Raw genomic sequence first — 115,343 nt, 5'->3', positions numbered from 1 at the left:
ACTTTATTACGTGCCATGGAAACCGCCGGAAAACAAGTCGAAGACGAGGAAATGCGCGAGCTGATGAAAGATAATGGTATCGGTCGCCCTTCTACACGCGCCAACATTATTGAAACTTTATACAAAAGAAAATACATCGAGAAGAAGAAAAAAAACATCTTTGCCACCCAAACGGGGATGGACCTGATCGATACCATACAATCCGAGTTATTGAAAAGCGCTGAACTTACCGGTACCTGGGAAAGGAAGCTCCGGCAAATCGAAAAAGGCGAATACGCCATGGATACTTTCAAGTCGGAGCTGATTCAAATGGTGCAAGATTTAACACTCGAAGTAAAAAACAGCCAGTATAAACCGATCACGATCGCGGCGGAGCCGCAGAAAACTAATACCGTACCCAAGAAAACCACTAAGAAAAAGGAAAGCGCCGAGCCCGGTTCCTTGCAATGTCCCAAATGCTCCCAACATCCACTGATGAAAGGAAAATCGGCTTACGGTTGCAGTAACTTTAACGTTTGCGGGTTCAAGGTTCCATTTGAATTGTTTGGCAAAAAGCTCACGGCCAAGCAAATCGCGGACCTGGTTACTAAGAAGAAAACGGGTAAGCTGAAAGGTTTGGTGGTGAATGGCAATGCGCAAGATGGCAGGATTATCTTGACCGCGGATTTCGGGTTCGGGGTTGAGTAATGTTCACGGATTTTTTTGGATTTAGGGATTGCACGGATTTTTTGTTTTTTGTTTTTTGTTTTTTGTTTTTTGTTTTTTGTTTTTTGTTTTTTGTTTTTTGTAATTTTTTTTTGTAATCGGCGGATAATTACTATGGGGCTGTGGTTGCGACGCTCCGTTCATCTTCGGGAATGCTATTTTTCCACTTGCATTCCTTCAATTGGGAAAAAACCGGGATATGGAAATACCCCGGTATTTCATTAACACTTATCATTTATATCAACTTCCGCCAAGAGCGCGGTACAAGGACACGATGCCTTGATAAACACGGCGCCTTGTATTCACGAGCGACAACTCCGCTTCAAGTACACTTTTTTGTGCGGTTATCACTTCCAAGTAGGAGGCGTATCCGGTTGTAAATAATGTATTGGCCGTAGCAACGGCTTGTTGTAATACGGCCACTTCCTGTAATTTAAAATCGTAGGCTTTCTGCTCATTTTCTACCTTGTTTAGCGTGGTCGCTACTTCTTGGTAGCCGTTTACCAACTTTTGCTGGTAGTTATAAAATGCTTGGTAGGCTGCCGCTTCCCTTTGCGCATAATTGGCTTTCAACTTCTTTTGTTGAAATATCGGGGCAGTCAATCCACCGATGGCGCCCCAAGCAATGGAGGCCGGTTCAAAAAGCAACTTAGCTTTGAAGGATTCAAACCCTAAGTAGGGCGTAATTGTCAAGCTAGGCAAAAATGCTTTTTGAGCAACTTGTACATCTACCTTCGTAGCCGCCAGCTCCCATTCCGCTTGCTGTACATCGGGGCGATTCAATAGTAATTGCGCCGATATCCCTTTTTCAATGCTTGGCAATACCGTTTGTTTAGCATTCTGCCTGGTCCTGGCAATTGCTTGGGGCATCCGTCCCAATACGGCATTTAGCTGGAACTCCAACGCTGCGATATCCTGCCTGATCTTGAATTCTAAAGCCTTCGTGCCCAACAGTTGCGCGCGGAATTGTTGTACAGCCAATTCCGTTGCACGGCCTCCTGCCTTTTGAATTTCCACGGTTGCCAAGGCAGATTCTTGCAACTTGATATTGCTTTTAATAATCTGTAACTCGTTGTCTAAGGTTGTCAACTCGTAATACATCCCGGCAATGGAAGCGATCACTTGCGTTCTTATTAGGTGCTTCCCTTCTTTCGTAGCTAAAAACCGGGCATTTACGGCTTGCTTTTGCAGCTTTAACTTTCCCCAAACATCGAGTTCCCATGAACTCCTCAAGCCGATAAAATAACTCGGTGTAACCGGGTAAGGTATCTCCTGTTTACCATTGATGTTATCGGAAAAATTAGTATCAAAATTACCGACACCATTTTGCGTATAATCACCGTACTTTTCAGCGCCCGCACTAACAGCTCCTTCCACTTTAGGTAGCCAGGCGCTCTTCGCAACATTCAAATTGGCGGCAGCGATGTTAATGCGCTGCTGTGCAGACAATAAATCAAAATTATGTTGCAAAGCAATCTCGATTAACGATCGTAAGTTCTCGTCATGAAACACTTCCCTGAAGCTTAAAGTTGATACTGTATCTTCAGAACTCGGCGTTGCCGGCAATGCTACCGCTTCCGGTAAAGTGAGTGTTTTTTGCGTGGCGCATGCACTACAAAGTAACAATGCTGCCAAGATGATATTTCTAATTAAGGATTGATTCATGTGCTTTGATATTTTTCTTTACTGGCCGATGCTTCACCATGGAAGCAAACAATACATACAAACCGGGAATCACGATTACCCCGAACAAGGTTCCTATCAACATCCCCCCTGCTGCCGCGGTACCGATAGAACGGTTCCCCATAGCGCCTGCTCCCGTGGCAATACACAGGGGAATCAAGCCCGCAATAAAGGCAAAAGAAGTCATCAGGATGGGCCTTAAACGCGATACGGCGCCTTGCTTGGCGGCTTCCAACACGGAGAGCCCTTCCTTGTTTTTCAAGATGGCAAATTCAACAATCAAGATGGCATTTTTGCCCAGTAAACCAATGAGCATTACCAGGGCAACTTGCGCATAAATGTTATTTTCCAATCCAAACACTTTCAAGGCGAGGAACGCACCGAAAATACCGGCAGGTAATGAAAGAATCACCGGCAACGGCAATAAGAAACTTTCGTACTGGGCCGCTAATAACAAGTAAACAAATACCAAGCATATCAAGAAAATATACACAGCTTGATTTCCAGATAGAATTTGTTCCCGCGTCATACCGCTCCACTCGATCGAATATCCCCTTGCCAATGAATTGGCAGCAACTTCTTCAACTGCTTTGATCGCATCGCTGCTGCTATAGCCCGGTGCTGCATCGCCGTTAATCATCGCGGCGGTGTACATATTGTAACGGGTCAATTGTTCCGGCCCATACACCCGTTCCAAGCGGATAAAATCAGCGTAAGAAACCATCTGTCCCTGGTCATTTTTCACATATAGTTTCAGCAAGTCCTCGGGTTTCCTGCGGTACGAGGGGTCCGCCTGTACCATCACCTTGTACATTTGCCCGAAGCGTATGAAGTTAGAAGCATAAAAGCTCCCCATCAAAGTTTGAAGGTTTGACAATGCATTATCAATACTCACCCCTTTCTTGGCAGCCATCTTTTGATCCACGTGAATTAAATATTGCGGGAAGCTGGCATCAAAACTGGTGAACGCGCTACCGATCTCAGGGCGATCTTTCAAAGCCTCGATAAACCGCTGCGTTTGAGCACCTACTTTGTCCAACTCACCCAATCCTGATTTATCAAGCAAACGCAGTTCGAAACCACTGCTATTACCAAAACCGGGAACCGTTGGCGGAGGGAAAAACTCTATCGTGGCATCTGAAATATACTTGGATTTTTTTTGCAACCTGTTCATGATATCCTGTACACTAGCCTTGCGCTCTTCCCATGATTTCAAGTTAACCATGGCCATTCCGTAAGAGGCTCCCGCCACTTCATTCACCAGGGAATAACCGGCCAAGGTAGAAACAGATTCAACTTCATCCATGTCACGCGCTATCTTATCAATATCATCTAAAACCGCTTCCGTTCTTTCTACCGTTGCACCTTGCGGCGTCGTTACATTTACATAGATCATCCCCTGGTCTTCCGTAGGAATGAAACCACTTGGTAATACCGAGCTAACTCCCCAGGTAGCCACGAAGAAAAATACCAAGCAACCTACCGTTAATAATCTTCTTCCGGCAATCTTTCCGATTAAGCTGGCGTAGCCGCGCTCCGTTTTATTATACCCCTTGTTAAACCCGTTGAAAAATCGCTGCAACATGCCTTTCCTGTTGCCGTGCTGATGCTTAAGCATGATGGCGCACAACGCCGGGGTTAATGTTACCGCGTTTACACCGGAAATAACGATCGCGATTGCCAAGGTCAATGAAAACTGCCTGTAAAACACGCCTACCGGGCCACTCAGGAAAGCCACCGGAATAAATACGGCAGACATGACCAGGGTAATAGCCACGATGGCCCCGCTGATTTCCCGCATCGCCGCCAAGGTTGCTTCCAAAGGCGGCAAATGATCTTCGTTCATCTTCACATGGACCGCCTCCACGACCACGATAGCATTATCCACCACGATTCCGATAGCCAAAACAAGGGCAAATAAGGTCAACAAGTTGATCGAAAAACCCATTAGCTGCATAAAGCATAAGGTACCGATCAAAGCCACCGGAACTGCCAAAGCCGGGATCAACGTGGAACGGAAATCCTGTAGGAAGATAAACACGACGATAAACACCAGGATAAAGGCTTCGAATAAAGTATGGATCACGCTGGAAATAGACGCTTCCAAGAACCTGGATACATCGTAATTGAAGTTATAAGTCATACCCGGCGGGAAAGAAGTAGCCTTCATCTCCGCCATCTTTGCTTTTACATCGCGGATAACATCTTGCGCATTCGAACCCGGCCGTTGTTTCAACATGATGGACGCCGAAGGTTTCCCGTCCGTTTTCGAAACCATGCTATAAGTAAGCGAACCAAATTCAACATCAGCCACATCCTTCAACAGCAACATACTACCGTCGGCATTAGCACGCACCACGATGTTTTTATATTCGTCCGGTTCGAAGAATTTACCGGTGTAGCGTAATACATACTGTTGTAAGTTAGGATCTTTGTCGGAGCTCTCCCCCGTTTTTCCGGGGGCCGCTTCAATATTTTGCCTGCGGATGGCATTGATCACTTCATCGGCAGATACATTTAATGCCAACATCCGGTCCGGCTTCAACCAGACACGCATCGCGTATTCTTTCGCACCCATGATTTCAGCGCGACCAACGCCGTTGATACGCTTCAGTTCTTGCAGCACGTTGATATCAGCAAAATTGTAAATAAATTGTTCATCCAAAGTCGTGTCTTCACTCATGATGTTGAGGTAAAGCAACATACTGTTCACCTCTTTTTCCGTTGTTACACCACTTTTGATAACTTCTTCCGGCAATTCATCGATAATCGTAGCCACGCGGTTTTGAACATTCACCGCCGCTTGATCAGGATCGGTTCCCACCTCGAAGAACACGCTTATTACCGTCATACCATCATTACTCGATACAGACGACATGTAAGTCATGCCCGGCACCCCGTTAATGGCGCGTTCTAAAGGCGTAGACACCGCTTTTACGCATACTTCCGCATTTGCGCCGGTATACTTGGCTGTTACCGTAACCGATGGCGGAACGATATCCGGGAATTGGGTTACCGGCAAACTAAATAAAGCCAATAAGCCCAACAGGGTTATGATCAACGATATTACCAATGATAATACCGGTCTTTTAATAAATGTATCAAACATTGCAATCCTTTAAATCAATCTGAATAATAAATCCTGTAACTACTGGGCGCTTTCTGCATTCCTTTTAAGCGGTTCGATGGTCATACCGTCCCTGATGTTGAGCACGCCTTCCGCTACGATTGTTTCGCCCTCTTTTAAGCCTGATCCAACCAGGTAGCAATCCTTCATCCGGTTACGCGGGATGAAATTGCGCATCTGCACCTTATTATCTTGGTCCAGTACGAACACGTAGTTCTTATCCTGCATTTCGAAAACCGCCTTTTGCGGCACCAATATTGCGTTTGATACTTCATTCGAGAGTAGCACCTTGCCGCTGGCGCCATGTTTCAGCAGGTGCTTCGGATTCGGGAATTTGGCCCTGAAAGCGATTGAACCGGTATTTTCTTCAAATTCTCCCTCGATGGTTTCAATCGTACCGGGATAAGGATACAAGGTCTCGTCAGCCAATACCAACCGTACTTTTTCCATATCCATATCGGCGGTTTTCCTTGATTTTATATACTGTAAATACTCCGTTTCGGACACGTTGAAATATGCGTACACCGCGTGAACATCGGAAATAGTCGTAAACAGTGTTCCTTCGCGGATAAGGCTACCATTCTTCAAAGGAATTCGGTCAATCACACCGGTAAAAGGCGCCCTGATCTTGGTGTATTTCAACTTATTCTCAGCGTTATTCAAAGCGGAGCGCGCCTCGTCGGTTTTTGCTTCGGCGGCAGCCAAGCGAGCCTTGGCCACGTCCAGTTCCGATCCGGCAATGACCTTCTTTTCAACTAAAAGTTTTACCCTTTCCACTTCGAGCGCGGCGCCTTTAGCCTCCGCGATCACGTTACTAAGAGCAGCTTTGGCCTTGGCCAAATCAGAAATGTATTCCTCGTTGCCGATGGTAAATAAGACCTGTCCCTTCCTGACCATCTTACCTTCATCTACATGGATCGTATCCAGGAAACCATCAACGCGGGCGCGAATTTCCACGTTTTGAACAGCCTCTATACTGGCCACGTAAGAACGGTGCAGCACCGTGTCTTTGACCGTCAAAGTTGTGACAGGCAAAGTTCTCAATTCCGAATTAGCTTGATTTTTCTCCGCCTTGGAAGTACAGCCGGACAAAGCGAGTCCTACCAAGGATACATAAATCACTTGTTCTAAGCGCATAGCCATAACATTAATGTTTCAATGAAACCAGTAAAAGATAAGATGCCACGCAATAAAGATTATTGCATGTCAATTAATAAATGGTAAATGATGTTTAATAAAAGAGATAATAATACCCTGGGGAAATGATACCCGTCAGAATGGATACAACCTAAATAGGAAGTTATAATATGCCGGTAAAAAAGAGTTGTGGCGACTGTATTCGCCCCTTTTATTTTCAGTTAAAAAAATATCGCGGTTAAACCTGTCGCTGAAAATGATAACCAGCCTGGCGGCCAAGTTATATTGTTGATTCAACGCGGAAAGAAAATAATTGAGCTTAGATTTTTTCGGGTATTTAACATGTAACTGGTCCTGTATAGGCTTCACATCATGAAACCGATCCTTGCTATTCCAAGAGCTGTGCAGGAGCGCGGTAAAACTTGTTGGCTGTTCATGTTTAGAAGTATGGGATATTTGATAAAATTCATCCTCTTCTAAATCATCAACATATTGATGGTAATTTGACCATAAGCAGGTCAATCCCGCGGCCAATTGAATGGCCAGGAAAAGAAAACAACTAAATATTTTTAATATGAAATGAAACCTACTCTTCATGCTCGGTTGCGAATCTAATGTTTGATTTGAAAAACTCAAACCGATACTTGAATAACGGTAGAATTTAAAGATGAACGACATTTATATTAATATTTGTTTAACAATTTTGAAAATAATTCACATTTTTCAAATCAGCCCAAAACCCAACCTGATATTGATTTTGCTCATAAACACATGAAATTTATGGAGATATATTATTTTAATACCCTTAGGATAATATTTTTATGATGATCGGAAAAACAAAACGCGTTATTTGACACAACAAATAAAATCAATACGAATTATATCGGAAGAAAGAGCTATTCCTCTACCCATTTATAGCGGTAGAAAGATGACAAAAAGCAGTTTATAAAATTTTATTTCGACGTAAATTTGCGGTACACCAAACAGAACGGTTATGAAGCAATTATTTATGGCCTTACTAGTAGCGTGTTCAACTACATCACTTCCAGCAAGGGCACAGGATTATAGCGGTCTTTTCATGACCTTGGACGATTACAAGGCAGCCAAGCTCAGCTATAAGGACGCAAAAATCAATGCCGATGTTGCATTTCATCCAAAACTCGTGAAAGTTAGCGGGACCGAAAAACACCAGTTCGAAAAAGGACAATTGTACGGTTTCAAGGATGCCCGGAACAGGGTTTTCCGTTTTTATGAAAACAACAGCTACCAGGTGGTTGACACCACGCATTTCGAGATGTACAGCCGCGTAGTGAACATCACTAACGGGAAAGAGCGTACCAAGGAAAAATTGTATTACTTCAGCACCGAACCCGGCGCACAAGTACAATTATTAACCAAGGAAAACTTGAAGAAAGCATTCCCGGGCAATGAAAGATTCCATGTCATGCTGGACATGCAGTTTAAGACCGACAGGTCTTTGCAGCGGGACATTTTGAAAGACGGTGCATCTAAAGTAAAACAACTGTACGCTGTTTCTTTAAACAACCTAGGTGTTTAAAAGGAAAGTTATGTATGAACCATGGCGGTTAACTGCGGTTAACCGCCATTTTTATTATTTATAAGTGTAAATAAAAGTTGGCCATCAAGCTGCTAAAAGTAGGCGTGTATTTATCATCACTATTTTTGATGACCAGGTCACCTACCGCGATAATTTCCGCTACATTCCTCCTAAAAAAGCCAATGGTTCTAAAATATTCATGCTTGGGCGTTTGCCTTAGGTGTAATAGCTCATGGACATGTAAATGCTGCCCGGCAGCTAGCTCCTGGAAACGCTGAAATTCTGCAAATGGTAATAATAATGCGAAAACGCCTCCTTCCGACAGGTTTTTTAGCACGCCCGCTATTAAATCAGGATAACTTAAGGTTACGGCATGCATAGCGCGGTTACGGCCCGCTGAGGGCCCCTGCAAGGACTGTTCGTAAAATGGCGGATTGCTAATGATTAAATCGAATGCTTTCCCGGGTTCAACCGTTTGAACGGCACCTTCCATTAAATGCAAGCGATCTGCCCATGGAGAGTTTTTAAAATTATCCTCCGCCTGTTGTGCAGCGGCCGGATCTAACTCGATCGCCGTAATATGAGCGGGGCTTTCCTGTGCCAGCATTAGTGACAATAAGCCCGTTCCGGCGCCGATATCCAGCACGTTCTCCATCGCTAAGTTAGATACCTTGGCAAACCTGGCGGTAAAGGCGCCAAATACCGAAGCATCGGTACAAACCTTCATCGCGCATTGCGATTGGTGTACGGTAAATCTTTTGAACTGAAAATATGAATTGCCCTTTCTTCCCATGAAAAATTAACCAAATACAGCCCTGGCACTTGGAATGGCATCCCAGCCCACGAACTCTCCTGCAATATATTTATAATGTGCTGTCATGGCGATCATGGCAGCATTATCTGTACAATATTCAAATTTAGGGATAAAAGTGCTCCAACCGTATTTTTCACCGTAATGGGTCAACGCGTTACGTAAGCCCGAATTAGCGCTTACTCCCCCGGCGATAGCGATATCCTTGATGCCGGTTTCCTTGCTGGCCTTCACCAGTTTATTCATCAGGATAGTCACGATCCTGTCTTGAATAGAAGCGCAGATATCCGGCATATTAGCCGCTAGGAAGCCCGGTTGCTCCTGTTCTTGTTGCTGCGTAAAATAAAGGATCGCGGTTTTCAGTCCGCTGAAGCTAAAATTCAAGCCCGGAATTTGAGGTTCGGGGAACTTGAAGCGTTTTGGATCTCCTTCTTTCGCATATTTATCAATTAATGGTCCACCCGGATACGGTAAGCCTAAAATCTTCGCTGATTTATCAAATGCCTCCCCCGCAGCATCATCGAGCGTTTCACCGATGACTGTCATCTGCAACGGGCCGTCGACGCGGACAATCTGTGTATGTCCACCGGAAACGGTTAAGCATAAGAATGGGAAACGGGGTTTCGGATCTTCGATGAAATTTGCCAAAACGTGTGCTTGCATATGGTGTACCCCGATTAAGGGTATATCCAGGGCCAGGGCCATCGCTTTCGCGAAGCAGGCGCCTACCAATAATGAACCTATTAATCCCGGCGATTGTGTAAAGGCAATGGCCTGCAAATCAGACTTCTGCAACCCGGATTTTTGTAGGGCTGCTTCCACCACGGGAACGATATTTTCCTGGTGCGCCCGCGATGCCAATTCCGGCACCACGCCCCCGTATTGCTCGTGCACGGTCTGGTTGGCGATGATGTTCGATAAAATCTTGCCCCCCGAGATTACCGCGGCGCTCGTTTCATCGCAAGAGGATTCTATTGCTAGTATATTAATTGACATAAACGCGGCAAAGTTACAAAACTGTTCACGGATTTTTATGGATTGCGGGATTTCACGGATTCTTTATTTTTTATTTTGGATTGCGGGGCTTACTGAGGGGGGATTGATTGGATGCTTTGTATTTTTTATTGATATTTTATCATTGTTGTCCGACTAAAAATGCTTTAAAGATACTTGAATTCCTTACCTGGTCAAGGATATAAGCGAAGGATGATACATTCAAAATCCGGGGTGCCCCGCCAAGAGAACCCTGGAACTTCGCACTGTTGATAGCGAAGGGAAGCTTGGCCATACAGTAGTAGAAAGGCCGGATCGAGCGATCAAATTGGCGGCCGTAAGGGCCAATTTGTGCCCTTTTTTCGTGCTTTTTTGGGTAAACAAAAAAGTACAAGAAACGAGCAGATGAACATTGAATCGAACTTTTAAGGCGATTATAATTTTTTCATTGAAAATTTAGTCGGACAATAATAATTCTTTATTTAATATTGAATATTTGATATATGATATACGAAGGATTGTATTGATGATTTTTATTATATACAAGCTTGGTGGATATTTTTAACTTGTATGTTTTTTAATAATCATGTTTGTTTTAAAATCTTCTATTGTTATACTTATTATTGATACATTAATTATATTAATAAATATTCGTTTATTTTATTGAGCGATTGAATTTTTCTCGACGGATTTTTCATACATTCGATTTAATTCAAAATCAATTTCAATTAGAGTTGATTCATTATTTTCGTGATTCTTAATATATAATTAAGCGTGTTTGTATCCTTCATCAGGGTAAGAACTAACCTGCACCTTTTTTACGCTTCCCAAGAATCCTTTCCGCCTCGGCATAATTATTTTTTTTTACCTCAAAAAGATCTTTGTTATGAAAAATGAGAAGAAAGCGTTAAATGTAAATTTGATCGACTTTTTAGATCAAGAATTAAAGAGTCTTCCCGGGATTTTCAAGCAAGAAGTTTGTGAACGTTTGAATATTGATGAAGCAACGTTTGAACAAATGCGTTCCCAAAATCAACCGATTTGTTCCTTTGAACAGCAAGTGGAAATCGCGGCCGTATTTAACGAAATCGGTAAAACCCTCCATGAGTGCAATGCGGATTTTATGATGGATGAAATGCGCATTGCCGAGAACCTTAGTAAACCTGGCAATTTATTCGTAGTGTATACTTGAATGGGTTGACCGATGCTTCGTGTGGAGACAGGGTATACCTTGTCTCTAACATTTGCGCGGATCCGGTAAAATGCGTCCGCTTATATAAATATCAATATAACTCGGCTTTCCCTTTCAATTGCTCTTTCAACAACACCTCCGCCCTTTCGACCTCCTTCCGGTAATTGATAATTTTATCTTCTTCATGTTTTATAATCACGGGTTGTTCAAAAACAAATGCATCCTGCCCGAACTCAAGCCAATCGTTTTGCAATGCAACCAATTCAAACTGCCCGCTGTTGAGCATGAACAATGTCCTGTTGATCAGCGCTTCAATGTTTATACTTCCCTCTACATACAACTTATTATTCCGGGTATTTGTAACGGTTAATACACCCATCGTAGGTTTTATGGAAGTGAATTGCTCACGCAATATTTTTCTTTTTTCTTTATTCATGCTCCTGGTTCTTTTAATGGTTCAATATCGCCACCCAGCGATTTTAAAAGCTGGTTGATGCTATTCAGCGATTTCGCAGTTGCGCCGGGAAATAATTTAACCGCGACATTTTCCGCCGTTTTACTCGCTTCTTTAAAAACTTTCGCCCCCGTTTCGGTAAGCACCACGTAACTCACCCGCGCATCCCTTTCATTGGTTTCCCGGGATACCAACCCAATTTTCTCCAACGGATTTAATACCCTCGTGATCCCGGATGCGGTAAGTCCCGTTTTTTCAGCCAAATCAATGCGGCGCAACTTCTGTTCTGCCGATCCCGACAACAGGTATAAAACCATGTAATCGGTTAATCCTAAGCCGTGTACACTCAGGGAATCAAACTTTCTTGATATTAATGATTGCACCTTCAGGATGTTCAATAATACGATTAACGCTGTTTTACTCATTGCTAATTACTTGAATACTCAAATATTTAGCAAATATATTGGATTTAGTTCGGATCGGGATTTTTTTTGTTTAGATTGATTTGGGTGGGATTTGGATGCAAGGCATGCGTTGGATCTACGGGCATGAAAATGGGGCGCCGTTTGGACGCCCCGTATAAAAATATATTCAGAATACTATTTACTTTTAATTTCCCCGGATGGCGACAACGGGATCTAATTTTGACGCCGAAAATGCCGGCACAAAACCCGCGATTAATCCAACGAAGGCCGAGATAGACAAACCGAACACCACGTTCTTAAGCGTTAAGGTCACCGTGATGTCCATTGACGTAAGCACGGCAGCAAGACCTAATACCATCAACAGGCCGAAGAGACCGCCGATCAGGCAAAGCATAACGGCTTCTAACAGGAATTCTTGTAATATAATAGATTTCTTTGCCCCGATTGCTTTCTTTAGCCCGATGATATTTGTCCTTTCCTTCACCGTCACAAACATGATGTTGGCAATTCCGAAACCACCCACCAAAAGGGAGAAGAAGGCAATCACTCCACCCACGACATTTAACAATGTAAACATCTCGTTCAAATCATCATCCACGGCAGTGATTTCGTTTAAACTGAAATCATCATCTTCCGTAGGTTTTAACCTGCGGATGGCACGCATATTACCATGTATATCATCTTTCATAGCCTCTAGCGAAACGCCATCCTTGGCTTTCACCATGATGTACGGATCCCCGAAGCGGCGTTCATCCACCAGTTTCCTGAGAAACTTGTAAGGCGTAATCACCGTATTATCTCCAAAAACACCATCTACCATACCACTTCCCTTGTATTTCAACAAACCGATCACGGTACATTTATACCCGGCCACCTTTACTTCGGTTCCTACGATTGTCATCCCTTCGGGGAAGAGTTGTTGCCAAATATTGGCCCCTAGAATCACGACATTACCACCGTCAGTAGCTTCTCTTGGCGTGAAATAGCGCCCGGCAACGATATCCATGCTCTGGATCTTGTCGAAATCGTAAGTAACGCCCAGTAAGCTGATATTTTCGATATAATCGGAACCGTATTCAATTTTCCGCCTGGCCACGTCGAACACGAAGGTACCTGCTGCCACCGTGGTAGAGCGATCCGTAAGTTGCTTCAGTTCTTCGAAGCGCGGTTCCGGGCGGTTTACATATTTCCACCAAGGGAAATCCGGTCCACCATCCCAGGGCCATTTCTGTATATAAATAACGTTATTGCCTAATGCAGCCACTTCGCTGCGGATATTAGTTTCCAGGCTATCCGTGGCTGTTTTCACCGCGATGATACAAAAGATACCGATCGTGATACCCAGTAGGGACAAAAACGTTCTCAACTTGTTAGAGCGAAGCTCCTGCAAAGCCATCAACAAGCTGTTAGTTAATATTTTCAGGGTAGAAAGCATAAACCAAATTTAATGTATATCATGAATTTTTACATTTATTTTTCGTTGAAAGGTAAAATATCTTGTCAAGTTTCCAAGTAAAAGAAGCCTTCAAATTGCCCGATTTTCGTTGCTTCTTCGTACCTTTGCAGCCATTTTACATGTATGAAGTACGCTAACGAGATCAATAAACGTAAATCCTTTGCCATCATCGCCCACCCGGATGCGGGTAAAACCACGCTCACGGAGAAATTCCTCCTGTTTGGCGGCGCGATTCAAACGGCGGGGGCGGTAAAGAGCAACAAGATTAAGAAACATACAACATCGGATTTCATGGAGATCGAACGCCAAAGAGGTATCTCTGTTGCCACTTCCGTAATGAGTTTCGATTACCGCGACACGATCGTGAATTTGCTAGATACCCCCGGTCACAAGGACTTTGCCGAGGATACTTACCGCACCTTAACCGCGGTAGACTCCGTTGTATTGGTGATCGACTGCGTAAAAGGCGTGGAAGAACAGACCGAGCGCTTGATGGAAGTGTGCCGCATGCGCGACACGCCCGTAATCATCTTCGTCAACAAGATGGATCGCGATGGTAAGATGCCTTTCGATTTGTTAGATGAGTTGGAAGAAAAATTGTCCATCAGGGTAAGACCCTTAAGTTGGCCGATCAATATGGGTAAGGACTTTAGAGGTGTATATAATTTGTATAACAAAAGTTACGTTTCCTTCTCCCCCAATAAAAAAGCTACGGACGATGACATCGTTCCGCTGAAAGATTTAAGCAGCAGTTTCGTTGATGAGAATTTCAATGAAAAAGATGCGGATCAATTGAGAAGCGATGTAGAATTGATTGAAGGGGTGTACGATCCTTTTGAAAAAGAACCTTACCTGGAGGGTAAATTGGCTCCCGTTTTCTTCGGTAGCGCCGTGAACAACTTCGGTGTAAAAGACCTGTTAGACACTTTCGTGGAAATCGCTCCCCTACCTAAACCACGCCCTGCCAGCACAAGGGATATTGATCCTTATGAAGATAAATTCACCGGGTTCATTTTCAAGATTCACGCGAACCTCGATCCCCGTCACCGTGACAGGATTGCATTCCTGCGGATCTGTTCCGGGAAATTTGAGCGTAATAAATTTTACCACCATGTACGTTTAGATAAGGACATGCGTTTCAGCAACCCTTATACCTTCATGGCACGCGAGAAAAATATCGTGGATGATGCTTACCCGGGCGATGTTGTTGGTTTGTTTGATACCGGCAACTTCAAAATCGGAGATACCTTAACCGAAGGGGAAGAACTCTTCTTTACCGGCATCCCGAGCTTCTCCCCTGAATTATTCAAGGAGTTGGTCAATAAAGACCCGATGAAGACCAAGCAACTGGAAAAAGGTATCCGCCAATTAACAGATGAAGGCGTGGCGCAGTTATTTACCCAACACAATGGTAACCGTAAAATCATCGGTTGCGTCGGTGATCTCCAGTTCGAAGTAATTCAGTACAGGTTGCTACAAGAATATGGCGCGGCCTGCCAATTTAATACTTTGCCTTTCTATAAAGCTTGCTGGATTACCGGCGATAAGCAAAAAATTGAAGATTTTATCCGCTTCAAGGGTCAAAATATCGTGGAAGATAAAGATGGACACCTGGTTTACCTCGCTCAATCCGAATGGTATTTGAATACGGAACGCAGCAACAACCCGGATATCGAATTCCATTTTAGTTCCGAGATACATAAGTAATAATCATCTTAAATGCACGGGGTTCGAAACCTGGCTTTCCGTGTTTGGGTGTTTGACTTTCGAATTTTATACTGAAAACAACCGGAAGCCCTCGCTAGTTCGATCTTCCCTGTTCGGACTCCCATATGGCGCCAGGTTCTACTGGTAGAACAGCCTGTTCGGCAACATTAGGGATCCAACAAATGGCAGTTCGCGGTGCAAGAAGTAAGTACCGCTTCCTTTACGGTACAATTGTGAAGTTCCTCAATTGACCGTGGAGCCGAGCTGGGAAGCTCGAACCATCAAGGGGAAACCGAACAAATAACAGAACCGAAAGCCACCATTCCTATGGCGGCTTTTTAGCTTTTGCTTGAAAAAATACCACGGCCAAGATTAGCCGTGGTGGTTTGGTACGTCCAACTCAATTATCGCTTGATAGATAAATCGTTTGTTAATGAAGTAAAATGTTGCAATGTCGTTTGGATCGCTTCATCCAATGCTTTTCCCCTTATAGTATTTTCGAATGCCTGCCTTTCCAAGTCAAGCATCGTTTTGTATAATGATTGACCCTTGTATTGCTTTTGCAATTGCAAGGTTTTGTTTTGAGCATATATACCTTGCCAGGCTTCCCGCACCTTGGCCCAAAATTCTTGATGCTGTTTCCACCAAGCTATGGCCTTTTCACAATGTGCATCATCAACTCTTTTATAAGTATTCAAGCCTTTCTCTTTTACGATGACAGAATCTTTCCCGGCGGCTCTCACAATCTTAAGATTATCCTGCTCATGCACGGAACCGGAGCCGGTGATTTCATGGTGGTTCGTTCTCCTCATCACGTTATAGTCATTGCGGGTTGTGTATTCTCTTCTCGGCAAAGGCGCATCGCTGGTAGCTTCCCAATAATGCCTTCCATCGGTATGCACCCAGGTAGCCGTTCCTTCGTAACGCGGCTCATCGTCAACGCCGTAAACCTTTTGAGTCCATTGTCCGGAAACGGAGCTGACCGGCAATTGAACAGGAACCCATTGTTGGTCTTTATCATATCGCAACAATTGCCGGCCTTGGTAAATCCAATCTTCCGTCCAATGTTTGATCACACCACCGCCGGCAATCAGTAAATGTTGCAGGATGATATGATTCATTTCATCTTTCACTAATGCAACATATTCTATTGCACCATCGATTTTATGATACCCTTTCGGGCTATAATTAGTATCCGAAGGAAATGTTTCGGCATATTCAAAGCTAACCTCCATGCAGCCGCACATATTTTTAATCGCCTCGCGATCCTCTTGTTGCTTCCCTGCCGATTGTGCCAATACAAAACCGGGTAAAAGCAGGCATGATAATAATTGGACGTAATTCTTTAGCATATCATGATTCAGTTTACGATCATTTTAATTTGGTTTTGGGATTAACAAACGGATAAAATCCGGTTGTTAAAGCAGGTATAGGGTTTTCATCAGGATAGAATAGATAGCTTATTATTACTCAAATTCACGGGTACCGCTAGCGTTCAGCACGTAATGAAAACTGATTAGCCTGCTGGGCATCGTGTACTCCGGATTTTCGGGAGCGTCTTTATAGTAACTGTAGATTTTAATTTTAGCATAATTACCCTTGCTGGTTTTGACCACGATTACCTTAGCAGGTAAAGGCGTCACCAGGTGGGAAGTAAAATCGTAATTGTACCAGGATTTAATCGGCATCATACCTTCGGCATCCACCTGGTAGCCATCTGCCGGCGCCACCATAACAGTATCGTACAAGGCATCGATAATTTGTCCAGAGGTAGCGCCCGGGCCGCTTGTACCACCGTTCATAATAACATTCAAAGATCTGAAACCGATATCCCATTTGGTACTTGCAGAATCAGCATTCGGGATGATCTTATTTTCTTCCAAGCTGAATAATGTGTAACTACCGGTGCCGGCAGTATCGGCAGCCAGGTTGGTAACAGTTTGCACGGTGATCGTTGGCTCTTGCGGATCAGGCTTTTCATCGTCATCTTTACTACAAGCAGCGGCACCAGCCATTGCGAAAGCGATAATTATGAAGTAGGATTTTTTCATTGTTGTTCTATTGATATTTAATAATTATTGTCCGACTAAATTTTAACCAGGGAGCAATTTGATCCCTCAAAAGTTCGATTCAATGTTCATCTGCTCGTTTCTTGCACTTTTTTGTTCACCCCAAAAAGCACCAAAAAAAGGGCACAAATTGGCCTTTACGGCCACCAATTTGATCGCTCGATCCGGCTTTTCTACTACTGTATGGCCAAGCTACCCTTCGCTATCAACGGTGCGAAGTTCCACGGTTCTCTTGACGGGGGGTTGCAATCTTAACATTCATAATTAATATCAAAAATTGATATGATTATATAATCCGCGGAGTGTTATGTTATGTTGTATTGCATTGCAAAAATAGTACGGGAAGAAATAAATGATTTACCTATTCGGGAATTAGAATAACTCGAAAGGGAAAAATTATGTTTCCTTCAATCAATAAAAAAGCCGGGACAAAACTGCCCCGGCTTACTTATTTCGTATTAAAATCTTTTGATTTAAATATCTACGATCGCTTCATCGCCGTAAATCTGTTTACGGTATTTTAACGAAGGCGATGCTACAAATTCGCCCAAGTTCAGTTCATTCCATATGAGATCCACTTTTTCGATGGTTGGCAGGTCGCTCACCACGATATTAGGCCAATCCCTTTGGAAGTTATCCCATTCCTTCGTTTTCAGCGTTCCGTCCAATCCTATGAGTGCTTCAACTTTCCCGGTACTTTCGATGGAATCTTTCTCTTCAATAAAATGATCCCTTTTAGGGTCAAGGTTATTACAGAAACGCCACAATGTTGATGGTAAATCTGTTACATCTACCGTATGTTCAACATACAGCAGCATCTTGATACCCTTCAAAGCAGGCAAGTCAAACAATTGCTTGTTCAATGTTTTTATATGTCCTTTCTTATTTTTCTTAACGGCAAGAATCAAGCAAGGGATATTATATTTTAATAAATCTTGATTAATCGCCGTGATGCCTGGCAATACACTTTGAATAGCCGCCACTTCTATCGCTTTCGGCGCTTCCGGGAAATGGTAACGTTCATCAATTTCTTCCTCGAATTTAGTTGTACCATCGATGCACATCTTTCCACCGAAGCCCATTTTCGAGCAAGAGTGATCCAGCACGTCCATAGGTCCTTGGCTGAAATATATATCTGTCGCGGGATTAAGGTGCTTAAATACATGCTGCGCCAGTTTTTTATAATCGGTGATCGGCGTATCTTTCCCTGCTACCACTAAAATTTTGTTGAACATCATCTGCCCGGCACCCCACATCGCGTTCATCACTTTTTGCGCTTGGCCGGGATAATCTTTCACGATTTGCGAGATCACCAGGTTATGGAATACCCCTTCTACCGGCATTTCCATGTCCACGATTTCCGGCACCAAGGTCATCTTGATCGGGGCCAGGAAAATCCGCTCCGTGGCTTTCCCGATCCAGGCATCTTCTTGCGGCGGCACCCCCACAATGGTAGCGGGATACACAGCATTCTTGCGATGCGTGATCGCCGTAACATGGAAACGGGGATACCAATCAGCCAAGGAATAATACCCGGTATGATCACCGAATGGACCTTCCCAGATCAGCGGATCGGCGGGATCAACATATCCTTCGATTACGAAATCTGCATCTGCGGGCACTTCTAACTCGGGCTGCGTGATACATTTCACCAATTCTACCTTCTTCTTCCGGAGAAATCCAGCCAACATATATTCATCAACATTCTCGGGTAGCGGTGCGGTTGCAGAATAAGTATAAACCGGGTCGCCGCCTAATACTACGGCAACCGGCATTTTCTTACCAAGTGCCTTATATTCGTTGAAATGCTTGGCGGAAACTTTATGTTTATGCCAATGCATCCCGGTTAAATCTTTTTCGAAGATCTGCATCCGGTACATCCCCACATTGCGGGTACCGTTGTGCGGATCTTTTGTATGGATAACGGGTAAGGTGATGAAGGGACCACCATCTTTCGGCCAGCATTGAATTACCGGCAATTTAGACAGGTCCGGCTGCTCCATCACTACTTCCTGGCAAGCTCCTTTTCCACCCACCACTTTCGGCATCCAGGAGGCAAATTGCCCCAGTTTCGGCAACATGGATAATTTATCGAGAATCCCTTCTTTCGGTTTGGAAAGCATTTTAAATAAATCTTCTATCTCGCGGGCAATATCATCCAACTCTGCCACGCCTAAAGCCAGGCACATCCGCTTATAACTTCCCATCGAGTTCATCAATACCGGGAAATCATAGCCCGTATTTTCAAATAGCAACGCTTTACCGCCACCCGGCATTTTGCTAACCCTGTCCGTGATCTCCGCAATCTCCAAATGGGGGTTCACGTAACGTTTTATGCGCACCAACTCCCCTGCTTGATCGAGTGTATTAATAAAATGTTCAAGATTCTTAAATGCCATACGTTCTTATTTCAATCTTCAAAAATACAAAAAAGGATGCTCCTTACGAAGCATCCTTTTGATATAACTGATCGTATGACAAAATTTATCCGCCAATAATCGTCACACCGGCGCTGATAATCACTTTCGGCGGCCTTGGAGCCGTGATAATTACCCTCCTTGGCGGCGGTACCGGCCTACCCGGCACAACGATCACTTGTTCATATCCATGGCAATACTTCATGTGATGGTGATGAACCTTACAGGTAGCCTTAGCATGATGATGTTTGGCAATATGTTTATGTTTCGGCATTTTATGCCCGTGATGATGATAGTGTCCTTTATGTTGTGCACTGGAAGCAATAGCAAATCCAAAGATGCAGGCTGACAGAAGTAAAATCCTTTTCATGTGATGGCATTTAATTGGTTCGTTCTTGTGTATTCGAGAATCACGATAATCGACTAAGTTTTTCTTAAATGGTCTACCTGTGTATTTTCAAGAAGTATGCCAACATGAAATCTTACCGGTTGGGACAGTTTTACAACGCGCGAACTTTATTGAAAAATCCTTTCATCAAAGGGGAACTTAACGCGCTTAACAATTTTAATTCTAGTGAAGTCTTTATGCTTGGGGTTGATCAACAAGTTATAGTCTCCTTGTGTAACAGCGGAAGGAACATGTAATAAACAGTACTTATTTTCCGAGATAAATTTATCCCCGATTGTTTGAGATGCCGGGTGATAGGGAAATGTATTCCAGTTCTTGGGAAGACGGGATACATCCAGTTTTAAGATAGCCATGTCATCCGGAATCTCTATTGTTAACATCATAAAATCTGCCGGAAGCATTGCCAGGGAGAGATGCACCGCCACCTCCGCCATGGCCAAAGAACGATTCATTGCTGTATAAATAACTTCCACCCCTTCAGAATTCCACCTGGCGCCTTTTAAAGCGGCGCCTTTACCGGAAAGCGTATTAGAAAATACCTTCCGGGATAAACGATAAACCTCCATTATACAAATATTCCGTAATTAATCCTAGTTAATTCGCCAATTACCAATTCCTTTCCATAGGAATCTTTAAGAAGCTCGATAGGTTTTATTTTGCCCAAAGCAAAACTGGGCGTATTTAACCAAAGTTTTAATTTATCGATATCTCCGAAAACTTCCAAACCTATTTTGGTGACTTCAGCCATCTCGATGATTTTCTCTGATTGAATCGGTCGAAAGCTTTTATCATCTTGGCGATACCTTTGCAATGTTTTCGTTGAAACATCCAGCAGATCCGCCCAGTAATTTTCTGTAAACGGCGTAAAATTTTGGATCTTATCGAACAAAGAATAAGGCACTCCATGCCTGATAACGCAAATCATCAAAATTTTATCAGCCAAAAAATTATAAAAAGTAATATCCTTTATTGAAAGATTCAATTTCTTATCAATTTTCGAACTTTTAATGAGGGTGAGTATTTCTTTATCCAGCCTTTTATCGTATGCAAGCGTTGCGGCAATCATAATACAGACATTTGTCCTCTAAATTACGACATTTGTCCCGGATTTCAAACTATAAGGTTATAATTAAAGAAAAACCCCGCCACGGAGGCAGGGTGATCTATGTCTATATGGACTTTGTTGGGGAACATCAGTCCAACAATGATTATGCCATTCTTAAAATTTCATGTTCGCGCAACCCGTATTTTTTATCGCGCGGCCGAATGATTTATTTCTTCCACCTAAACGGTAAGTAACAGTTAAGCCTGTAAATGCATACCAGTCTTTATTACCGGGATTCCCCCTCACGGTTCCATCCGGCGGGTATACGCCGGGGTTCCCTGTTTTCGGATTCACTTCATCTCCCCTGTAAGCCATATCCACCGCCAATTGACCACGGTACTGTAAGAGTAGATTTTCATCGACATAAGTTTTACTTACATCATCGAGGTAATCCGTAGAAGTATAACGCGCCCCTACTTCAACACCAACGGTCCATTTCGGATCCAATTCGTAACGGAACCCGACCCCGAAAGGCACGGCGAACTGAAAAAGGTTATAAGGAAGCCTATCAGCGTATTCCTGCATACCTTGACCTTCTGTACCGAGATCCCGCAGGTTTACCCAGTTGCCGTTTTGCGTTTTACCCATGGGGTTAAATAAGAATCCGCCGATACCGGCAAAAATATAAGGCGTATATCCCCTTTCATAAATATCGAAAAAATTGAATTCACCAACCAGGCTTATTTCACCAATATGGCTCCGGAAGCTGAGGTTCCGGTCTTTCAGCGCTTGGCTGCTATTAGAACTATCAGCCGCGGCAACCATTCCCCATTGGAAACCGGCCCTTACACTGAGATAACGGTTAACATCCCTCCTAACGAATAAACCTAGGGTGGGACCGATATGTTTGAAATTGATTGTTTTCTCAGAGAGGTCCCCGTTGTAATTACTAATACCTGCCATACCACCCACATGCCAATCCTGCCCCATTACGAGTACCGGTAAACAAAATAATACGATCGGGATGATGAAATACTTTTTCAAGATCGACGCGTTTTTGGTGAATACACTATTAACGTAAAAACAATTTAAAAATTACAAATTCTATTTGAAAAATATTGAATTTGAATTAATTACATACGTTTAATCATATTACTGTTTTGTAAAACAGTATCTTTTAAATGATTATTTTTTTATATCGGAACGGGCTTTTAATTTGATAACAAGAACTATCTTTATAAAAACGTCTTATGACCTTCCGTTCCCTCGCGAATATACCGGCCCAAGAAGTTGTACAATGTTTCCTTGAAGCATTTAAAGACTATTACGTAAAATTTAATGCCGCACCGCAATATTTCATTAACCGCTGGAAAGCAGCGAAAGTTGATTTCGATCTTTCATTCGGAGCTTTTATCGATGAGCGGTTAGTTGGATTTGTTTTGATGGGTATTGATGATTGGAATGGTTATAAAACTGCTTATAATGCCGGGACGGGCGTCATTCCACAATTTAGGGGTAAGCGAATTGTACAAAAACTTTACGATCACTTTATTCCGCTGCTCAAAGCGCAAGGAATAGAACAAAGTATCTTGGAAGTAATCACGGTGAACGAAATTGCAATTAGAGCCTACAATGCTATCGGTTATGAAATAGAGCGGGAATTGTTTTGCTTTTCCGGCACATGCAAACAAAAAACAACTAGAAAAATATTAAAGGAACCTTTTCATACCGGCATATCAATCGGCGCTCAGCCACAGGCATATTCCTGGGAAAACACTACCGAACATTTATTAATGACCCCGCAATTATATGAATGCTGGACTACGGTTGATGACAGCGGAGGTATTATCGGGAAGGCACTGATACAACCCAATACAGGCTATATAGCGCAATATGAATTTCAATCGGTTGAAAATGGTATTGAATTGATGCAAAGTATTGCTTCCCACTGCAACATTCTCAAGATTAATAACGTGGATGAACATCACCAAATGGCGCTCGAAGTTTTTAGAAGCTCGGGCTTACAGGATATTATCCAACAATACGAGATGAAATTAGTCCTGAGCTAAAGTGCCCCGGTATTAGGCGGGGCACTTCAAGCGTTTTAGTGTACGTGGATTTTATAAAGCATCAGAACTTACCATTTCCCAGCTATCAACTTGCGCCATCGCCAAGTCGTCTTTAACCCGCTGCGGCAAATCGCCGGACAATAAATATCCCGGTTTAGCAGAGGGGTAAATTTCTTCAAAGCTGCGCACTTCGTTCATAAATACGCGGCGTTGAATATGCTTGCGGGTCAATTTTTTAGGATCGCTCAAACCTGCGGCAGCGCTAAGTTCAATAGCACTTTCAATCGTATCGCGGTGATAATTTGCGACGCGGCTTTTCTTATCTTCCACAACTAGTCCCGCCATCAACCATTTATCTTGGGTAGCCACGCCTGCCGGGCATTTATTTGTATTACATTGCAAAGCCTGGATACAACCGATGGCCATCATCATGGCACGCGCGCTATTACAAGCATCGGCTCCCAACGCCATAGCCCTCAAAATATGAAAGCCGGTTAAAATTTTACCGGATGCCAGGATTTTGATTTCTTTACGGATCCCGAAACCCACCAGCGTATCATGAACGAATGAAAGGGCGTCCATAAAGGGCATACCAACCGAATTGGAAAATTCCGGCGGCGCTGCTCCCGTTCCTCCTTCACCACCGTCTACGGTGATAAAATCGGGATAGATATCCGTTGCCATCATGGCTTTACAGATCGCGTAAAATTCGCTTTTCTGCCCTATGCATAATTTAAAACCTACGGGTTTTCCACCGCTGAGCTCCCTCATCTGTTTTATAAAAAGCAAGAGTTCTCTCGGGGTAGAAAACGAAGTATGGTACGGTGGTGAAAATATTGTTGTATGGGGTTGTACATGCCGGATAGCAGCTACTTCTTCCGTATTCTTCGCCGCTGGTAAAATACCACCGTGACCGGGCTTTGCTCCTTGTGAAATCTTCAGCTCAATCATCCTAACAGATGCTTGCTTAGATTTCTCTGCAAATAAACCGGGGTGAAAATTTCCATGATCATCCCGGCAACCGAAATAACCGGTACCGATTTGCCAGATGATATCCCCCCCATGCTTCAGGTGGTAAGGACTGATTCCGCCTTCGCCGGTATTATGTGCGAAGTTTCCAATTTTTGCACCGGCATTTAAGGCTTCAACCGCGTTGGAACTCAGGGAGCCGTAACTCATGGCGGAGATATTGAAAATACTACAGGAGTAAGGTTGTTTACAATCCTTCCCGCCGATTACGATCCTGGGATCTTTATCCATTTTATCAAAACCGATCGGTTGGATGGAATGTGCCAGCCATTCATACCCTTCCGCATACACGTTGAATTGCGTTCCGAAAGGTTGAGAATTTAACTCCCTCTTTGCCCTCTGGTAAATCGTGGAGCGGTCAACCCTGTTAATAGGGCTTCCGTCGATATCGCTCTCCACGAAATATTGGTAGATTTTTGGCCGTAAATCTTCCATCCAGTAACGCATCCTACCGAAGATAGGATAGTTTCTCATGATGGCATGTTTGCTTTGCGCCATGTCTGCAATTAACATGGTTGCCAAAGGCGCTACCAAGATAAAAAGTATCCAAAACCAAGGATAATAAAATGCTAATAAAGCCAGTCCTATCAAAACTAAAACAGCTGTGAAGATCAAGATTTTTCTCATAACACCACCTATTTGCGGGCAAAGGTATAGAATTAATATAATAGAAAAAGTCCGTAGATGCTGTATTCCAGCCAGGTTTTAGATAATTTCAAAAAAAAGGCGAATAACTATCACGGATATGAAATTTAACATCGAACCCTTCAATGATCGTGAGTACATCCCAGGTTTTATTTATAATTTGTTTTTCTCCCATCAATATGCTACCGTAAACCTGCTCCGGATATGCTTGGGTCGTTCTAACTCGTCGATCATCGCTACGGCGTAATCGGCCACGGTAATCTTACTATGCCCGTTGCTATCAAAAACAACCTGGTCCCCTCCCATCCTGTAATTACCGGTGCGCTTGCCGGGGTCTATGCTGATAGGTGGTGATAAAAATGTCCAATCCAGGTCCGCGTCTTTTTGCAAAAGTATGAGCATCTCCCGGGTTGCCATGGCCCCGCCCTTGAAGAGGGCTGGAAAATCCGGTGTATTGATGAGTTCCACGCCGGGCGCGACCTCCAAGCTGCCGGCCCCGCCAACTGCTAAGAAACGCCTTATCCCCGATTTATGCAAGGCATCAACGATACTATGATTGGCTGCAACCTGTTCCGTGTATATATCCGGGTTTTGCCAACCCGCGTTATACGCGCTGATCACGGCATCGTGCCCTTTGATTATCTCCGACAGGTTTTCTTCATCGAGGGCATCCCCTTTTAGCTTCGTCAATTTTGGATGTTCCAAGTTAATTTTTTCAGGGTGCCTGACAATTGCGGTTACTGCAATGTCCCTGTCCAATGCTTCTTTTAAAATGGCACTACCAATAAATCCGCTAGCTCCAATTAATGCTATTTTCATCTGGGTTCTGTATTTTTGATGAATGACAATTTGAACGCGTGTTGATCCCGGCAAAAGCTTATTCTTTACTTTCAACGTTATTATTATTAAACAAATAAAACATTTAAGTGTTTAGTCTATTTAACACTCCCGGGTTAACTATGTTTCCAACTACAGTGCATTACTTGATAACGGCAGGATGCTAAATAAGTAATAATTTGATCGCGGGCAATCTATCAAATGAAACATTACCGTAGGTATAATATTTGTTATATTAGAACGAATAGCAGACAGTATTAAAAATAAACATAATTTGTGAGCGAAACGCCTTCCAAAAAATCTATCAAAAGAAAACTCTTAAAATGGTTACTAGGAATTATATTAGCCCTGGTCTTATTGCCGTTTATCATCCTTTTGATCCTCCAGCTCCCCCCGGTTCAGAACTTCGTGAAAAACAAAGCGCAAAATTACCTTCACAAGCAGTTAGGAACGGAAGTAAGCATCAAATCCCTGCGTTTTAAATGGTGGAATGAATTATCCTTGAAGGGATTGTATGTAGAGGATAAAACCAGGACGCCACTGGTTGCATCCGGTTCCCTTGATGTGGAATATAACTTGTTGGCTTTGATGCGGAACAAGGTAATTATCAGCTCCCTAGACTGGAACGAGCTGGATGTGAATATTTACCGACCCAAAACCGACAGCAATTTCAATTATCAATTTATTATCGATGCTTTTTCAAGCGGCCAAGCCACCCCACCCGATACGCTCGTTGATGAAAGCAGCACCACGATCGACTTTGAAATTGGAAATGTACATTTGAATAAATTCAACTTAAAATATAATGATTCCCTCGGCGGCATGTTGCTAAGTGCAAGCTGGCACGGCATCGAATTGATCCCGGGAAAGCTCAACCCCGGGAAAAATTCATACCATGTGCGGGAGTTAAACATAGATAGTTTACACGTTGCCTTCCAACAAGATTATATCCCGTCTCCTTCCGAACCAGAACCGGGAGCCGGCGATACCGGCACCGCTTTTCTATTAGCAGTCGATAAGTTCAACCTGACCCATAGCAAATGGCTTTACAAGGATGAAGCCAGCGGTCTTTCAACCTCTGGAAACACGGACCGGATCGCTATAGAAAATGCCCGTTTCGATTTACTTAAAACACTTATAGATGCCGATATCCTGACTATTGCTAAAACCCGGGTTCAACTTTCGTTGGATACGGCGGCAGCACCGCCACCCGCAGATACTTCCGTTTCTTCACCGAATACATGGGTTGTCCAAGCAAATAAAATTGATGTCGATTCCTTATATTTTCAAATGGATGATGAGACGGCCCCCCGCCTAGCTAAGGGGATCGATTACATGCACCTCGGCATTTATCCCTTGGTATTGAATGCAAGTGATGTATATTATAGCAATGACAGTTCTTCTGTTAATATCGGCCATACTTACTTAATTGAAAAAAGCGGCTTGCAATTAAAGGAGATGAAAGGTAACGTGGTGTATACTTCGAAAGGCGCTAGCTTGAAAAAGTTCGTACTGCAAACTGCCGGAAGTAAACTGGATGTGGACATTGATCTCGGGGTACCCGGCTGGGAAAACATCAGTGATCAATTAGGTCAATTACAAATTAAGGCTAACATACGCCCTTCCGTTCTCGCGGTAAATGAAGCCGGGTATTTTGTGCCAGATCTTACTAACGACACATCGATGGAAAACATCATGCAAAAAAGGTTAAGCTTACAAGGGAACCTGGCAGGCAGCATGGCGAACTTAATCATCCCTAAATTCATCGCCAGGGACCAAGACGGCACCCTGATCGATTTAAGTGGAAGCGCTACCAATATAACGAGTACGGATAAACTTGGTTTTGACTTCAGCCGTATTAAACTACAAGGAAACAAGCAAAGTATCGCATCTTGGCTGCCTGGCAATACTTTGCCTGGAAATGTGGAGCTTCCTCAGAATATGTTACTTACAGGTAGTATTAAAGGTGGCGTACAAAGACTACACCCCAACCTGATGTTCCAGTCTTCCTTCGGAAATATCGGTATCTCGGGTGATGTGATCGATTTTACCGATACTGCGAATTTGAGTTATGATTTACAGCTCAGGACTGAAAATTTGTACGTGGGTAAATTTATACGTGATACCACGATAGGCATCTTGAACAGCGAAGTAACCGCTAAAGGAAAAGGTACCGATCCCTATCATGCCAATTTAAACAGCCTGGTCGACATCCATCAATTCACTTATAATAATTATACTTATAATGATATCCATCTCGAAGCGGAACTCTTAGAAGCCCAATATAAGGCGCTTGGTTATGTCAAAGATTCAAGTCTTAAATTACAATTGCATGCAACCGGGAAAGTTGATACGCTGCATCCAGGCATTGATGCTTCTGTAGACATCGACAAGTTCGATTTATACAATACGCATTTTATGACGCGCCCCTTTATATTAAAATCTTGCCTGGCGGCCCATATCGACAACCTCCAGCCAAGAAACTTGGATGCCTCCGTTATCGTCGATAAAATACAGTTTGTCGATAACGACCAACTGTATGTTTTGGATAGTATTATTTTGACGGCGGGAAAGGAAGATGATCTACAAACGGTTCGACTGCGATCTCCATTTGGATACCTGTCTGCGCAGGGTGATTTTAATTACCAGACATTTGCTTCATCGCTTCAAGAATTAATTAATCGCCAGTTGATGGCGCCAAGTTTGGTACAGGCATACCAGCCTTCAGAAAGGCAATGGTTACAGTTTGACGGAACTTTTTCAATTCCCAAATCATTGCGCAAATGGTTGCCCGGCATTGTTATGGCTCAACCTTTAACTTTAAACGGTAGGTTTGACACTGACAGCGCTAGCTTAAGAACCAATATTTTCTTACCTGCGTTCCAATATGATGAATTTGTAATTGACACTATCCGCGCTCACATCGATGCAGATACGAATGCATTGCATGCGAACCTGAACTTGGCCCGTTTACAGCACCCGCAATTCCCCTTGGAACGAACGTCCGTCATAGCTAGGGCGCAACAGGGAAAATTGGATTGGCACCTCGTTCTGGATGATCATAAACTTCAACCGAAATACCGCTTCGGCGGCATACTGGAATATTTACAAAAGGATAGTTTGATGTTCTCCTTACAAGATAGCCTTTTATTAAATTACCAAACGTGGTCTACTGTCGGAGAGAACCGCGTATTGATCGGTGATAGCGGGTTGGTGTTCGCTGATCTCGGGATGAGCCAAGGGGCGCAAATGATTCAAATCAAGACTGAGGATAAAAAACCCGGCGAGTTATTACCCGGGATCATCGTGCAGTTAAAGGAGTTTAACTTGGCTTCATTAACCAGCTTAATTGAAAAAGATACCGCGTTAGTTGGAGGGTTTGCCACCGGTAAAGTTCAGATTACCAACCTTGATACGAACCCGTTACTGGACGCAGATGTAAAAATTGATTCTGTGAAAGTTATGGGAACGGGCGTAGGCAACCTTGCACTTTCCGCTACAACCCCGGAAGTAAATCAATATAGGATAAACGCTCATATATCCGGGAACGATAATGATATAACGCTGTTCGGTACTTATGGCGATCAACTCGATTTCGAATTACTACTCGATAAATTAAATATGAAAACCGTGGAGCCATTCACATTCGGCGCACTCACCGAGATGGACGGCATCGCCAACGGTAAACTTGAAATTAAAGGCACCACCGATGATCCGGGTATTACCGGTCAACTTTATTTCAAAAATGTACAGTCGCGTGTCACAATGATCAACAGCTTATTCAGATTACCTGGTGAAGAACTTACTTTTACCCAGCGGGGACTGGAGTTTAAAAATTTTGTAGTTACGGATAGCGCCCGGAATGAAGCCGTCATCAACGGACAAATACTCACCAGGAATATGGATAATTTCATTTTCCGGTTAGATGTTACCGCCAGGAATATGATGGTCCTAGGTCCGAAAGTAAACAAAGATCAATGGTATTACGGTCCCGCCTATATTGATGCGGATGCGCAGATCCGCGGTAGTTCAAATCTTCCAAGGATCACGATGAATGTGAAGCTACGTGAAAAATCGCAGGTAACGGTTACCGTCCCCGAAGATGATCCCGGCATCGCTAACCGTGAAGGAGTCGTTCAATTTATAGATATGGATTCACCTATCGACTCCAGCCTATTATCTGCCCAAGATACTTTATCGCTTACCAATACCCATATGAGCGGTTTCTCTTTCCTCGGCGACATTGAAGTTGATCCACAATCAACAATGCGCATCGTGATCGATCCATCTAACGGGGATTATTTAGAAGTGAAAGGAACCGCGACATTGAATTTATCTATGGATCCAAGTGGTAAGATGAGTTTAACCGGCAGGTATGAAATTGACCAGGGGAAATATGCAATGTCCCTGAGTCAATTGATAAAAAGGGAGTTTGATATCCAAAAAGGCAGCACCATTATTTGGAATGGAGATCCTTTGAGCGCCGATGTTAACATCACGGCAAGATATTCTACTGCCGCGCCCGCAATTGATCTTATTGGCGACCAGCTAACTGATGGTAATACCAATAGGAACATGTACAATCAAAAAGTGCCGGTATACGTGTACTTGAAAATTACGGGGGAATTGCTCAAGCCCGATATTGGCTTCGAATTAGACATGCCTGAAAAAGATCAGAATATATTTGGAGGCGCCGTGATTACGCGCTTACGGCAGATCAACCAGGTAGAAAGCGACTTGAACAAACAGGTTATGGGCTTGTTGGTATTAAACCGGTTTATATCAGATAATCCTTTCGATGCATTGAGCAGCGGCGGTGGTTCCGTCGAGGACGTTGCCCGAAAGAGCGTTAGTAAAATACTTTCCCAACAGCTCAATAACTTGGCAGGGTCTTTAATTAAAGGTGTCGATATTAATTTCGATCTTGAATCTCAAGAAGATTATACTTCGGGCTCAAAAACTGAGCGCACCGACCTGAATGTGGATGTTTCCAAAAGGCTGTTCAGTGATCGTTTAACCGTGTCCGTAGGTTCCAATATACCGCTATCAGGATCCGGGGCGCAACAGAACGCCAGTAACATTATCGGTGATGTTACCGTGGAATATACTTTAACCAAGGACGGTCGCTACCGGGTACGCGCATACAGGAGAAATTTAACAGACGTGATCCTAGAAGGGCAAAATATTGAAACCGGGGTAAGCTTTATCTTGGTAATGGATTATGACGAATTTAGGGAAATCCTTCACCGGAAAAAAATCAGGACGGAACAGAAACTAAGAAACAACGAAAATTAGCAAACTAACAAATGCTACGTAAGCTCAACATATTAGCAATTATATTACTAGTTATCCTGGGAAGTTGTTCCACTACGCGAACCGTTCCCGAAGGAGATCGATTATATACCGGCACCAGCTTTAAATGGGATACTAGCAAACCGAAAGACTACAGCGTCTTGATGGGCGCTATCGAAGATAGAACACGCCCGAAAAGAAATAAGAAATTCCTCGGGATGCCCATAAAATTATGGTTATACAACCTGGGCAACGAACCGAAAGGTAAAGGGCTGAATTATTTGCTAAGAGAAAAATGGGGAGAACCACCGGTATTATTGAGCCAAGCCAAACCTGCGAGCACAAGTCTTATTTTAGAAAGTTACCTGGAAGATAAAGGGTATTTTCAAGCATTGACAAACTATGAAATTAAGAATTCCGGTAAAAAGAAAGCTTCCATAACTTATATATTATCACCACAACACCGGTATACTATTGAAAAAGTTGAGTTCAGGGTCGATTCCAGCACTAAACTAGGCAACTTCATACTATCATCTACCAAACGCTCATTATTAAAAGTTGGTGAAAATTATGACCTGGATATCATCAAGGACGAAAGAACCCGTATTGCTAATCTATTGAAAGAACAAGGCTATTATTATTTTACAGACGAGAACTTACTCGTTCAAGTTGATAGTACTAATAACGGTAAAGTTGATTTGTATGTAAAAATTAAAGAGAATAGCAGCCGCATTGCCTTAAGGCAATATTATATGAAAGAGGTAGAATTATTTACTAATTATACCCTGGGGCGCGACAGTCTCATCCGGGATTATAAAGGTCATAATTACGAGGGGTTTACCATTATTGATCCCGATAGTTTATATAGGCCGCAAGTATTCAAAAATTCCGTGTTCTTGAAGGAAGATAGTTTGTACAGGCTGAGCTCGCATAATATCACGTTACACAGGTTAGTCAATCTAGGTACATTCAAATTTGTCCGTGGGCAATTCCGCCCCAGCAGGGATAGTAGTTATTTGTATGCTAATTTTTACTTGACTCCCTACCCTAAACGATCATTACAATTACAAGTTTCCGGTTATACGAAATCCAATAACTACGTTGGTTCAGAACTTAAATTATCTGCCAAGAATAGAAATTGGTTTCATGGCGCCAACTTGTTGGAAATAACTGTCGGTGGAGGCTACGAGGCACAAGTCGGTGGTAAAAGCACACAATTGGCAACCAATGCTTACAGCTTGAACCTGGGAGCTTCGGTAACTTTCCCCCGGTTTGTTTCCCCTATACCGGGACTGAATATCAGGACCCCGTATGTGCCCAGGACAAAACTTGGCATCGGGTATGAATTACTAAGTAACCCGAATCAGTATAATCTCAATGCTTTCAATTTACAGTTTGGGTACTCTTGGCGGCGCACCCTTTATTTGGATCATATTTTCAACCCTGTTTCTATTACATACGTGCTGCCATCCAAAATATCGCCGGAGTTTCAAGAGCGGCTTGATCGCGATCCTACTTTACAGCAGTCTATCTCGAAACAGTTTATAGTGGGAGGTAACTATACATTAAACTTTAATAATTTAAACCCGAACCGTTACCATTCGTTTTTTGCCAGCTTCAACGCGGATGCTGCCGGAAATATATTTGGACTAGTGGTACCCAAGGATAAGACGACCGGTAAGAAGACACTTTTTGGCCAGGATTTTTCGCAATATTTACGGTTGTCTATAGATGGTCGATATTACTGGAAATGGTCTAAAACATTAACTTGGGTAAATAGGGTATTTGCCGGTTATGGTATTCCTTATAATAACTCTTATTCATTACCATTTGTGAAACAATTCTTTATCGGAGGCAGTAACAGTTTACGTGCTTTCCGCGCCAGGACGCTAGGCCCCGGTAGTTTCCGATCAGATAGTAGTGAATATTATGCTAATGAAGCAGGAGATATTAAACTGGAATTTAATAGCGAAATCAGGTTTATGCTTTCTAAATACTTGCAACTTGCCGCGTTTATGGATGCCGGTAATATATGGCTGAAAAAAGAGGACACGAGCAAGCCGGGTAGCCAATTTAAGTTGAATAGCTTCTTGAGTCAAACCGCTGTTGGTGGCGGTATCGGCCTACGGATTGATGCATCTATCCTAGTAATCCGCTTCGATCTCGCCTTCCCGATGCGGAAACCTTACCTACCGGCAGGTGAACGCTGGGTAATTGATGAAATTAATTTCGGGGATCCGAGATGGCGGAAGGAGAACATGATTTTAAATATCGCGATCGGCTACCCCTTCTGATCACTGATTACACGGATTACACAGATGACGCTTGAACGGATTGCACCCGCACAGATTGCACTTGTACGGATCAGGTTTGAAAGTAGCATAATGGTTATTGGGGGTTCTGTTGTATAATTCTTGAGGGTTTTATACCATTCTTCTGAGTGTCGGTATTGGCTCCTTTATTGTCGCATATACACAGGAGGATATAAATGTTTCATCCCGATCTTTGTTGAAACAAAAATATATGTTTATGAATAAGCGTCAATTTGCTTCTTTCCTTCCTGCCCTATTTTCTTTTATTATTATCGCGGTTTCTTGCCAACAGGGTCCTCAAAGTTCATCGGGAACAGATCATGAAAAAAATGATTCTAGTTCTGTGAAAGCTACTGCTGCCCCGGTAGATAAAGGGTATGCAGAAGTTAATGGTTTAAAGATGTATTATGAAGTTTATGGAAAGGGTCAACCAATCGTGTTATTACATGGATCATTTATGACCATTCCGCTAAACTGGTCAAAGGTTATTCCTCAATTGGCCGCTAACAGGCAAGTAATTGTTGCAGAGATGCAAGGTCATGGCCGGACAAAAGATATAGATAGGGAATTTAGCTATGAAAATATGGCCGACGATGTTTCCGGATTATTAAAGCATCTCAAGGTCGATAGCGCCGATGTACTGGGCTACAGCATGGGCGCCGGGATCGCCTTTCAATTTGCGATTCGCCACCCCGAACAACTTAGAAGGTTGATTGTACTTTCAGGAACATATTCCCATGATGGATGGTGGCCCGATGTAGAAGAAAGTTTTAAGCATATGAATGCGGAGATGTTTAAAGGATCCCCTATAGAACAGCAGTATGATAGCCTTGGAAATGATCCTGCCCAATTCGAAAACTACATTAAAAAAATCATCAGTGCAGATACTAAATCCTATGACTGGACTAAAGAAGCCAAAAACATCAAGGCTCCCATATTTATGATCATCGGTGATGATGACGGTGTTAGATATGAACATGCAATAGAACTGTTCAAAGCTAAGGGCGGCGGCAAAATGGGAGATCTTCATGGACTACCGGCATCACGTTTAGCCATCCTTCCCGGTACGACCCACATCGGTATGATACAACACGCCGACTGGTGGATCCCCATGGTAACCGATTTCCTTGACTCTGACCTCAGCCCCACCCCACCAATGACATTCTAACCCCCACGGAATAATCAAAATTGAAATTGAAATTATAACTATAGTGATAAAATAATAAAAACAACTTCAGTTAAACACATTTCCGACCCCTGGGCCCCTGGGAATACAGGGAACACTGGGAACACTAGAAAATCCGTGAAATCCATAAATCCCTAAAAAATCCGTGAACAAAAATGGCGTTCCACCACAGGAACGCCATTCAATTATAATTTAATACTTCAAATCAGTGAACGATGTTGGTTTAGCCTCTCAGCGCCTCTAATTTCTTCTTGACAGCATCTACTTTATCATTTTTAGATTTGATGGCATAGATTTTTTGCAAAGCAATCAAACAGTTTTCGTAAGTAACACGATCATTTGGATCGATGTTCGCGCCTTGCGCTGTGAATGCTTCATCAGCTTTCTCAAAATACGGCAATGCTTGATCCATCAATGATTCAACCTTAGCTTGCAATTCCTTAGCCTTAGGAGAGCTCAAGTCCTTACTAGCCATGTTATTAATTTCCTTATTAAAATTAACGGCGCGGTTGAAATACAGCGCACCTAATTGGAAGTTAGCAGTGGCGTCATTAGGATTTAATGCCAATGCTTTCTTGTAATTAGTTTCCGCTTTACCAATCAATTCTTCATAGTTAGCGGGGCGAGGTAAATCGTTTCCAGTTTCATCGCGGGGGTTAGCCACGTTATCCAGGCGGATTGCGTAATCCAATACAACTTCGAAGTCATTCGGATTGTCGGCCACTTTTTTATCCAGCATGCTTAACAATTCAGACGTTTTACCGGTTTTGGAATAATAAATCATTTCCATATCGTTAAAACGTTTGTCATCCGGGAACAAAGATTTACCTTGCTCGATGGTTTTCAACCAATTAGCATTATCACCGCGCTCTTCATATTGCTGTGCAAGGATCACGTACAATGCGGGTTCGCCTTTGTATTGCAGGTCAGCTGCTTTTTTCAGATTTTCGAAAGCCTTATCTTTTTCACCTGCTTGGTTAGCAACATAGCCGGCATAAAAAACCATGGCAGTATCTTCAGCGATGGTACCGCTCAATTCCTTACTATTCGTAAACTCTTTAATTTGAAAAGCCTTATCGAAATCAGCAGAAGCTTCCGCCCATTTCTGATCATTCAGGTACCCGTAAGCAGAGTTACCCACGGTTGCGTACAAGTTAAATAAACGGTTGTACAAATCGAGAACAGCTTCGGTGTATTTCGGGTTCAACTCCAATGCCTTTTTAAAGGCGCTGAAAGCTTCCATAGACTGTGGAACACTTTTATCTTTGATAGCCAAAGCTTCCAGGATTTTACCTTTCAAATACCAAGCTCTTACATCATCTTTCGTTTTGTCGTGTTGAAGGGCAAGATCGATGTCCTCGTTAGCTTTGTCGTACTCTTTACTATTGTAGTGATTCTCAGCGCTGTTAACTTTAGAACGTTGAGCTATCGCACCGAGCGTAAGACTACATAAGAGAAGAGATACAATGATTCTTTTCATGTTAGCCAGATTTTGTTTTTAGTTAGCAGTTAAATTAATGAATTTTTGTATTTATTTAAATAGGGCCGACTAAAAAGTACCTTTGACTTCGCTACACGCTACGTCTGAGTGAGTTTTTAATACAAAACTCTTCCTTTTTAGTCGGCCCCAACTATTTATGGGTAAATTAGTACTTAGATTACTCGCTTACAGGAGTTTCCCCTGTGTTCTCCCCGTTATCGGTAGTACCGGCTTCTTCATTATTACTTGCAGCACCGGGAGCATCCCCGTTTTCAACAGCCTCCTGGTCCAATAATTCTTCTTCCTCTTGTTCTTCCAGCTTGGCAACCGCGGCAATTGCATCAGAATCATCCAACCGGATCAGGCGAACGCCTTGCGTAGCCCTACCAGCTTCACGGATATCTGCTACTGCCATACGGATCGTGATACCGGACTTACAAGTAATCATCAAATCATTACTTTCCGTAACATCCAAGATACCGATTAATTTACCTGTTTTTTCCGTGACGTTAATGGTTTTAACACCTTTACCGCCCCTATTTGTAATCCTGTATTCTTCGATATGGGTACGTTTCCCGTAACCTTTCTCAGAAACCACCATCACCGTACGCGTGTTGTCATCTTTAGCTACACAAATCATACCAACTACTTCATCGGACTCATTTCCGACCTCGATACCACGTACACCGATCGCACCGCGGCCGGTATCGCGCACCGTTGTTTCCGGGAAGCGGATAGCCCTGCCACTCTTAACGGCCATCATAATTTCGCTTTTGCCGTTCGTTAACCTGGCTTCCAGCAATTGATCACCTTCGTTGATAGTGATCGCGTTTACACCGTTTTGACGAGGGCGGGAGAATTCTTCCAGCAAGGTTTTCTTGATGATACCCTTCTTCGTACAAAGTACGATATAATGATTATTGATATAATCTTTATCGCCTAAATCCTTGATATCAATAATTGCCCTGATCTTATCTTCACCCGGCAAGTTAATCAGGTTTTGTATGGCTCTACCCTTTCCAGATTTTTCACCATCGGGAATTTCGTAGACTTTCAACCAATAACAACGTCCCTTCTCTGTAAAGAAGAGCATCGTATGGTGGGTGGAAGCCACGAATAAGTGCTCGATATAATCTTCATCACGGGTCCTGCCACCGATGGCGCCACGGCCACCGCGCTTTTGCTGGCGGTAATCATCAGCCGAAGTACGCTTGATATAACCTAGGTGGGAGATGGTAATTACTACATCTTCTTCCGCGATGATATCTTCCATGCGCATCTCGCTGGCAAGGTATTGAATTTCAGTTTTGCGTTCATCACCGAAGCGTTTCTTCACATCTTCCAATTCTTCCTTGATGATACCGAAACGTAAACCTTCATCGGCCAAAATATCTTTACATTTCTGGATGAATTTCATCACTTCTTCAAATTCTTCCCGGATCTTATCGCGCTCCATGCCGGTCAAACGTTGTAAACGTAATTCCAGGATCGCCTTGGCTTGCAATTCTGTTAACCCGAAGTTACCCATCAAACCTTCACGGGCAATGTCCGGGGTGGCAGAATTTCTAATCAAGCTAATTACTTCATCCAGATGATCCAAAGCCACGAGGTAGCCTTGCAGGATATGGGCCTTTTCTTCGGCCTTCTTCAACTCGAATTTCGTTCTCCTCACCACAACTTCGTGGCGGAAATCGATAAATTCTGCGATCATCTCCCTGATATTCAAAATACGCGGGCGACCTTTAACGAGCGCCACGTTATTGATACCGAAGGAAGTTTGTAACTCTGTGTATTTATATAACTGGTTGATGATAACATTCGGGATCGCGTCACGTTTCAGGTCGATCACGAGGCGGATACCTTCACGATCAGATTCATCGCGTACATCCGAGATACCTTCGATCACCTTATCATTTACCAACTGAGCAATTTTCTGGTGTAAAACAGCCTTATTGATCTGGTACGGCAATTCGTAAATCACCAATTTTTCCTTCCCGTTTTTACCGGTTTCAGAAGTGATTTTACCCCTTACTACTACCCTTCCATGGCCGGTTTCAAAACCTTGCTTCACCCCTTCAAAACCGTAAATGACGCCACCGGTAGGAAAATCCGGCGCCTTGATGTGCTGGATAATTTCTTCAACGGTAATGTCCCTATTATCCACGTAAGCGACACAGGCATCCATTACTTCGCTCAAGTTGTGGGGCAAAATATTGGTAGCCATCCCTACGGCGATTCCGGAACCGCCATTCACGATCAAGTTGGGAATACGGGTTGGCAATACGATAGGTTCTTCGAGCGTGTCGTCGAAGTTGAGGGAGAAGTCTACCGTATCTTTATCGATATCCTCCAGCATGGCCTCCGCCAGCTTAGTCATCCTCACCTCGGTATAACGCATTGCAGCCGGCATATCACCATCGATAGAACCGAAGTTACCCTGCCCATCGATGAGCTGGTAACGCATCGACCAAGGCTGTGCCATGCGGACCATGGTAAAATAAACGGCAGAATCACCATGCGGGTGATATTTACCGAGTACCTCACCAACCACACGGGCAGATTTCTTATGGGGTTTGTTGTGGGTATTGCCCAGTTCGGACATACCGAACAAAACACGGCGGTGTACGGGTTTAAAGCCATCTCTAACGTCAGGCAAAGCACGGCCAACAATTACAGACATCGAATAATCGATATAAGCCGTTTTCATTTGCTCCTCGATATTGATCTGTACAATTTTGCCTTCCTGCTGATTGTCCGAATTCTCTATCATTAGTTATTGGTTTACAGGTTTTTCTGCTACAAAATTTGATCTGCAAATATACGCTTTTACCCCGTATTTTTGCGGCTTTCGGGATGAAATGTGAATAAATACTTAGCCCCGTGGCAACCTAGATTTTGGCGAGCCTAAAAACGGGAAAATAAATTAATTACGTTAATTTCGTTATATCTCGATTTATTATGCAATATTTAAATTTATTAATATATACCCCGGTTTATATTTTGGCAAGAGATTTGCATGCAACAACATGAAAATCAATCATCTTTTTGAACGATAAACGGATTCCAGCTCTCGAATGTTTTTCCTATTTTCGAACTTTCGTTGCATCCCGTTGTTAGTTCCTGTAAATATTTAACCATTTTCTATAAGAATATTATATGAAGCATGTTCTATTGTTTGGTGCAGGGAAATCTGCAACTTGCCTTATAGACTATTTATTGGCGAATGCCCCCAAATACAAATGGCATCTCACGGTAGTTGATAGTGACCTACTCTTGATAAAATCGAAGATCGGTAAATCATATTACGCAAGCCCGGCAGCTATTGATATCAAAGATCAAGCAGAAAGACAAAAGTTGATCCAGGAAACCGATCTTGTTATTTCTTTATTGCCGCCACATCTGCATATTACAATCGCGAAAGATTGCCTTAAGTTCAAGAAAAATTTACTGACCGCGTCTTACATCGACCCGGAAATATCTAAGCTGGCCAAGGATATCGAAGATGCCAACTTGCTATTCATGTATGAAATGGGGCTCGACCCAGGTATCGATCATATGTCCGCGATGAAATTGATCCATTCCATCGAGAAAAAAGGGGGCCAAATATTTTCCTTCAAATCTTACTGCGGTGGGCTGGTTTCCCCCGATAGCAATGATAACCCCTGGGAGTATAAGATTTCTTGGAACGCGAGGAATGTTGTGCTGGCAGGTAGCTCTGGCGCTATTTACCGCGAAAAAGGTAAAATAAAGGAGCTGGGCTACAAACAATTGTTTGATCATAATAAAACGGTCAATATTCCGGGCCTGGGCAAACTCGCTTTTTACCCGAACCGGGATTCCCTGAACTATATCGACTTATACAACCTGCAAAACATACCCACTTTCATGCGGGCAACACTCCGCTATCCCGACTTTTGCGAAGGGTGGAACGCCTTGATTAAGTTGGGATTAACCAAGGATGCCGATAAATTTGATACAAGTAATTTATCGTTCTTAAAATGGTCTACCAGGGCGGTAAAAATGGATAAATCCCTCACTATTGAAGATAACATGGCGAATTTTTTAGGCGTGACCGGGAAGTCCAAAGTCATCAAGCAGCTGAAGTTTTTGGGAATTTTCAGCGAAGAATTGATTAACTTAGGAGATAAGAACGATGCCGAGATTTTGCAGCATGTCTTGGAAAACCAGTTGAGAATGGAACCCCATGATAAGGATATGATCGTGATGTTACACGAGATAGACTTCGAGAGAAGGGATCTGAATACCAAGATGCAGAGCTACATGATTGTTCAAGGAGAAGATAACCTCCGTACCGCCATGGCGAAAACCGTTGGCCTCCCGCTGGGCATCTTAGCAAAGATGGTTTTGTTGGATAAAGTGGACTTGAAAGGTTTGCATATACCGGTACTCCCCAGTATCTACAATCCCGTGCTGAAAGAATTAGAAGAACACGATATCAGGTTCGAAGAAATTTTCGATTAATCCATTTTACCAGGAACATACATTATTATTTCCTATGACACCCTTGTCTTAAGAGAAGATTGTTTATTGTGAAAGGAAAAGAGGTCAACCAGATACCAAGGTTGACCTCTTTTTATAAATTCCCTTCTACCCCGGCCATTTTACACGCGCGGAACCGGGAAATACCTATGATTTTCTCACCCGTTATTTCTTCAGCAAACCGCTGATTAAAGAAATAACAAATAATACGATGAATATAAAAAACAAGATTTTAGCTATGGAAGCCGCCCCTGCAGCGATTCCGGTGAAACCAAAGATAGCAGCAGCTATCGCGATCAATAGGAAAATGACTGTCCAACGTAACATAACTTTTGGGTTTTTAGGGTGAATAAATTCTACAAATTCTGGCCGCTTCTAATATTTATATAACGGTTAACTAGTTAATTTGGATTAATTAATGCAGGAACAATGCCAAATTTTTCATCCGGGTGCAACTTTTTGCTTTACCGGTCGTCTTTACTACATGGCATACCGAAAAAACATTTGACTATGGAATTTTTTCAACAACTTCTGGAAGCTAACGGTCAATTTCAATACCAAGCGAAGAGCTTCAGCCTAAAGTTGCCGGGCGGTAGGGTGCGGTATCATTGGAATGAAGTGAGTACAATTTTTGGCGGGCAGGATAACGAAGTAAGTTCCGGGGATTTATATGTAGATCTATTTTTTAAAGACGGTTCCCAGGTGCGGGTAAAGGAAGAGATGGAGGGATGGTACCGCTTTTTAAAAGAGTTGGTGGCACACTTTCCAGGCTTGGAACCCGATTGGGATATTGATATTTCCTCACCTATTAATCAATCCAATTTAACTTTACTATACGATAAATTGAAACGAAGTATGCCCAGGGCATTAGAAGATTGTTACGATCTGCCGCTTATTTAGTTCCGTGGTGATGTTCGAGTGATGAAAGGCTTTCATTCAGCCAATTATTGTACCACTCGTTAAAATTAACCCTTTCCGATGCCGGGTATTGCAGCGGGTATAACCCGTTTTCATTGGCCCTGTCATCCACCCAAATATTACCGCTTTCTTCCCCGCAAACAACTAAAATATAATAAACACCACCCCCTTGGTAGCTAATTCTCATGGTACCTGACAGGAGATCATCATCGTAATAATGTGTTTCCCAAAACTGGTAGCCGGGGCTTTCATAAAAGTGTTCATCATTCATATCAAATTCCATTTCCATATTCCAAGGCCTGTTGTGCGGGAATGGCGTGGAAAGAAAATGATCATGAACGGCAATATCTACGCACCATTTCTCAATTGGAAGTATACCGTACCCGGGACCTGCACCACCGTTCCCCATATTTATAAGAAATTGGCGGTAATCTGCGGGTAAATGCACATTATATTGAGCTTCGAACGCCGCTACAGTTTTTTCACATAGAGTTCTATTGAGTTTATAATGATGCGCAATGGATCCAAAAACCCGGTAACGGACTTTGCGGAAAAGCCGCCACCCATCCTTCCGCTTAAGATAAGCTAGCTTGGTGGCTAATTCTTGCGTTTTCATTGTTATAAAATGTGATATTGATAAGCCTGTCCCTAAAGTAGCTGTTGTTTTCACATCATTCAATTTTTGGTCGGCAAATTAATTTTGATCATTTTTCCAATTATACTCCTTGGCAACGGTATATACGATTTCCTTGAATATCCGGTCATTATCCGAGTTGATCATAATAATCAACCCTTTGCCCGTTGACAGGCTGCCGCAATAAAAGGAACGGAAACCTTCATTTCCGCCACCGTGGTTAAAAAAGGGCGTTCCTCCCCATTTAGAGAGAAATACTCCTAAACCCACGTTAGAGTCTGCCAAGTAAGGACTAAGCATTCTTTTGGCCGTTGCCTGCTTTATAAATCCCCTTTTTTTATTATAAGATTGTTGCACTGCTATGATAAACTTTGCTAAGTCAGTAGGTGTGGTCCACAGTCCCGCCGCAGCTTGCTCTGGATAAATATGATATTTCCCCGCTACCGCTTTCCCTGTTACCCTGTACCCTGTGGCTGCACCAGCTCTCCAAGCTTCTGGCAAAGGTTGCTGGAAAGTACTGTTTGACATCCGTAAGGATTTCAACACTTTTTTATCCAAAATAGTTGAATAGGGAGCCTTAAAAATTTCTTCTAAAATCTCCTGGACCACGGTAATTCCTCCACCGGAGTACCTAAACTTGCTACCCGGCGCAGCGATAAACTTGATGGGCTGGTTATTGGCAAACCCGGTTCCGTTCAATATATCTACCGTGGTAGCCGGCCTCGGTTTGCCTTCTTCGTAACCCGAAAAACCGCTAACATTTAACCCTGCACTATGACTTAAGAGTTGCGCTAAGGAAACGGTGGAATCTTTAAATTTATCGCCTTTCGGCAAAGACCAACGCTGCATATACTGATCCACGTCATTATCCAGCGATAATTTCCTGGCATCCACGCATTTCATGACGCATAATGCATTCAGGGATTTACTGATAGATGCCGCCTGGAACAAGGTTCCGGGGCTGGCCAAAATCTGTTCATCAATATCTGCATACCCGTATGCCTTGGCCCATTCCAACTTTCCATCGTTGATTACGGCGATAGATAGTCCTTGAACTTTATAATAAGTCATACGTTCCGTAAGGGAAGCATACCCGGTAATAGAATCCGTTTTGGGCAAAAAAATGGCCAAATGCGATTCAATCGTATTGATATGCTTTTGGATGGAATCCTGGAGTTGTTGTTTTCTTAATTTCCTCCCCTGTCCTGAAACAATCGAAAAATTAACAATCGATAATGTAAATAAGATTCCTAGCAGATAAATAAATCTCGTCGAAACGCGGTGCATGACTCTAGTCCTAAATAATTTTCTGTAATCTTAGTTAAATTAATTCCTTGGCAGTTACACGGCTAATATGAGTAAATATACACTTGGCAACACCTTGAACTTAAAGATAGTAAATATAATGTCAAGTGTTCCTAACCCGCCTTTCCATTCCCCTGCAAATACTGAACTATGATTAATATACTATTAGTTTTAACGAATTTAAAACCATACTTCGTCTTTGTATAACAAAACCCCACAAATTTTAACAGTAGTGGTATTTTTCGCGGGGCATTTTCTTTCGCCGGCTAACTTGTACTGATCTTCAGTGTATTACCATATCTTTTGGTAAAAAATCTTTATCCTTTAATATTTGAACAACTGCTAATAATGTAAACTCCACCTGGTCCAGTTCCTGGATCGTTTTAAATGCGCCGTCGGGACTCACCAGGAGGTCAGCGCCCTCTTCGATCGGCATCAAACCCTTAAATTGTTCCTTTTGCGTAGCGTTGAGGCTCAAAGTTATAAAAGATAATAATAATTTAGGTTTGGCCGGGTTGCTAAACAGGTAAGTATGGTACCCGTTCACTTTTCCCTGCTTGACTTCTTGTACCAATAAAGTCACGCTGTTCCCTCCCATCTTAACATTTTTAAAGCCATACTGTTCACAGAACTTTTTCACTGCCGGGTGATTGAACAGCTTTGCTTGCCTCCTGTATACCAGGTAGCCCCGAAGGTAAATTAGGCCCGACACGAATAGCCCCCCTATAACAGCAACGGCAGCTACATTTAAAACATTATAAGGCTGGCCTTTCTTATTTATTAAGTATTCCAAACTCAACAAGAGCGCGAAGCCGATAAAGCCGATCAAAGCAACGATGCTTAGCTGCTTGGTATTATTTATGAATAATCTTCCCATAATATATTTGGCAAATGTACAGGTTCTTATAAAACAGGGCATAAAAAAACGGCCACGATGGACCGTTTTTTTCTCACAATGGGGGTTGGCAATTAAAAATATAGGGATTAAATAGTGCCTATTATTTTATTTCACCTTCACAAATTTCGTTTTATACTGAAGTCCTTCTGCACCAACGATATGAACAAAATACATACCTGCGGGCAAAGCAGATACATCTACCTGCCCCTGCCAGTTATCCGAAGCAGAGCCGATAACTTGCTTTATCACCGGTACGCCTTTATTATCGTAGATCCAAAGGGTTGCGTCTTTTATCGTGTGCGTTTTAATCTGCAACCTGATATATTCTACAGCAGGGTTCGGAAATAAATTAACTTCTAAAGTATTATCCAGGTTGAGGACTTCAACCACGATAGTATTTTTAGCTACAAGGTTGCCATTGTCCGTAACAGCCAGTTCAACCGTGTATTTACCTACTTTCGTAAAGTTAATACTTGCCTTAGCGGCTGTTGGAGTGCTGATAATGGCTGATGGATCACCCTCAAGTATCGTCCACTCATATTTTACAATAGAACCGTCAGGATCATAGGAAGCCGTACCATCGAGTGAGGCGCTTCTCTCGGATAAGCTGATCGTGATATTTGCTCCCGGGATACTAACCGGCGGCTTGTTAGCCACGGCATTCACCGTAACTTTTACCTGGTCTTTCGAGCTTGCTCCATTATTATCTTTCACCGTTAGCTCAAATATGTATTCACCTTCCGCCAAACCGCTAACTTGCGTGCTGGCATTAGATGGACTACTGATTGTGATCGCGGCGCCGCTAATCTTAACCCAACTGTATGAAACAATGGAACCGTCCGGATCTGAAGAAGCTGTACCGTTAAGCGTGACGCTGTTATTTGGTAAAGTGATAGACTGGTTGCTCCCCGCGTTGGCTACCGGCGCCTGGTTGGAGACAGCTTTGACCACCACGGTAATATTATCCGTTGCAGTAGCGCCATTATTATCTTTCACGGTCAGCTCAAAAACATATGTTCCTTCTACCAAACCGTTGATACTCGTAACGGCAGCATTTGGGGTTGCAATATTCACAGCTCCCCCGCTCACTTTGCGCCATGTATAGCTCGCGATGGTTCCATCCGGATCATTGGACTGCGAACCGCTTAAGGTAGTACTATTAGTAGGTAAAGTTATCGTGATATCGTTGCCCGCTTTCGCTACCGGCGCTTGGTTGGCGGCAGCTTGTACCGTGATTTTCACCTGGTCTTTCGCCGTTGCACCATTATTATCTGTAACGGTCAATTCGAAAACATACGTTCCTGTTGTTAGTCCTGTTACACTTGTTGAAACGGAGTTTGGAGCATTTATATATGCATTTCCGCCGCTCACTTTTGTCCAGGAATAGCTTAGGATAGATCCGTCACTATCGGACGACTGATCTGCATTGAGTGTTACACTATTTGTTGGTAAGCTGATACTTTGGTCGGCGCCAGCGTTTGCAACCGGGGCTTGGTTAGTAGCGGGTAGTACGGTAACAGAAACTTTGTCGGAAGCCGTTGCCCCGTCATCATCTTTGACTGTCAGTTCAAAAACATAAGTACCTGCTTCCAAGCCGGTAACCGCTGTTTGCGCTGCCGTTGTTTGAACGATATAGGCATTCCCCCCGCTAATTTTATTCCAAGAATAACTTACGATGCTGCCATCACTATCAGTAGAAGCAGTACCGTTTAGGTTAATGCTGTTCGTGGGTAAGGTGATCGATTTATCATCTCCCGCATTAGCAACGGGCGCTGTATTTTGACTGGATTGAACGGTAACTGTTACCTGGTCTTTCGCGGTAGCCCCCTTATCATCTGCCACGGTTAGTTCAAACACGTAAGTACCGGCAGACAAGTTACTGATTAATGTCTTGGCGCTATTAGGATTGGCAATTGCATAAGAAGGTCCGCTTACCTTTTTCCAAGTATAAGATTGTATGTTACCATCCGCATCGTAGGACTTGCTACCGTCTAATGTTGTACTAGCTGCCGGCAAAGTGATTGTAATATCATTTCCCGCGTCAGCAACCGGAACTTTATTCGGTTCTGGTTTAACGATTACGTTTACATCGGCAGTATCCTTGGCTCCACCGTTATCAGTCACTATTAATTGAAAGCTGTAAGTTCCTTCTACCAGGCCGGAGATCGCGGTAAGCGCGGCTTGTTTATTTTCAAAAGTGGCTGTATTGGGTCCGGCAACCTGGCTCCATAGGTAACTTTCTACAGTGCCATCCTGGTCTTGCGAAGCCTCGCCGTTTAAAGATGCCGTATTTGTAGGTAATGTTATCGTAATATCGGTCCCGGCATTCGCGATCGGCGCTTTATTAACCGCGGGATTCACGGTAACCGAAACCTGGTCTTTCGCGGTAGCACCATCGTTATCAGTAACAGTGACTTCAAAAACATAAGTACCCACGGTTAAACTGTAAACGGGTGTTTTAGAAGCATTCGGCAAAGAAAATGTTGCCGTACTGGGGCCGCTGATTTGCTGCCAGGAAAAAGTTTGAATGAAGCCGTCCGCATCCGTTGATGATACGGCATCTAAAGTTACCGTATTTGTTGGCAAGGTAATCGTTTGATCGCTTCCAGCATTAGCTACCGGCGCTTTATTAGCCGCGGGATTCACGGTCACTTTTACCTCTACCGTATTACTGGCATTATCATCATCAGTTACTGTTAGGCTGAAGGTATAAGTTCCTTCTACCAATTTGCTGACAAGGGTTTTATTGGCAGCAGGACTAGCTATGGTAGCAGTACCTGGGCCACTGACCTGTTTCCAAGCAAATGCTTTGATCGTTCCATCCGGATCTGATGAAGCGCTACCATCAAGGGTAACGGATTCATCCGGCAAAGTAATAGTGATAGCTCCACCGGCATTGGCTACCGGCGGTTTATTTACCGGCGTGGAACCGGAAACAAACTCATATGCACCGATATCAAACGCGCTGCCCGATGGGCGGGCGTTATTATCCAAGTCGATATTAACTCCGTAAGTAGCGGCGTTATAACCTTTATCCACAGCGGGGGAAGATGCAGTCAAATGGAAATCATTTCCACCTGCATTTACAAACTTGGCATCAGCGATATTGGCGATATTGAGATTGTTCCCGGATGTATAATCTACGGTATTCGAAATATTAATGTATGCACTGGAGCTCGTTCCGGCGCCAGGAGCAACGACCAGGTTATTATAAAAAAGGTTACCTTTTCCCACCGTTCCTTTAGAGTTAAAAAAGGCAATACCTGCACGTCCAGACCGGATTACCGTGTTATTAAACATGTAAACACGGATACCTTTATATAAGTAATTCGTAGGCTTATCATCAACTAAAATAGCATCCTGACCTGCGCTGGTACCATCAAAACCAGCATCGATCACGAGGTTATTGTACACTTTCACGAGATCGCCACCGAAGATCTGCATCCCGTTACCAGTTCCTTTTTCCACGATATTGTTATAAACGCTGCCCACGCTTTCACCACCGAAGATGATACCTGCTTGTTGGCTGCCTTTATTTTCCAAACCGTAATTACTAACGTAGTTATCATGGATGTAAGCGCCTTCCGGGGCAGCTGAAAGCTGTATACCATCCCAACCCGTGTTATTGGTGATACAGTTGTAAATCTCGACATTGTAAATCCTGGGCGGCGGGATCATTTTGGTGACGCCGTCGCAAGTAACCTCCATCCCGTTCTGCGCCGTATTACCGATATACATCCCTTCCCCGAGTACATCATGAATATACAAGTCGTGAAACTTGATATTTCTTATTTCGAAGTTGGGATACCAGTTATTAGGATCGCAATCGGGATTTACCTTGCAGAGCATTCCCGCTTCCGCGTGGGAAATTTCAATATGATCTACTTCATAATCACTACAACCTTTACCCGCGGCAAAACCGCTAGACAAATAGGTGCCCGTAGTACTTACAACGAAGCCGTATTTATCGGTAGTACCGGTACCGGTGATTTTGAAAAACTTGGCATTATTGAAATTGATCCCGTAATTTCCCCCGTCACCTACAAACACCTGGCCGCCACAGTTAATAAACGTGATCGGTTGTGCCGCGGTTCCCGAGAAATTAAAGAATTGAATGTATTTATATTTACCTGCTTTAATACAAACCCTATCCCCGGGTTGCACACCCCTGCTGGACAGATCCACGTAAATCCCCCCGTCCGAATCAGGCCCAAACTCGAAATCACAATCGCAGCTTCCCGGCTGGGTCGTGGCTTCTGCAACCGTAACACTAACGTTGGCAGTAGCAGTCTTACTTTGATTATCAGTTACCGTTAAGGAATACAGGTATGTTCCTGCGATCAATCCACTGATGTTTGTGCTAGCGCTGTTCGGGGATGCGATAGCGCTCGTATTGGGACCGCTGACCTGTTGCCAAGCATACTTTGAAATACTTCCGTCCGGATCGGAAGAGCCGCTCCCGTTTAATGTTGTACTCGCTGTAGGTAATTGCAAGCTGATATTCTGGCCGGCATTGGCGATGGGCGCTTGATTAGAAGCAGCGTTTACTGTAACCGTCTTGGAAGCTGTAGCAGTGGCTCCATCATCATCTGTCACCGTAACGCTGAAGGTATAAGTACCAGCAATAAGTCCAGAAGCTGTAGCCTTGGATGTATTAGCATTGGAGATGCTAGCAGTATTGGGTCCGCCAGTTTGTTTCCATGTAAATGATACGATAGAACCATCGGCATCAGAGGAAGCGGAGGCGTCCAGTACCAGCGAATTTGCCGGTAATGTTACCGTAGCGCTGCCACCGGAATTAGCAACCGGGGATTGGTTGGCCGGGGTTGTACTCCCCGCCCTGCTAAACCCCAACATCCACTCGTAAATATTTGGATTTAGATAAGTATGATCAGCGGAATAAGCGCGATCCCATACGGCAGAACTATGCCCCATCCCGGCATAGGTCGTAAGTTTCGGCGCCGTCTTGGGATTACATGCGTTGATACGATCTATATAATCTAGTGTAGTGCCGTAAAAAGAGTCCTGGTCACCGCATAAAGTCCATACCGCGACATTATTTTGTGCGATGTTACATAATCCCGAAGGGTCATCGATCGGGGCAGCGCTAACCGGCACTATAGCTGCAATTTTGCTACTATAGGTCATATTAGCGGCCACGTAACCCCAAACAGCAAATCCCCCGGCGCTTAACCCCGTGAGATAAATGCGATTTTCATCGATCCTGTATTTGCTGATAATATCTTTCAAAATGGCATCTACCATGGCAGGCTTTGTCCAACCGTTATCGGGATTCTGCGGGCAAACGGTAATTAACTTCTCCGTTTTGCCATTCACGACGAAATCCATCTTGGCGCCGTTGGCAATAGCTTTCGGTAAGCCTTGGTTCAAAACGACATCCAAGTTGGTACCTCTTTCACCGATACCGTGAAAGAAAATTACTAAGGGATACTTTTCGGAAGTGCTATTATAATCTCCAGGTAGGTGTAGCCATGCGCCAGTAGTACCGCCACTCGAATTAGTCGAGACGGTAATCTTCGTCTGGTCGCCCTGGGCTAGGACATTTAAGTGGGACAGAATACAAAAAATGCATAACCCAATACAAGATTGTATTTTGGTTCGTCCCCGGTTAAGAAGGTTCTTCACTAGATGGTTAATTTTTAGTAGGTAAAGACTATGGCTTTTTCAATAATAGATTATAAAAAACCTCAACACGTCGAACGTATGCAAAGTTAACCTGGAAATTGATACAATGTGTGGAATAAATGCATTTTACATATATAATTTTTTTAATAACTTATTAATACTTTATATATGTATAATATTAACAAACAATTATTTAATTAAAATAACATATTAATATTATGTTTATATTGACAATTTTAATGAATTATTTTTAATTACAATACCTATATTTTTTTAACCTGCTGCAATAATATCGCAGTCATTTTAAAACCCCGTCTAAAAGTCCCCGGCTTAGTCACGGTTAACAAGGTGCTTATTTAGCATCCTGGTAAGCTTCGTATAGGCTAAAATGCCCTTTACAGATGCTGAACTGGAAGTTTCGGGTCGTTCGAAATTAAAACGGTGCAATATCTTGGGAGAAATATCTTGTTTATGATTTGCGGTTCCAAATACCAGGTCCAATTTTGGATCTGTTCCAGTGAGCAATTCGTTGAAAAACTTCTTGCTAACGCCGCTATCATAATGTGGGAACGCGAAGATTTTATAAGGCAAATTGAACCGCTCTACCAGGGGTGTGACGCTCCCCAAAGTTTGATGTATTTGTTCTTCGTAAGAAATCATGTCATAATAAGGGTGATCGATGCTATGCCCCCCTATCTCGAAGCCTTTCCGCACGATATCCCCAACTTGATCCCAGGTCATAAACGGACGCGCTGATTTTAAGTATGCTTCCCAATCGAGCCCCAGTATCTTGCCTAATTCGTCTGTAATTTCCTTCCTTGGGTACTTAATATTGTAAATAGCTTCCCGGGTATCTTCTAAATTACTGCCGCGTGGTATCTCCAAGACATCACAGATTAAATTTAAATTCACTTCTTGATAATTATTGATATGCAATGCATCAATAATCAAGCTGATCTTCAGTTTGTAAAACAGTTCTTTATTATCGAGGAATGCCGGGTTTAAGAAAAATATTGCCGGGATACCTTTCTTCTCAAGCAAGGGGACGATTATTTCCGCCACTTCCCTGAACCCGTCATCGAAAGAAAGGCAAAAAGAACGCTTGGGCAAGGGTGAAGCTTCGTTTATATGCCGGATGATCTGCTCTGCTGTTAGCGGTTGAAAATTCTTGGCTAATACATCTAAATCCTTCTCAAACGCTTTCACGTTTTTAAAGGGATACAAGTTCCTTACATGCGGCACGGCTTGATCGCTGACAATATGCTGGTACGGTAGAATGATCCTGTTGGGATTGCTATCCTGCAACCAGTTCATTGGAAGCATATTCACAGCGGAATAAAATAATTTCTTAGCGGGGTTCATAAGTTTAGCCGGGTTTTATTTTGCGCCGTTAAATTAATGAGAATACTTGATAGGGAGAAATATCCTGTCATTTCTTGATCTGTACGTACCTCAGTTCCAATAAATTCATCCCGTTGTTTACCAGGCCTTTTACATTGGGTTGGATGAAACGGATGACCTGGTCGTAAAAAAGCGGTACTACCGGGGCTTCTTCAACAATGATTCGATCCATCGCCCTGTATGCTTCATAACGGCTGCTATCATCGGTTTCCTGCAATGCCTGTTCATAAAGCCGGTCAAACTTGGCATTGGAAAAACGCGTATAATTCGGCGGCGCAGGATTCTTACTATAAAACACGGTCATGAATGATTCTGCATCGGGATAATCCGCAATCCAACTTCCACGGAAAAATGGGACGGCCGATTTAGCGGTGAGATCAATCAAGGCGCTTTTCTGCATTATTTCCACGTTCACTTTTATACCTGAAAAAGATAATTGGTTCGCGACGTAATTTGCCATATCGGCGTACATCGGGATGGAAACCAATTTTATCTCCGGCAAACCTTTCCCCCCCGGAAAACCGGCCGCTGCCAAAAGTTCTTGCGTTTTCACGGGATCATAATGGTAACCGGGTACTTTTGAGGCATCGAACGAAGGGAGACCCATGGGCAGAAACCCGGATTGGGCAGGCGTTCCGATGTTATTCCTTAAATAAGTCATCATCTTCACCCTATCAAACCCGTAATTGATTGCCTGCCTCACTTTCTTCCACCTCAGCGGCGAATGTTTCACGATGGCCAAGTTCGTATCAACAACCATCCCCAGGTATTCCACGTTGAGGTAAAAAGATTTTGAGAGTTGAATTTTCCCTTTCCATTCGGGTTTTAATGCCCCTGACTTCGTTAGTACTTCATCTTTAAACGAAGATTCGATATCGTTAATAAAATCCAGCTTCCCTTGCATAAATAGTAAAAACTCCGTGGCACGGCTATCGGAAAAACTGACTTTTACCGCGTCGATATATGGTAGGCGCCGTCCTAGGCTATCCTTTTCGAAATAATCCGGGTTCTTATGCAAGATGAGCGCCTGCCCTTCGTCCCAAAAGTGGAACATGAAAGGTCCCGTGCCCACGGGGTGTTTCCTAAAATCTTTTCCATACATATTGACCACTTCATAGGGTACGATGGAGCAATACTGCATACTTAATATTCCAAGTATCGGCATGAATGGCTTGTTCAATCGTAATACGAAGGTACTGTCATCCCTGGCAATAAAACCGCTGTCCGGATCCAGTTTACCGTTAAATATCCATGCGCCGGGCGATGCGGTTAAAGGATTTATCACCCTTTTAAAGCTATAAACCACGTCGCCGGCCGTCATCTTCCGTCCCTTTCCACCTTCGAATGCGGGATGATCATGAAAATATACATCATTACGGAGATGAAATGTATAGGTTTTCCTATCTGCCGAGATATCCCATGATTTGGCTAGCGAAGGCTGTATCCTCAACAAGCTATCGGGCTCAACAAGCGTATTAAATATTTGCCTGACTCCCCAAATGATAGCTTGGTTCTTAGCAAATGCGGGATCCAGCGTAGGGATCCCTTCGGGTTGATTATAACGGAAAACGATCTTACCCGCTTGTTTATCTTGCCTGCAAGAGAATAAAATGCAGCAAATCCCAGCCAAGAGGAACAATATCCGTTTATGTATTATGCCAATCCCTGTGTATTTCATTTGCTGTTAAATTAATATCTTTCCAGCTAAAAATATACAGAATACTATGCGTAGGTTGTTATTATCGATATTGGGCGTTGTGTGTTTAGCTATGACGGCTATAGGACAGGAACAGAAATTTACCCGTGCCGATACCTTGAGGGGTAGTATTTCACCGGAACGCAGTTGGTGGGACGTGACTTTTTATGATCTACATGTGGATGTACATCCCGGCGATAGCAGCATCCAGGGCTATAATACCATTCGATTCAAGGTGTTGAAACCTTATAATAAAATGCAGGTTGACCTCCAGGAGCCGTTAAACATTGACAGCGTACTTTACAATGGCAAACAGCTTCAATTTACACGCGATGGCAATGCTTTCTTCCTGGACCTGGTAGAAATGCCCCGAACCGGTAGTATTGAAGATATCACGATCTACTATTCAGGTAGGCCCCGCGTGGCGGTTAGAGCCCCTTGGGATGGTGGTATCGTTTGGGCAAAGGATTCGTTGAACAGGCCATGGATCGCGACTGCCTGCCAAGGTTTGGGCGCGAGCGTTTGGTGGCCCAACAAGGATCATCAATCCGAGGAACCGGACTCCATGCAAATTCATGTAACCGTACCCAAGGATCTCGTAAATGTTTCGAATGGCAGGTTAAGAAATGTTAGCATCAATGATGCTAATGGCACCACCACTTATACTTGGTTCGTTTCCAACCCGATCAATAATTACGATGTGGCTTTGAACATCGCGCATTATAAACATTTTAATGATGCTTACGACGGGGAAAAAGGTAAACTAGATATCGATTACTGGGTATTGGATTACAACTTGGACAAAGCTAAAAAACACTTCAGCGTAGTAAAACCGATGCTGAAATGTTTTGAATACTGGTTCGGCCCTTACCCCTTTTATGAAGATAGTTATAAATTAGTTGAAACACCGCACCTGGGCATGGAACATCAAAGCGCTGTAGCTTACGGGAATAGGTATAAGTTCGGCTATGCCGGCAGGGATTTATCAGGTAGCGGTTGGGGTTTGAAATGGGACTTCTTAATTGTACATGAAAGCGGCCACGAATGGTTTGGCAATAATATAACATCCAAAGATATTGCTGATATGTGGATCCATGAAGGTTTTACAAACTATTCGGAAACATTGTTTACCGAATGCGAATATGGCAAAGATGCTGCAAATGCTTATAACATCGGTAGCAGGAGAAATATTGCGAATGATATTCCCATCATCGGGCAATACGGTGTAAACAACGAAGGTTCAGGCGACATGTATTATAAAGGCGCCAGCATGCTTCATACGATCAGGCAAATCATTGATAACGATGAAGTATTTAGAAATATATTGAGAGGCTTGAATAAAACATTCTACCATCAAACGGTTACCACGCAACAGGTTGAATCTTATATCAATAAAATGTCGAAGATGAATTTTGACAAGGTATTCGATCAATACCTCAGAACTACAGGGGTACCGGTATTGGAATATAAAGTTGATGGTCACAGGTTAAGTTATCGTTGGGTAGCCGATGTTGCGGACTTCAATATGCCGGTAAAAGTGAGCATCAACGGTAAAGATTATAAATTTATTAAGCCGCGAACCGATTGGACGAACATGAAAGTCGAAACATTCAAATCGTTAAAAGTTGATCCAACCTTTTACGTTAAATCAAAAGAAGTGAAATAAATATCCGATAGGATAAAAGTTCAAAATTACGAAGCGGGGAAGCGTTGCAGCTCCCCGCTTTTCTATTCTTACAGAAGTAAATATGCTTTATTGATTGATGAGTTGATCGATTTGCTTGTAAAAGTTACCGGAGCTATAATTGGCCATACCTTCATGATGCAACCGTATATTACCTTGCTTACCTAGTATGACCGTTGTAGGTAGCGAGCCTTGGAAAATTGTTTCCGGGATGTTACCGGCTGGTTTCAAAAAAGGTACCGTGTATTGTTTCTTTTCCATGTAAGCCTTTGCTATCTCTACATTTTTATCGAGGTTGACCGTTATAAAAACAATGTTCTTATTATGCTGGTATTTCTCGTAAAACTGCTGCAAGGAAGGAAATTCGGCGCGGCAAGGTGGGCACCAGGAAGCCCAAAAATTGATAAACACCACCTTCCCCTTCAAATCCTTGATATTTATATATTTCCCGGATGCATCCGTTACGCTAAAGTCAATGGATCCCGGGCTGCTTGGAACATTTTTCTCAATCGAGGGATTCATAATTCCCGTCGCGATTACCTGCCGTAAAAACCAGGCCTTGGCATCAGGACTGACCAATAACAACAGCAGCATACCCATCAAAATGATGCTAACGATATTTTTCTTCAACCACAACTGCAACTTTTCCATTTTAAACCCGTTTTCCGATTAATCCCGAATCAATTTAAAAGCATGGTGCCAAGTCCCTGTTCTAAAACCGTAAGCGCACCAGATTACACAGAGCGCTTCCAGCTCCCTAGAAAACTCTATATTACCCAAATCAATGACATCCGCCCAGCCCCAATGTTTCAAAATATCTGCCACTGCCTGTTTAGCTAATTTATCATTGCCACAAATAAACATCGTGGGAGGACCGTCGTTAAATTTCGGTTCCAACATGCTATCACTGCCGATGGAATTCAGCGCTTTAACTACGTGTGCGCCGGGCAGCCAGGCCTGCACTTGCTCGCCTGCCGAAAGGCTATTATGTAATGCTAGATGTAGTTTACCGTTTTCATCCGGCCCCTTTCCATCCAGCGGGTTCGTAATATCGACAACGATCTTGTGATTAAAGTTCCATACTCCCGCAGATTCAATCACAGCTTGAGTTCCCAACCAATTTGTACATAAAAAGATGATATCACCAAAGATGGCGGCTTCGCTAAATTTCCCCAACTGAACCTCAGCATTTTGTTTCGACAACCAAGCCTGCAAAGCCGGCTTCGACGGGTGATTCGTCCCTATTTTCACCTGGTAACCAATTTTCAAACAAGCACCGGCAATTGCCAAACCCACGTTCCCGGTACCCAAAACCCCAATTTTCATAGCAACTCATTTTTATACCATGAATTTACCGAAAATTCGTGGCTGCAAATACAAAGCAGCAATAAAATGAAAACCTTAAAGGAAAAAACCCTTGAAACCCCTCGATCCAAAAAAATTCTTGACCCTAATTACCATTCATCAAATATGAGATAAACCGTTGCATTCCCTGCCGCTTGGCAGGAGTCAAGGGGTAACTGATGTTCTGGGTATAATAAATATTCATGTCATAAATCGGTGAAGGATTTTCCGCGATGACGGCCGGAAGGTTCTTTAAACCGATGCTATTCGCATCATTAAAGGCGTTTATAAATTCTTTCGGCAAGGCCCTATTACTAATCCATGCCGCGAAAACAAAGGGCAAACTGGTATATTTCATCCAGGCATCGGCCAGGTCAAATATGTAGGGCGATTTAAGACGTTGTTCCAGGGCGCGATCCCCGATAACTAAGCCGGCATCGGTACCTTTAATAAATTGTTGATAATGCCCCGTTGTTTCCACGAATTCGACATCCAGCTTCCAATATTCCTTAACGAGCAGTTTCAATAAAGCTACCGAGCTACGGCTCTGGTAATCTAAAAATATCCGCTTGATTTCATGTAAGGGCACATCGCTAAACAAACACACTGAGGCCACGGGCCCATCCGCCCCGATGCAATAATCTGCTATGATATGAGCTTCTTTGAGTTTCGGTACAATTGCCACCGGTACCAGGGCAACATCCACATCCCCATCTATTAATTGTTGGGCGATTTTAGCCGGGTAATCTACCGTTAATTCCATCATTTCCATGACCGGGTGATTCCTAAAACCGTACAATAATGGTCTAGTATTTGAATAACTTACTGCCGCAACTTTTACTTTCCGTTCCAATTTCTGTAATTTTGAAGCCGCAAAAATACTTAAATTCCAGTTTAGATACTCAACATCCATGATCTTGAGCTGTTAAATAGGAATTAAATTGTGAATACGAGTTATATATATCAATCTATGCAATTACAAGCCTTAACTGCTATTTCCCCTATCGATGGGCGTTACAGGAGCCAAGTGGAAGAACTGGCCCCTTATTTTTCCGAGTTTGCCTTGATACGCTACCGCGTGATGGTGGAAGTGGAATATTTCATTGCCTTGGCAGAACAGAAAGTGTTTAGCCTATCCAAGACGAAATTCCCGGCCCTGCGCAAAATCTACCAAGAATTTACGGTGGAGCAAGCACAGGTGATTAAGGACACCGAAAAAATCACTAACCATGATGTGAAAGCAGTGGAATACTTCCTCAAGAATGAGCTGAAAGGCCTTGGGATGGAAGATTTGTTGGAATGGGTGCATTTCGGCTTAACATCGCAAGATATTAACAATACTGCAACACCACTGATGTGGCGCGATGCCGTGGAACAAGCCTACATGCCCGCGGTGGCCAACCTCATCCTCGCCTTGAAAAAAATGGCAAAAAGTTGGATGAAAGTGCCTATGCTGGCTCGTACACATGGCCAACCGGCATCCCCGACGATCCTCGGTAAAGAAATCATGGTATTCGTGGAAAGGCTGGAAGGACAAGTAAACTTGCTAGGCCAAATTCCATTCGCCGCTAAATTTGGAGGGGCAACCGGAAATTTCAATGCGCACCACGTTGCGTTCCCGAAAGTCAACTGGGAAAAGTTTGCCAACAAGTTCGTGAACAGCACGCTCGGCTTAACCCGTATGCAGTACACCACGCAAATTGAGCATTACGATAACATCGCCGCACAATTTGACAGCTTGAAACGCATCAATACCATTTTAATCGACTTTGCTAGGGATGTATGGCAATATATTTCCATGGATTATTTCAAACAGAAGATCAAGAAAAACGAAGTTGGTTCCTCAGCGATGCCGCACAAGGTAAACCCGATCGATTTCGAAAATGCGGAAGGTAATCTTGGTATCGCCAATGCCCTTTTTGAGCACCTGGCCGTAAAATTGCCTATCAGCCGCCTGCAACGCGATTTAACTGATTCAACTGTACTGAGAAATATCGGTGTTCCATTATCCCACACTTTCATCGCCCTCCGCTCCCTAGATAAAGGGATGGGTAAACTAATCCTCAACGAATCAAAACTTAAAGCGGATTTGGAAGATAATTGGGCAGTAGTTGCGGAAGCAATTCAAACCGTGTTGCGACGCGAAAACTACCCGCAACCTTACGAGGCATTGAAAGCATTAACTCGCGGGGGGGAACAAATCAATCAAAAAACGATCCACGCTTTCATAAACAGCTTAAAAATCAGCGCAGCTTTAAAGAAAGAATTGAAAGCTATAAGCCCGCATAATTATACGGGCGTTTGGCAATAAATAAATAATTTGAACACATTTAATACACCCGGTATTTACTGGTACCGGGTGTTTTTTTATATGCGGGGACTTATATCCAGTTTCAAAATTTGTGTCGGTATTGCAATTATTTTTATTGCCATGGCGGCGATATATTGGGACGGTTCCATCGAATTTTTATATCCCGATGGAAAAAAATTGACCGTTCAAATTAGCAGCATTTTTTTTAATACCGGGCTCGCATGGTTGATACATGCCTTTGTCTACAGGGCTACCGCAAAACTATACAAGGCGGCGACACCATTCACATGGCGAATTTTACAATGGCTGCAAATACTTTTATTTGCAATTGCAAGTTTTTACTTGCTATACCTGGCCAGGCTATATGCTGGTCACACCCATATCCTGCGATCCACGCCGGGAGAAGACCAGTTTATCTATGCGATCAATTACTTGCTATATGCTGGAGCCGGGCTACCGTTGATCGTCGTATTACAGATCTTTGTAGGCATGTTTGTTAAGAAAGGAATCGCAACAAAGGTTGAAGAGCATTTCGCATCGACAGATGAATAAATTTATTACCTTCCAGTTAGACTAAGTATTAATTTTCCCGATGAATTCAATCAAGCCAAAGCCTGCATTTTTTCCACGTACCGTATTGCCCTGGTTGATAGCCTTCTTCCTGCTTTCAGCATATTTATTATTCATCTCTACCGGCAAGATTAACCTACGCATGCATAATTCATATTACGAATTAACCAATGGCTTCCTGGTCACTGTATTTGGCATGTTACTGTTAGCTTTTACCGGCTTATATTGGATGGGTAAGGGAATATTAACGGTCCGGTGGCTCAATACAGCACATTTTGCAGGTACGGTACTGGGGATTATCGGCATTTTAGCAAGCGCCAGGTTAGCTCCACATTCATTCGTCATGAGGAATAATTACTTGCGGCTTTTCGAGTATAGTTGCTTTACCCTCGGGCTGTCACAAGTAATATTTATTATTCACTTGTGGATCGGTAAGCCCGGCAAGATGAAAGGAAACAGCTAATTATTCTTCCCCTTTTTTCTTCAAACGATCTTTTACATAGGTTACTTCCGTCTTCCCATGGGGTTGGGGAACGCCGTGTTCATCCAGGTTTACAAACACCATCCTATCAATAGTTAAAACCTTTTGTTGCGTTAATTTGTTCCTTACTTCGCAACGCATGGTGAGAGATGTAACTCCAAATTTCGTTGCCACGATTCCCAATTCTATAATATCCCCTTGTCTCGGTGCAGAGATGAAATTTATTTCGGAGATCAACTTCGTTACCACGTGTGGATTTTCAAGTTGTATGATTGCATAAATCACCGCCTCTTCATCGATCCATTTCAGTAAACTACCGCCGAACAAAGTTTGGTTGGGGTTCAGATCTTCCGGTTTCACCCACCTACGGGTGTGAAAATTTAATTCTGGAGTTGATTTCATGTCATGTATCCGATTGATTCAGGGCAAAGTTCGCAAATATAGCCCGAATACTTCGATCGAGTTTTTCAATAATGATATAGAAATGAAAAAGCAGGATAGAAGACTATCCCGCTTTCTTTAAATATTGCATGCTGTTGTTTGAAAACAATGTTACTTATCCTCTCCTATGACTTTCTCCCCTAGAACTTCTTGAAGATGATCCATTCGAAGATCTAGCAGGGCTAGATTGCCTTTGCGGTGCAGAACGTTGTACCCTCGGGCTAGATTGCCTTTGTGGCGCTGTGCGTTGTACCTGCGGACTAGATTGCCTTTGGGGCGCCGTACGTTGTACCTGCGGGCGTGATTGCCTTTGCGGTGCAGCGCGTTGCACTTCCGCTCTTTGTTGTGAACGGGCAGCCGGTTGGGGAGCAGATCTCCTTTGCGGTGTCTCCCTTCTTACCGAACGTTCGGCAGGTTGCGTATTCCGGGAATTATTACGGTTCACATCCGGGGATGTTGACCTGTTAACAGGCCTGCCGGAACGCATCATCGGATCATCCGGGCGGCGGTTAATAGCGGACCTGTCATTATTTGCTTGCACCCTGCTTCTACCCGGGATATTCGTTCTCGTTGCCCTACTATTATTAGGACTTGGTGAACTGATCCTCCCGTTATTCGGGGAACGGCTATCTGCTACGGAGTTTCTAACCGGCCTACTATTATTGGAAACAACGGCGCGGTTATTACCCCTGTTATAATATTGACGCGGGGCCGGGCGATTGGCTTCACGGGCGTTATTAGCAATGTTAGGCCTGTAAATAGCTAACCTCCTACCGTTATTACTTGCCACACCAGGACGGGAGGTTCCCCTTACAACGGTTGTTCTAATAGGTCTCCTAACATAACGGTTTACTTCCCTGATTTGTGGTCCCCTTACATATACATTCCTATTGACAACATAAGTATTATTAATAATTGTAGTTCGACCATAGTAATAATTATTCCGGCCGAAAGGAATATGGTAGCGGTACCAAGACCTGTCGCAAATATAACGACCGGGCAAGAACACCCAATGCGCAGCAGGAATGTTGAAGCTGATATTGATATTGATACCGGGGCTTAATGGCGCCCAGCCATAATATCCATCGGAATGTCTCCAACTAACCCATGCCGGCCCCCATACGCGTCCGGGAATCCAAACCCATCCGTAATATGGATCTTGTCTCCATCTACCGTAGTGGAAAGGCGCCCAGCCCCAACTGTAATTCGACACCCAGGTCCAACCGTAATTGGTATAAGACCAGTAGCCATTGGAATAATAAGGTCTGAAATCCCTACCGGCATTCGGGGCCCAGATATAACCGTATTGCGGGTCGTTGATCCATCTACCGTAAGGACTTAATTCATCATAAAAAGTTTGATACGACGTTTGGTCATAGTTATCGTTGTATTGCTCGTTTTGATCATCATAATAGCCCTCACTATAATCATCATCGTAATCGCTTTGGTATTGCTGACCGGCAGCAATGCTGTAGCTAGTCACGGTCAACAGACCGGTAAAAACTACTATAAATGGTAACAAAAGCTTTCTCATAAGTTGATGTTTTAGCCAGATAGAAAGTAATTATTCTACTGAGGTTCGATGATAATAATGCAAATGCGTTGCCAAGAAATAATAAATTCAGTTTCTTTAACACTGTTTAACTTTAGAATTTAACAGAGTATTAGCATAAGACAATTTATTAACTGTAAAACAATCATTTAAAAATAACCAAAATCAACATATTTCTAAAATGGCCTGAAGGGTCGCCCATTTCATGCAACCGATTGTAGGTAAATTTTTAAGCCAAATTCTGAAAAAAGGCAAGGGTTCTATGTTCCGACCAATAATACGGGTTACCGAATGTAACGAATCCGACATGGCCGCCATTAGAAGGTGTTTCGAGGAAAAAATTAGGGTTTTGAGCCGCGGCTTCGAAAGGATAGCAAGACTTGCCCAGGAATGGATCATTTTGCGCATTCACCAGCAGCGTAGGTATTTTTATATCGCGTAGTAACGGTTTAGAACTAGATAAAGTCCAATATTGAATAGCGTCCTTAAAACCGTGTATAGGCGCCGTAAATCGATCATCGAATTGCCTGAAAGTCTTTATGCGCTCAAAGCCGTCGAGGTCAATGGCCCCAGGGAAACGCAAGGCTTTCTCTTCCAATTTCCCTTTCAGGTTGCCGATAAAGCGTTTCATGTAAATGAAGTTTTGCCTTTGCTCCAATGCCTTGGAGCTATCTGCCAGGTCGCAAGGCACGGAGATCGCTACCGCTGCCTGCACGATGCCCTGCAAAGCGTTCGCCTCTTCCCCTAAAAACTTAAGCAATACATTTCCTCCCAATGAAAAACCGGCCAAGTAGAGCTGCTTTCCCGGGTATTTTTGCCTTAAACCAGTTAATACATGCCGCAAGTCACCGGTATCGCCGCTATGATAGAACCTTAGTTGGCGATTGGGCTCGCCGCTACAGCCACGGAAATTCATTGATACGGTATCAAAACCATTACGGTTTAATAAATGTACTAAGCCCAACATATATTTCCGGGAAGCATCACCTTCCAAACCGTGCAAGATAAGCACCATTTTATCTTGCCCGCTAGCAGAAATATCAAGATCTATGAAATCATCATCCGGCGTGGCAATACGCTGTCTTTGATAGGCTACCTGCGGAACATTTCTAAAGAGCGTAGGGTACATCGTTTGGACATGCTTATTTCCAAATAAGACCGGCGCTTTATATGTTGTTACAGGAATAATTGGCATTATATATAATCACTTCCCGCTATCATAAAAGATAAGGCGCCTATGTTTAGCGCCCCGTTCCTTTATTTAGCTATTTCTATTTTAACTTTCTGTTTCTTGATCTTTTCCCCCTTAACCATGGGTAATACAAGGCTGGCTTTTGATTTGCGGATGGCAACGAAAGACATGAAATCCTTCACTTCGATCAAGCCTATATCTTCTGCCCGGAGCTGCGCTTTATTTGTGAAGAAGCCTACGAGGTCGATCTTGTTCACTTTATTCTTCTTCCCGGCTGAAATATAAAATGTAACCCATTTCGGTTTTTCAGGGATGGTCAATCCTGTTGTCGGGATAGATATTTCAGACGTTTCTTCCAAGATGTAAGCCGGAACCTGTTCTGAGGGGCCGAGGATCAATATAGCGGTACCACTTGCCTCCATTCTTGCCGTACGACCATTCCTGTGCGTGAATACCGCTTCATTTACAGGTAAATGGTAATGTATGATGTAACGGATATACGGAATGTCTAATCCCCTGGCAGCTAAATCGGTTGTTACCAAGAAGTTTACAGTGCCGTTCCTGAATTTGAACAGGGCGCTATCCCGGTCCCTTTGTTCCATTGACCCGTGGTAATATTCGTTCGCTATTCCTTTCCCGGACAAGTATTCACTCACCCTTTCCACGGATTCTTTATGATTACAGAAGATAATACTGGGCCTGTTTCCAAGGTAGCAAAGCAGTTCGAACAAGGTCTCCAACTTATCAACTTCCGGACTTCGAACGGTTTGTAACGCTAACCTTTGGATGATAGCACCATCTGCGGGCAGGAAATCTAATACCTGCGGTTCATTGAATTGAACGAATGACGGCACATCTACCAAGCGTGTGGCCGATGTAAGGACACGGTGATCAACATTTTTTAAAGCATCCACGATAAAAGACACTTCTTCTGAGAATCCATGTTCCAAGGTTTTATCAAATTCATCTAGTACTAAACTGTTGATGGTATCGAGCGTGATGTTTCCCCTCTTGATATGATCTTTCAAACGCCCTGGCGTCCCGATGATGAGCACGGGGGCTTCTTGCAAGTTGTTTTCTTCCGTCTCACGTAAATGCCCACCATAGCACACCGTTACTTTATACCCGGTGCGCATTGAGCGGAATACCTGCTCAATCTGCATTGCCAATTCCCTGGAAGGCACTATCACCATGGCTTGCGTGCCCTTCTTAGAAGGGTCCAAACGTTCCAGCAAGGGGATTAAGAAAGCCAATGTCTTTCCTGAACCTGTCGCAGATAACAACATCACGTTATCATTTTGGCGGTTGGCTTCGATAGAAGCTTCCTGCATTTCGTTGAGCGCTTCGATATCGAGGTAATTCAGTATATCTTGAACCGATAAAGATCCTTGTTCCATAATAATTATTAGTGTTCTACCAACAAAGCGTCATTACTTTTTCCGCTTCGCTTGTTTTTGTTTTTTCTCATGCTGGTCAATTAATAATTGCCAGTTATCGTTAGGAGTATCATCGGAAAGGGCCACCGTTTCATTGTATTCCCCTTTCGTGATGGTCAGTTCATGAATTTCTTTGCCGATGTATTTTTCAATTTTCTTTAGCATGTCCTGCTCCTCCTTACTGCAAAAGGAAACGGCCCTACCTTTCTGTACGCCGCGCCCGGTTCTACCTACGCGGTGTACATAATTTTCCGGCTCATCGGGTAAATCGTAATTCACCACGATCTCAACATTAGGAATATCGATACCCCGGGCATTAACATCGGTGGTGATCAGCAAATGGATGTTCCCACTTTTGAATTGTTCCATTACATCCAGCCGGTCTACCTGTTCTTTCCCACCATGCATGGTTAGGCTGGGTATGCCCACCCTTTCCATTGCCGCGGCTACCCGTTCTGCCCTGACCTTCGTTCTTACAAATACCAGAACTTTCTTCCCTTCATTATCTTTTACAACGCGTTCCAGGAAAAAGCGTTTATCGTCCATCTCGATATAAGCTACGCTGTGCGTGACATTCTTCGAAACGGGGTCATCGGGAGAAATCTGTATCCTGATCGGGTTATTCACCACGGAATAAGCGAGATCTTTGATTTCTTTATCCAGCGTCGCGGAGAAAAACAAAGTCTGATGTTTTCTCGGTATATGGCGGAGGATATCCTGGATATCTTTCATGAAGCCCAGGTCCAACATATGATCCGCTTCATCCAAAATTAATATCTCAACATACTTAAAATTGATATGCCCCTGGTTCAAGAGATCGAACATCCTGCCCGGGGTCGCGATCAAAACATCTACACCTTTATTTAAAGCCTTAATTTGATCATCTTGACCTACGCCGCCAGTTAGCGCTAATACATGCAGGGAAGTATATTTAGCCAGTTCACTAAAAACCCCGGCAATTTGTATGGCCAACTCCCGTGTAGGTACCATGACAAGGCTGCGTACCTCTCCTTTTACTTTCTTTGGGTGAATCGTTTGTAAAATATGTAATACGGGGATCGCGAAGGCGGCTGTTTTACCGGTACCCGTTTGGGCAATCGCCATAACATCTTCCCCTTTTAGTATAGATGGGATGGCCTTATACTGGATATCTGTAGGCCGTTTAAAGCCCAAATCAGCCAAGCTACGCTTGATTTCCCCTGAAATGTTATACTGTTCAAATTTCATAATAGCATTGATCTTGCTAACTTTGCAAGTACGCAAAGGTAGCTATTTGCAACGGATTTGTAGAAAATAACAATATTTAGCCTTCCAAGTTCCCTATTTCTTCAAAAATCGCTCCCATTAAACAAAAAAAGAATAGGTAAAGGTTCTATGCTCCCGCATAATCACGTCCAAAGGGAAATATACTTGAAATCCAACCATCCCGAAAAACCGGTGTATCGGAATCTTCGCAACTCTTTGGCAGCTTTTTTGTAATTTATGTAACAATACTACTATATGAAGAAATGGCTCAAATTATTAATATGGATAATAGGCGTATCTATAGGATTAATTATTATACTTTGGTTAGGACTTGCCTTAATAATCCAACAACAGAAAAAGGCTTTATTAAGTCAAATCAATGATAAGCTCAATGAAGAACTGGAAGCGAATGTAACCATAGCAGATATAGAACCCACCCTGCTTAGAAGTTTCCCCAACATTTCCGTCGCATTAATAGATGTCAGTATTAAAGATAGCCTTTGGAATAGCCATAGGAGGTCACTATTAGAAGTCAAAAACATCTTTTTGAAAGTTAATACCTTTTCCATTTTAAAAAAGAAAATTGACATCAAGGAAGTTTCTTTTGAAGATGGACAGGTGTATTTGTATACTGATTCTACCGGCTATACGAATACCAGCGCTTTCAAATTAAAAGACGCGGCCGATGCGGGACAGCCCAAGAAAAATCGTTTACTGGATATACAGCATCTCGTATTTAAGGATATGCAATTATTTATCGAGCATGTGCCCAGGCATAAATATTTTCATATCGACATCAAATCGATGAGTGGGGAAGTTATACCTAAAGATAGCGTGCTGGATATTCGCCTGGTAAATGATATTCATTTGCCCAATATTGAATTTAACCAGGAAAAGGGATCATTTTTTAAAGATAAAAGGTTGTGGGGTAAGCTTTACCTGAAGTATCACACCCCCTCCCAACTAATGGAAGTCCCGCAGCAGGATATCCATATTGATATGCAAACTTACAATATAACAGGTTCATTTTCCTTCTTGAAGGATCATAAAAATTGGCAACTCTACATCATAGCGAATAAACTGCCGTTTCAAGAGGGATTATCAATCTTATCTTCCAATATCTCCAGCAAACTTGATACGATCGAGTTTGAAAAGCCGCTGGACATAAGAGCGTCTTTGAATGGCATCTTGAGATACCCAGATACTCCCCTAATACATGTGCAATGGCAAACCTTGAACAACAACCTGCTGGTTAAAGGTAGCCCGTTGACGGATTGTAGTTTTCACGGGGAGTTTTACAACGAAGTAGTGCCGGGGTTGGGGCATAATGATCCCAATTCAATGATCAGGATTGAAGATATGAAGGCCAAGTACTTCGGCGTTCCTTTCCAAGCAGATTCCGTCACCATTCATAATTTAACCCAACCGGTGCTGAAAGCCTTGTTCAGATCTTCCTTCCGCTTAAGCAACCTCAACGAACTAACAGCGGGAACATTTAAATTTGATTCCGGTCATGCCACGGCATTGTTGAGATATGAAGGCGGCATATTACCATCTGATACCATCATTCCAACTATCAATGGAAACCTAAACCTGGAAAATGGCGCCTTTGAATATCTCCCCAGGAATATCAAGGTGCAAAGGTGTAATGTTATATTAAATTTTAAGGATACCGACCTGTACATGGATAATTTCATCTTGCAAACAAAATCCAGCAAGCTTGCTTTAAATGGTATTATTAAAAACATTACCACTCTTTATTTTAACGCACCCGAAAAAGCGCTGATATCATGGAATATAGAAAGCCCCAAGGTAGATCTCAACGAATTCAAATTCTTATTAGCACAACGTAAAAAAATTACCCCGGCCAGGAAACACCAGGTAATGAGCCGTTTTACCAAGCAACTGGATGCTTTCCTCGATGCCAGCAACGTGGAAATGGACGTAAATATTGACGAGGTGAACTACCGGCACTTTAAAGCAGCCAATGTCCATTCTTTCGTTGGCATCAACCAGGATGCTATAACTTTAAAGAAACTGGGCGTACAACATGCCGGCGGCAAAATTTTAGTGGACGGGAAAATCGGGCTGGGACAAAGCCAGAACCCTTTTAACTTGGATGCTTCGATTCAGCAAGTACATATCAACCAGTTGTTTTACGCTTTCGAGAACTTCGGGATAGATGCGCTCACCAGCAATAATTTAAAAGGTATTTTCTCTGCCAATGCAAATATTACCGGGAAAATAAAAGATAACGGGGAATTGTTGCCACATTCTTTTTTCGGGAAGATTAAATTCGATTTAAGAAAAGGCGCCCTCTTGAACTTTGGTCCTTTAGAAGATATCAGCAAGTTTATATTTAAGAAAAGGAATTTGGATAATGTTGAATTTGAAAGGATTCAAAATACCTTGGAATTAAAAGGTGATAAAATCATCATTCCCCCCATGCAAATTTCCAGCTCCGCTATTAATTTAGACGTTGAAGGCGTATATGGAATCGTTAAAGGTACTGATATATATATGACGGTGCCCTTACGGAATCCAAAGAAAGATGAAGGCTTGAGTAAAGAAGAGAAAGCGAAAAGGAGAAACAAGGGGATCGTGTTGCACTTGCATGCCACCGATGATGGGCAAGATGACGGGAAAGTAAAGATAAAACTGGGAAAGAAAAAAGATAAATAACCTGCTGTTAAAGACCCGGAGCCCTATAAATAGTATGAAATTATGTGCCTTCCTACTTATTTAGTAATACTGTAAAGAACAATTCCCATTTACCACGCGCGCGGTAAATGGGAACATGATTTTGTACTGCAAATACTAGCTACCGTGCTAGCAAGGTTTTATATAGAACAGGGGTTTACTCTATACAAATAGCTTTCCTGATGATCGCATTGGGCTCCTCTCCACGGGTAGTAAATTCCGTATAATGCGTTGGTCCACCCGGCATTGTCACCCTGATTTCGTAATCGGTGTCCGGTTCCAAGGTGAGTACGATCTCCCGGTTAGGATGGCCAATAAAACACCACCCTACTTGCCTTTGCTTATTATAAATATAAATACATGCCCCCGGGATCGATGGACAGACCGTTCCGATCAATGTAATAATCGGCTTTCTAGGGATAGTTTCGATCACCGTTGGTGTTGCAAGGGCATATATATCATCGCTCCCCATACCACCGGCACGGTTGGAAGCAAAATATGTAAAGCCATTCTGATTGACATTATAATAAAAATCATCCGCCGGGGAGTTTGTAGGGTATTTCAAGTTCTCGGGGCTTGACCAGTTTGTCTTAAAGCCGGTGGAACGAAAGATATCATATCCACCCATGCCGCTCCAACCCTTACTGGAGAAGTATAAATTATTACCGCTTATAGTCGGGAACGCTTCATCTTCCGGCGTATTGATGGTTGCCCCGCAATTAACTGGCTGAGACCATGTACCATCCGGCTGCCGCGTACTGTACCATATGTCTGTTCCTCCTTGGCCTCCGGGCATATCAGAAGTAAAATAAATAGTTTGTCCATCGCCGCTAAAAGCAGCCTGTCCTAAAGAATATGCACCGGGATTATTATATGGGAAGGGTACGGGTTGCTTCCAAATACCGGAGCTACTATCTTTCTCGGTATAATATAGCTCTAACCTCCTATAACCGTAAACGATACTTGGCTTTTCGCCTTCTTTTTCCCGGGCGATATGCTTTGACTTAACCGGGTTGGTAAGTGTAAAATAGGCCGCGTTAAAATCTTTATTAAAAACGATGGGGCCAACGTGATATTTGTATTGATTAAATGTCGATGAAAAGTCCCAGGCTTTCAGGTCCTTATTATCCTGATGTTCGGCGTAATAAAGTTTGTAATAGCTGTTGTTAGTGCGACCATAACGGTTTTTATTATAGTTACTATTGGGATTTAGTTGTTTTTTCAGCAAGGTATCAGTCATAAAGATGATACCACCTGGATAAAAAGTGGCGGCCCAATCGGAGCTGCTGGAATTAAGACCATTAACCGGTTGTATTTGCGCTATAGTTGGTTGTGCAATCCAAGCCGGGGCAAGATCGCAACCTTCTAGCCTATGTTGAACTTTACCCCCGCCATTCCCACCGTTTGCATATTGTTGGAAAGCCTCTTTCGCCTCATCATATTTTCCCAGGGACATCAGCATATCACCGTAATATAGTTTCCAATCGGGTTGGGCACCAGGGCGGGCAATCAATTTAGCGTAAATATCCGCCGCTTGACTGTAATGGTTCATCTGCCTGTAACAATCAGCCAAGCGCACCCAGGTAATATCCCTCACACGTTTTCTTTTTACCAAGCGTTCATAGATGGAAGCCGCCCGGGCGTAATCGTAATTATTATACAGGATATCGGCTTGTTGATCCAAGGATTGCTGTTCCTGTGCATTGACGGAAAACACGGTAAAGAAAAGGAATACTATGCTAAAATATTTTCTCATAATGCTTGCTATATTATAGAAGGCGTCCATTTCTATTTTTCCTGTTTAAAAATACCGGGGACTATTTACCCTCGGCCTTTTGCCGGAAAACAAATAGCCGATAGAAATTTCATGCGAACCACTTTGCGCAGAAGATAGCTTACTGATCGTTAAATCGTAAGCATAGCCTAACCTAACCTGCTTCGTGATATTGAACTGGACGATGGCGCTGGCCGCATCTACCTGTTCCAAGTTCTTATCCAGCGCCGGCTTATTCCATATCTTTACGCCGGTACGGTATGAGCCGCCTATCCAAAGCCTATCCACTATTAGTAACATTGCGTTCAGGTCAAGGTTAGTAGGCCCTTTAAAGTCTTCCTTAATTAAAAAAGATGGTTTCAGTTTAACATGTTCCGATAATTCGAACATCGCTCCGGCATTTACATATAAATGTTGTGTTTTCCGGATTGTTTTATATTCATAACCGCTCCAGTAGTAACGGGAAGCATCAGAATACAACGAAAACAAATCCATCACCGAAGCCCCGACATAAAAGCGGGAACTATAAAAATATACGCCGAAACGGGCATCGGGAACCCATTGCGAAGCCCGTCCCAAGGGGATCGAGGGATCATTTTCATCATTATAAACCAAGGCAGCGCCATCAATACCATATTGGGTAACACCGGCGCCAACCCCGAAGCATAAACGTTTATCTCCATCTTCATTTAAAGGGATACGGTAAGCATACATACCGTAAATAGAAGTAGCATCCTGCGGGCCCAACTTATCGTACATTACCTGTAAGCCCAAGCCTACACGCTGATCCCGGCTGGCATTTAAGGAGCCGTCAACCGACAAACCACCGGTTTGAGGGCCACCGGGGAAATCCACCCATTGCTTCCTGTAAAAAGCATTTGCGTAAACATCTTCCTTATAACCGGCATACGCGGGGTTCACGCTGAGCATGTTGAAGATGTATTGACTAAACTGTACATTCTGTTGCCCTGTCACCCTAAGATCGGAGAACAAGATTAAACATAACAGTCCGGTAAAAATTCGAATAGGTGTAAAGGTCACCGTCATACGAGAATCGTTTTCGATTATAAACTACATTCTCCGGGAAATGGTTATATGTCCTTATCTATTGTGCATGATCTTCTTCTTTTCACAGTAGGCCAACAAAAACATCTCATATCAAGAAAGGTATCATAAAATAAATCTCATACCACACTTGGGCTTACAATTTGCCGGTAGCCAGTTAATAGGGGTATACTTCCCTAGTACATTGATTTTGATTCAACTACATCACATCGCTAATACTCCTTACAACAAGAAAAAATGCAGAAAGTTCAAAAAACGGGTTTTCTAACACAATAATTTTAAATAAGTTATTGATAAGGTGCAACAGGATATTGCCAGATGAAGACTAAACTAGACGGAATAATAATATATCTATAATATCATATATTCGATTTCAAACCACCGTTTTTATATAAAAAATAAGCGGTTTGGTAATTGGCGATGGCCTCCTGGATTAAGGCCGGGGAAGGTTTGTATTCCTTTTGTTGGTTGGTATTATAATCGTATAGATAGGAATCAACATTTTGTTGCGGCGCCAGTAATACCAACGAATCCCGTTTTAAATATCCCAATGTTTGGTAAGTGCCTAGGAATGCGCGCTCTTGATAGCCCGGCGATAATACATCTTTACCGTAAATATTACTTTCGTAACTCCAATGCAGCAAAGAAAATAAAGTAGGGTAAATGTCAATTTGTGAACATAGCTTGTCGATAGACAAGGGCGCTATACCGGAGTTCACTACCATGGCCGGAATGTGGTATTTAGCAACATCGATTACATCTTTACCAGCGCTGCTGGCACAATGGTCGGCAACTAAAATTACGATGGTATTCTGGAACCATGGTTTCTTACTAATATCCTGTAAGAATTTACCAATTGCATAATCCGTATAACGTACCGCTCCTTTCCTACCCGATCCGGAAGGGATATCAATCCTACCGGGGGGATAAGTATAAGGGCGGTGATTGGAAGTCGTCATCACGAAAAAATAAAAAGGCTTGGATTGGGAATAGCTGCTATCGGCGCCCCTCTCCACGGCTTTGTACAAATCTTCATCACAAATCCCCCAGGCATTTTCAAACTGCACCGCGCTGTCCGGGATTATATACCTCGGCGCATCAAAATTATCCCATGAGGTAAGATTGCGTCCACGGTCGGTTACGGAATACCCATTACTACCGAAATATTGATTCATATTATCGAAATAACCATCTCCACCGTAGAAAAAATGTGTTTCGTACCCCTTGCTTTTGAAGATACTTCCTACTGTACTGAGGTGACCATTGCGGGGTCTGCGCACGATACTGTTACCCGGTGTAGGGGGAACGCTTAAAGTCAGGGCTTCCATTCCCCGAACGGTCCGCGTGCCGGTGGCATATAAATTATTAAACCGTAGGCTGTGTTCCCAGAGAGAATCCATTACGGGCGTGATATTCTCACGGTTGCCATAATGCGACATAAAACCAGCGCTGAAGCTTTCAATGGTAATCATAATGACATTAGGATGCAGTTCGGTGCCATTTGACTGGATATGGCGTCGGATGGAATTTTCGGTATCAACAAAAGTTGTATTAGAGTCAGCGAGTTCATTCCTTACAATTTTGAATGCTTCCTGGTTATCAATCAGCCGGTAAAATTTATCAAAATTAAGTTCATTGTTTTTGAATGCGGCAAAGAAAGAATATATGCCCGCTTTAGACAATTCATCTGCGAATCTATTTTTCCCGGATTCAGCAAAACTGTTATTCACACTAAAAATATAAACCAAACTGATGCTTATCGTTACAAGGAACATCAAAGCTTTCTTACCGAAGCCGAGATCACCGTTAAAACTCTCCTTGAAATAAGATCTTTTTATAAAGATGTATACCACCAGCATACTCAGGATAATCATTCCGCCGATCAGTAAAGGTAAAGGGTAAGATTCATTGATATTATGGATAACTTCGTAAGTGTATACCAGGTAATCGACCGCGATAAAATTAAACCTGCTTTGAAACTCATCCCAGAAAGTAATCTCCGCGAAAAAAGAAAACATCGTAATTAAGATCACCAGGAAAAAGCCCGAATAAGTTACGATTTTATTGAAAAGGGAATTACTCCATTTCGTCGGAAGCAAAAGCAGGTAAACCGTGTACGGTATAGAAAAAAACAAAGCAACACCGAAGTCGAACATTGCGCCGGTCAAGAATATTTTGACTACTCCTAAAAATGAAAGGTCGATTTTCGGTAAACTTATCAATAACAGGCCGGCCCTGATTAGAAACGATACGAGTAAAAAATAGATAATAAACCTTGTTAATATCTTAAAAGTATTGCTCCGCAACAACGATTTCATGTGTTAAAAATTCTTTCTTAGCGCTAAATACGGTATCAAATCTGAATAAAAGCTGAATTTAACCGTTTCCTTGCCCCTACTGTAACATCATGATAGAAAATATATGGTAGCCTTCAACAAATTCGTAAGAAAGGTTAAAATGGTACAGGTGGCAGATCTTGGAAACTATCTCTAAACCTAAGCCCGTACTCTTGGCATCTTGGTTTACCTTTTGGAACCTGCCCAACAAACGTTGTATGTCTAAGGGGGCATTCCCGGAATTTTTCACCTGGATGGCATCCGCGCTAACGGTGGTTTCCAGTATGCCGTTCTCCGTGCTGTGCCTGATCGCATTAACGATAAGGTTATTAATTAATATTTCGATCAGCGCCTTATTGGCTATCACGTTCAAATTACCGGTATGCCGGATCGTTAGATGCAAGTGTTTCTTGGCCAACTGCTCCCGGTATTGATCCATAAATTGATCAACGATCTGGTTACAGGGCACTTCTTCTACTTGCGTAAATAAGTTATTGTCGATTTTGGTCAGTAAAACCAGCGACTTATTTAACCTTACCATCCTCCTGACGGCATCGGCAGATTCATCAATCAAAACGGCTTGCCGTTCGGTTAGCGGGGAGGTTTGCATCAGCAATTCCAGCTTCCCTTGAATGATGGCCAGCGGGGTTTGCAGTTCATGAGCAGCATTCTCAGCGAACTCTTTTTGGCTGGTATAAGATTGGTAATTCCGCTCTGTTAATTGCCGCAAGTTATGATTCAGATCATCCATTTCCTTAATCCCTGTGGTAGGGAGATGCAGCTTGGTGTGATCTTCAATATTGTACCTTTTTACAGATTCCAACGTATTATAAAACGGTTTCCAAAGTCGCCGGTTCAAGCGCCAATTAATCCATTGCAATCCGATAAAAAGTAGTACCAGTAGAATAGTAAGCACGATCAATATCCCTTGTATCAAGAAATTATAATCCACGAGCGAAGTACGGATGTGCAGGTTAAAATACCTGCCCTTGGCTATTACGTTCGTTGCTAATACCCGGTAAGGCACATTTTCCCTGGTCAGGGTATCGATGATATGAATTGTATAAAGGGAATCTTTTAGCGGTGCGGGCCCTATTTCTATAATCTCCAAGTTCGGAATCCAGAAATTTACTTTATCGCCGGGGGCTAGTTGTTCTAATTTACTTGCTACCTGCGCTCTCGTGGCACGCAGTTCTTCTTCCATATCTTCTTTAACGATACCCATGATGGTAAAGTAGAAGATGGGTATCGTGAGTAAAATTATGATGATAGAATAGACAAAATATTGCCTACTTGCTTTTTGTAATAACCTCATGAAGCTGAAAACTTATAACCCATTCCGTATATCGACTTAATATAATCTTCACAACCAGCCGCTGTTAACTTTCTTTTTAAATTCTTTATATGCGCATAAATAAAATCATAATTATCAAATGCATCCACTTCTTCCCCGGCTAAGTTCTCCGCGATCGCGTTTTTTGATACGACCCTGTTCTGGTTAGCTACCAGGTACAACAGTAAACCGTATTCTTTGCGGGTAAGCTCTACCAACTGTTCATTTACTTTTACCGTTTTAGCCATCGTATCGATCACTAATTCATTAAACGCCAGTTGATTACTACCGGAAAACTGCCTTCTCCGGATCACTGCTGCCACGCGGGCGCCCAACTCCGAAAGATGAAACGGTTTGGCCAGGTAATCATCGGCGCCTAATTGCAAACCGGCAATTTTATCATCCAGGGAGTTTTTAGCAGAGATAATGATCACGCCATCGTCTTTACGATCCCTTTTCAATTCCTTCAATATATTCAAGCCGCTTCCACCCGGCAAGGTGATGTCTAACAAGATACAATCATAGTCGAAAGAACCGATTTTGTCCAAGGCGGAACGGTAATCGTATGCCAATTCGCAAGTATACTTTTCTTCTTCCAAGTAATCCAAGATACTTTTTCCCAGCTCTGTTTCATCTTCTATGATCAAAATTTTCATACGGTCAATTTTGATAAATTTATACCTCTAATTCTGTAGAAATACTGAATCTTGGTTTTTCACCCCTTTTTTACCACCAATCTTTCTGCATGAAAAATTCTGCCGGCGCCTTCCCCGTGTACTTTTTGAAATCGTGGATAAAATGTGCTTGATCAAAATAACCGGCCTCGTAAGCCAGTTCTGTCAATGATGCAACCTGTCCTTGCAAAGCAATTACCCGGTGTAAACGCTTGATGGTCGAGAACTGTTTCGGACTGGCGCCCGTAACTTTACGGAAACGCTTTTCGAAGGCGTCACGGCTGATGTTCAGGCTGGGTAATATTTCCTTTACCCGGGTATTTTGCCCCGGTATGTTCATTAACCGGATTGCTTCGGCTACCAGCAGATCGGGCTGATGCCCCTTAATTTGCTTTACTAGGTAATCCTGGAGCCAGGAAACTTTCGCCGCCACCGTACCGAGATTATAAAAATGATCTTCTATTTCCCGGGTAAGTGCTTTCGGAAATACCTGGTCGAATGCCAATACTTCACCGAATAATTCATGTAATGGTATATTGATAAATATTCCGGCGCCCAGCTCTTCAAAGATGACCAACAAGATGCCGGAGGATTTGGAATATTGCATGATCCGGGCAGAATTTCTCAACCCCGAGATCGCCATACCTGGAAAATCGGTACTACCGTTTTCGTTCATTTCTGCAACGGCCCCTTCCAGGTTTAGCGCGAGCGAAATCCCAGTAGTCGGTAACACCCGGTTATTTGATCCATCCGAGCTTTGCAGCACCAAAATTTTCTTGATATATGGACGCAATTCTTGCCGGATAGAAAAATTCTCCATCCTCATGTTTCCCGCGCGGCTAACTTCTACCTTATGTCGTTGAATCGATACTATGGGAGCGTTCATCCTGCTAATCAATTACATGTTGAATATAAAATTAAGCAAAATTTCACCTTTCGTTAATCGGCTTCTTCATCAAGGAAGGCGGCAATTACACCCAGGGCGTTAGCTTTCGGTAATTCCTTTCCCTTGATCGACTCAAGGGTACCGATATATGTGCCGTGCCCGCCCGGAAATACTGCCAACTGTGCATTTGGCAAGGTACGGTATATCCTTACGGCAATCTCTACAGGAACTACATCATAATTCCCGGTAATAACAAGGCTGGGTATTTCGATTGTACGCACTTTTTCATCTGGCCAACCCACGAAATGCGCCATCCTTTCAACATCCCTGTTAAACATATTTTGCAATGCACCGGGGTCATTATTAACTTCCAGGAAGGCATCTTGCATTGCCCGGGGCATTGCATCTAAAGTAACCTGGTCGAAACCGTCCCAGAAGCCGGGTGGTACCGTATCCCTGTTTAAAAATGTTGATGCCAGGATCATTTTCCTGATGATGGAGGGGTTCTTAAGCGCTAAAGCTGTCAAGGTCTGAGCGCCGTTACTAAAACCGAGAAAATCAGCGCGATCGATTTCCAAGAATTTCAAAAGCGCTTCAATATCCGCAGCATCCTGTTCGAAACTCAAGGCAGTATCCCGGTCGGCAGTTCTGCCATGTGCTTGCATATCCATCGCGATAACTTGCCTACTGGCAGACAGTTCCGGTATTATCCGGCCAAAGCTCGAATCTAACGTGGAACCACCGCCATGAATTAATACTATGGGCCTGCCTGAGCCATGAATTTCATAATACATTTCAATGCCGTTTACCGGGGCATAACCATGTTGTTTCATCAATCATTTTTTTAGGTTACCGAAGCATTTATTGATATAGAACATTTTTTCGCCAACTCCCCTACCATCAAAACGTTTTAGCCCGATCATACGGATCTAAAACTAGTTTGTTGAAGGTAACTATTATTTTATTGCCAGCGATGAAAGGCCCGGTATTTTACTTATTTAATCCCCAATGGAATCCATCATGAATAGTGGCATTACGAAATGCCCCGTTTGGATATGGCGTTTTGCTATCCGGGTTCAGGATCTTGATTACCTGGTTTTTCACGGTGGAAAATGAAATCAATCTCTTCCCGTTTTCTATTTTAACGTCGAAGGGAATACGTTCACCCTCAAGGGAGAGCACTTGCGGTCTTTGGATATCCGTTAAAATACTACATTTATTCCCGGCAAGCGATTGTATTTTTATCCAGCCCGTATGCCCATTTTCCTGCACTGCCGATACGAGGAAAGCGCCCGCGGCTCTTAAATCTTTGAAAGAAGCGTATTTCCAGCCCGATGGAACCGCGGGGAATACGCGGATTTTATCATCCCAACATTGTAATAATAACTCCAAGATAGAGGTGGCCGCTGCCAAGGGTGTTTCAATTACCGGTCCCGATTCACGGTATAATGTATTGGGCTGAATAAATCTATCCAGCAGTATGTTTAACAGTTCGTAAGCCTTATCGCCGTTTCCCATAGTGGCATACATGGAAGCAGATCCCGTAAACGTGTAGCCCTGTAAAGCGCCTTTCATGGAAATCCAGTGAGCAATTGACTTTTCGATTAGATCGCGGTTAGCCGGCTGTTCCCAGTTGATCAAATGATAGGGATATATTGCTAATAGATGCGAATAATGCCTATGCGATGAAGTCAATGCCACATCTTTGCCGATCATAAATCCCGTTTCATCTACCGGGTACGGGGCCAGGTGATTTTGAAGATACGACCAATATTCCCTCTTGCCGCGATCAATGCCCAGTAGCTTACTGGTTGAAATCAAGGTCTTGAGCCCCCATTGCAAACTTGACAAGGTATAATGCGCATCAACAGCCGATTTATATTCCGGGGATAAAGAATTAGGTACATGGTAAATGCCTTGTTGATCTTTTTCCAAGATAACAATTAGAAAATTAACGGCCTTTTTTAGTAAAGGGTATATATCTTTTCTTAATGCGGCGGTATCACCCGAATAGCTAAAATATTGATAGTAATAAAACAATGTCCACGTAAGATTCGCGGGTTCGAAGTTACCTTTAGCGACAGCCTCGTCCGTGATAGGACTTTTTAAATCGAAGGAAGATGTTCTAGCCATGGCCATTACGGAATCGGACCTCCAACCCGGGGGAACGTTCTCAAGCAGCGCTGATTGGTGACTTAATAAAGCGTTAAATAACGATTGCCCCATTTCCAAGTGGTTTGACAAAAATACCGGCGAATATGAAAGCTGCGTATTGAGATTCCACCAAATGGCGGGCCAAGGTGTAGGGTTCGTCCAGGGGCCCTGAAGGTCTATCATGGGTTTTCCCTGCCCGGTTATACAGGCCAATTTATACAGTTGCGCCCAGTAAAAAGAGAGCATTCTCTGGTCAGGGATATTTATCGTACTTGCTCGGAAATATTTATGCCACCAATTTTTATGTTCCGATAAACTTTTCCCGCGCGGCATGTCCAGGTAGTTTTTGATATCGTTAATGGCTTCCTTGATTTCGTCCGTCTTACCATGACTATCATAGCCAATGCTAATCAATACACTTTCTCCCCCGTCATTTTTAAGCAATTTCCATGCAGTGGCGTAGCCACCATCATTTAACAGCGCCTGGTGACTAACTTCATAGCCCTCCACCTTCAATCGGCTAGGTGCAGGATTACCGGGAAAATTTTCCGGTTTATCGGAAGGATAGCTTTGCAACATCCTCGGGGAAATGCTTCGCCCGGGATTCCACTTCAGCGTCGGGGCATTAACCGGCTTAGTGGATTTATAATCAACCACGATCACATTCCTGGTTGCCGGTACGTAAGCGATGAATGATATAGTATCTGAAGACGTTATTACCTGGCCCCTGGCCTGGGCATTGTACAAATCCAAACGGGCGTTTACACTGCGAATTTCATCTTTACAGATCAAGCTAAAATGACCTATTGGCAAACTCGCCTTTGTATAAAGCTTCGAGACCCCGGGGAATAACTCTTCCCGGTTGTCCGTCACATCCGTCCTACCAATATCTATGCGAACCGAGCGAGCATTTTCCTTGTAGATATTAGCGCCGAGTTGTCCATTACCCAGCAAAATCCCGGTGTAATAATTTGTACTCATCGAATCCCAAACCATATCATACCGTGACATTATTTTTTCCCCACCGGCTAGGCCTGATCTCAACTGGGCCTTTGCTGCTAAAAATGAAATCGTGAAATTGATAAAGAGTAGCAAAATTATCTTTTGCCAAACGGCAGTCTTCATATAATTAATGTTGGAGGCGTGAATATATTATCTAGCTGAAAAATAATTACTTTAAAGTAAATAACTATAATGATAGGAATATCGTATTAATACTGGGTAATTTAATCGGCAAATAGGGAAACGATATGTAAAAATAAATGTTTTATGCCCCTTAGATTGTCGCAATAGACCTGTTAATTTAACTGTAAATTGAAATACTTTTACAGCGAACTTATAAATCACTTAAATATAGCAACCATGTCATTTCAAGCATACCTCGACAATATCCAAACTAAAACGGGTAAATCACCGGAAGATTTTAAAAAGATGGCGGATAAAAAAGGTTTTACCGAAAAAGGGTTGATTAAGGAGGGTGTAAAAGCTACTCAAATCACGAATTGGTTGAAGGATGAATTTCAATTAGGTCATGGCCATGCCATGGCAATATATGCTTTACTGAAAGGGAAGACAGCCTGATTAAAGGTTACAACTGTTAATTGCCTTTCTTTCCATAATGCAAGGATTATCGCATCCGGGTATTTTCCTTTATACCATTGTAGAAAGTTCCAGCAGCCCAATAAGAATTAAAAGACCCGGGCTTTATAAAAACCCGGGTCATTATAAAAAATCATTATTGTCTGACTAAATTTTCAAAAAAAAATTATCATCGCCTCTAAAGTTCGATTCAATGTCCACCTGCACATTTCTTTGTACTTTTTTGCTTGCCCAAAAAATGGCACAAATTTGCCATCACGGCCGCCAATTTGATCGCCCGATCCGGCTTTTGTACTACTGTATGTCTTCGCTATCTACAGCGCGAAGTTCCGCGGTTTTATTGGCGGGGCTGAATAGATCATCCTTCGCTTATGCCCTTGACCCGGTAAGGAATCCAAGTAAATTTAATTTAATTTAATTCAAGCCGGGCAACAATGATAAAAAATGAAAAACGAACTTATTGTAAACGCTTCAACCTGAAGAGTAATTGCTTGACGCCTTCTTGATAATCATCGAAGATAGATTGTGTGAAGGTTTCCGTAAAAATATGCCTCTGGGATTCAACATGGTCGTAAAAACCTTCAATATGCTTGACATAATTAGCAGGACGTTTTGTTTCCGGCAACACAATATCAAGGTCTCCGAGACTGGCCATCGTTGTTTCGACCAAGCTGTCTGTAGCCTCCTGTAAAGTATCGATGGCCTGGTCCAAAGAAATATGGGCAGCGTAACTCCCTTCCCCGGTAATGCCCCAATGAATGAGTTTCAGACTATTATTAAAAGCAAATATTTCCCCTAGTAATCGTGCCACCTCTTTCTTTACAGTAGCACTTTTGGATTGTGATGATGCTGTTTGAGTGCTCATAGTTTCTAGATTTAAGTTTCATTAAATACATCTATATAACAAGGCTGCTACTAAAAAGTTTCTTAATGAAATCCTAAAAGAACACTATTATAAATCATTATTGTCCGACTAAATTTTAACCGGGGAGCAATTTGATCCCTCAAAAGTTCGATTCAATGTTCATCTGCTCGTTTCTTGTACTTTTTTGCTTGCCCAAAAAAGTACAAGAAAAGGGCACAAATTGGCCATTACGGCCGCCAATTTGATCGCTCGATCCAGCTTTTGTACTACTGTATCACCAGCCTTCGTTCGCTATCAAAAGTGCAGAGCATTCTTGTTTTCTTGGGGGGAGCTACCCCGTATGTAGAACATATCATCCTTAGCTGGTATTCCATAACTGGCAAGGAATACAGCAAAGCTTAAATCAATTTTAATCGGACAACAATATTATTTATACATAAAAACTATTAATCATTCATGAAATTAATCTACTGAAGGATGTTCCTTGTAACTGTTCCAAAGCTCGTTAATGGATTCTCCCGTTTCTTTCGACCAGAAATCTTCGTCATAAGTACCTTCCCGCATAGCTTTATCCAGCGCTTGCATGATCCCCTTTTTTCTTTTCGTTTCCAACCAGTAAAAAAAGCGGGCAGTTATTCTATATGCATCGGTATAATTCTGTCCAGCCTTGTAATCGGGCCAGTACCAATTTGCTTCCTTATTATACCGCCCTAAAGTATATCGAACATAATCCGCGATACCTTCGGTTACCCAAAGAGGTTGGTAATTTACCTTGGTGTATGCCTGTGTTATATGCATTACCTCGTGGGTGACAACATCGTAGTCGGTCGGGTGACTAACAAACCAATTGGAATTGAACCGCGTAATATTATTTGCCGATGCCGCTACGCCTTCAAAGCCGGGATCCATGATAAAAATTACTTCTTTCGGCGCTTCCGGGTTATATAGTTCAGCCTGCGCAGGGTACACCGCAAAAAACACCTCGATCATCTTTGATTTGACTAGTGGGTCCAGATCTGCGAATTTATTTATAAACACAAGGGTATATCCATTATTTGCAATTGTATCGTTGGAGATGATTCCTTCTGGGTCGATATAGTTCCAATCCATATTCCTACGTTTCCTTTTTTTCGCAGCCTCTTTTTCTTTTGCCATTTGTGGAATCATGGTCATATTATATAAGGAAAATGTTTTTTCAGCTACTACTTCGTTACTAAATAATGCCACCTCTTTACCGAAGAATTCGGCGGGCAATTGTATACCATGGCCAGCACATTGTAGCATGATATCGGATGATGCAACCAGGTCAGCAGTGAGCCCCCTTTCAATATGAAAACTGTCTTTAAGGAAAGTCTTAGTAAACCTTACCACCTGGGGGATGATAGACAGGTAAGCATATTTATCAAGGTAAGAATTTATTGCCGAAGGATTATTCTGAATAAGTTGATCTTTCTCCTGTGGAGTTGCCCGCAATAATAACTTGATAAAGTTAAGGTCTTCTGCATCCAGGATCGTGGCTAGATCCTTCGTCCATCTAAAAACCGTTAAAAGTGAATCCATTGTTGGATCCTGGTAAGGTTGCTTAAAATCATTGTCCACATCTTTCATATTCTTCATTCTCCGGATAAAGCCCGTGTAACCCGGTGCGATAATGCCCAGGTCGTTAACCGGTAAGGAATCCACAAAATCAAAATAAGAAAAGGGCAGCTTGACAGCCTCGTAATTTCCTCCTAATTTTTTGGAGGCTTTGTACATGATATCATTATACCTGCATTTGAAAGCAGCGATCGAATATTCAATATTGAGTTGCTGAACCTGGTAAGTCCTGGGGCTGATGGACTTCGAAGCGTTTACGGAGTCTAAAAACCTCAATTGCCGGGCTTTATATTGATCTAAGAAAACTTTATACGCGGCAGGAGATAATCCCTTGACCTTGTCTAAATAATTCAAAGGATCACTTAAATAATCGATATTCCCGGCAAATATCCAATTTTCCCTTGCCAACAGGCCACCATCGCCACCATATGCGGGTTTACCCGGCTTAAAAATCTCGAATAAATGCGTACCGGGTTCCACGTAAACATTAAAACCGTGATATGGGCCAACAGCTTGCAAGTACCCGGGACAGGCCACCGGTATTTTAGCGTTGAAGTACCCACCGGGTTGTACTTTTATCCTAAAAGACTCCTGGCTGGCGCCGAGGTAATTATTAAGGATATTGTTATTTAAAACCGTGATGACGGAATCCTTTTCAGAATGATTGACTATATAACCTGAATAATAAACGGTATCATTTTTAAGGACATTACCATCGTACCTGCGCAAACGGTGCTTCACCGAGCCTTCTTCTACTTCCCTGGCATAATGCCCTGATTCATTCTTTGAACTTGATATTTTCAACCCTTTTTTCCCAAAGTCAAGCTTTAATGCAACCCGGCTCCCCCTTTCATTTTGTATAGTCAGTACCAGGTATCTTCCGTTCTGCTTTATATCTTGGTAATGCCAAAGAGTTTCGTGGTAGATTAGTTCATCTTTGTAAAAAGCATATGTAAAATCCCCGGTCTTGGCATCAAACCATTCGCCAAGCAATGCTTCCGGGATTTGGGTGTAGGTTAACCCGCGGGCTTTTGATTGATGGGCATTTGCAAACAATAAACCCAAAACCATTAAAATTCCAAATCTCATAAGGATAGTTTAGATGCATTAAAATACAATTATTTAAAGCACCTGGCCTACCGTTATCAAAGATTCATGGGATAGTCCATCAATAAAAATTGATCATCTTACCTTTTCTATTTTAGCAATGCAAAGCTGTTTTCTCCTTACCTCAGCGAATTTTCCTACTGTAACCCGGCACAGATTTCCCAAAAAATGGCGGGTAGAAGAATCTCACCTTACAATAGTATAGTTCAAATTAATTGCATCAACTCCGCGACCCGGCAGGCTTCCATAGAATTATCAACCATCAATTTAGCCAGGATGTTTTGCCTGTGGCGGTTTACGGTGTTGACGCTAATCTTCAAAATCCCGGCGATCTCCTTACTCATTTTACCTTGCCTGATACATTTCAACACTTCTCTTTCCCTTTCCGAAAGCAAACCGTTCGCCGGGGAAAGTGGCATTCGGATTAATTCGGCATTTGCTGTATTCACGATAAAATTGTCTTGCGATTCTCTCCCCTGTTGACTATAATCTACTTGGTATAAACAAAGCGTTAATCCAAGGCTACTGTTAGGCAAACTATACAGGTAAAATATCCGGTGTATCACGGGAATTATGATCCCGGCGCCGTTGCGCATACGGAGCCGGATATTGGCATGATAGTTAACCCTTTCCTTGATGGGCAGTTGTTTCAATAACTGGAAAAAACGGTATTCGACCGCGTATTTAGCTTGCAAATCGCCCGGTATGATACAACCGAGGATATCCTCTTCCCATATTGAATCGATTTCCTTCTCCGTATTACCGCGGGCCAGGGCCAACATTTCAGCCAAAGCCCCGTAAAAAATGTAACTTTTATTCGATACGAGATCACTTAAAACAGCTATGCCGTTTTCCAATTTAGCATAATTCCTTGCTATGCTTTGGCACTCGGACAAGGCGGAGAGCAATGCCCCCGCATCCTCAAAATCCTGGTGCAATAAGTTATTATGTAAGGTCTTGGCAATATCCATGGCATTCAAAGTTACAGCTTATGGTTATTTTTCAGTATTGTGCGCCGCAAGCGGTGGAAGTACTTTTACAATTCTAAAAGGAAAATTAAAATAATGATCAAGAAAATCGTAGCTGCCTGCTTGCTGATTCTAACAAGTTCCGGCTTACTCTCCGCTCAAAGTTTGGAAAAGATGCATTGGTTCAATGAACCTGGGAAATGGGATATCCAGGACGGCGTATTGAAAATGTTTGTTACACCGCAAAGCGACTATTGGCGTATTTCGCATTACGGTTTTACGGTAGATGATGCACCGTTTTATTATGCAAACTACGGCGGCGAGTTTGAAGTGAAAGTAAAAATCACGGGGAATTACAAGGCCAGGTTTGATCAAATGGGACTAATGATCCGGATAGATCATGAGAATTACATAAAAGCGGGGGTAGAATATGTAGACGGGAAATTCAACTTGAGTACGGTTGTTACCCATAAAACAAGTGATTGGAGCGTTATTACGCTGGATAAAACCCTACCCTACGTGTGGATTAAGGCTGTCCGCAGGCTTGATGCCGTAGAAATATTTTATTCATATGATGATATTACTTACACCATGATGCGGAATGCACATTTGCAGGATAATATCCCCGTGCAAGTTGGCATGATGGGCGCCAGTCCCGACGGGAATGGTTTCGAGGCAGTTTTCGAGCATTTTCAAGTGAAGCATTTGCCGGATCAGCGCAGGTTAGAATGGCTAAAATCGCATAGCGGCGAATAATTTCGTCCACAAGTCAATCCAACATACCGCGTGTTGTATATTATAATGATCGTATCTTATAGTATGCAACACGCCATTCTATTTTAAATGCCGCCGCACCAAACTAAGCGTTCAACATCTACAGAACACTTGCATTTAAGAATATTTTGCCTACCTTTGCGCCTCTATATGCGCGTTATTACTCAACATACACGTCCTACTCCACCTTGATAGCAGGTTCTAAAACGGCTAACTAGAGCAGCATTGCCAACCGGCATTGTAGCATAATCCATTTATTATCCAAATAATTTATTGCAATCGTTTCAACATAAACCATCTATATGAGGGCTTATCTAAATTTATTTGACTTCAAGCAAAAAGTAAATTACAAAACCGAGGTTTTATCCGGGCTAACAGTGGCCTTGGCCTTGATACCGGAAGCAGTAGCCTTTGCATTTATTGCCGGGCTATCGCCATTAACAGGTTTGTATGCAGCCTTTACAATGGGTTTTGTAACATCCATTTTCGGTGGCCGCCCCGGTATGATTTCCGGCGCTACCGGCGCCGTGGCAGTTGTGATCGTGGCATTGGCCAAAACCCACGGGGTGGAATATATATTTGCGACGGTGATATTGGCCGGTATATTACAATTCATCGCCGGCATGCTCCGCTTGGGAAAATTCATCCGGCTAGTCCCGCACCCCGTAATGTTCGGTTTCGTAAACGGTTTGGCAATCATCATCTTCATGGCGCAGTTAGTACAATTCAAAACTGCCGATGCAGCCGGGATACTACATTGGATGACGGGTTCCCAATTATATACCATGTTAGGCCTCGTATTATTAACCATGCTCATCATTTGGGGTTTGCCCAAAATTACGAAGGCATTTCCCTCTTCCTTGGCAGCTATATTAGTTATATCGGCTATCGTGATCGGCTTCGGGGTAGACACCCGAACTGTTGGAGACGTAGCTTCTATCAAAGGCGGTTTCCCGCCGTTCCATATACCGGCAATTCCATTTAATTTCGAAACGCTTCAGATTATCTTTCCTTATGCCGCAATTGTTGCGGGTGTAGGCTTAATCGAGAGCCTGTTAACCTTAAACCTGATCGATGAAATCACTGAAACCCGCGGTAACGGCAATAAAGAGGCAGCAGCCCAAGGTATGGCCAATATCGTTACGGGGCTATTTTCCGGGATGGGCGGCTGTGCTATGATCGGGCAGAGCCTAATCAATATTTCGGCAGGCGCGAGGGCCAGGTTATCAGGTATCGTAGCCTCGGTAATGCTCCTGGTTTTTATCATGTTCGGATCTTCATTGATCGAGAAGGTACCGATGGCTGCATTGACGGGGGTGATGGTCATGGTATCGATCGGTACATTCGAATGGGTCAGTTTGCGCATGATCGGTAAGATGCCGAGGCATGATATTTTTGTTGGAATACTGGTGGCTGCCGTAACTATTTTCTTACATAATTTAGCCTTAGCAGTATTGATAGGTGTCATAATTTCAGCGTTAGTGTTTGCATGGGAAAGCGCGAAAAGAATCCGCGCCAAAAAATACATCGATGAACACGGGATTAAGCATTATGAAATATACGGCCCCTTGTTTTTCGGATCGATCAGCGCGTTCAATGAAAAATTTGACGTTGCCAACGACCCGGGGGAAGTAATTATCGATTTTAAAGATAGCCGCGTGGCAGATATGAGCGGAATCGAAGCATTAAATAAACTGACAGAACGTTACAGTAAACTAAATAAGAGGCTACATCTCAGGCATCTTAGTGAAGATTGCAAACTGCTGTTGAAAAATGCGGACAATTTAATCGAGGTAAACGTATTGGAGGACCCGCATTACAAGGTAGTCGTGGATAGTATCCGGAATAAATAAACGGAACACTTCAATCTGTAAAAGACGGTTTATGCTGGTATTGTTGTCAAACAGTACCAGCATATTTTTTTTGCCCTTTACGTGGTGGGTATTATTTCCCGGTTACTTCCTTGCGGGGATATCCTTATTCCAGGTATCGATTACTACAGGAATGCGCAGATTTTCTCCTGGCAAGGCATCGGGGTGACGGGAATAGAGATCTACCCAAACGCCATTACCTTATTCTATAAAAATTATGGCGCTAAAATAAAAGTGCAACTAGGTTCATTAAGAGAGATGGCCTTTGATCAGCATTTATATCAAGGAATATTTTGTCATGGCTTCCTGTAACCCGCTAATTAGAAAAAACGATTTCAAATACCACCTGGTAAAATGCCTTAAATAGCTTGCGAAGTTAAACATGGTACCCCGGGGTTAGGCCATGTTTATGTCCTTATCACTCTTTAGCAATGCAACATAAATTATTACCAGTAATACAGCCAAAGAAGTTGTCAAAAACATAGCCCGGGATCCGAATTGATACCAAAGCAATCCCGCAATACTACTGGCAAGCATAGAACAGATACTTTGAAAACCTGTATAAGTACCGATAGCAGTTGCTGTATCTCCCTTGTTTACCAGGTTACTGATCCATGCTTTAGATACCCCTTCGGTTGCAGCAGCATAAATGCCGTAAAGAAAAAATAGCAAGATAAACCCTATCATCCCTGAACTTATCGACATACCGCCATACACCATTGCAAATATGGCTAAACCAGCAATGAAGATATTTTTTAGACCGAGTTTATCCGCCAAGATACCCAGGGGATAGGCTGCAATTGCATAAACAAGGTTATAAAAAACATAAATACCGATAGTATAGGTATCATCCATGCCACTCTCCTTCAGCCTTAAAAGAAGAAAAACATCTGAACTATTAAACAAGGTAAATAACAACAATCCTATTACCAATCCCCGGTAAAATTTAGGGCTGGTTTTCCAATAACGGAAGAAATCAAAAAAAGAAGTTCTAACCTTATGAATGCGCGTAGCCACTGGTTTTTCCTTCAACAAGAAAGTAATTAAAATAGCCGTCAAACCCGGGAAGAACGCCAGTAAAAACAATGTTTTATAATGAGCGGGATAGAAATATAAGAATACAAGCGCAATAATTGGTCCCATCACCGCACCTAAAGTATCCATTGAACGGTGAAATCCAAATACCGTGGCCCTGGTTTGAGCACTAGCCTCAGCGGATAACATGGCGTCCCTAGCACCGGTCCGGATACCTTTTCCAAGCCGGTCAATCGTCCGTGCCGAAAAAATCCAGGCAGGGAAAGTAAAGATAGCCATCATCGGTTTTGACAGGGCGCTAAGAAAATACCCCCATCTAACAAAAGGTAAGCGAAACCCCAAGTTATCCGACATTTTACCAAAGTATCCTTTACTTAAACCTGCCACGGCTTCAGCCAAACCTTCCAAGATACCGATTAAAACAATGGAAAAACCAATGCTTTCGAGGTAAATAGGCATCACGGGATACAACATTTCACTCGCTACATCAGTAAATAAACTGACAAGGGAAAGCATCAATACAACTTTGGTAATGATCTTCGCAGAGCGGTTCTTTTGATCCATGGTACCCAATTTAGCCGGGTGTATATTTAGCGCCTTGCCGGGCGATTGGCCTTCAACCGGTTAATTCGCTTCCGTGTACTTCTTAAAATTGTCAAGGATGGCTTGCCAACCATCACGTTGCATTTCAATTGGATTTTCGGTTTCGGCATCGAAAGTTACGTCAATTCCGGTTGAACCGTTATTCCCATTGAAAACAACAGTTACTTGCCTCCCACCTGGCATCGTGTAGGTAAACTTCTTCCCTTCTACTACTTCATCGTATGTAGCTTCAAAATCAAAGCCAAAACTTCCGTCTTTCGCTTCCATTCTTGATACATATTTTCCACCTACACGCATATCATTTGTGGCGGAAGGACAATGCCAGGAAGGATCTGCAAAATTCCATTTCGTAATATGTTCGGGTTGATTATAATAGTCCCAAACTTTTTTGCTATCTGCATTTACGGTGGCCGTAACTGTTACTTTGTTACTCATATTTTAAAGTTTTAATTTCATTATTGTCCGACTAAATTTTCAATGAAAAAATTATCGTCGCCTCGATAGTTCGATTCAATGTTCATCTGCTCGTTTCTTGTACTTTTTTGCTTGCCCAAAAAAGGTACCAAAAAAGGGCACAAATTGGCCATCACGGCCGCCAATTTGATCGCTCGATCCAGCTTTTGTACTACTGTATCGCCCAGCTTCCGTTCGCTATCAACGGTGCGAAGTTTCACGGTTCTCTTGGCGGGGGGGTGAATGCATCATCCTTCGCTTATGTCCTTGACCAGGTAAGGAATCCAAGTAATTTTAATTCAATTTTACTCGGACAATAATGTTTTAATTTATAAACTAATTTAAGAATATTACATATCACCACTAACAAGGGAAAGCAGCAATTCATCCAACTTTTCCAGGGTAGATATCATCCCCTGTTCCATGCCCATCTGGATAACCGTTTCCAAATCAGAAAGCGACTTATAAGTAACTACCGTTTCCACCAAAGCATTTTCGTCCTTATCGGTAAAAGTTACGAGCCATTCCGCGCGGGGTAAATCCTGGTTAATTTCGCCCGCGGCATTGCTGAAAGCATCGAGAGCAGTGTAATAATTAACGGGTTCAATTTTAATATAATCCATGAGCCCCCAATATTCCGTACCGTTGGGCTCCACCATGGCATAATGCCAATGCCCACCTTCACGGAAATCCATCGATTTTGTTTTCGTGCTAAGCGGGGCAGGCGCAAACCAACGGTCCAGTAATTCGCTTTCGGTATAGCAGCGCCAAACCAAGGCGCGTTCGGCTAAAAACTCCCTTCGAATCGTGAGGGTATTCTTTTGTTTATCAGCGATAAAATCAAATTGTACATTAGGGTTCATTTCTATTTCTTTTTTATGGAAGCTAAAAGTTGATCAAGTTGTTCGAAGCGGCTTTCCCAAATCTGCCTGAATTGTTCCAGCCACTTATCAATTTCCTTCATCTTGTCAATTTCCAATTGATAATATATTTCCCGGCCACGTTGCTCAGGCTTCACAAGCTCACATTCCGTCAAAATTTTCAAGTGCTTGGAAACGGCTTGACGCGTCGTAGCAAAATGCTCCGCGATGGCATTGGGCGTCATCGCATGCAAGGCAATTAATGCAATGATAGCCCGGCGTGTCGGATCAGCGATTGCCTGAAAAATATCTCGTCTCATCAGAAGGGTGTTATTTAATCGTATTATGTCCGTATCAATGGTAAATACTTATCCTTATTATCGAACATTGCCCATAGTATTATGGCCGTGATCACCAATGCAATTGGTAAACCAGACGGAGCAGTGGTAATATTTGACAGTAATATACCGCACAAAATCGGGAAAAGAACGATGGCGCCTAAGGCCCTTGTCCTCTTAAATATCAACAGCACCCCGCCCACGATCTCAAAAGTCGCAATGAGCGGAAGTAACCAGCCTATTTCCAGGAATGCCATCCCGGCTTTCACCATCTTCTCCGGCATATCGGCAGGTAGAGGCATATAGTGGAAAAACTTATCTAAACCGGCGTTGATAAACATAATACCGGTCAACAAACATAAAACAAAAAGGATCTTAGTTTTCATGAATAATATTTTAAATAAAGAAACCGTTCGGTTGCAAATATACGTGCAACTAATCGGTTTCGCAAAATTTATTTTTAGTAAATGAAATTGGAATAATGATGTAAACTATTATAATATAGGAAAGTACAGATTCAGCAGAAAAATGTTGGCCCGATTAATTTAAAAAACTAATGCACTTGCTAAATGATTGAGGATTTTGGTTATACAAATGTTGAAAATTTATATCTTTAGCTTTAAAATTCCTAACTATGAAATATTTATCATTCATTATTTTGTTGACCTTAGTCAATTATGCTTATGGACAAGATTATATAGAGAATCAATCGTCCTCCATACAACCCGCATCTTTCAAGATCAATAGTACGAGTTACATTATAGGCAGCGGTAATACCTATTTGAATATTGGTCAAACTGGTACCACGACGACTAACGCAGCAGGTTTCTCCATAGATGGAGTGAACGGCGATTTTAGCGGCTTGGATTATTTGCAGATATATCAACAAAAAGATGGAAATGCATTTATAAAGAATAATAATACCGCCGGTAATTTAATCCTAGGTACAGGCGGGGGAACTGAACGAATGCGTATTACGTTGGACGGTTCTATCGGTATAGGTACCGCTAACCCAAGCTCATTGCTACATTTAAAGAAAGATGTAATCGGGGATACATATTTACGGGTTCAAAACAACCTGGATAACCCGGCAGCTACTGCGGGAATCATGTTTAGTACTTTAAATGGTAATTGGCAGTTGACTGCAAAAAGAAGTACCGGCTTTTCTCTTAGTGCGCCAACCATGAATAATGTCTTATACGTAATGAATAATGGCAATATCGGCATTGGAACGACAGCTCCCCAATCCCTATTGTCCGTTAACGGCGAGGTGACTGCGAAAAAAATCAGGGTTACACAAAACGGTTGGGCAGATTTCGTGTTTGAGCCTGGCTACGATTTACCGAGTTTAGCCGAATTAGCCAGCTTCATAAAAGAAAATAAACATTTGCCCGGTATCCCTTCTACCGAGGAAGTCAATGAAGAGGGGGTTGACGTGAGCGAGATGAACCAGAAGTTGTTGCAGAAAATAGAAGAACTCACTTTGTATGTCATCCAACTAAAGGAAGAGATTGAGGAATTGAAGGCTGGGAAATAGTCTCATTTACACCAATGATGGCAACATCTATAGTGGACTCGGGCTTATTATAATACCTTCCCTATTCGACTACAATTCTATTTCGTAAATAATAAATTTTCAAAAGTGTTTACCCGGTAACTTAAATACTAATACCGGGTAAACACTCATATTTATTACTGACATTTTTATTTATTTTGTAATTATTGCTATCAGATAGAGAACTGTAGCCGTAAATACAATGTTTTATTAATATACATCAACACTATTTGCCATTTGGCAAACATGGAGATTTTTTCGAATATTTTTTATTGTATCTAACCAGGAGTATGTCATCCCCAGGCATTTCATTTTGACTACGATAATAGTCATTCCGGATACATTTATCCTTACAGGAAGCCGCAACTTTGTATAAACAAAATAATAAAAATGAAAATCGTTTTAACAGGCTCATTGGGGAATATTAGCAAACCACTTGCAATAGAATTAATTGCGAAAGGACATTCGGTAACCGTTATCAGTAGCAATCCCGACAAACAAAAAGAGATTGAAGCCATTGGTGGCAAAGCTGCAATCGGCTCAATTAGCGACATTAATTTTCTAACAACAACTTTTGCAGGTGCGGATGCTGTGTATTGTATGATACCCTTCAATTTTATGGAAGAAGACCAAACAGCTTATTTCAAAAATATTGAAACTAATTATGTGCAAGCAATCAGGCTGAATGGAATCAAAAAAATAGTATTTCTAACCGGCTGGGCGGCTAATGTGAAAGATTCGCCTCTACTAAATCAACTATCAGACAGAACAGTTATCGAGCTACGTCCCGGTTCTTTTTACACAAATTTTTACAATGATATTAAAACCATAAAAGAACACGGCGTACTAATGGCAGGCTATGGCGGAAGCGATAAAATTGCTTTTGTTTCACCAACCGATATTGCCGACGCAGCTCTTGAAGAATTGACCGCACCGTTTCAAGGGACAAAAGTCCGTTACGTAGCAAGCGAAGAATTAACCTGTAATGAAGCAGCAAAAATTTTAGGTGAAGCCATCGGCAAGCCCGACCTGCAATGGATAACACTTTCAGAAGATCAATTACTAAACGGATTAATTCAATCAGGCTTTCCACAACAGCTTGCACATGATTTTGTAAGAATGCAGATGGAGACGCACAGCGGAAAAACATTTGAGAACTATCTCAGAAACAGACCCATCTTAGGTAAAACAAAACTAAAAGAATTTGCAAAGGAATTTGCAAGAGCATACCATCAACAATAATTAACTTTGTATATGGCACATACAAAACCGCGAAGGATAAAATCAATCAGCGAGTTTCATCGGCTAAGAGGTTTACCTAAGCCCGAACACCCTTTGGTTAGCGTTGTCACTACAGACGATTTTACGAAGCTGCCCGACCCCATCGCTATGAATACGGTCTTTGATTTTTATTTTATTGCAATGAAACGTTTGAAAGGTGTGAAGTATAAATACGGACAGATGCACTACGATTTTGAAGATGAAGGTGTGCTGTTCTTTATGTCGCCCAACCAGGTGCTCGAACTTGAAATCATAGAAGAAGAAAATCCGGGAAAACAATCAGGTTGGATATTGCTCTTTCACCCTGACTTTATTTGGAACACACCGCTGGCAAAAACAATCAAGCGCTATGAATTTTTTGATTATTCGGTAAATGAAGCGTTACTGTTATCGGAAAAAGAAGAATTAACCCTAAGTGGCATTATACACAATATCAGGCAGGAGTATCTTTCCAATATTGATAAGTTCAGTAAACAAATCATTATTACACATATTGAAAATTTGCTTAGTTATTCAGAGCGATTCTACCATCGTCAGTTTATCACAAGGGAAAAAGCCAATCATCAGATTTTGGAACGTTTGGAAAAACTGTTGACAGATTACTTTAATAGGGACGATTTGGCAATAAGGGGCCTCCCATCTGTTCAATATGTATCGCAAGAACTAAATATTTCGAGGGGGTATCTAGGAAGTTTGCTTAGAATGGTAACTGGTCAAAGCACACAGCAACACATACATGATAAACTGATAGAAAAAGCCAGGGAAAAACTATCTACTACAAACCTTTCCGTAAGCGAAATAGCCTATGAATTGGGCTTTGAACATTCACAATCGTTCAGTAAACTGTTCAAGACAAAGACAAATGTTTCACCTTTGAAGTTTAGGCAATCCTTTAACTGAAAAGCGAACTGCCCAAGCCATCTAACTAGTCCTCGTCAGAAATCAAGATTACTTTGCATTGCTAATGTTCTACAAAATCATTAATAAAACCATATAGTTCGTCAAGTGGGATTTTACAACGTTCAACATCATCAAATATCATTATACGATTCCCTTTGATTTTATCATTTGAAGATTTGAAAATAGAGATTGGATCAAATTTTATATTGATACTTCCGTCAGCTTTATTGTCTTTGTCATAGTCAAAATCAATTTTTAACGTTGATTTGATAAAACCTTTGAAAATGTCGGATGCGAATTTTGCACCTTTCGAATATAGAAATGGAGATATTTTAGCCTTTAGAGATTCAATAATTTCACTTTTTTTTAGCAACGCCATTAAGTGAAACATACACGGGTTTTAAATTTATATCGCCTTCTTCAATTACATGTGCATTTTCCCATTCTTCAATTATTCCTCTAATGAAATATGTTTTCCCTGCACCTCATTTCCCTTTTAACATTACCGCAAAGTTTGGCTTTTGAGAAGCCACGAAGTAATTTAGATATTCTTTTGTTGTCTGATTTGTCATTGTCTAAGTTGGAGTGTTCTTAATATAGCTGCTAACGTTTTACGTATTGGCGAATGTGGTGCATTTGAAAAACGTCAGATCAACACTTGCACATGCCCAATAAAATTACAAATGTTGAGTTTATAACTGTCAGCTCCACTATTACCAATATGATGTTATGGCCAGTTTTTCTTATTACCATATTTTCCACCATTTCTTTTTTGCCTGTTCTTCTATTATTTGTGTTGTCTTGGTTGGCTCAACTTTGTATTCTTCTAATAGTTTGCCGTCAAAATCAAACTTATATCTGTTATAATTCCAATCAGTCGCTAAAATATGGTCGTCATAAACAGCAAAGTCGTCAATTCCTTCTGCTGTTGTCCAAATGTCACGTCCACCTTGTTGCCAAATTATTTTACCATTTTTGTCAAGCCGTGAAATTTCAAGCTCTCCGTGAACAACATAATCTTTGTCAAGGTAGTAAATACCAAAACAAGATGCCGTATCAGTGATTGTTTTCCATTCCAACTTTAAGTCAGGAATTGTTAGCTTAAATATGGTGTTTGCACAACAGATTACGATTCCACCATAACTTATGAGTAATGAATTGTCATTTATCCCTGTCACTCCTCCTTCTGAACCAATTAAGCAATTTGTAACTAATTTTTCATCTTCAAATAGTTCAACTCCAATTTGACTTGTCAAAACGTTGCTGTCGCCACTTGTAAAAATCTTGTCGTAATTTTTGATGTTGTCAGAAGATCCAAAAGCATAATCAGTTTCGTCATAAAACTTAATTATGTGTCTTTCCAAAACTAATATTTCAATTGGTTCTTTCATTTTATAGTGGTCGTCTTAAAATTGCCCATAACGGTTTGGCGCTTGGCGCAGTGGCGGATTTCGGAGCACAAAACTGTCAATACACCACAAAAGTTGATGTGAGGTAGAATGTTTAATTAACTACGTCACCCGCCATTGAGCCAAACGCCTGTTATAGGCTGTGTTTCTATATTGTTGCTCTGTCTGCAAGTTCTTTAAGTTTTTTTCGTTCGTCTTCAGTTAGTAACTGTTGTCTGTCATTTTCCTTTTTCTTGCTTACTCCAACTGCTTTGTAAGGATTTAAAAACTCTATGTTGTCCAAGGTTTGTAAATTTTGTTGAATGTAACGGTTTAGTTGTCTTTCAAGTTCATTCACTTTTTCTTTGTCAGTATTTTGTGTTTCAATTTTATATTGCCCAAATGTTGCGTAGTAAACCTTGTAGTCAAACAAAGTCGTTTCTGATATTTTATTTCGCAATTGTGAATGAATTTTGTTATGAGAAAAATGGTTTCCAATTCTAGAAATTATGGGATTACATCCGTCCCTGTTGTCGCCAACCTTGCCAACATAAAATATTTTATTGTTAGTTGTGTTTTGTCGTGCCACTATTACATAAACTGCCCATTCTCGCCTTGTTGTGTGGGCAGGAATTTCAAATTCAAATATTTGCATAATTTTTTAATTATTGTCGAGATGTGTTTCTTCTCTCTACCAGCATAAGTTCTTTACAGTATGGCAACTTGTAACATTAAATTTAACTTTCAAGTCAAACGTAAATCCGTCAAGGTCTGGGAATACCGTTTCGTGTCTAATACCTAATAGGTAAAGTTGCTTTTGAATTTGTTGAGCAGTCTCGCAGCTAAATTCAATTTTCTTTATCCAGTTTCCTTCGTTCTCGTCAATCTCTTCGTTTAGTTCTTTAGTAGGGTCGGCTTGAATAGAAAAAAGTCCGAACTGACCAGTTATTCGTCTAGTTATATGCGGAGGGTAAAAGAGTCCGAACTCAGTAAAGTCTGTCGGAGGAGCCAAACAACTTGTGTCCAAATAACTACAAGTATGAAATGCAAAAATTGCACCGCCATTGTCATTACACTTTTTTAAACTACCATCATTTTGAAATTCAGGTTTGGTCGCAAAATACAAAGCTATTAATGGACTTGAAGTCCAGTCAAGAAGTCTTGTCGGCAAACCGTGGTGTTGTGCTAATGCAAGCCATTCCCAATCGTCTTTGGGTTGAGGGTTAATCTCCGAGTTTGCTCTCAACTTAAATCTGTTTAAGGTTTCTCTTTCGTATTCAGCAATTGATAGTCCGCATAAAATTGATTCGTCAATTCGTCCAACAGAAGGAACAAGTTTATGATTTTTAGCGTCTGTCACACCACGAAAAACAACGTGTCCGCATCCAAATTCTCCAGTTGTCACCAACTCAATTAACTTTTCTAAACTGTCTATTTTAATTGTTTCCATATGTCGATTGTCTGTCGTTTAACATAGCCCATAACTCGAAAATAGACGCAATCGTCCAATTTTCAAAATATTTAATATTAACCCGATTAGCACTGTTAATCAATTGATTGTAAAAACAATACGCAATGCGTATTTTGTATAAATTTTTACTCACAACGATCAATTATTCATTTTGCGCTATACGTATTTATACATCAATAGCATCGTAATGGGATAAACATCTCATAAGGCCCAGCCGGCGATCCGGCCCCAGGGAGCGAGCGGAAGGCATCGGCATCAGCCAGTTTCTCCAGGGCGGCCATCCCGACACCGGCATCGCACAGCTCGTTGATGCTGTTCAATGCGCATCAGTTCATAAAGGTCCAGTTTCTTCCTCTTCGGCTTTTTAGGGTTCTGCGTGTAGTCTTCGAGGGGATCGATCTCTATCCATTTCAATTTTTTTGCCCAGGAAACCATGCCCCTGAGCCGTTGCAGATGTTTAATAACCCCATTTCCGACACATGGATCGGATGCCTTTATTGGATTGTTTCTTACATAATGCTCAAACTCTGTGAGGAATTCGTAGTCCAATTCAATTAGAAATATATCATCCCTATGTAGTTGTGTTGTTAGAAAGTTTTTGAAGTACTTTTCAGTTGCACCGTAGTTTTTCATCGTGCCCTTTGCGAGGATACCTGTATTGATCTTCCTGTGGTAAGCGGTCAACTGATTTAAAGTGTGCCCGGATTTCTTTATGAACTTCCCGAGCTAGGCCTGCTTTACAAGATCAGCAGACATCCGCTTACCACTATCTTGCAGCTCCCTGTACTTTTGCCGTATTTTTGAACGGACGTCTTCAATATAATTGTTGATCTTCTGAACTTCGGCAGCTCTTCCCTTTAAGCATTCGCTGCCCGGTATCCAGCTTTCGGAACTGACTTCCTCCTTAAGGGATAATTCTTTGATGTCTCCATCGACCGTAATTCTTGCGTATATATATCCACGATGTGGGTCGCTTTCCTTTTTGCGCATGACAAAATCAACGGAGAATGTGGCTTCTGTTCTCATACAAAACGATTTAATTTGAACGTGTTTAAACTCGTCCTAAGAATAGCAGCCGTAAATACACCGAAAAGGATTTCAAACGAGGCTAAACAATAGCTACTTATTTCAATACAAAATATTGACAATCAGTATATTACTAGCTATTCCGTGAGTCAAAAGTATCAAAAAAAATTACTCACGGAATTACTCACGAGAACTTGGATATTTGTTGCAATAAATTGATACGGAAAAAATAAAAAACCCTTGTAAACACTATCATTTACAAGGGTTTGATGTTATTTAAATCGTCAAAAGTCGGGATGACTGGATTCGAACCAGCGGCCTCTTCGTCCCGAACGAAGCGCGCTACCGGGCTGCGCTACATCCCGAAAATCTGCTCCCAAATATAATAGTCTCCGGCAAATTTTCAAAAAATGTTCCTTGTTAACAGGCCTTGCAATTATGTTAATGAACCTTAATGAACAGCTCAGCTATCAATTCATGGCCGTATCTTTAAAGTATGGATAAAATCGTCAGGAGAATATGGTGGATCGTGGTACCGACTGCTATAGCGGTACTTGGATTTCAATTGTATTGGCTCTATACGGTCTACAATGGCCAGCAACAGAGCTTCCACCAGGTGGCGGCTGATGCCTTCCAAAAGGCTTATGACAAAGCCCTGTTTCAGCAACTGGGCAAAATGGAGTATATATCCAGTAATGATACAGGCCGACAAGCTATACAAAAAACGATCTCCCGCAGCATTAACCTCGAAAGTGTATTCCAATCCTCCCCTAACTTCAAAGAAGCGCCCAGCTCGAAAACCGTTACCAAGGGTACCGTCATGTTGTTCGCTGATGATTCTACCGGGACTGCTTACAAGGATTCCGTCCTGGTAAAAAAGGATATCGACCTGCGGAATTTCGGCGTCGATCCTACCAGGCTACTGTCGTCCCTCCTGGGTAGAGATAACATCGTGATGATTGATACGGCAGTCTTAAAAAAACTTTACGATGAAGAACTTGCTAACCGGAACATCGATTTACCCTTCAGAATCATACAGCCTGCAAATGAAGACAGCATCAGCAGCCAAGCGGGCTTCATCAGGTTAAAGGCTGAAAATTATACGCAAACGCCCGCTATCGCGGCTCAATTCCAAGGTTTGAGTACCTGGTTGTTACTGAAAATCATCTCCCCTATCATATTGTCATTCCTCCTGGTTTTGTTAATCATCTTTTGCATCTGGATCCTATGGCGTATCATCCTGAAACAGAAGAAACTGGAAGACATGAAGAATGATTTCATCAGCAATATTACACATGAATTGAAAACACCTGTTGCCATACTGAGCGCCACCAATGAAACCTTGCTCAATTTTGATGGTATCCATGATGCCGAAAAAACCGGCAGGTACTTACGCTTGGAGCGCGATGAATTGAAAAAACTACAAGTACAACTGGATCGGATCATCCACTTAACGAGATTAGAAAATAAAGAGGGTTTCCAGGAATCGCTGCGGGAAATAAATCTCGGTGTCTTGGTGAATAAGGTGGCCGATAGGTTTCGCTCCCTTCCCGGTGTCGAGATATCGATTGATAATAAGTTAACGGATCCCGTCATTCAAACCCAGGCTTTACATCTTGAAACGGTTTTGTCTAACCTGGTCGATAATGCTATCAAGTATAGTCCCCGGGATACGAAACCGGTAGTGATCCACTTAAGCGAAGAAAATCAATATATCCAGATCGATATCACAGATGAGGGCTTAGGGATTGAGAAATCTCAATTGCCTTTTATTTTTGATAAATTCTACCGGGTGCCACATGGCAATATCCACGATGTAAAGGGCTACGGTTTAGGTTTAAGTCATGTTAAGAGTTTATTGTCACATCTCGGGGGTAGCATCGGCGTGAAAACGGAACCGGGAAAGGGCAGCACGTTCAGCATCCAATTGAAAAAAGTATGGAAGTAATCAAAGTTTTATTGGTAGAAGACGAACTCGTACTCGCAGGTGTTTTAAAAGAAACGCTTGCGCTCAAAGGGTTCGAGGTATGCCTCGCTGCTAACGGGCTGGAGGGCTTCAGCGCCTTCAAGGAATTTAAACCCGATATCTGCATCGTAGATATCATGATGCCTAAAAAAGATGGTATCTCTATGGTCAAGGAAATCAGGACGGTGGATCAACAAACGCCCCTCATCTTCCTCACGGCAAAAAGCGAAACGCAGGACGTTATCCAGGGATTTCATGTAGGCGCTGATGATTATATTAAGAAACCCTTTAGCATAGAAGAACTCATCCTCCGGATGCAGGCGCTCCTGAAACGATCCAAGCAAAGCGCAGGTTCGGTTGCCATGCTACCGGGCCCCAATACCATCGTATCAATTGGTCAATACCGTTTCGATTACAACCGGCTGGAACTTCATCTTGATAAAGAAATTCAACGCCTGTCGCAACGCGAAGCCGACATCCTCAAAATGCTTACGGACAACCTCCGCAATATAACACCCAGGAAAGACATATTACTTCAACTCTGGGGGGATGATAGTTTTTTCAATGCCCGGAATATGGATGTTTACATTTCCCGGCTGCGTAAGTTCCTTTCCGGTGACGAAAAAGTTCAAATTATAAATGTCAGGGGTAAAGGCATCAAGCTCGTGATTTAAATATTCATGTTCATTAAGGTTAAGTTCAACTTCATTAACCCGCTTTCCTAGATCCGCTAGCTAGCTTTGTATCATACAAATGGCTAAAGCAATATGCGGATCATACATTTACTTTTATTCATATTACTCACCACGGCATCACGAGCCCAAAACGGGCCTGTGAAAACCCAAATATTAGCTCATGATAAAAAAACGCCCATGGCGTATCAACGCTTTGGCGTCTTTAATGACAAGACGGGTGATATGATGCTGCAAGGTATGACCGACTCGCTCGGCAATATCATCATGGGTTTAAACCCGGGTAATTATTGGCTTAAAATGAATGCCATGGGTTACCATAACCTGGAACTCCCCTTCTCGATCGGTGAAGGCTCCTTTGCTGCATTACCTGCGAAAATTACGTTGCAGGAAAACAAGGCGGTTCAATTGAAAGAAGTTACCGTAAGGGATAATACCCCACCGGTCAGTATGAAGGGTGATACCATCGAGTACAACGCTTCCCGCTTCAAGACGAAAGATGGCGCCGTAGTAGAAGAGCTTTTACGAAAATTGCCCGGAGTACAAGTTGACCGTGACGGCAGCATCAAGGCACAAGGCGAAACTGTTCAAAGAATTTTAGTAGATGGTAAAGAGTTCTTCGGTAGCGACCCAGCTATTGCTTCCAAGAATCTCCCGGCTGACATGATCGACAAAGTCCAAGTGCTAGATAAACAAAGTGAAATGGCTGAATTTACCGGTATTAAGGATGGACAGGAAACTAAAACCATCAACCTCGTGACCAAGAAAAACAGTAAACGGGGCATTTTTGGAAATGCACATGCGGGATTCGGTAACCGGGACCGGTATGATGCCGGGTTTAATATCAATAGCCTGGTTGATGATATGCAGCTATCGGCCCTATTAAAAGGCAATAATGTGAACAAATCCGGTTTCAGTTCCGCGGAGTTAATCCGCATGGCTTCCAGCAACCCTGATATGTTGAATAACCTCCCCCCTGCTGCCTTATCAGATCTAATGCATATGAAAGGGGTCAGCATCAGTGGATCGGCGGAAGCACTATCTGAAATCGCCAGGCCGGTCGGTATGACGGATGTATTATTCGGTGGACTGAATTTTAACAATGACTGGAAAAATCTTAGTTGGAGAAGCGATTACTTTTTCAATCAATCCAAAAACACGAACCAATTTGAATACAACAAACTAGTGCAATTAGTTGATACGAGTTATCAATACCTGCAACAGGGCAATCAAGTGCAGGACATGATAAATCATAGAATAGGTATTAGCGCCGATTGGAAAATCAATCCTAGAAGTAGTATCAAGTTCAATCCCAATTTTTATATCAATAGAAACAGTTCATCGCAAAACCGTGATTTCAGTTCCCTGGGTTTGAAGGGTGATCTATTGAATGAAGGAACAGCGAATTTACATGCTACATCCCGGCAGGTTACCGGGGCCATGGATATCTTGTTGCGCCACCGTTTTAAACGCCCGGGCAATACCTTAATGATAAATGTGAAACCCGAAATATATGCTTTCCGGCAAAATCAATCCAATCATTCCAGCACAAAATTTTATAATGTCAAAAATGAAGAGCAGGTAGATATTAACCAGCTTTCTGATAACGAAAGCCGGCAATTCCACACGAATATCAACGGGATATATACGATGCCGGTTAGCCGGCATTTATTCCTACAGGCAGGACAACGTCTATATCTAGGCAGTGCCCGGTACGATACCAGGATTAAAGACGATCAATATCCCAATTTAAACCCTGACCTCAGCGATTTATTAGAAACGGATCAATGGCAAAGCCAATCCAAGCTGGCGCTGGCCGGGAATTGGGATCGATTCAATTTCACGGCGAACGCAGGTTTTATCCGGAACGAATTAAAAGGTAGTTCACAATGGCAGGACTATACCATCGATCAAAAATTCTCCGCCTTCGCCCCGGAAATCATTTCAGAATACAAGTGGACACAAACATCGCGCTTAAAATTTCAATACAATTATAATACGTCGCTGCCTTCTATTCAAAATCTGCAAGGCTTAGTCGACAAGAGTGATCCATTATATATCAGGATGGGGAATCCGGACTTGTCGCCCCTTCGCAAGCACAACATTACTGCCGGGTTCAGGAAATTTGATATCAAAAATGGTAAAAATTTTTATCTCAATGCGAAGGCTCAATATGAAGATGTTGCTGTAACAGATAGCGTTGGCATCGATCTGAATAGCGGGGCACAGGTAATAAAGCCCGTTAATATTTCCGGGAACTACAACATCTCCCTTTCTTCCGGGCAAAGTTTCCGCTTGAAAAATAACGGTTCTTATCTCAACACTAGCCTTTCCATAGGTTACGGCAAACAAAGTATTTACAACAACAACATTCTCAGCACTAGCCGCTCGCTAAATATCGACCCGCAAATAGATGCCAATTATTATATCGGTTCCCATACCAGTTTATACGGAAAATTCAGGGCAACATGGAATCAACGGAGCTTGCGAATACCGGGATTGGAAGATCAAAGCAATTGGTTATTGAACTATTCATTGGAATCTATTCATATACTTCCCCTGAATTTTACATGTGAAAGTTCAATAGAATTTTACCAAACCCTTGGTATGAGTGAAAATTACAACCAAACCATCTCCATCCTCAACCTGGCCCTGCAAAAAGGTTTTGGAAAATCCTGGTCCCTGCGACTTGAAGCGAAAGATTTACTGAATAAAAACGCCGGTATCAATAGTATCGTCGGAAACGGTTATATCGAAGAAAGGAGCAATACAGCACTCGGTCGATTTTTCTTATTGAGCGCTCAATACAAATTCAGAAAATTCAAAAAAATAAAATAAAATGATCATGAAGAAACTAATATTATTATGCTTATCCTTGTTCGTAGCAGGATTCGTTTCCGCGCAAGAATCCGGTAAAATCCAATACGAGTTAACTTTAAATATCCATGCTACTTTAAAACCGGATCAATTGCAGTATAAAGACTTAATCCCCGAAACATCTACCGTGCGATCCGTTTTATTTTTCAACGGAGGAAATGCCAAGATAATGCTGCTACCCGAAAATACCGAGTCTGAAGAAGGTGGGGTAAAAATGAAAATCCAGATGGACAACAGTATCAAGTTCATTGAAACGGCCAGTCAATCCATTTTTAAACTCGATGAAAGTGGTAGCCAGAAGAAATTAATAGTAACAAAATTCGACGAAAACGGGGAAAAACAATCTACTTCTAAAATAGGCACCAAAACCAAGACAATTGCTGGCTATACCTGCAAGGAAGTAAAAGTTAAGTCGGATGACGGCCCGATTACTTTATGGGTAACGGATAAACTACCCTTCAAAGGAGGTATTATTGGGATGTACAGCCCTTATGGGGCGATCCTAGGTATGGAAAGCAAAAAAATGTCTATCCTCGCCACCAGCATACAGTTCGAACCGGTTGATCCCGGCACCGTAAAAATTCCAGAGGGTGTACCTATTGAAGAAAGTAACGGAAAACTCAGCTTATAATACGGTTCAAATAATGATTGGAATAGCCTTACAAAATCAATTTTGTAAGGCTATTCTGTAGAATGAGTCCAAGTAAAAATACGACCATTGAACACCTTTTCTATACCTCCTGGCAATTTTCCCGAAACATATCCTTAAGTTTTGTATCTTGTCAATGCTCTATCTTGTTTTTTGCTTGCGCATACGGTATGCCAGGCATTTAAACTCCTTCACATTATATTTCATCGACTGAATTTTCCATATTCTTTTAGAATAATTCTGTTGCTATAATAGTACCAAATGGTCAAAAGCCATATATACCATTATTGACGATAGGATTTTTCATGATGGCGATGTTATTATTTAACCATTTAAATCATTATTGTCCAACTAAAATTGCATTCAATTTACTTGGATTCCTTACCTGGTCAAGGACATAAGCAAAGGATGATCTATTCAGCTCTGCCAAGAGAACCGTGGAACTTAGCACTGTTGATAGCGAAGGGTAGCTGGGCCATACAGTAGTACAAAAGCCGGATCGAGTGATCAAATTGGCGGCCGTAATGGCCAATTTGTGCCCTTTTTGGGGCAAGCAAAAAAGTACAAGAAACGGGCAGATGAACATTGAATCGAACTATTGAGAGATTAAAAGTCCTCCCCGGTTAAAATTTAGTCGGACAATAATGTATTTAAATCAATAATTGGAGACGGAATAAAATGAAAAGGTATTTGGTATACACGGGTATTTTCGCAAGCCTGCTGACCGCTTGCAAAAATGCCGCGAAGGACAAGGATCAAAGCAAACGACCCAATATCATACTGATCCTGGCAGATGATCTTGGATATTCGGATATCGGTTGTTACGGTGGCGAAATCCAGACACCCAATTTGGATGCCCTCGCAGCCGGTGGAACGCGGTTTACACAATTCTATAACACTTCCCGTTGCTGTCCCTCCAGGGCTTCTCTCCTAACCGGCCTATACAATCATGATGCGGGCATCGGGGAAATGACGAGCGATCGCCATGAACCGGGATACCGGGGCTACCTCACAGAAAATACGGTTACATTAGCCGAGGTACTGAAAAGTGCAGGTTACCATACGGCTATGAGCGGTAAATGGCATGTTTCCAACACCATTGAACAACCAAGGGGGGAAGAGCAGTTAAAATGGTTGAATCACCAGGCTTCACACCCTTATTTTTCCCCGGTGGAGCAATACCCGGTTAACAGGGGTTTCGAAAAGTATTATGGTAATATTTGGGGTGTCGTGGACTATTTTGATCCTTTCAGCCTTGTGAATGGTACCAACGCGGTGGAACATGTTCCTGCCGGGTATTATCATACCGATGCTATCAATGATACTGCCGTAAGCTATATCAGGCAATTTAGCAAGGAAGATAAACCGTTCTTTTTATATGTTGCCCATACAGCGCCGCATTGGCCTTTAATGGCAAAAGAAGAAGATATTGAAAAATATAAAGACACCTATAAAAAAGGTTGGGACGCTACCCGGCAAGCCCGTTACCGGAGGATGGCGCAAATGGGGTTAATCGATACCTTGAAAGCACCTTTATCACCACGCTGGCACAGCGACCTGGCTTGGGAACAAAACCCCGACTCTGCTTGGGATGCCCGCGCCATGGCTGTTCATGCCGCCATGGTTGACAGGATGGATCAAGGAATTGGCCGAATTATCAAGACCTTGAAAGAAACCGGGGAGTGGGAGAATACCCTGATCGTTTTCCTGAGCGATAATGGCGCCAGCCCGGAGGATTGCAGTCGCTATGGTACCGGTTTTGACCGTCCGAGCGAAACGAGGAATGGTCAAAAAATAGTTTACCCCGTGCATAAGAAAGTAATGCCGGGCACGGAGCAAGTATTCGCTTCTATCGGTCCACGTTGGGCGAACGTTGCCAATACACCTTATCAATATGCGAAGGCACAATCCTACGAAGGAGGAATCCATACGCCGATGATCGTACATTGGCCGTCCGGAACTGCTCAAAAAGGTGGTTATTCAACCCAGGTTGGCCACGTCATGGATTTCATGCCAACTTTCATCGAGCTGGCAGGGGCCACTTATCCGGGAGAGTATAACGGGCATAAGATCAGCCCCTATTCCGGGAAGAGCCTGGTTCCAGCCATCAAGGATGGTAAAGTGCAGCCGAGAACACCGTTGTACAACGAGCATTACAATGCCAGGTATGTACGGGATGCAAATTGGAAAATGGTTTCCTTATCGTCTGATAGTACCTGGCACTTATATAAAATCGGGGAAGATCAAACGGAGCTTAATGATTTGGCGGGACAACATCCTGAAATCGTTGAAAAACTTTCCAACCAATGGCAACAATGGGCACATGAACATCATGCCTTACCAAAGAAAAGTCATTAACCTAGTAATCATATTCCATAACGCGATAGATTTTGCATAGAGAAGTAACAGGTACACTTTGAGTAATTTCTTTCAAAAACTGGTAGCAATTTTATTAAACTTAATTAGATGAAAAAAACCTTAACATTCCTATTGTTGATCTTAGGAAAACTCGTATCAGCCCAACAAAAAGCGCCGGCCTATCCATTGATTACACATGACCCCTATTTTAGTATTTGGTCGATGACAGATCAATTAAATGCTTCCCCTACCAAACATTGGACAGGTGCAGAGCAGTCAATTGTAGGAATGCTGAACGTGGATGGCAAATTTTATAGATTAATCGGCCATGAAGGCCGCAACTACAAAACGGTGGCGCCACTCAGCGAAGAAAATGCGTACGATGCCAAATATGTAACCCAAAAACCCTCCGGGGATTGGCAACAACCCGGTTTTAATGATGCTTCTTGGAAAAGCGGGGCGGCTCCCTTTACTTTACCCGGTATCGGCGCAGGAACTATTTGGAATAGCCGCGAGATTTGGTTGAGGCGCCATTTTACAATCAATAATGACATTCCGAAAGGGAAAGCTTATTTGTATATCAAGTATGATGATGATGCGGAAGTTTACCTGAACGGTTCCTTGATCCACAGCCGCAAAGGCGTTACCCGAAATTATGAATACTTCCCGATCGATGAAGCCGCCGTGTCGAAACTGAAAAAGGGCGAAAATATCTTGGCTATTCACGTGGTGAATACCGGTGGGGATGCCTTTATCGATGCAGGCATTTCTGTGGATGTGCCTCAAAAGCTAGATGAGTCGGTATTAACGGCTGTTCAGAAAAATGTTACGATCAATGCCACGCAAACAATTTATGATTTCAGTTGTGGGCCTGTAGATGCCAGGGTAACTTTTACTTCTCCGCTGATCATTACAGACCTTAAATTATTGTCTCGCCCGGTATCTTATATTACTTACAGCGTTCGTTCAAATGACGGCAGCAAGCACCGGGTAAGTGCGTATTTAGGCGCTTCTGCCAACCTAGCTACCAACTCGGGCATTCAACCTGTAGTAGCCAGCGATGCCTCTACCAAAAATCTCCAACTGTTGAAAGCCGGTACGCTAAGCCAGTCAGTATTAGCTAAAAAGGGAGATGACCTGAGAATTGATTGGGGCTACCTGTACATCGGCGCTCCTAAAAGCAAACAGGTACATCAATATATCAGCCCAGTGGCAGAAGCCACCCCGTCTTTCCTTAACCCGGGTAGCATTAAAGGCAAGCATAAACTTGAAGGAACACGGCTGGTATTGAATACTACCGCCGATTTAGGTGTTGTTGGCGCTTCAACTAAAGAACAATTCTTTCTAATCGGTTATGATGATGAATATGCCATTCAATATTTCGGTACGAATCTGAAACCTTGGTGGCAAACGGAATATGGTCAAACCATTGAGCAAGAATTGTCTACTGCGGCTAAAGACTATAAAAAGGTGATGCAACGATGCCGCGACTTCAACGGGGAGCTGTACAAAGACTTGGAAAAAAGCGGTGGTAAAGCATATGCCGACTTATCAGTGCTGGCCTACCGTCAAAGTATTGCCGCGCATAAATTGGTAAAAAGCCCGCAAGGAGAATTATTGTTCTTGTCAAAAGAGAATTTTAGCAACGGTTCTATCAATACCGTGGATGTTACTTACCCTTCTGCGCCGTTATACTTGGCATACAATCCAGAATTGATGAAAGGGATGCTCAACGGTATTTTTTACTATAGTGAAAGCGGCAAATGGAAAAAACCTTTCGCGGCCCACGACTTGGGCACTTATCCATTAGCCAACGGTCAAACTTACGGGGAAGATATGCCGGTGGAAGAATCCGGAAATATGATTATCCTCACCGCGGCTATCGCCAAGGTTGAAGGCAATGCGAACTACGCTAAAAAACATTGGAACACCCTGACGCAATGGGTAAATTTCTTAGTAACGGATGGTTTCGACCCTGCCAACCAGTTGTGCACGGATGACTTTGCCGGTCACCTTGCCAGGAATACAAATTTATCGGTTAAAGCGATAGTAGGCATCGGCTGTTATAGTATGTTGGCCGATATGCTAGGTCATAAAGAAATAGCGCAACAATACCGGGATACAGCCCGCAATATGGCAAAAAGATGGATGCAGATGGCCGATGAAGGTGATCACTACGCGTTAACATTCGATAAGAATAATACCTGGAGCCAGAAATACAACCTGGTTTGGGATAAGGTGCTGGGCTTGAATATTTTCCCGGCTTCCGTGGCAAAGAAGGAAATTGCCTACTACCTCGGCAAGCAGCATGCATACGGATTACCGTTGGATAGTCGCCGTACATACACTAAGAACGATTGGATCATGTGGACGGCAACTCTCACGGATAACCAAGCCGATTTCGCTGCCTTCATCGACCCAATTTACAAATTTGCCTTGGAAACGACTGATCGCATCCCTTTAAGCGATTGGCATGAAACTACTAACGGTAAGCATATCGGTTTCCAAGCAAGAAGTGTGGTAGGTGGATATTATATGAAATTACTAAATGATAAACTGAATCGCTGATAACAGGTTTACGTAATAAAAACCGCTATGCCAAATACATAGCGGTTTTTTTTGTCGACTAACTACCAATTTCATCAATAATTTCCGGTAAGTGACCGGCGTAATATTTTATATGGGTTGGATAATAAATGATAGGTGGCAAGTATTGTCTGGCACCAAATATTTTGGTAATTGAATTGGGCCGCAACTGCCATTTCCAACACCCATTTGATATGCATCCAAGTGTAAATAGGTGGTTTTGCCGGGATGTAATTGATATAAATGAGCTGCTGTTCCCAGATCAATTTCTGAAACATGTAAAGCGCTAAAGCTCATTTTGCTTCTTGTAACTACCCTAATACCTTTTTTGCTTTCAGGGTTAGTTAATTGCAACCAACGCAGATCTTCACGGTTACCCATGCTTTGCGGTTTCTCATACGGTTCTATCATTTTACTTACCGGTAAATGGTATATTCCCAATGGGGCAGATGTTTCCCTGTCGATATAATTCTCCTGGGGGCCGCGTCCATACCAGGTTGCCAGGTTTAAGTCGCCCTGGAGCGCCATTTTCAAACCTATTCTTGGGATAAAATACCGGGTCGTTGCCGGGACTACCGTGGCAGAAACAGCAATATTACCATCGGCATTTACCGTATAATCCAAGCGCACTTGCAGGCTAAATCCGGAATTCGTCGTTGCTTCCATGTTTGTGTGGACGTATACGACGCTACCTCTTTCCTGCACCTGCATTTCCACCAACTTAAAGCTAGGATGATCGAAGCCTAATTTACGGGTATCATAAGCCTGTCCCCAATCGCCGGTATGGTCATTATCCAGCATAGCCCTGTAAATATCCAGTTGTAAACCTTCATCCGTATTGGTTACATAAGATTGGTTGCCATACTTCAAGGTTTTCATCATGCCTGATTGCTTATCAAATTCCAAGATGAATGAATTGTTGAAGATCTTCACGCTCTCCCTATTTTCATTTACATGTATTTTATCAGCTTTATCAGTAATTGGCAACGGGGGAATATTGGCTACGGACACCGGCATAGAAAATTGCTCGAAAGCCACGCTGTGACCTTTCTTAGCCCAAAGCTGATCCTCACCCAAGCGTACTTCCACATTCAACAAATATTCCGAACCTTGCTTCCATGGGATTTTGGTGATCGGCAGGTTCATCATTAAGCTCTTATTCGGTTGCAATGCACCCAGGGTTTCTACCCCTTCCTTGATCACGTGACCATCTTCCAAAACCGTCCAATGGAATTGATATCCTGATAAATTGGTGAAGTCATATTTATTAATCAACAATACTTTTCCGTCTACAATTCCTGCATCTTTAAACTTGACATATTCATACACTTTTTTCACTTCCAACAAGGGCGCTTTCACTTGCCTATCCGAAGTAACAAGTCCTTTAATACTGAACGTACCATCATTGGGCTTATCACCCAAATCACCTCCGTAAGCATAATACACGGCGCCGGAAGCATCCCCCGGAACGGGAACCGCCAAACCTTGATCTACCCATTCCCAAATACAGCCGCCGATGAGTCTCTTATGCGATTCAATAGCATCCCAATATTCCTGTAGATTACCTACCGAGTTGCCCATGGCATGGGCATATTCACACATAAAATACGGTTTCTCCGAATCAGCCTCTCCCCTTTTAATGATATAATCAACAGAAGGATACATGTTAGATTCAATATCGGCTACGCTGTTCATACCTTCATAATGCACCGGGCGAGTGGTATCCAGGTTTTTTACCGCTTGGCGGGCAGCCACGAAGTTCGGTCCGCCACCGGCTTCATTTCCAAGTGACCAAATAATTACAGCGGGATGATTTTTATCCCTTTCAACGAGCCGCACGGTCCTATCGATGATCGCAGGCTGCCAAGACGGGTATTTTGCTATTTGTTGATGACCATGCGTTTCATGGTTCGCTTCATCGATTAAATATAAACCGTAAGCATCGCAAAGTTTCAACCACAAGGGATCATTAGGGTAATGACAAGTACGCACCGTATTAATATTATGCTTCTTCATCAACATAATATCCTGCAACATACTCTCTACTGATACTGCCTTACCCAAAGTTGGATGAATTTCGTGCCTGTTGACACCTTTCAACAAGATAGGCTCACCATTTAACAAAAGTTGACCATCACGTATACTCACTTCTCGGAAACCATGTTTTATATTGATGGCTTCCAGGGTATTTCCATCTGCGTCTTTCAGTTCTAATAAAACATTATACAATACAGGGTGTTCAGCATTCCATAATTCCGGTTGATCAACTTCCGCTTTTAAAACATATGCTGCTTCCCAGTTCTTTTGCAATCGATCCACTTGGACTGGCTTGAACTTTACCGCTACATTACCACCAGGATCCAATAGGCTGGCATCCAAATAAGCAGCGGATTTTAACTTCCTACCACTATTTTTGACATGCGCATCGATAGATAAAATTGCTTTCGAAAAATGATCTTCAAATTGGTTATTCACGGCAATATCGCGTATATGCAATTTAGGTACTGCCATTAGGTAAACACGCCTGTGAATACCGCTAAAACGTGTCATGTCCTGATCTTCCAGGTAGCTGCCATCGCTGTATTTATATACTTCCACCGCCACCAGGTTTTTACCGGGCTTAAGAAATGATGTAATATTAAATTCTGCGGGGCTAAAGCTATTCTCACTATAGCCAACTTTTTTACCATTGACCCATACATACATGGCACTGATCACACCATCGAAATGCAAAAACACTTCTTTGCCATCCCAATCGGCAGGTAGTTCGAATTCCTTGCGGTAAGAGCCCACCGGGTTCGGCTCCTTGGCAGCAGTCCAATCGGCAGGAACAGCGCCCATTACCCTGGGCGGATCGTTCTTAAATGGATAGGTAATATTTGTATAGATCGGGGTGCCATATCCTTCCATCTCCATATTTGAAGGAACGGTAATGTATTTCCAGGACTGGTCATCAAAATTCACTTTATAAAAATCCAGCGGACGTTCAGACGGTTGCTTGACCCAATGAAATTTCCAGTCGCCATTTAACGAAAATATCCAGGGAGAACGGGTGCTTGTTCCCGTATCAAGAAAAGATGGATCGCTTTTCAAGGATGAAATCCCGGGGAAAGGAATATAGCTGGCATGGGTAGGTTCTTTATGAACAGCGAAGATAGATTCATCTTCCCAAGCTTCCCCTTTGAACGGGGGCGGAAATTTCAGTTTTTCTTTAATAGGTTCTAATGCCCATAACTGCGTAATATCTGTAGAATCGGCAGGCACTTGGAACAGGTATCCGTTTCCATTCCTTTCCTTGGCAGCTAAATTTTGTCCACTTTTGATACTTGTAACGATGAACTTACCAGTGGATAATTCGCGGAAACGCCAATGCTGGTTTTCATTCCCCCGATCGCTATCCCAAAGCAACGCCGGGTTCCCGTTTGGCGACCTACGGTTGCCATTATCAATATTCTTAGTCGCGGCAGCCATTTTAACTTGGTAAATGTCCTTATCTAACTTGATTAATTGCCAAGCTTGACCAATATTACCTTTCTCTTTAGCATCGAGAAGAATACGGTCGTTATTACCGGCATTCGCCGCAACTTCCAGCACGCGGCCACGGCTGTCGACAAGGCGGTAATACTTTTGGCGACTTAAATCTTGTCCATAAAGCTGTATACCCAACAAGAACCCGCCTAGCAACAAGGCAAAAGGTTTCATGAATCTACTTAGAAAACACATGCTAAAATCCAATTTCAACGAATAAATATTGATATAAAACGCTATTATTACGCTCCGTTTAGAAGCAACGCTCAAGATATGGTAAGTATCGCGGTTAAACAATGGACAATCCGCAAAGCCGCAGGGAAATTGATATTGTCCACCGATAAATTTGAAAACGAACCACCTATTATTTAAACCACATACATTAAATTTACCCATGCTTAGTAATGAAAAGATTGCGCATTATTTAGAATTATTCAAGGATATTTCCTTCGTCGACTTGCAGTTGGTATTCAGCTTAGCCAGGGAAAAGCGTTTGAAAGCAGGGGAAAAGTATATCGACCAGGGCGCTGTTTCCCAGAACCTGGCATATGTGAAAAGTGGGTTAGTCCGTACCTTCCTGATTACAGATGACGGGGAAGAACGCACGGTGATGTTAAAATGGGAAGACCAGTTTTTTGCCAGTTACGATACCATCCTTTGGAACAGGCCCTCCCGTTTCATTTACGAAGCATACGAAGACACGATTTTACTTGAATCTGATTACAAAAGCTTCATGGAAGTAATTGACAACCAACCCAAGTTTTCGAAAGCTAAAACATTTTTCTTACAGAACATGCTTGCCGAAGCGCTCGAAAGGGTCGAAAGCTTCGTGTTGCTGAGTCCCGAGGAGCGCTATTTACAGTTGATCCGGGAGAAATCCAACCTGGCGCAAAGGGTTCCCTCGAAGCACCTGGCCAGCCTACTGGGCATCACGCCGGTTTCCCTGAGCCGGATCAGGAGCAGGATCGCGCACAAGTGAAATTATCTTTTGTAAATTTTTAAGCCGGGCCAAGCCGTTAGATTTGCCATATAAAAATATTAAGATATGGCTAAGATATTCGAATGGATCATTTACCTGTTCAGCTTTTCAATGATACGCTATTTCAGCATTGCCGGTTTGGCATACTTGCTAGTTTACAAAGTCTTTACAAAAAAACTTGCCGGCAACAAAATCCAGGCAAAACATGCAAAGAAAGCAGATTTCGCCAGGGAGATTATCCACTCTATCAACGCCAGCCTCTGGATGGTCTTCGTAGCCATCCCGTTTTTTATTCCACCGATCAATCAATATACGCAACAGTATGCCAATATCAGTGATTATGGTGTCGTTTACCTCGTGTTCAGCGTCATCGCATCCCTGGTAATCCACGATACGTATTTTTATTGGATGCACCGGTTATTGCATCACCCGCTGTTATTTAAGCATACACATTTATTACACCATAAATCCACGAACCCCTCCCCTTGGACTTCTTACGCCTTTCACACCTTTGAAGCCATCACGGAAGGCATGATTTTACCCATATTATTATTCGTATTACCCATGCATTCCGTTGGTATCAGTTTATTCATCGTTTCGGGTTTTATTATCAATGTTTACGGTCACCTCGGCTATGAAATCATGCCGAAATGGTTCCGCCGTTCCGTATTATTCGAAGTTTTTAATACATCCGTACACCATAATTTACATCACAGCAAATTCAAAGGCAACTACGGTTTATACCTGCGTATTTGGGACAGGCTCATGAAAACCGAACATCCGCAATACGTTGCCACCTTCGATAAGGTCCAGGAACAACGCTTCGGCAAATCAAAACAAGATATCAGCGAAGCGGTAATGATCTCCGAATAATCCGGTGTTTTCTAACGATTTTACCTACATCCTTTATATATTTGCCCCGCGGAAGTCCTAATGACGGGCTTCCGCGAACGCAAAATATCAAGTAAAAGATGATAACGCTCAACCGGGACCAGCAATACGCCCTTGAAAATATATTATTTGTTTTCGCATTAGATTCAGAAGCGGCGCAAGAATTTGATCATTGCAAAAAAGTGATTACGGGAATCGGGAAGGTTAATGCAGCATTCGAACTGACAAAAGCTATATACCGTGAGAAACCGGGGTTGATCGTTAACCTGGGATCGGCGGGAAGCAATCATTTTAAGAAGGGAGATGTGATCTGTTGCAACCGTTTCATACAACGCGATATGGATGTGCGCGGCCTGGGGTATGAATTATACGAAACACCGCTGTCAGGCATCCCGCCGGTATTGGAATACGGTATCCACTTGGAAACCTTACCTAACGGGACTTGCGGCACCGGCGACAGTTTCGAGATGAATCATTCCGTATTGCCGTACAATGTAGTAGACATGGAAGCCTATTCCCTGGCCATGATAGCAAAAAAAGAAGGGATACCGTTCTTATGTTTGAAATACATTTCCGATGGTGCAGATAGCGATGCTGCCGACGATTGGTTTGTACAAGTACATAAAGCAGCGGAAGCGTATAGAAAGATTTTGTTCGGGTAAAACGTAATCCACCGGGCATTATTCCAAATAAAAAAATTCCAGGGCTTGCCCCTTCGGGCTGGGCTGTTCCAGGGCGCGCCCTCCGTATCCCTCACGCAGATATTAATATTGGTCAAGTTCCTCGGGCTGGTAAGGATGGTAAGCAGAACTCCCCATTAAATAAGTAAAAAAGTACCTGTCCAGATTTTGTAAACTCAAAAAGTTTAGGTGTAAAGTAAATTTAATTCAATCAAAGGTTTCGACCCCTAGTG

The 115,343-nt window shown here is 42.6% G+C and carries 89 protein-coding genes and 1 tRNA gene (1 of these 90 only partly in view); 31 read left to right on the top strand and 59 right to left on the bottom strand.

From position 1 onward, the window contains the following. Positions 1 to 687, top strand: the 3' portion of a protein-coding gene (locus tag COR50_RS14765; protein WP_098194699.1) for a DNA topoisomerase 3. The gene continues 1,437 nt to the left of window position 1, outside the view; only the last 687 of its 2,124 coding nucleotides appear in the window; its start codon lies beyond the left edge, outside the window; the stop codon is at positions 685 to 687. A 258-nt stretch (positions 688 to 945) separates the two neighbouring features. Here COR50_RS14765 and COR50_RS14760 read toward each other — a convergent pair whose 3' ends face one another. From COR50_RS14760 to COR50_RS14745, 4 genes are all read right to left on the bottom strand, one after another. After that, on the bottom strand, positions 946 to 2,370 hold the full coding sequence (locus tag COR50_RS14760) for an efflux transporter outer membrane subunit (RefSeq protein WP_098194698.1): 1,425 nt from the start codon (positions 2,368 to 2,370) through the stop codon (positions 946 to 948). Continuing rightward, on the bottom strand, positions 2,351 to 5,497 hold the full coding sequence (locus COR50_RS14755; RefSeq protein WP_098194697.1) for an efflux RND transporter permease subunit: 3,147 nt from the start codon (positions 5,495 to 5,497) through the stop codon (positions 2,351 to 2,353). Before COR50_RS14755 ends, COR50_RS14760 begins: the two co-directional genes overlap by 20 nt. A 39-nt stretch (positions 5,498 to 5,536) precedes the next feature. Beyond that, on the bottom strand, positions 5,537 to 6,658 hold the full coding sequence (locus tag COR50_RS14750) for an efflux RND transporter periplasmic adaptor subunit (protein WP_232516175.1): 1,122 nt from the start codon (positions 6,656 to 6,658) through the stop codon (positions 5,537 to 5,539). Between the two features lie 129 nt (positions 6,659 to 6,787). Further along, positions 6,788 to 7,330: a hypothetical protein gene (locus COR50_RS14745; protein ID WP_098194696.1), complete on the bottom strand. Its 543-nt coding sequence runs from the start codon at positions 7,328 to 7,330 to the stop codon at positions 6,788 to 6,790. A gap of 316 nt (positions 7,331 to 7,646) precedes the next feature. Here COR50_RS14745 and COR50_RS14740 point away from each other — a divergent pair, with 316 nt between their 5' ends. Next, the gene (locus COR50_RS14740) at positions 7,647 to 8,210 is read left to right on the top strand and encodes a hypothetical protein (protein ID WP_098194695.1); all 564 of its coding nucleotides are present in this window, start codon (positions 7,647 to 7,649) and stop codon (positions 8,208 to 8,210) included. Between the two features lie 58 nt (positions 8,211 to 8,268). Here the strand turns inward: COR50_RS14740 and COR50_RS14735 are convergent, their stop codons facing one another. Beyond that, positions 8,269 to 9,003 (bottom strand): tRNA1(Val) (adenine(37)-N6)-methyltransferase, encoded by a 735-nt coding sequence (locus COR50_RS14735; RefSeq protein ID WP_098194694.1) that lies wholly within the window; start codon positions 9,001 to 9,003, stop codon positions 8,269 to 8,271. A gap of 6 nt (positions 9,004 to 9,009) precedes the next feature. Next, on the bottom strand, positions 9,010 to 10,017 hold the full coding sequence (tsaD, locus tag COR50_RS14730) for a tRNA (adenosine(37)-N6)-threonylcarbamoyltransferase complex transferase subunit TsaD (protein WP_098194693.1): 1,008 nt from the start codon (positions 10,015 to 10,017) through the stop codon (positions 9,010 to 9,012). An 883-nt stretch (positions 10,018 to 10,900) separates the two neighbouring features. Between tsaD and COR50_RS14720 the strand changes: the two genes are divergently transcribed. Then, positions 10,901 to 11,206 (top strand): hypothetical protein, encoded by a 306-nt coding sequence (locus COR50_RS14720; RefSeq protein ID WP_098194691.1) that lies wholly within the window; start codon positions 10,901 to 10,903, stop codon positions 11,204 to 11,206. 91 nt (positions 11,207 to 11,297) lie between these two features. Here the strand turns inward: COR50_RS14720 and COR50_RS14715 are convergent, their stop codons facing one another. The 3 genes from COR50_RS14715 to COR50_RS14705 all read right to left on the bottom strand — a co-directional run bounded on the left by COR50_RS14715 (position 11,298) and on the right by COR50_RS14705 (position 13,520). Next, on the bottom strand, positions 11,298 to 11,642 hold the full coding sequence (locus COR50_RS14715; protein ID WP_098194690.1) for a GIY-YIG nuclease family protein: 345 nt from the start codon (positions 11,640 to 11,642) through the stop codon (positions 11,298 to 11,300). Then, the gene (locus COR50_RS14710; protein ID WP_098194689.1) at positions 11,639 to 12,085 is read right to left on the bottom strand and encodes a MarR family winged helix-turn-helix transcriptional regulator; all 447 of its coding nucleotides are present in this window, start codon (positions 12,083 to 12,085) and stop codon (positions 11,639 to 11,641) included. Before COR50_RS14710 ends, COR50_RS14715 begins: the two co-directional genes overlap by 4 nt. A gap of 184 nt (positions 12,086 to 12,269) precedes the next feature. After that, positions 12,270 to 13,520 (bottom strand): ABC transporter permease, encoded by a 1,251-nt coding sequence (locus COR50_RS14705; protein ID WP_098194688.1) that lies wholly within the window; start codon positions 13,518 to 13,520, stop codon positions 12,270 to 12,272. Between the two features lie 144 nt (positions 13,521 to 13,664). On the opposite strand from COR50_RS14705, the gene COR50_RS14700 reads away from it, so the two are divergent. Beyond that, entirely contained in the window at positions 13,665 to 15,248 is a 1,584-nt protein-coding gene (locus COR50_RS14700; RefSeq protein WP_098194687.1) for a peptide chain release factor 3, read from the top strand. 404 nt (positions 15,249 to 15,652) lie between these two features. Here the strand turns inward: COR50_RS14700 and COR50_RS14695 are convergent, their stop codons facing one another. The 7 genes from COR50_RS14695 to porG all read right to left on the bottom strand — a co-directional run bounded on the left by COR50_RS14695 (position 15,653) and on the right by porG (position 22,232). After that, positions 15,653 to 16,600: a DUF6607 family protein gene (locus tag COR50_RS14695; protein ID WP_198405657.1), complete on the bottom strand. Its 948-nt coding sequence runs from the start codon at positions 16,598 to 16,600 to the stop codon at positions 15,653 to 15,655. A 114-nt stretch (positions 16,601 to 16,714) separates the two neighbouring features. Beyond that, complete coding sequence (locus COR50_RS14690) at positions 16,715 to 17,299, bottom strand: HmuY family protein (protein ID WP_098194686.1); 585 nt, start codon at positions 17,297 to 17,299, stop codon at positions 16,715 to 16,717. Positions 17,300 to 17,790: 491 nt separating this feature from the next. Beyond that, positions 17,791 to 19,716 carry a menaquinone biosynthesis decarboxylase gene (locus tag COR50_RS14685; RefSeq protein WP_098194685.1) on the bottom strand — a complete coding sequence of 642 codons (1,926 nt, stop codon included), beginning with the start codon at positions 19,714 to 19,716 and terminating at the stop codon, positions 17,791 to 17,793. A gap of 85 nt (positions 19,717 to 19,801) precedes the next feature. Then, a complete protein-coding gene (locus COR50_RS14680; protein WP_098194684.1) occupies positions 19,802 to 20,104 on the bottom strand; it encodes a hypothetical protein in 303 nt (100 codons plus the stop codon). A 146-nt stretch (positions 20,105 to 20,250) separates the two neighbouring features. Continuing rightward, positions 20,251 to 20,709, bottom strand: coding sequence for an RES family NAD+ phosphorylase (locus COR50_RS14675; protein ID WP_098194683.1), 459 nt, complete (start codon positions 20,707 to 20,709; stop codon positions 20,251 to 20,253). Beyond that, a complete protein-coding gene (gene parS / locus COR50_RS14670) occupies positions 20,709 to 21,209 on the bottom strand; it encodes a type II RES/Xre toxin-antitoxin system antitoxin (RefSeq protein ID WP_098194682.1) in 501 nt (166 codons plus the stop codon). The genes COR50_RS14675 and parS overlap by 1 nt, the downstream gene beginning before the upstream one ends. Before the next feature lie 153 nt (positions 21,210 to 21,362). After that, on the bottom strand, positions 21,363 to 22,232 hold the full coding sequence (porG, locus tag COR50_RS14665) for a type IX secretion system protein PorG (protein ID WP_098194681.1): 870 nt from the start codon (positions 22,230 to 22,232) through the stop codon (positions 21,363 to 21,365). Between the two features lie 206 nt (positions 22,233 to 22,438). Between porG and COR50_RS14660 the strand changes: the two genes are divergently transcribed. After that, a complete protein-coding gene (locus tag COR50_RS14660) occupies positions 22,439 to 23,257 on the top strand; it encodes a GNAT family N-acetyltransferase (RefSeq protein ID WP_098194680.1) in 819 nt (272 codons plus the stop codon). Between the two features lie 51 nt (positions 23,258 to 23,308). On the opposite strand, the gene COR50_RS14655 is transcribed toward COR50_RS14660, so the two are convergent. Then, positions 23,309 to 24,913, bottom strand: a complete 1,605-nt coding sequence (locus COR50_RS14655; RefSeq protein ID WP_098194679.1) for an FMN-binding glutamate synthase family protein — start codon at positions 24,911 to 24,913, stop codon at positions 23,309 to 23,311. 192 nt (positions 24,914 to 25,105) lie between these two features. Then, the gene (locus tag COR50_RS14650; protein ID WP_098194678.1) at positions 25,106 to 25,750 is read right to left on the bottom strand and encodes an NAD(P)-dependent oxidoreductase; all 645 of its coding nucleotides are present in this window, start codon (positions 25,748 to 25,750) and stop codon (positions 25,106 to 25,108) included. Between the two features lie 294 nt (positions 25,751 to 26,044). Between COR50_RS14650 and COR50_RS14645 the strand changes: the two genes are divergently transcribed. The 3 genes from COR50_RS14645 (at position 26,045) to COR50_RS14635 (ending at position 34,540) form a co-directional block, all read left to right on the top strand. Then, a complete protein-coding gene (locus COR50_RS14645; protein WP_098194677.1) occupies positions 26,045 to 31,063 on the top strand; it encodes a translocation/assembly module TamB domain-containing protein in 5,019 nt (1,672 codons plus the stop codon). A gap of 11 nt (positions 31,064 to 31,074) precedes the next feature. Beyond that, positions 31,075 to 33,354 (top strand): translocation and assembly module lipoprotein TamL, encoded by a 2,280-nt coding sequence (tamL, locus tag COR50_RS14640; RefSeq protein WP_098194676.1) that lies wholly within the window; start codon positions 31,075 to 31,077, stop codon positions 33,352 to 33,354. A gap of 235 nt (positions 33,355 to 33,589) precedes the next feature. After that, positions 33,590 to 34,540: an alpha/beta fold hydrolase gene (locus COR50_RS14635; protein WP_098196253.1), complete on the top strand. Its 951-nt coding sequence runs from the start codon at positions 33,590 to 33,592 to the stop codon at positions 34,538 to 34,540. A 241-nt stretch (positions 34,541 to 34,781) separates the two neighbouring features. Here the strand turns inward: COR50_RS14635 and COR50_RS14630 are convergent, their stop codons facing one another. Beyond that, positions 34,782 to 36,038, bottom strand: a complete 1,257-nt coding sequence (locus COR50_RS14630) for a tetratricopeptide repeat protein (RefSeq protein ID WP_098194675.1) — start codon at positions 36,036 to 36,038, stop codon at positions 34,782 to 34,784. Positions 36,039 to 36,216: 178 nt separating this feature from the next. Then, complete coding sequence (gene gyrA, locus COR50_RS14625; protein WP_098194674.1) at positions 36,217 to 38,808, bottom strand: DNA gyrase subunit A; 2,592 nt, start codon at positions 38,806 to 38,808, stop codon at positions 36,217 to 36,219. A gap of 386 nt (positions 38,809 to 39,194) precedes the next feature. Here gyrA and COR50_RS14620 point away from each other — a divergent pair, with 386 nt between their 5' ends. Then, positions 39,195 to 40,520 (top strand): saccharopine dehydrogenase C-terminal domain-containing protein, encoded by a 1,326-nt coding sequence (locus tag COR50_RS14620; RefSeq protein ID WP_098194673.1) that lies wholly within the window; start codon positions 39,195 to 39,197, stop codon positions 40,518 to 40,520. A 183-nt stretch (positions 40,521 to 40,703) separates the two neighbouring features. Here the strand turns inward: COR50_RS14620 and COR50_RS14615 are convergent, their stop codons facing one another. Continuing rightward, on the bottom strand, positions 40,704 to 40,865 hold the full coding sequence (locus COR50_RS14615; RefSeq protein ID WP_098194672.1) for a DUF1328 domain-containing protein: 162 nt from the start codon (positions 40,863 to 40,865) through the stop codon (positions 40,704 to 40,706). 183 nt (positions 40,866 to 41,048) lie between these two features. On the opposite strand from COR50_RS14615, the gene COR50_RS14610 reads away from it, so the two are divergent. After that, complete coding sequence (locus COR50_RS14610; RefSeq protein WP_098194671.1) at positions 41,049 to 41,438, top strand: hypothetical protein; 390 nt, start codon at positions 41,049 to 41,051, stop codon at positions 41,436 to 41,438. Here the strand turns inward: COR50_RS14610 and COR50_RS14605 are convergent. The 6 genes from COR50_RS14605 to COR50_RS14580 form a co-directional block, all read right to left on the bottom strand. Further along, positions 41,431 to 42,072: an SMI1/KNR4 family protein gene (locus tag COR50_RS14605; protein ID WP_098194670.1), complete on the bottom strand. Its 642-nt coding sequence runs from the start codon at positions 42,070 to 42,072 to the stop codon at positions 41,431 to 41,433. The two genes, COR50_RS14610 and COR50_RS14605, sit on opposite strands and share 8 nt — an antisense overlap. Before the next feature lie 78 nt (positions 42,073 to 42,150). After that, entirely contained in the window at positions 42,151 to 43,377 is a 1,227-nt protein-coding gene (locus tag COR50_RS14600; RefSeq protein WP_098194669.1) for a serine hydrolase domain-containing protein, read from the bottom strand. A 301-nt stretch (positions 43,378 to 43,678) separates the two neighbouring features. Beyond that, positions 43,679 to 44,272: a hypothetical protein gene (locus COR50_RS14595; RefSeq protein ID WP_098194668.1), complete on the bottom strand. Its 594-nt coding sequence runs from the start codon at positions 44,270 to 44,272 to the stop codon at positions 43,679 to 43,681. 126 nt (positions 44,273 to 44,398) lie between these two features. Beyond that, a complete protein-coding gene (locus COR50_RS14590; protein ID WP_157760888.1) occupies positions 44,399 to 49,939 on the bottom strand; it encodes a PKD domain-containing protein in 5,541 nt (1,846 codons plus the stop codon). A gap of 330 nt (positions 49,940 to 50,269) precedes the next feature. Then, positions 50,270 to 51,253 (bottom strand): polysaccharide deacetylase family protein, encoded by a 984-nt coding sequence (locus COR50_RS14585; protein ID WP_157760886.1) that lies wholly within the window; start codon positions 51,251 to 51,253, stop codon positions 50,270 to 50,272. A 115-nt stretch (positions 51,254 to 51,368) separates the two neighbouring features. Next, the gene (locus COR50_RS14580) at positions 51,369 to 53,018 is read right to left on the bottom strand and encodes an ABC transporter substrate-binding protein (RefSeq protein WP_098194665.1); all 1,650 of its coding nucleotides are present in this window, start codon (positions 53,016 to 53,018) and stop codon (positions 51,369 to 51,371) included. Between the two features lie 46 nt (positions 53,019 to 53,064). Between COR50_RS14580 and COR50_RS14575 the strand changes: the two genes are divergently transcribed. Beyond that, complete coding sequence (locus tag COR50_RS14575) at positions 53,065 to 54,702, top strand: M1 family metallopeptidase (RefSeq protein ID WP_098194664.1); 1,638 nt, start codon at positions 53,065 to 53,067, stop codon at positions 54,700 to 54,702. Between the two features lie 87 nt (positions 54,703 to 54,789). Here COR50_RS14575 and COR50_RS14570 read toward each other — a convergent pair whose 3' ends face one another. The 3 genes from COR50_RS14570 to COR50_RS14560 all read right to left on the bottom strand — a co-directional run bounded on the left by COR50_RS14570 (position 54,790) and on the right by COR50_RS14560 (position 56,917). Then, positions 54,790 to 55,371, bottom strand: coding sequence for a TlpA family protein disulfide reductase (locus tag COR50_RS14570; RefSeq protein WP_098194663.1), 582 nt, complete (start codon positions 55,369 to 55,371; stop codon positions 54,790 to 54,792). 18 nt (positions 55,372 to 55,389) lie between these two features. Next, positions 55,390 to 56,046: an NADPH-dependent F420 reductase gene (locus COR50_RS14565; RefSeq protein WP_098194662.1), complete on the bottom strand. Its 657-nt coding sequence runs from the start codon at positions 56,044 to 56,046 to the stop codon at positions 55,390 to 55,392. Positions 56,047 to 56,170: 124 nt separating this feature from the next. Then, entirely contained in the window at positions 56,171 to 56,917 is a 747-nt protein-coding gene (locus COR50_RS14560; RefSeq protein ID WP_098196252.1) for a menaquinone biosynthetic enzyme MqnA/MqnD family protein, read from the bottom strand. Between the two features lie 117 nt (positions 56,918 to 57,034). Here COR50_RS14560 and purB point away from each other — a divergent pair, with 117 nt between their 5' ends. The 3 genes from purB (at position 57,035) to COR50_RS14545 (ending at position 59,408) form a co-directional block, all read left to right on the top strand. Next, positions 57,035 to 58,375 carry an adenylosuccinate lyase gene (purB, locus tag COR50_RS14555; protein ID WP_098194661.1) on the top strand — a complete coding sequence of 447 codons (1,341 nt, stop codon included), beginning with the start codon at positions 57,035 to 57,037 and terminating at the stop codon, positions 58,373 to 58,375. Between the two features lie 120 nt (positions 58,376 to 58,495). Next, the gene (locus tag COR50_RS14550; RefSeq protein WP_098194660.1) at positions 58,496 to 58,927 is read left to right on the top strand and encodes a hypothetical protein; all 432 of its coding nucleotides are present in this window, start codon (positions 58,496 to 58,498) and stop codon (positions 58,925 to 58,927) included. A 40-nt stretch (positions 58,928 to 58,967) separates the two neighbouring features. Next, a complete protein-coding gene (locus COR50_RS14545; RefSeq protein WP_157760882.1) occupies positions 58,968 to 59,408 on the top strand; it encodes a hypothetical protein in 441 nt (146 codons plus the stop codon). Here COR50_RS14545 and COR50_RS14540 read toward each other — a convergent pair whose 3' ends face one another. The 5 genes from COR50_RS14540 to COR50_RS14520 all read right to left on the bottom strand — a co-directional run bounded on the left by COR50_RS14540 (position 59,409) and on the right by COR50_RS14520 (position 65,274). Beyond that, entirely contained in the window at positions 59,409 to 59,828 is a 420-nt protein-coding gene (locus COR50_RS14540) for an acyl-CoA thioesterase (RefSeq protein ID WP_098194658.1), read from the bottom strand. Between the two features lie 154 nt (positions 59,829 to 59,982). After that, complete coding sequence (locus tag COR50_RS14535) at positions 59,983 to 61,401, bottom strand: DUF6600 domain-containing protein (RefSeq protein ID WP_098194657.1); 1,419 nt, start codon at positions 61,399 to 61,401, stop codon at positions 59,983 to 59,985. A 247-nt stretch (positions 61,402 to 61,648) separates the two neighbouring features. Then, positions 61,649 to 62,614, bottom strand: a complete 966-nt coding sequence (locus tag COR50_RS14530) for a YheT family hydrolase (protein WP_098194656.1) — start codon at positions 62,612 to 62,614, stop codon at positions 61,649 to 61,651. A gap of 62 nt (positions 62,615 to 62,676) precedes the next feature. Then, positions 62,677 to 64,008 (bottom strand): DEAD/DEAH box helicase, encoded by a 1,332-nt coding sequence (locus COR50_RS14525; protein ID WP_098194655.1) that lies wholly within the window; start codon positions 64,006 to 64,008, stop codon positions 62,677 to 62,679. Positions 64,009 to 64,041: 33 nt separating this feature from the next. Then, positions 64,042 to 65,274 carry a DEAD/DEAH box helicase gene (locus COR50_RS14520; RefSeq protein WP_098196251.1) on the bottom strand — a complete coding sequence of 411 codons (1,233 nt, stop codon included), beginning with the start codon at positions 65,272 to 65,274 and terminating at the stop codon, positions 64,042 to 64,044. Between the two features lie 273 nt (positions 65,275 to 65,547). Between COR50_RS14520 and COR50_RS14515 the strand changes: the two genes are divergently transcribed. Beyond that, entirely contained in the window at positions 65,548 to 67,974 is a 2,427-nt protein-coding gene (locus tag COR50_RS14515) for an AsmA family protein (RefSeq protein WP_098194654.1), read from the top strand. 175 nt (positions 67,975 to 68,149) lie between these two features. Here the strand turns inward: COR50_RS14515 and COR50_RS14510 are convergent, their stop codons facing one another. The 8 genes from COR50_RS14510 to COR50_RS14475 all read right to left on the bottom strand — a co-directional run bounded on the left by COR50_RS14510 (position 68,150) and on the right by COR50_RS14475 (position 79,339). After that, positions 68,150 to 69,748, bottom strand: coding sequence for a tetratricopeptide repeat protein (locus COR50_RS14510; protein WP_198405656.1), 1,599 nt, complete (start codon positions 69,746 to 69,748; stop codon positions 68,150 to 68,152). 45 nt (positions 69,749 to 69,793) lie between these two features. Then, positions 69,794 to 70,813 carry a PorP/SprF family type IX secretion system membrane protein gene (locus COR50_RS14505; RefSeq protein ID WP_098194652.1) on the bottom strand — a complete coding sequence of 340 codons (1,020 nt, stop codon included), beginning with the start codon at positions 70,811 to 70,813 and terminating at the stop codon, positions 69,794 to 69,796. A gap of 377 nt (positions 70,814 to 71,190) precedes the next feature. Next, on the bottom strand, positions 71,191 to 73,149 hold the full coding sequence (locus tag COR50_RS14500; protein ID WP_098194651.1) for an LTA synthase family protein: 1,959 nt from the start codon (positions 73,147 to 73,149) through the stop codon (positions 71,191 to 71,193). A gap of 76 nt (positions 73,150 to 73,225) precedes the next feature. Next, positions 73,226 to 74,482, bottom strand: a complete 1,257-nt coding sequence (locus COR50_RS14495; RefSeq protein ID WP_098194650.1) for a sensor histidine kinase — start codon at positions 74,480 to 74,482, stop codon at positions 73,226 to 73,228. Beyond that, complete coding sequence (locus COR50_RS14490; protein WP_098194649.1) at positions 74,479 to 75,156, bottom strand: response regulator transcription factor; 678 nt, start codon at positions 75,154 to 75,156, stop codon at positions 74,479 to 74,481. Before COR50_RS14490 ends, COR50_RS14495 begins: the two co-directional genes overlap by 4 nt. A 70-nt stretch (positions 75,157 to 75,226) precedes the next feature. Continuing rightward, positions 75,227 to 76,060: a helix-turn-helix domain-containing protein gene (locus COR50_RS14485; RefSeq protein ID WP_098194648.1), complete on the bottom strand. Its 834-nt coding sequence runs from the start codon at positions 76,058 to 76,060 to the stop codon at positions 75,227 to 75,229. A gap of 53 nt (positions 76,061 to 76,113) precedes the next feature. Beyond that, complete coding sequence (locus COR50_RS14480) at positions 76,114 to 76,893, bottom strand: alpha/beta fold hydrolase (RefSeq protein WP_098194647.1); 780 nt, start codon at positions 76,891 to 76,893, stop codon at positions 76,114 to 76,116. Positions 76,894 to 77,050: 157 nt separating this feature from the next. Beyond that, on the bottom strand, positions 77,051 to 79,339 hold the full coding sequence (locus COR50_RS14475) for a glycosyl hydrolase family 95 catalytic domain-containing protein (RefSeq protein ID WP_098194646.1): 2,289 nt from the start codon (positions 79,337 to 79,339) through the stop codon (positions 77,051 to 77,053). Positions 79,340 to 79,576: 237 nt separating this feature from the next. Between COR50_RS14475 and COR50_RS14470 the strand changes: the two genes are divergently transcribed. Beyond that, positions 79,577 to 79,795, top strand: a complete 219-nt coding sequence (locus COR50_RS14470) for a DUF4287 domain-containing protein (RefSeq protein WP_098194645.1) — start codon at positions 79,577 to 79,579, stop codon at positions 79,793 to 79,795. 475 nt (positions 79,796 to 80,270) lie between these two features. Here the strand turns inward: COR50_RS14470 and COR50_RS14465 are convergent, their stop codons facing one another. The 3 genes from COR50_RS14465 to COR50_RS14455 form a co-directional block, all read right to left on the bottom strand. Next, positions 80,271 to 80,678, bottom strand: a complete 408-nt coding sequence (locus COR50_RS14465; RefSeq protein ID WP_098194644.1) for a DUF5856 family protein — start codon at positions 80,676 to 80,678, stop codon at positions 80,271 to 80,273. Positions 80,679 to 81,140: 462 nt separating this feature from the next. Next, the gene (locus COR50_RS14460) at positions 81,141 to 83,363 is read right to left on the bottom strand and encodes a basic secretory protein-like protein (protein WP_098194643.1); all 2,223 of its coding nucleotides are present in this window, start codon (positions 83,361 to 83,363) and stop codon (positions 81,141 to 81,143) included. A gap of 224 nt (positions 83,364 to 83,587) precedes the next feature. Further along, a complete protein-coding gene (locus COR50_RS14455; RefSeq protein WP_098194642.1) occupies positions 83,588 to 84,352 on the bottom strand; it encodes a helix-turn-helix transcriptional regulator in 765 nt (254 codons plus the stop codon). 93 nt (positions 84,353 to 84,445) lie between these two features. Between COR50_RS14455 and COR50_RS14450 the strand changes: the two genes are divergently transcribed. The 3 genes from COR50_RS14450 (at position 84,446) to COR50_RS14440 (ending at position 87,306) form a co-directional block, all read left to right on the top strand. Beyond that, the gene (locus COR50_RS14450) at positions 84,446 to 85,105 is read left to right on the top strand and encodes a DUF1349 domain-containing protein (protein WP_098194641.1); all 660 of its coding nucleotides are present in this window, start codon (positions 84,446 to 84,448) and stop codon (positions 85,103 to 85,105) included. Between the two features lie 320 nt (positions 85,106 to 85,425). Continuing rightward, complete coding sequence (locus COR50_RS14445; protein WP_098194640.1) at positions 85,426 to 86,976, top strand: SulP family inorganic anion transporter; 1,551 nt, start codon at positions 85,426 to 85,428, stop codon at positions 86,974 to 86,976. 81 nt (positions 86,977 to 87,057) lie between these two features. Then, positions 87,058 to 87,306, top strand: coding sequence for a hypothetical protein (locus COR50_RS14440; protein WP_098194639.1), 249 nt, complete (start codon positions 87,058 to 87,060; stop codon positions 87,304 to 87,306). A gap of 84 nt (positions 87,307 to 87,390) precedes the next feature. Here the strand turns inward: COR50_RS14440 and COR50_RS14435 are convergent, their stop codons facing one another. The 5 genes from COR50_RS14435 to COR50_RS14415 all read right to left on the bottom strand — a co-directional run bounded on the left by COR50_RS14435 (position 87,391) and on the right by COR50_RS14415 (position 90,669). Next, positions 87,391 to 88,593, bottom strand: a complete 1,203-nt coding sequence (locus COR50_RS14435) for an MFS transporter (protein WP_098194638.1) — start codon at positions 88,591 to 88,593, stop codon at positions 87,391 to 87,393. 60 nt (positions 88,594 to 88,653) lie between these two features. Continuing rightward, positions 88,654 to 89,067: an SRPBCC family protein gene (locus COR50_RS14430; RefSeq protein ID WP_098194637.1), complete on the bottom strand. Its 414-nt coding sequence runs from the start codon at positions 89,065 to 89,067 to the stop codon at positions 88,654 to 88,656. Positions 89,068 to 89,435: 368 nt separating this feature from the next. Beyond that, positions 89,436 to 89,948, bottom strand: coding sequence for an SRPBCC family protein (locus COR50_RS14425; RefSeq protein ID WP_098194636.1), 513 nt, complete (start codon positions 89,946 to 89,948; stop codon positions 89,436 to 89,438). Between the two features lie 2 nt (positions 89,949 to 89,950). Then, a complete protein-coding gene (locus COR50_RS14420; protein ID WP_098194635.1) occupies positions 89,951 to 90,265 on the bottom strand; it encodes an ArsR/SmtB family transcription factor in 315 nt (104 codons plus the stop codon). 23 nt (positions 90,266 to 90,288) lie between these two features. Next, positions 90,289 to 90,669 (bottom strand): DoxX family membrane protein, encoded by a 381-nt coding sequence (locus COR50_RS14415; protein WP_098194634.1) that lies wholly within the window; start codon positions 90,667 to 90,669, stop codon positions 90,289 to 90,291. A gap of 248 nt (positions 90,670 to 90,917) precedes the next feature. Here COR50_RS14415 and COR50_RS14410 point away from each other — a divergent pair, with 248 nt between their 5' ends. From COR50_RS14410 to COR50_RS14400, 3 genes are all read left to right on the top strand, one after another. Beyond that, the gene (locus COR50_RS14410; protein ID WP_098194633.1) at positions 90,918 to 91,820 is read left to right on the top strand and encodes a hypothetical protein; all 903 of its coding nucleotides are present in this window, start codon (positions 90,918 to 90,920) and stop codon (positions 91,818 to 91,820) included. Positions 91,821 to 92,228: 408 nt separating this feature from the next. After that, on the top strand, positions 92,229 to 93,080 hold the full coding sequence (locus tag COR50_RS14405) for an NAD(P)H-binding protein (protein ID WP_098194632.1): 852 nt from the start codon (positions 92,229 to 92,231) through the stop codon (positions 93,078 to 93,080). Between the two features lie 12 nt (positions 93,081 to 93,092). Then, positions 93,093 to 94,019 (top strand): helix-turn-helix domain-containing protein, encoded by a 927-nt coding sequence (locus COR50_RS14400; RefSeq protein WP_098194631.1) that lies wholly within the window; start codon positions 93,093 to 93,095, stop codon positions 94,017 to 94,019. A 61-nt stretch (positions 94,020 to 94,080) separates the two neighbouring features. Here the strand turns inward: COR50_RS14400 and COR50_RS14395 are convergent, their stop codons facing one another. The 7 genes from COR50_RS14395 to COR50_RS14365 all read right to left on the bottom strand — a co-directional run bounded on the left by COR50_RS14395 (position 94,081) and on the right by COR50_RS14365 (position 98,269). Then, positions 94,081 to 94,410, bottom strand: a complete 330-nt coding sequence (locus COR50_RS14395) for a hypothetical protein (protein ID WP_098194630.1) — start codon at positions 94,408 to 94,410, stop codon at positions 94,081 to 94,083. 355 nt (positions 94,411 to 94,765) lie between these two features. Next, positions 94,766 to 95,410 carry a hypothetical protein gene (locus tag COR50_RS14390; RefSeq protein WP_098194629.1) on the bottom strand — a complete coding sequence of 215 codons (645 nt, stop codon included), beginning with the start codon at positions 95,408 to 95,410 and terminating at the stop codon, positions 94,766 to 94,768. A 166-nt stretch (positions 95,411 to 95,576) separates the two neighbouring features. Beyond that, the gene (locus COR50_RS14385) at positions 95,577 to 96,062 is read right to left on the bottom strand and encodes a hypothetical protein (protein ID WP_098194628.1); all 486 of its coding nucleotides are present in this window, start codon (positions 96,060 to 96,062) and stop codon (positions 95,577 to 95,579) included. A gap of 36 nt (positions 96,063 to 96,098) precedes the next feature. Beyond that, a complete protein-coding gene (locus COR50_RS14380; RefSeq protein WP_098194627.1) occupies positions 96,099 to 96,857 on the bottom strand; it encodes an FRG domain-containing protein in 759 nt (252 codons plus the stop codon). Positions 96,858 to 97,133: 276 nt separating this feature from the next. Further along, positions 97,134 to 97,562 (bottom strand): phage integrase SAM-like domain-containing protein, encoded by a 429-nt coding sequence (locus tag COR50_RS14375; protein WP_157760880.1) that lies wholly within the window; start codon positions 97,560 to 97,562, stop codon positions 97,134 to 97,136. A 42-nt stretch (positions 97,563 to 97,604) separates the two neighbouring features. Continuing rightward, complete coding sequence (locus COR50_RS14370; RefSeq protein WP_098194625.1) at positions 97,605 to 97,904, bottom strand: Arm DNA-binding domain-containing protein; 300 nt, start codon at positions 97,902 to 97,904, stop codon at positions 97,605 to 97,607. 291 nt (positions 97,905 to 98,195) lie between these two features. Next, positions 98,196 to 98,269, bottom strand: a tRNA-Pro gene (locus COR50_RS14365). A 131-nt stretch (positions 98,270 to 98,400) separates the two neighbouring features. Between COR50_RS14365 and COR50_RS14360 the strand changes: the two genes are divergently transcribed. From COR50_RS14360 to COR50_RS14335, 6 genes are all read left to right on the top strand, one after another. Beyond that, positions 98,401 to 99,852 carry a sensor histidine kinase gene (locus COR50_RS14360; protein ID WP_098194624.1) on the top strand — a complete coding sequence of 484 codons (1,452 nt, stop codon included), beginning with the start codon at positions 98,401 to 98,403 and terminating at the stop codon, positions 99,850 to 99,852. Next, the gene (locus COR50_RS14355; RefSeq protein ID WP_098194623.1) at positions 99,843 to 100,544 is read left to right on the top strand and encodes a response regulator transcription factor; all 702 of its coding nucleotides are present in this window, start codon (positions 99,843 to 99,845) and stop codon (positions 100,542 to 100,544) included. Before COR50_RS14360 ends, COR50_RS14355 begins: the two co-directional genes overlap by 10 nt. Before the next feature lie 159 nt (positions 100,545 to 100,703). Further along, the gene (locus COR50_RS14350; RefSeq protein WP_198405655.1) at positions 100,704 to 103,400 is read left to right on the top strand and encodes an outer membrane beta-barrel protein; all 2,697 of its coding nucleotides are present in this window, start codon (positions 100,704 to 100,706) and stop codon (positions 103,398 to 103,400) included. A 7-nt stretch (positions 103,401 to 103,407) separates the two neighbouring features. Next, positions 103,408 to 104,070 carry a DUF4412 domain-containing protein gene (locus COR50_RS14345; RefSeq protein WP_157760876.1) on the top strand — a complete coding sequence of 221 codons (663 nt, stop codon included), beginning with the start codon at positions 103,408 to 103,410 and terminating at the stop codon, positions 104,068 to 104,070. Between the two features lie 696 nt (positions 104,071 to 104,766). Further along, positions 104,767 to 106,446, top strand: a complete 1,680-nt coding sequence (locus COR50_RS14340; protein ID WP_098194620.1) for an arylsulfatase — start codon at positions 104,767 to 104,769, stop codon at positions 106,444 to 106,446. Positions 106,447 to 106,554: 108 nt separating this feature from the next. After that, on the top strand, positions 106,555 to 109,014 hold the full coding sequence (locus COR50_RS14335; protein WP_098194619.1) for a glutaminase family protein: 2,460 nt from the start codon (positions 106,555 to 106,557) through the stop codon (positions 109,012 to 109,014). 108 nt (positions 109,015 to 109,122) lie between these two features. On the opposite strand, the gene COR50_RS14330 is transcribed toward COR50_RS14335, so the two are convergent. Next, entirely contained in the window at positions 109,123 to 112,956 is a 3,834-nt protein-coding gene (locus COR50_RS14330; protein WP_098194618.1) for a glycoside hydrolase family 2 TIM barrel-domain containing protein, read from the bottom strand. On the opposite strand from COR50_RS14330, the gene COR50_RS14325 reads away from it, so the two are divergent. From COR50_RS14325 to COR50_RS14315, 3 genes are all read left to right on the top strand, one after another. Then, positions 112,955 to 113,539, top strand: a complete 585-nt coding sequence (locus COR50_RS14325; protein ID WP_098194617.1) for a Crp/Fnr family transcriptional regulator — start codon at positions 112,955 to 112,957, stop codon at positions 113,537 to 113,539. The genes COR50_RS14330 and COR50_RS14325 overlap by 2 nt on opposite strands. Positions 113,540 to 113,605: 66 nt before the next feature. After that, on the top strand, positions 113,606 to 114,412 hold the full coding sequence (locus tag COR50_RS14320; RefSeq protein WP_098194616.1) for a sterol desaturase family protein: 807 nt from the start codon (positions 113,606 to 113,608) through the stop codon (positions 114,410 to 114,412). 98 nt (positions 114,413 to 114,510) lie between these two features. Further along, the gene (locus COR50_RS14315) at positions 114,511 to 115,092 is read left to right on the top strand and encodes a 5'-methylthioadenosine/S-adenosylhomocysteine nucleosidase family protein (protein ID WP_098194615.1); all 582 of its coding nucleotides are present in this window, start codon (positions 114,511 to 114,513) and stop codon (positions 115,090 to 115,092) included. Positions 115,093 to 115,343 lie beyond the last annotated feature (251 nt).

The sequence above is a fragment of the Chitinophaga caeni genome (assembly GCF_002557795.1).
GTDB classification, from domain to species: domain Bacteria; phylum Bacteroidota; class Bacteroidia; order Chitinophagales; family Chitinophagaceae; genus Chitinophaga; species Chitinophaga caeni.
The sequence above is the reverse complement of the archived record's forward strand: the minus strand, read 5'-3'. Positions and strand labels throughout refer to the sequence as shown.

Excerpts from the sequence above, each read along its gene's own strand:
- COR50_RS14760 (WP_098194698.1), bottom strand. The coding sequence starts at position 2,370 with ATGAATCAATCCTTAATTAGAAATATCATCTTGGCAGCATTGTTACTT.
- COR50_RS14755 (WP_098194697.1), bottom strand. The coding sequence starts at position 5,497 with ATGTTTGATACATTTATTAAAAGACCGGTATTATCATTGGTAATATCG.
- COR50_RS14750 (WP_232516175.1), bottom strand. The coding sequence starts at position 6,658 with ATGGCTATGCGCTTAGAACAAGTGATTTATGTATCCTTGGTAGGACTC.
- COR50_RS14745 (WP_098194696.1), bottom strand. The coding sequence starts at position 7,330 with ATGTCGTTCATCTTTAAATTCTACCGTTATTCAAGTATCGGTTTGAGT.
- COR50_RS14740 (WP_098194695.1), top strand. The coding sequence starts at position 7,647 with ATGAAGCAATTATTTATGGCCTTACTAGTAGCGTGTTCAACTACATCA.
- COR50_RS14735 (WP_098194694.1), bottom strand. The coding sequence starts at position 9,003 with ATGGGAAGAAAGGGCAATTCATATTTTCAGTTCAAAAGATTTACCGTA.
- tsaD (WP_098194693.1), bottom strand. The coding sequence starts at position 10,017 with ATGTCAATTAATATACTAGCAATAGAATCCTCTTGCGATGAAACGAGC.
- COR50_RS14720 (WP_098194691.1), top strand. The coding sequence starts at position 10,901 with ATGAAAAATGAGAAGAAAGCGTTAAATGTAAATTTGATCGACTTTTTA.
- COR50_RS14715 (WP_098194690.1), bottom strand. The coding sequence starts at position 11,642 with ATGAATAAAGAAAAAAGAAAAATATTGCGTGAGCAATTCACTTCCATA.
- COR50_RS14710 (WP_098194689.1), bottom strand. The coding sequence starts at position 12,085 with ATGAGTAAAACAGCGTTAATCGTATTATTGAACATCCTGAAGGTGCAA.
- COR50_RS14705 (WP_098194688.1), bottom strand. The coding sequence starts at position 13,520 with ATGCTTTCTACCCTGAAAATATTAACTAACAGCTTGTTGATGGCTTTG.
- COR50_RS14700 (WP_098194687.1), top strand. The coding sequence starts at position 13,665 with ATGAAGTACGCTAACGAGATCAATAAACGTAAATCCTTTGCCATCATC.
- COR50_RS14695 (WP_198405657.1), bottom strand. The coding sequence starts at position 16,600 with ATGCTAAAGAATTACGTCCAATTATTATCATGCCTGCTTTTACCCGGT.
- COR50_RS14690 (WP_098194686.1), bottom strand. The coding sequence starts at position 17,299 with ATGAAAAAATCCTACTTCATAATTATCGCTTTCGCAATGGCTGGTGCC.
- COR50_RS14685 (WP_098194685.1), bottom strand. The coding sequence starts at position 19,716 with ATGGCATTTAAGAATCTTGAACATTTTATTAATACACTCGATCAAGCA.
- COR50_RS14680 (WP_098194684.1), bottom strand. The coding sequence starts at position 20,104 with ATGAAAAGGATTTTACTTCTGTCAGCCTGCATCTTTGGATTTGCTATT.
- COR50_RS14675 (WP_098194683.1), bottom strand. The coding sequence starts at position 20,709 with ATGGAGGTTTATCGTTTATCCCGGAAGGTATTTTCTAATACGCTTTCC.
- parS (WP_098194682.1), bottom strand. The coding sequence starts at position 21,209 with ATGATTGCCGCAACGCTTGCATACGATAAAAGGCTGGATAAAGAAATA.
- COR50_RS14660 (WP_098194680.1), top strand. The coding sequence starts at position 22,439 with ATGACCTTCCGTTCCCTCGCGAATATACCGGCCCAAGAAGTTGTACAA.
- COR50_RS14655 (WP_098194679.1), bottom strand. The coding sequence starts at position 24,913 with ATGAGAAAAATCTTGATCTTCACAGCTGTTTTAGTTTTGATAGGACTG.
- COR50_RS14650 (WP_098194678.1), bottom strand. The coding sequence starts at position 25,750 with ATGAAAATAGCATTAATTGGAGCTAGCGGATTTATTGGTAGTGCCATT.
- tamL (WP_098194676.1), top strand. The coding sequence starts at position 31,075 with ATGCTACGTAAGCTCAACATATTAGCAATTATATTACTAGTTATCCTG.
- COR50_RS14635 (WP_098196253.1), top strand. The coding sequence starts at position 33,590 with ATGAATAAGCGTCAATTTGCTTCTTTCCTTCCTGCCCTATTTTCTTTT.
- COR50_RS14630 (WP_098194675.1), bottom strand. The coding sequence starts at position 36,038 with ATGAAAAGAATCATTGTATCTCTTCTCTTATGTAGTCTTACGCTCGGT.
- gyrA (WP_098194674.1), bottom strand. The coding sequence starts at position 38,808 with ATGATAGAGAATTCGGACAATCAGCAGGAAGGCAAAATTGTACAGATC.
- COR50_RS14620 (WP_098194673.1), top strand. The coding sequence starts at position 39,195 with ATGAAGCATGTTCTATTGTTTGGTGCAGGGAAATCTGCAACTTGCCTT.
- COR50_RS14615 (WP_098194672.1), bottom strand. The coding sequence starts at position 40,865 with ATGTTACGTTGGACAGTCATTTTCCTATTGATCGCGATAGCTGCTGCT.
- COR50_RS14610 (WP_098194671.1), top strand. The coding sequence starts at position 41,049 with ATGGAATTTTTTCAACAACTTCTGGAAGCTAACGGTCAATTTCAATAC.
- COR50_RS14605 (WP_098194670.1), bottom strand. The coding sequence starts at position 42,072 with ATGAAAACGCAAGAATTAGCCACCAAGCTAGCTTATCTTAAGCGGAAG.
- COR50_RS14600 (WP_098194669.1), bottom strand. The coding sequence starts at position 43,377 with ATGCACCGCGTTTCGACGAGATTTATTTATCTGCTAGGAATCTTATTT.
- COR50_RS14595 (WP_098194668.1), bottom strand. The coding sequence starts at position 44,272 with ATGGGAAGATTATTCATAAATAATACCAAGCAGCTAAGCATCGTTGCT.
- COR50_RS14585 (WP_157760886.1), bottom strand. The coding sequence starts at position 51,253 with ATGAACTGGTTGCAGGATAGCAATCCCAACAGGATCATTCTACCGTAC.
- COR50_RS14580 (WP_098194665.1), bottom strand. The coding sequence starts at position 53,018 with ATGAAATACACAGGGATTGGCATAATACATAAACGGATATTGTTCCTC.
- COR50_RS14575 (WP_098194664.1), top strand. The coding sequence starts at position 53,065 with ATGCGTAGGTTGTTATTATCGATATTGGGCGTTGTGTGTTTAGCTATG.
- COR50_RS14570 (WP_098194663.1), bottom strand. The coding sequence starts at position 55,371 with ATGGAAAAGTTGCAGTTGTGGTTGAAGAAAAATATCGTTAGCATCATT.
- COR50_RS14565 (WP_098194662.1), bottom strand. The coding sequence starts at position 56,046 with ATGAAAATTGGGGTTTTGGGTACCGGGAACGTGGGTTTGGCAATTGCC.
- purB (WP_098194661.1), top strand. The coding sequence starts at position 57,035 with ATGCAATTACAAGCCTTAACTGCTATTTCCCCTATCGATGGGCGTTAC.
- COR50_RS14550 (WP_098194660.1), top strand. The coding sequence starts at position 58,496 with ATGGCGGCGATATATTGGGACGGTTCCATCGAATTTTTATATCCCGAT.
- COR50_RS14545 (WP_157760882.1), top strand. The coding sequence starts at position 58,968 with ATGAATTCAATCAAGCCAAAGCCTGCATTTTTTCCACGTACCGTATTG.
- COR50_RS14540 (WP_098194658.1), bottom strand. The coding sequence starts at position 59,828 with ATGAAATCAACTCCAGAATTAAATTTTCACACCCGTAGGTGGGTGAAA.
- COR50_RS14535 (WP_098194657.1), bottom strand. The coding sequence starts at position 61,401 with ATGAGAAAGCTTTTGTTACCATTTATAGTAGTTTTTACCGGTCTGTTG.
- COR50_RS14530 (WP_098194656.1), bottom strand. The coding sequence starts at position 62,614 with ATGCCAATTATTCCTGTAACAACATATAAAGCGCCGGTCTTATTTGGA.
- COR50_RS14525 (WP_098194655.1), bottom strand. The coding sequence starts at position 64,008 with ATGGAACAAGGATCTTTATCGGTTCAAGATATACTGAATTACCTCGAT.
- COR50_RS14520 (WP_098196251.1), bottom strand. The coding sequence starts at position 65,274 with ATGAAATTTGAACAGTATAACATTTCAGGGGAAATCAAGCGTAGCTTG.
- COR50_RS14515 (WP_098194654.1), top strand. The coding sequence starts at position 65,548 with ATGAAGAAATGGCTCAAATTATTAATATGGATAATAGGCGTATCTATA.
- COR50_RS14510 (WP_198405656.1), bottom strand. The coding sequence starts at position 69,748 with ATGAGAAAATATTTTAGCATAGTATTCCTTTTCTTTACCGTGTTTTCC.
- COR50_RS14505 (WP_098194652.1), bottom strand. The coding sequence starts at position 70,813 with ATGACGGTGACCTTTACACCTATTCGAATTTTTACCGGACTGTTATGT.
- COR50_RS14500 (WP_098194651.1), bottom strand. The coding sequence starts at position 73,149 with ATGAAATCGTTGTTGCGGAGCAATACTTTTAAGATATTAACAAGGTTT.
- COR50_RS14495 (WP_098194650.1), bottom strand. The coding sequence starts at position 74,482 with ATGAGGTTATTACAAAAAGCAAGTAGGCAATATTTTGTCTATTCTATC.
- COR50_RS14490 (WP_098194649.1), bottom strand. The coding sequence starts at position 75,156 with ATGAAAATTTTGATCATAGAAGATGAAACAGAGCTGGGAAAAAGTATC.
- COR50_RS14485 (WP_098194648.1), bottom strand. The coding sequence starts at position 76,060 with ATGAACGCTCCCATAGTATCGATTCAACGACATAAGGTAGAAGTTAGC.
- COR50_RS14480 (WP_098194647.1), bottom strand. The coding sequence starts at position 76,893 with ATGAAACAACATGGTTATGCCCCGGTAAACGGCATTGAAATGTATTAT.
- COR50_RS14475 (WP_098194646.1), bottom strand. The coding sequence starts at position 79,339 with ATGAAGACTGCCGTTTGGCAAAAGATAATTTTGCTACTCTTTATCAAT.
- COR50_RS14470 (WP_098194645.1), top strand. The coding sequence starts at position 79,577 with ATGTCATTTCAAGCATACCTCGACAATATCCAAACTAAAACGGGTAAA.
- COR50_RS14465 (WP_098194644.1), bottom strand. The coding sequence starts at position 80,678 with ATGAGCACTCAAACAGCATCATCACAATCCAAAAGTGCTACTGTAAAG.
- COR50_RS14460 (WP_098194643.1), bottom strand. The coding sequence starts at position 83,363 with ATGAGATTTGGAATTTTAATGGTTTTGGGTTTATTGTTTGCAAATGCC.
- COR50_RS14455 (WP_098194642.1), bottom strand. The coding sequence starts at position 84,352 with ATGGATATTGCCAAGACCTTACATAATAACTTATTGCACCAGGATTTT.
- COR50_RS14450 (WP_098194641.1), top strand. The coding sequence starts at position 84,446 with ATGATCAAGAAAATCGTAGCTGCCTGCTTGCTGATTCTAACAAGTTCC.
- COR50_RS14445 (WP_098194640.1), top strand. The coding sequence starts at position 85,426 with ATGAGGGCTTATCTAAATTTATTTGACTTCAAGCAAAAAGTAAATTAC.
- COR50_RS14435 (WP_098194638.1), bottom strand. The coding sequence starts at position 88,593 with ATGGATCAAAAGAACCGCTCTGCGAAGATCATTACCAAAGTTGTATTG.
- COR50_RS14430 (WP_098194637.1), bottom strand. The coding sequence starts at position 89,067 with ATGAGTAACAAAGTAACAGTTACGGCCACCGTAAATGCAGATAGCAAA.
- COR50_RS14425 (WP_098194636.1), bottom strand. The coding sequence starts at position 89,948 with ATGAACCCTAATGTACAATTTGATTTTATCGCTGATAAACAAAAGAAT.
- COR50_RS14420 (WP_098194635.1), bottom strand. The coding sequence starts at position 90,265 with ATGAGACGAGATATTTTTCAGGCAATCGCTGATCCGACACGCCGGGCT.
- COR50_RS14415 (WP_098194634.1), bottom strand. The coding sequence starts at position 90,669 with ATGAAAACTAAGATCCTTTTTGTTTTATGTTTGTTGACCGGTATTATG.
- COR50_RS14410 (WP_098194633.1), top strand. The coding sequence starts at position 90,918 with ATGAAATATTTATCATTCATTATTTTGTTGACCTTAGTCAATTATGCT.
- COR50_RS14405 (WP_098194632.1), top strand. The coding sequence starts at position 92,229 with ATGAAAATCGTTTTAACAGGCTCATTGGGGAATATTAGCAAACCACTT.
- COR50_RS14400 (WP_098194631.1), top strand. The coding sequence starts at position 93,093 with ATGGCACATACAAAACCGCGAAGGATAAAATCAATCAGCGAGTTTCAT.
- COR50_RS14395 (WP_098194630.1), bottom strand. The coding sequence starts at position 94,410 with ATGTTTCACTTAATGGCGTTGCTAAAAAAAAGTGAAATTATTGAATCT.
- COR50_RS14390 (WP_098194629.1), bottom strand. The coding sequence starts at position 95,410 with ATGAAAGAACCAATTGAAATATTAGTTTTGGAAAGACACATAATTAAG.
- COR50_RS14385 (WP_098194628.1), bottom strand. The coding sequence starts at position 96,062 with ATGCAAATATTTGAATTTGAAATTCCTGCCCACACAACAAGGCGAGAA.
- COR50_RS14380 (WP_098194627.1), bottom strand. The coding sequence starts at position 96,857 with ATGGAAACAATTAAAATAGACAGTTTAGAAAAGTTAATTGAGTTGGTG.
- COR50_RS14370 (WP_098194625.1), bottom strand. The coding sequence starts at position 97,904 with ATGAGAACAGAAGCCACATTCTCCGTTGATTTTGTCATGCGCAAAAAG.
- COR50_RS14360 (WP_098194624.1), top strand. The coding sequence starts at position 98,401 with ATGGATAAAATCGTCAGGAGAATATGGTGGATCGTGGTACCGACTGCT.
- COR50_RS14355 (WP_098194623.1), top strand. The coding sequence starts at position 99,843 with ATGGAAGTAATCAAAGTTTTATTGGTAGAAGACGAACTCGTACTCGCA.
- COR50_RS14345 (WP_157760876.1), top strand. The coding sequence starts at position 103,408 with ATGAAGAAACTAATATTATTATGCTTATCCTTGTTCGTAGCAGGATTC.
- COR50_RS14340 (WP_098194620.1), top strand. The coding sequence starts at position 104,767 with ATGAAAAGGTATTTGGTATACACGGGTATTTTCGCAAGCCTGCTGACC.
- COR50_RS14335 (WP_098194619.1), top strand. The coding sequence starts at position 106,555 with ATGAAAAAAACCTTAACATTCCTATTGTTGATCTTAGGAAAACTCGTA.
- COR50_RS14325 (WP_098194617.1), top strand. The coding sequence starts at position 112,955 with ATGCTTAGTAATGAAAAGATTGCGCATTATTTAGAATTATTCAAGGAT.
- COR50_RS14330 (WP_098194618.1), bottom strand. The coding sequence starts at position 112,956 with ATGGGTAAATTTAATGTATGTGGTTTAAATAATAGGTGGTTCGTTTTC.
- COR50_RS14320 (WP_098194616.1), top strand. The coding sequence starts at position 113,606 with ATGGCTAAGATATTCGAATGGATCATTTACCTGTTCAGCTTTTCAATG.
- COR50_RS14315 (WP_098194615.1), top strand. The coding sequence starts at position 114,511 with ATGATAACGCTCAACCGGGACCAGCAATACGCCCTTGAAAATATATTA.